Annotated in this window: 85 protein-coding genes, 4 tRNA genes and 1 pseudogene; 54 read left to right on the top strand and 36 right to left on the bottom strand. The window is 69.0% G+C overall.

The genetic code is table 11. From position 1 onward, the window contains the following. Nucleotides 1–185, top strand: a pseudogene (locus tag QZ749_RS06545) (IS1595 family transposase); the annotation flags it as partial. 86 nt (nucleotides 186–271) lie between these two features. On the opposite strand, the gene QZ749_RS06550 reads toward QZ749_RS06545, so the two are convergent. The 3 genes from QZ749_RS06550 to QZ749_RS06560 form a co-directional block, all read right to left on the bottom strand. Continuing rightward, nucleotides 272–1,792, bottom strand: a complete 1,521-nt coding sequence (locus QZ749_RS06550; RefSeq protein ID WP_296944743.1) for a DEAD/DEAH box helicase — start codon at nucleotides 1,790–1,792, stop codon at nucleotides 272–274. A gap of 431 nt (nucleotides 1,793–2,223) precedes the next feature. Further along, entirely contained in the window at nucleotides 2,224–2,418 is a 195-nt protein-coding gene (locus tag QZ749_RS06555) for a hypothetical protein (protein WP_296944746.1), read from the bottom strand. Between the two features lie 121 nt (nucleotides 2,419–2,539). Continuing rightward, a complete protein-coding gene (locus QZ749_RS06560) occupies nucleotides 2,540–3,907 on the bottom strand; it encodes a transglycosylase SLT domain-containing protein (RefSeq protein WP_296944749.1) in 1,368 nt (455 codons plus the stop codon). Nucleotides 3,908–4,337: 430 nt separating this feature from the next. On the opposite strand from QZ749_RS06560, the gene QZ749_RS06565 reads away from it, so the two are divergent. Then, on the top strand, nucleotides 4,338–4,907 hold the full coding sequence (locus QZ749_RS06565; protein WP_296944752.1) for a DUF1415 domain-containing protein: 570 nt from the start codon (nucleotides 4,338–4,340) through the stop codon (nucleotides 4,905–4,907). Then, entirely contained in the window at nucleotides 4,888–5,106 is a 219-nt protein-coding gene (locus QZ749_RS06570) for a DUF1289 domain-containing protein (RefSeq protein WP_296944754.1), read from the top strand. The genes QZ749_RS06565 and QZ749_RS06570 overlap by 20 nt, the downstream gene beginning before the upstream one ends. A gap of 15 nt (nucleotides 5,107–5,121) precedes the next feature. Here QZ749_RS06570 and QZ749_RS06575 read toward each other — a convergent pair whose 3' ends face one another. Continuing rightward, on the bottom strand, nucleotides 5,122–5,628 hold the full coding sequence (locus QZ749_RS06575; protein WP_296944756.1) for a DUF1993 family protein: 507 nt from the start codon (nucleotides 5,626–5,628) through the stop codon (nucleotides 5,122–5,124). A gap of 220 nt (nucleotides 5,629–5,848) precedes the next feature. Here QZ749_RS06575 and QZ749_RS06580 point away from each other — a divergent pair, with 220 nt between their 5' ends. Both QZ749_RS06580 and QZ749_RS06585 read left to right on the top strand, forming a co-directional pair. After that, nucleotides 5,849–9,031, top strand: coding sequence for an EAL domain-containing protein (locus QZ749_RS06580; RefSeq protein WP_296944758.1), 3,183 nt, complete (start codon nucleotides 5,849–5,851; stop codon nucleotides 9,029–9,031). Further along, on the top strand, nucleotides 9,003–11,288 hold the full coding sequence (locus tag QZ749_RS06585) for a molybdopterin cofactor-binding domain-containing protein (protein WP_296944761.1): 2,286 nt from the start codon (nucleotides 9,003–9,005) through the stop codon (nucleotides 11,286–11,288). Before QZ749_RS06580 ends, QZ749_RS06585 begins: the two co-directional genes overlap by 29 nt. Nucleotides 11,289–11,345: 57 nt before the next feature. On the opposite strand, the gene QZ749_RS06590 is transcribed toward QZ749_RS06585, so the two are convergent. Beyond that, nucleotides 11,346–11,774 (bottom strand): thioredoxin family protein, encoded by a 429-nt coding sequence (locus QZ749_RS06590; RefSeq protein WP_296944763.1) that lies wholly within the window; start codon nucleotides 11,772–11,774, stop codon nucleotides 11,346–11,348. 81 nt (nucleotides 11,775–11,855) lie between these two features. Between QZ749_RS06590 and tsaB the strand changes: the two genes are divergently transcribed. From tsaB to QZ749_RS06610, 4 genes are read left to right on the top strand one after another with little or no spacing between them, the layout of a single operon-like run. Then, the gene (tsaB, locus tag QZ749_RS06595; protein ID WP_296944766.1) at nucleotides 11,856–12,611 is read left to right on the top strand and encodes a tRNA (adenosine(37)-N6)-threonylcarbamoyltransferase complex dimerization subunit type 1 TsaB; all 756 of its coding nucleotides are present in this window, start codon (nucleotides 11,856–11,858) and stop codon (nucleotides 12,609–12,611) included. Then, nucleotides 12,608–13,078, top strand: coding sequence for a ribosomal protein S18-alanine N-acetyltransferase (gene rimI, locus QZ749_RS06600; protein WP_296944769.1), 471 nt, complete (start codon nucleotides 12,608–12,610; stop codon nucleotides 13,076–13,078). Before tsaB ends, rimI begins: the two co-directional genes overlap by 4 nt. Then, nucleotides 13,075–14,073, top strand: coding sequence for a uracil-DNA glycosylase family protein (locus QZ749_RS06605; protein ID WP_296944772.1), 999 nt, complete (start codon nucleotides 13,075–13,077; stop codon nucleotides 14,071–14,073). Before rimI ends, QZ749_RS06605 begins: the two co-directional genes overlap by 4 nt. Before the next feature lie 17 nt (nucleotides 14,074–14,090). After that, nucleotides 14,091–15,044, top strand: a complete 954-nt coding sequence (locus QZ749_RS06610; RefSeq protein ID WP_296944775.1) for a DUF1853 family protein — start codon at nucleotides 14,091–14,093, stop codon at nucleotides 15,042–15,044. 174 nt (nucleotides 15,045–15,218) lie between these two features. Here the strand turns inward: QZ749_RS06610 and lplT are convergent, their stop codons facing one another. Beyond that, nucleotides 15,219–16,481 (bottom strand): lysophospholipid transporter LplT, encoded by a 1,263-nt coding sequence (gene lplT / locus QZ749_RS06615; RefSeq protein WP_296944777.1) that lies wholly within the window; start codon nucleotides 16,479–16,481, stop codon nucleotides 15,219–15,221. Between the two features lie 140 nt (nucleotides 16,482–16,621). On the opposite strand from lplT, the gene alr reads away from it, so the two are divergent. The 16 genes from alr (at nucleotide 16,622) to QZ749_RS06695 (ending at nucleotide 34,141) form a co-directional block, all read left to right on the top strand. Next, on the top strand, nucleotides 16,622–17,737 hold the full coding sequence (alr, locus tag QZ749_RS06620; protein ID WP_296944780.1) for an alanine racemase: 1,116 nt from the start codon (nucleotides 16,622–16,624) through the stop codon (nucleotides 17,735–17,737). A gap of 101 nt (nucleotides 17,738–17,838) precedes the next feature. Further along, nucleotides 17,839–19,215 (top strand): DNA repair protein RadA, encoded by a 1,377-nt coding sequence (gene radA / locus QZ749_RS06625; protein ID WP_296944783.1) that lies wholly within the window; start codon nucleotides 17,839–17,841, stop codon nucleotides 19,213–19,215. A gap of 171 nt (nucleotides 19,216–19,386) precedes the next feature. Beyond that, nucleotides 19,387–19,707 carry a PilZ domain-containing protein gene (locus QZ749_RS06630; protein ID WP_296944785.1) on the top strand — a complete coding sequence of 107 codons (321 nt, stop codon included), beginning with the start codon at nucleotides 19,387–19,389 and terminating at the stop codon, nucleotides 19,705–19,707. Nucleotides 19,708–20,239: 532 nt separating this feature from the next. Beyond that, the gene (gene pstS, locus QZ749_RS06635; RefSeq protein ID WP_373896791.1) at nucleotides 20,240–21,277 is read left to right on the top strand and encodes a phosphate ABC transporter substrate-binding protein PstS; all 1,038 of its coding nucleotides are present in this window, start codon (nucleotides 20,240–20,242) and stop codon (nucleotides 21,275–21,277) included. Between the two features lie 195 nt (nucleotides 21,278–21,472). Next, complete coding sequence (gene pstC, locus QZ749_RS06640) at nucleotides 21,473–22,405, top strand: phosphate ABC transporter permease subunit PstC (RefSeq protein WP_296944956.1); 933 nt, start codon at nucleotides 21,473–21,475, stop codon at nucleotides 22,403–22,405. Beyond that, nucleotides 22,405–23,259 carry a phosphate ABC transporter permease PstA gene (gene pstA, locus QZ749_RS06645; RefSeq protein ID WP_296944791.1) on the top strand — a complete coding sequence of 285 codons (855 nt, stop codon included), beginning with the start codon at nucleotides 22,405–22,407 and terminating at the stop codon, nucleotides 23,257–23,259. The genes pstC and pstA overlap by 1 nt, the downstream gene beginning before the upstream one ends. A 33-nt stretch (nucleotides 23,260–23,292) precedes the next feature. Further along, nucleotides 23,293–24,120 (top strand): phosphate ABC transporter ATP-binding protein PstB, encoded by an 828-nt coding sequence (pstB, locus tag QZ749_RS06650; protein ID WP_296944793.1) that lies wholly within the window; start codon nucleotides 23,293–23,295, stop codon nucleotides 24,118–24,120. 37 nt (nucleotides 24,121–24,157) lie between these two features. Beyond that, nucleotides 24,158–24,859, top strand: coding sequence for a phosphate signaling complex protein PhoU (gene phoU / locus QZ749_RS06655; protein ID WP_296944796.1), 702 nt, complete (start codon nucleotides 24,158–24,160; stop codon nucleotides 24,857–24,859). Nucleotides 24,860–24,862: 3 nt separating this feature from the next. After that, on the top strand, nucleotides 24,863–25,555 hold the full coding sequence (locus QZ749_RS06660) for a response regulator (RefSeq protein WP_296944799.1): 693 nt from the start codon (nucleotides 24,863–24,865) through the stop codon (nucleotides 25,553–25,555). Between the two features lie 10 nt (nucleotides 25,556–25,565). Continuing rightward, entirely contained in the window at nucleotides 25,566–26,858 is a 1,293-nt protein-coding gene (gene phoR / locus QZ749_RS06665; RefSeq protein ID WP_296944802.1) for a phosphate regulon sensor histidine kinase PhoR, read from the top strand. A gap of 195 nt (nucleotides 26,859–27,053) precedes the next feature. Continuing rightward, on the top strand, nucleotides 27,054–27,980 hold the full coding sequence (locus QZ749_RS06670) for a patatin-like phospholipase family protein (protein WP_296944804.1): 927 nt from the start codon (nucleotides 27,054–27,056) through the stop codon (nucleotides 27,978–27,980). A 43-nt stretch (nucleotides 27,981–28,023) separates the two neighbouring features. Next, entirely contained in the window at nucleotides 28,024–28,431 is a 408-nt protein-coding gene (locus QZ749_RS06675) for a heme-binding protein (RefSeq protein WP_296944807.1), read from the top strand. Nucleotides 28,432–28,686: 255 nt separating this feature from the next. Then, the gene (gene carA, locus QZ749_RS06680; RefSeq protein ID WP_296944809.1) at nucleotides 28,687–29,850 is read left to right on the top strand and encodes a glutamine-hydrolyzing carbamoyl-phosphate synthase small subunit; all 1,164 of its coding nucleotides are present in this window, start codon (nucleotides 28,687–28,689) and stop codon (nucleotides 29,848–29,850) included. A gap of 12 nt (nucleotides 29,851–29,862) precedes the next feature. Continuing rightward, complete coding sequence (gene carB, locus QZ749_RS06685; protein ID WP_296944812.1) at nucleotides 29,863–33,093, top strand: carbamoyl-phosphate synthase large subunit; 3,231 nt, start codon at nucleotides 29,863–29,865, stop codon at nucleotides 33,091–33,093. Nucleotides 33,094–33,207: 114 nt separating this feature from the next. Beyond that, the gene (greA, locus tag QZ749_RS06690) at nucleotides 33,208–33,681 is read left to right on the top strand and encodes a transcription elongation factor GreA (RefSeq protein WP_296944814.1); all 474 of its coding nucleotides are present in this window, start codon (nucleotides 33,208–33,210) and stop codon (nucleotides 33,679–33,681) included. Between the two features lie 13 nt (nucleotides 33,682–33,694). Further along, nucleotides 33,695–34,141 (top strand): DUF4149 domain-containing protein, encoded by a 447-nt coding sequence (locus QZ749_RS06695; protein ID WP_296944817.1) that lies wholly within the window; start codon nucleotides 33,695–33,697, stop codon nucleotides 34,139–34,141. 191 nt (nucleotides 34,142–34,332) lie between these two features. Here the strand turns inward: QZ749_RS06695 and yhbY are convergent, their stop codons facing one another. Next, nucleotides 34,333–34,800 carry a ribosome assembly RNA-binding protein YhbY gene (gene yhbY / locus QZ749_RS06700; RefSeq protein WP_296944820.1) on the bottom strand — a complete coding sequence of 156 codons (468 nt, stop codon included), beginning with the start codon at nucleotides 34,798–34,800 and terminating at the stop codon, nucleotides 34,333–34,335. A 46-nt stretch (nucleotides 34,801–34,846) separates the two neighbouring features. On the opposite strand from yhbY, the gene QZ749_RS06705 reads away from it, so the two are divergent. The 6 genes from QZ749_RS06705 (at nucleotide 34,847) to QZ749_RS06730 (ending at nucleotide 40,229) form a co-directional block, all read left to right on the top strand. Then, nucleotides 34,847–35,494 (top strand): RlmE family RNA methyltransferase, encoded by a 648-nt coding sequence (locus QZ749_RS06705; RefSeq protein WP_296944823.1) that lies wholly within the window; start codon nucleotides 34,847–34,849, stop codon nucleotides 35,492–35,494. 257 nt (nucleotides 35,495–35,751) lie between these two features. Further along, nucleotides 35,752–37,635: an ATP-dependent zinc metalloprotease FtsH gene (gene ftsH / locus QZ749_RS06710; protein WP_296944825.1), complete on the top strand. Its 1,884-nt coding sequence runs from the start codon at nucleotides 35,752–35,754 to the stop codon at nucleotides 37,633–37,635. Between the two features lie 93 nt (nucleotides 37,636–37,728). Further along, a complete protein-coding gene (gene folP, locus QZ749_RS06715; RefSeq protein WP_296944959.1) occupies nucleotides 37,729–38,580 on the top strand; it encodes a dihydropteroate synthase in 852 nt (283 codons plus the stop codon). A gap of 12 nt (nucleotides 38,581–38,592) precedes the next feature. Beyond that, nucleotides 38,593–39,933 carry a phosphoglucosamine mutase gene (glmM, locus tag QZ749_RS06720; RefSeq protein ID WP_296944828.1) on the top strand — a complete coding sequence of 447 codons (1,341 nt, stop codon included), beginning with the start codon at nucleotides 38,593–38,595 and terminating at the stop codon, nucleotides 39,931–39,933. Nucleotides 39,934–39,991: 58 nt separating this feature from the next. Beyond that, nucleotides 39,992–40,068, top strand: a tRNA-Pro gene (locus QZ749_RS06725). Between the two features lie 84 nt (nucleotides 40,069–40,152). Next, nucleotides 40,153–40,229 (top strand) — tRNA-Arg (locus QZ749_RS06730). A gap of 26 nt (nucleotides 40,230–40,255) precedes the next feature. Here the strand turns inward: QZ749_RS06730 and QZ749_RS06735 are convergent. The 3 genes from QZ749_RS06735 to QZ749_RS06745 form a co-directional block, all read right to left on the bottom strand. Continuing rightward, on the bottom strand, nucleotides 40,256–40,984 hold the full coding sequence (locus tag QZ749_RS06735; RefSeq protein WP_296944830.1) for a hypothetical protein: 729 nt from the start codon (nucleotides 40,982–40,984) through the stop codon (nucleotides 40,256–40,258). A 184-nt stretch (nucleotides 40,985–41,168) separates the two neighbouring features. Next, nucleotides 41,169–42,752, bottom strand: a complete 1,584-nt coding sequence (locus QZ749_RS06740; RefSeq protein WP_296944832.1) for a sensor domain-containing diguanylate cyclase — start codon at nucleotides 42,750–42,752, stop codon at nucleotides 41,169–41,171. 198 nt (nucleotides 42,753–42,950) lie between these two features. Then, on the bottom strand, nucleotides 42,951–44,255 hold the full coding sequence (locus QZ749_RS06745; protein WP_296944834.1) for a family 1 glycosylhydrolase: 1,305 nt from the start codon (nucleotides 44,253–44,255) through the stop codon (nucleotides 42,951–42,953). A gap of 229 nt (nucleotides 44,256–44,484) precedes the next feature. Here QZ749_RS06745 and QZ749_RS06750 point away from each other — a divergent pair, with 229 nt between their 5' ends. From QZ749_RS06750 to QZ749_RS06765, 4 genes are all read left to right on the top strand, one after another. Further along, the gene (locus tag QZ749_RS06750; protein WP_296944837.1) at nucleotides 44,485–46,464 is read left to right on the top strand and encodes a TonB C-terminal domain-containing protein; all 1,980 of its coding nucleotides are present in this window, start codon (nucleotides 44,485–44,487) and stop codon (nucleotides 46,462–46,464) included. Between the two features lie 117 nt (nucleotides 46,465–46,581). Beyond that, a complete protein-coding gene (locus QZ749_RS06755) occupies nucleotides 46,582–47,718 on the top strand; it encodes a polysaccharide biosynthesis/export family protein (RefSeq protein WP_296944839.1) in 1,137 nt (378 codons plus the stop codon). 233 nt (nucleotides 47,719–47,951) lie between these two features. Then, a complete protein-coding gene (locus QZ749_RS06760) occupies nucleotides 47,952–50,237 on the top strand; it encodes a polysaccharide biosynthesis tyrosine autokinase (RefSeq protein WP_296944842.1) in 2,286 nt (761 codons plus the stop codon). Nucleotides 50,238–50,321: 84 nt separating this feature from the next. Next, entirely contained in the window at nucleotides 50,322–51,482 is a 1,161-nt protein-coding gene (locus QZ749_RS06765) for an acyltransferase (RefSeq protein ID WP_296944846.1), read from the top strand. Nucleotides 51,483–51,491: 9 nt separating this feature from the next. Here QZ749_RS06765 and QZ749_RS06770 read toward each other — a convergent pair whose 3' ends face one another. The 16 genes from QZ749_RS06770 to QZ749_RS06845 form a co-directional block, all read right to left on the bottom strand. After that, entirely contained in the window at nucleotides 51,492–52,808 is a 1,317-nt protein-coding gene (locus tag QZ749_RS06770) for an acyltransferase (protein ID WP_296944849.1), read from the bottom strand. A gap of 82 nt (nucleotides 52,809–52,890) precedes the next feature. Further along, nucleotides 52,891–53,493: a phosphatase PAP2 family protein gene (locus QZ749_RS06775; RefSeq protein ID WP_296944851.1), complete on the bottom strand. Its 603-nt coding sequence runs from the start codon at nucleotides 53,491–53,493 to the stop codon at nucleotides 52,891–52,893. Nucleotides 53,494–53,501: 8 nt separating this feature from the next. Beyond that, nucleotides 53,502–54,092: a sugar transferase gene (locus QZ749_RS06780; RefSeq protein ID WP_296944854.1), complete on the bottom strand. Its 591-nt coding sequence runs from the start codon at nucleotides 54,090–54,092 to the stop codon at nucleotides 53,502–53,504. Further along, nucleotides 54,089–55,285: a DegT/DnrJ/EryC1/StrS aminotransferase family protein gene (locus QZ749_RS06785; RefSeq protein ID WP_296944857.1), complete on the bottom strand. Its 1,197-nt coding sequence runs from the start codon at nucleotides 55,283–55,285 to the stop codon at nucleotides 54,089–54,091. Before QZ749_RS06785 ends, QZ749_RS06780 begins: the two co-directional genes overlap by 4 nt. Beyond that, a complete protein-coding gene (locus tag QZ749_RS06790) occupies nucleotides 55,278–56,525 on the bottom strand; it encodes a glycosyltransferase family 4 protein (protein ID WP_296944860.1) in 1,248 nt (415 codons plus the stop codon). The genes QZ749_RS06785 and QZ749_RS06790 overlap by 8 nt, the downstream gene beginning before the upstream one ends. Then, complete coding sequence (locus QZ749_RS06795) at nucleotides 56,522–57,307, bottom strand: hypothetical protein (protein ID WP_296944862.1); 786 nt, start codon at nucleotides 57,305–57,307, stop codon at nucleotides 56,522–56,524. The genes QZ749_RS06790 and QZ749_RS06795 overlap by 4 nt, the downstream gene beginning before the upstream one ends. Continuing rightward, complete coding sequence (locus QZ749_RS06800) at nucleotides 57,304–58,008, bottom strand: hypothetical protein (RefSeq protein WP_296944864.1); 705 nt, start codon at nucleotides 58,006–58,008, stop codon at nucleotides 57,304–57,306. Before QZ749_RS06800 ends, QZ749_RS06795 begins: the two co-directional genes overlap by 4 nt. A 187-nt stretch (nucleotides 58,009–58,195) precedes the next feature. Beyond that, nucleotides 58,196–59,533: a glycosyltransferase family 4 protein gene (locus QZ749_RS06805; RefSeq protein WP_296944867.1), complete on the bottom strand. Its 1,338-nt coding sequence runs from the start codon at nucleotides 59,531–59,533 to the stop codon at nucleotides 58,196–58,198. Then, nucleotides 59,439–60,767 carry a hypothetical protein gene (locus tag QZ749_RS06810; RefSeq protein WP_296944870.1) on the bottom strand — a complete coding sequence of 443 codons (1,329 nt, stop codon included), beginning with the start codon at nucleotides 60,765–60,767 and terminating at the stop codon, nucleotides 59,439–59,441. The genes QZ749_RS06805 and QZ749_RS06810 overlap by 95 nt, the downstream gene beginning before the upstream one ends. A 25-nt stretch (nucleotides 60,768–60,792) precedes the next feature. Next, the gene (locus tag QZ749_RS06815; protein ID WP_296944873.1) at nucleotides 60,793–62,037 is read right to left on the bottom strand and encodes a lipopolysaccharide biosynthesis protein; all 1,245 of its coding nucleotides are present in this window, start codon (nucleotides 62,035–62,037) and stop codon (nucleotides 60,793–60,795) included. After that, nucleotides 62,034–63,179 carry a DegT/DnrJ/EryC1/StrS aminotransferase family protein gene (locus QZ749_RS06820; RefSeq protein ID WP_296944875.1) on the bottom strand — a complete coding sequence of 382 codons (1,146 nt, stop codon included), beginning with the start codon at nucleotides 63,177–63,179 and terminating at the stop codon, nucleotides 62,034–62,036. The genes QZ749_RS06815 and QZ749_RS06820 overlap by 4 nt, the downstream gene beginning before the upstream one ends. A 21-nt stretch (nucleotides 63,180–63,200) precedes the next feature. Next, on the bottom strand, nucleotides 63,201–63,872 hold the full coding sequence (locus QZ749_RS06825) for an N-acetyltransferase (RefSeq protein ID WP_296944878.1): 672 nt from the start codon (nucleotides 63,870–63,872) through the stop codon (nucleotides 63,201–63,203). 2 nt (nucleotides 63,873–63,874) lie between these two features. Next, on the bottom strand, nucleotides 63,875–64,936 hold the full coding sequence (locus QZ749_RS06830) for a Gfo/Idh/MocA family protein (RefSeq protein WP_296944880.1): 1,062 nt from the start codon (nucleotides 64,934–64,936) through the stop codon (nucleotides 63,875–63,877). Nucleotides 64,937–64,945: 9 nt separating this feature from the next. Then, nucleotides 64,946–66,271: a nucleotide sugar dehydrogenase gene (locus tag QZ749_RS06835; RefSeq protein ID WP_296944881.1), complete on the bottom strand. Its 1,326-nt coding sequence runs from the start codon at nucleotides 66,269–66,271 to the stop codon at nucleotides 64,946–64,948. 90 nt (nucleotides 66,272–66,361) lie between these two features. Further along, complete coding sequence (locus QZ749_RS06840; RefSeq protein WP_296944883.1) at nucleotides 66,362–68,371, bottom strand: nucleoside-diphosphate sugar epimerase/dehydratase; 2,010 nt, start codon at nucleotides 68,369–68,371, stop codon at nucleotides 66,362–66,364. A 590-nt stretch (nucleotides 68,372–68,961) separates the two neighbouring features. Beyond that, a complete protein-coding gene (locus QZ749_RS06845) occupies nucleotides 68,962–69,939 on the bottom strand; it encodes an N-acetylmuramoyl-L-alanine amidase-like domain-containing protein (protein ID WP_296944886.1) in 978 nt (325 codons plus the stop codon). A 236-nt stretch (nucleotides 69,940–70,175) separates the two neighbouring features. Between QZ749_RS06845 and QZ749_RS06850 the strand changes: the two genes are divergently transcribed. From QZ749_RS06850 to QZ749_RS06880, 7 genes are all read left to right on the top strand, one after another. After that, nucleotides 70,176–73,139 (top strand): TonB-dependent receptor, encoded by a 2,964-nt coding sequence (locus QZ749_RS06850; RefSeq protein ID WP_296944889.1) that lies wholly within the window; start codon nucleotides 70,176–70,178, stop codon nucleotides 73,137–73,139. Between the two features lie 276 nt (nucleotides 73,140–73,415). Then, a complete protein-coding gene (locus QZ749_RS06855; protein WP_296944890.1) occupies nucleotides 73,416–73,586 on the top strand; it encodes a hypothetical protein in 171 nt (56 codons plus the stop codon). Between the two features lie 78 nt (nucleotides 73,587–73,664). Further along, nucleotides 73,665–73,835 carry a hypothetical protein gene (locus QZ749_RS06860; RefSeq protein ID WP_296944893.1) on the top strand — a complete coding sequence of 57 codons (171 nt, stop codon included), beginning with the start codon at nucleotides 73,665–73,667 and terminating at the stop codon, nucleotides 73,833–73,835. Between the two features lie 265 nt (nucleotides 73,836–74,100). After that, nucleotides 74,101–74,469, top strand: coding sequence for a LiaI-LiaF-like domain-containing protein (locus QZ749_RS06865; RefSeq protein WP_296944895.1), 369 nt, complete (start codon nucleotides 74,101–74,103; stop codon nucleotides 74,467–74,469). Then, the gene (locus QZ749_RS06870) at nucleotides 74,459–75,199 is read left to right on the top strand and encodes a LiaI-LiaF-like domain-containing protein (protein ID WP_296944897.1); all 741 of its coding nucleotides are present in this window, start codon (nucleotides 74,459–74,461) and stop codon (nucleotides 75,197–75,199) included. Before QZ749_RS06865 ends, QZ749_RS06870 begins: the two co-directional genes overlap by 11 nt. Nucleotides 75,200–75,260: 61 nt before the next feature. Beyond that, a complete protein-coding gene (locus tag QZ749_RS06875) occupies nucleotides 75,261–76,358 on the top strand; it encodes a sensor histidine kinase (protein WP_296944900.1) in 1,098 nt (365 codons plus the stop codon). Continuing rightward, on the top strand, nucleotides 76,359–77,117 hold the full coding sequence (locus QZ749_RS06880; protein WP_296944903.1) for a LytTR family DNA-binding domain-containing protein: 759 nt from the start codon (nucleotides 76,359–76,361) through the stop codon (nucleotides 77,115–77,117). 37 nt (nucleotides 77,118–77,154) lie between these two features. On the opposite strand, the gene QZ749_RS06885 is transcribed toward QZ749_RS06880, so the two are convergent. The 3 genes from QZ749_RS06885 to QZ749_RS06895 form a co-directional block, all read right to left on the bottom strand. After that, complete coding sequence (locus tag QZ749_RS06885) at nucleotides 77,155–79,485, bottom strand: ATP-dependent DNA helicase (RefSeq protein ID WP_296944906.1); 2,331 nt, start codon at nucleotides 79,483–79,485, stop codon at nucleotides 77,155–77,157. Then, complete coding sequence (locus QZ749_RS06890; protein ID WP_296944909.1) at nucleotides 79,482–81,152, bottom strand: VRR-NUC domain-containing protein; 1,671 nt, start codon at nucleotides 81,150–81,152, stop codon at nucleotides 79,482–79,484. Before QZ749_RS06890 ends, QZ749_RS06885 begins: the two co-directional genes overlap by 4 nt. A 169-nt stretch (nucleotides 81,153–81,321) precedes the next feature. Further along, the gene (locus tag QZ749_RS06895) at nucleotides 81,322–82,476 is read right to left on the bottom strand and encodes a hypothetical protein (protein ID WP_296944911.1); all 1,155 of its coding nucleotides are present in this window, start codon (nucleotides 82,474–82,476) and stop codon (nucleotides 81,322–81,324) included. A 58-nt stretch (nucleotides 82,477–82,534) separates the two neighbouring features. On the opposite strand from QZ749_RS06895, the gene QZ749_RS06900 reads away from it, so the two are divergent. From QZ749_RS06900 to QZ749_RS06915, 4 genes are all read left to right on the top strand, one after another. Beyond that, nucleotides 82,535–83,374: a M15 family metallopeptidase gene (locus QZ749_RS06900; RefSeq protein WP_296944914.1), complete on the top strand. Its 840-nt coding sequence runs from the start codon at nucleotides 82,535–82,537 to the stop codon at nucleotides 83,372–83,374. 110 nt (nucleotides 83,375–83,484) lie between these two features. Then, nucleotides 83,485–87,348: a type VI secretion system membrane subunit TssM gene (gene tssM, locus QZ749_RS06905; RefSeq protein WP_296944918.1), complete on the top strand. Its 3,864-nt coding sequence runs from the start codon at nucleotides 83,485–83,487 to the stop codon at nucleotides 87,346–87,348. Beyond that, complete coding sequence (tagF, locus tag QZ749_RS06910; protein ID WP_296944921.1) at nucleotides 87,345–88,319, top strand: type VI secretion system-associated protein TagF; 975 nt, start codon at nucleotides 87,345–87,347, stop codon at nucleotides 88,317–88,319. Before tssM ends, tagF begins: the two co-directional genes overlap by 4 nt. Continuing rightward, entirely contained in the window at nucleotides 88,316–89,092 is a 777-nt protein-coding gene (locus QZ749_RS06915; protein WP_373896792.1) for an OmpA family protein, read from the top strand. Before tagF ends, QZ749_RS06915 begins: the two co-directional genes overlap by 4 nt. 178 nt (nucleotides 89,093–89,270) lie before the next feature. Here the strand turns inward: QZ749_RS06915 and icmH are convergent, their stop codons facing one another. The 3 genes from icmH to tssJ form a co-directional block, all read right to left on the bottom strand. After that, nucleotides 89,271–90,023 carry a type IVB secretion system protein IcmH/DotU gene (icmH, locus tag QZ749_RS06920; protein ID WP_296944924.1) on the bottom strand — a complete coding sequence of 251 codons (753 nt, stop codon included), beginning with the start codon at nucleotides 90,021–90,023 and terminating at the stop codon, nucleotides 89,271–89,273. Further along, nucleotides 90,020–91,372, bottom strand: a complete 1,353-nt coding sequence (gene tssK, locus QZ749_RS06925; protein ID WP_296944927.1) for a type VI secretion system baseplate subunit TssK — start codon at nucleotides 91,370–91,372, stop codon at nucleotides 90,020–90,022. Before tssK ends, icmH begins: the two co-directional genes overlap by 4 nt. Before the next feature lie 86 nt (nucleotides 91,373–91,458). Continuing rightward, entirely contained in the window at nucleotides 91,459–92,055 is a 597-nt protein-coding gene (gene tssJ, locus QZ749_RS06930; protein WP_296944929.1) for a type VI secretion system lipoprotein TssJ, read from the bottom strand. A 185-nt stretch (nucleotides 92,056–92,240) separates the two neighbouring features. On the opposite strand from tssJ, the gene QZ749_RS06935 reads away from it, so the two are divergent. The 7 genes from QZ749_RS06935 to tssA all read left to right on the top strand — a co-directional run bounded on the left by QZ749_RS06935 (nucleotide 92,241) and on the right by tssA (nucleotide 99,690). Then, entirely contained in the window at nucleotides 92,241–92,822 is a 582-nt protein-coding gene (locus QZ749_RS06935; protein WP_296944932.1) for a M48 family metallopeptidase, read from the top strand. Between the two features lie 33 nt (nucleotides 92,823–92,855). Then, nucleotides 92,856–93,368 carry a type VI secretion system contractile sheath small subunit gene (tssB, locus tag QZ749_RS06940; protein ID WP_296944934.1) on the top strand — a complete coding sequence of 171 codons (513 nt, stop codon included), beginning with the start codon at nucleotides 92,856–92,858 and terminating at the stop codon, nucleotides 93,366–93,368. Further along, nucleotides 93,365–94,867, top strand: a complete 1,503-nt coding sequence (gene tssC / locus QZ749_RS06945; protein WP_296944937.1) for a type VI secretion system contractile sheath large subunit — start codon at nucleotides 93,365–93,367, stop codon at nucleotides 94,865–94,867. The genes tssB and tssC overlap by 4 nt, the downstream gene beginning before the upstream one ends. A 30-nt stretch (nucleotides 94,868–94,897) precedes the next feature. After that, complete coding sequence (locus QZ749_RS06950) at nucleotides 94,898–95,389, top strand: type VI secretion system tube protein Hcp (protein ID WP_296944941.1); 492 nt, start codon at nucleotides 94,898–94,900, stop codon at nucleotides 95,387–95,389. A gap of 87 nt (nucleotides 95,390–95,476) precedes the next feature. Continuing rightward, entirely contained in the window at nucleotides 95,477–95,950 is a 474-nt protein-coding gene (tssE, locus tag QZ749_RS06955; protein WP_296944943.1) for a type VI secretion system baseplate subunit TssE, read from the top strand. A 64-nt stretch (nucleotides 95,951–96,014) separates the two neighbouring features. Continuing rightward, a complete protein-coding gene (gene tssH / locus QZ749_RS06960; RefSeq protein ID WP_296944945.1) occupies nucleotides 96,015–98,684 on the top strand; it encodes a type VI secretion system ATPase TssH in 2,670 nt (889 codons plus the stop codon). 10 nt (nucleotides 98,685–98,694) lie between these two features. Then, on the top strand, nucleotides 98,695–99,690 hold the full coding sequence (tssA, locus tag QZ749_RS06965) for a type VI secretion system protein TssA (protein WP_296944947.1): 996 nt from the start codon (nucleotides 98,695–98,697) through the stop codon (nucleotides 99,688–99,690). Between the two features lie 102 nt (nucleotides 99,691–99,792). Here tssA and QZ749_RS06970 read toward each other — a convergent pair whose 3' ends face one another. Together QZ749_RS06970 and QZ749_RS06975 are read right to left on the bottom strand one after the other, a co-directional pair. Beyond that, nucleotides 99,793–100,353 carry a phasin family protein gene (locus QZ749_RS06970; RefSeq protein ID WP_296944948.1) on the bottom strand — a complete coding sequence of 187 codons (561 nt, stop codon included), beginning with the start codon at nucleotides 100,351–100,353 and terminating at the stop codon, nucleotides 99,793–99,795. An 86-nt stretch (nucleotides 100,354–100,439) separates the two neighbouring features. Then, nucleotides 100,440–100,640 (bottom strand): hypothetical protein, encoded by a 201-nt coding sequence (locus tag QZ749_RS06975; protein WP_296944950.1) that lies wholly within the window; start codon nucleotides 100,638–100,640, stop codon nucleotides 100,440–100,442. A gap of 111 nt (nucleotides 100,641–100,751) precedes the next feature. On the opposite strand from QZ749_RS06975, the gene cueR reads away from it, so the two are divergent. After that, nucleotides 100,752–101,165 carry a Cu(I)-responsive transcriptional regulator gene (cueR, locus tag QZ749_RS06980; protein ID WP_296944953.1) on the top strand — a complete coding sequence of 138 codons (414 nt, stop codon included), beginning with the start codon at nucleotides 100,752–100,754 and terminating at the stop codon, nucleotides 101,163–101,165. Between the two features lie 117 nt (nucleotides 101,166–101,282). Here cueR and QZ749_RS06985 read toward each other — a convergent pair. Both QZ749_RS06985 and QZ749_RS06990 read right to left on the bottom strand, forming a co-directional pair. Beyond that, nucleotides 101,283–101,367: transfer RNA gene (locus tag QZ749_RS06985), tRNA-Leu, on the bottom strand. 40 nt (nucleotides 101,368–101,407) lie between these two features. Further along, a tRNA-Leu gene (locus QZ749_RS06990) sits at nucleotides 101,408–101,492 on the bottom strand. Nucleotides 101,493–101,519: the final 27 nt, after the last annotated feature.

Genomic DNA, 101,519 nt, shown 5'->3' on the forward strand with positions numbered 1-101,519 from the left:
ACGTGAACGGCTGGCACAGCCGCTTCAAGACCTGGCTGCTGCGCTTTCGCGGCGTGGCCAGCCGCTACCTGATCGACTACTCGGGCTGGCAGCGGGTGCTGGACGACAAACGGCTGACGACGCCGGCACTACTGCTGCGGGCAGCGGTCCAGTTTGGCAAGCAGCTGGACAGGAAACGCAATTAACGCGAACAGCGCCTACAAAAAAAAGCCCCCGCACGGGGCGGGGGCGATGTCGGCGCACCCGTCCGGGTGCGTTCAACGCTGCAAGATCAACGGTCGCCGAAGCTGCGGCGCGCGCCGTCGGCCGAGCGCGGGTGCGCGCCATAGCCGCTGCGTTCGCGGCGCTGGCCGCCTTCGCCGGCGCCGGCACCGCGGAAGCCGCCTTCGGCACGGAAACCGCCTTCGCGACGCGGGCCGGCGTCGGGACGGAAGCCTTCGCGACGCTGGGCGTCGGCGCCGCGATAGCCGCCGCCTTCGCGCGGTGCGCCTTCCTTGTGGAAGCTGCGCTGGCCCGGCTTGCCGTGGGCGTTACGGCCGTCGCCCGGCTTCCAGCCCGGACGGGTGGCCGAACGCGGCGCCGGGGCGCGCTTCGGCTCGAAGCCCTCGACCACGTCGACCGGGATGGTCTGCTTGGTGAAGCGCTCGATGCGGCGCACGTTGAGGCTCTCGGCGTGGTTCACCAGCGACACGGCGATGCCGTTGCGGCCCGCGCGGCCGGTACGGCCGATGCGGTGCACGTAGTCTTCCGGGAACTTCGGCAGGTCGTAGTTCACCACGTGGGTGATGTTCGGCACGTCGATGCCGCGCGCGGCGACGTCGGTCGCCACCAGCACCTTGACGCGGCCGCGGCGCAGGCCGTCCAGGGTACGGTTGCGCGCGCCCTGGTGCATGTCGCCGTGCAGCGCGGCGGCCGAGAAGCCGGCGATGTTCAGGCGGTCGGCGATCATGTCGGCGTCGCGCTTGGTGGCCGTGAACACCACGGCCTGGTCCAGCGTCTCGTCGCGCAGCAGGTGGTCGAGCAGGCGGTTCTTGTGCGACAGGTCGTCGACGAAGTGCACCTTCTGGGTGATGTTCTCGTGGCGCTGGGTGGCGCTGGCGATCTGGATCACCATCGGATCCTTGGTGATGCGGCGCGCCATGTTGCCGACGACGCCATCCAGCGTGGCCGAGAACAGCATGGTCTGGCGCGAGGCCGGGGTGGCGGCGACGATCTTTTCGATGTCCTCGATGAAGCCCATGTCGAGCATGCGGTCGGCTTCGTCCAGCACCAGGATTTCCAGTTGCGAGAAGTCGATCTTGCCCGATTCCATGTGGTCGATCAGGCGGCCCGGCGTGGCGACCAGGATTTCCGGGTTCTTGGCCAGCAGCTGCATCTGCTTCGGATACGGCATGCCGCCCAGGATCGAGACGGCGCGGATGCGGCGCATGAAGGCCGTGTACTGCTCGGTGGCGTTGGTCACCTGCAGCGCCAGTTCGCGCGTCGGGGTCAGCACCAGCATCTTCGGCTGGGCCGCCTTGAAGCGGACGCGTTCGCCGCGGGCGCGCGCCGCCTGGGCTTCCTGGGCCGGGGTGCGGCCGGCGGCAGCCGGTTCGAGGTTGGCGAACTTGTTCAGCGCCGGCAGCATGAATGCCGCGGTCTTGCCGGAGCCGGTCTGCGACGACACCAGCAGGTCGCGGCCGGCGATGCCCGCCGGGACCGCCTGTTCCTGCACCGGGGTCGGTTTTTCGTAGCCAGCCTGCTCGACTGCCTTGACGATGGACGCGTGTAAGCCTAATGCTTCAAAACTCATTGTTTAATTTACTCTCGATAGTTCGGTGAGCGCTCCCGCACGGCGACTGGCGCACGACACGGCAACGCGGAATAGCAACGCGAGCCAACAAACGAAATGACTCAAAGACAAAGAAATTTCGGCACAAAAGCTTTGCGCCGGGACGGTGCCATGGACTCGGCACGCAGGGCGGGAGGGCTTTATGAATGGGCGCTGATAGACGCCGGGGCTTGCGAAGCTGCTGATTGTACTGCTATCCGGTGAGCTGCTTCGTCATGGGAACGTACGGACTTTGCGTAACGTCAAACGACTGGGGGAAATCTGTATATTGCAGCGCACAACCAGCACTATACCTGAAAATACGAAAGCGTGCACGGGCATGTGCGATTCGCGCCCGCGGCCGCCGGGGCCGCGGGCGCATGGGCGATCGGGGATGCCGATCGCCGGACCGCTTACTCGATCGTGCAGCTGCCCGGCGGGTAGTGGCAGAGCCGGCTGAACGTGGTACAGGCGTTGGCGTCGCCGGCGGCGCAGTCGAGCCGCATGTATTCGCAGGTGACGCAGTCGGGCGCGGCCCAGGCGCTGACCGCCGCCGACAGGCCGATGCCCAGGCCCAGCGCAAAGACGGCTTTCTTGAGAGTGATCATTGTGTTCTCGCTTTCAAAAATGTTTCGAAAGAAGGAGTGTTCCTCAGTTGAGGTTTCACAATGTTATCAGGAAGAAATCACCCGGTGCGGGTAATTGCGGCCGGCGCCAGCCGGCCCCGGCTCAGCGGCGCTTGCGGCCGTTGGCGTTGACGGCGGGCTTGCGCGACACGCGGCTCTTGATCTCGGCCACGGCATGCGCGGCGCGCGCCTTGATGCGCTGCACACCGCTCATCTTGCCCTTGCGCGACTCGCCGCGGTCGGCCTCGAGCAGCATCTGCGCGTTCTCGACGATGTTCTCGGTGATGTCGTTGTGGGCCGTCGCCTCGGTCCTGGGCACCAGGATCGTGGAGCCGGCCTTCAGGCGCATCTGCGGGGGGATGTTGTTGGCCTGGCGGATGACTTCCGGCGTGGTGCCGAACTTCGAGGCCAGCGAGGCGATGTTTTCCTTCGCCGAGGTGATCTTGTGCGTGGTCCAGGACGACAGCGCCTGGCCCCATTGCGCCAGGTTCAGGTGGAACTTCTCGGCGTTTTCCTTGGGCAGCAGGATCTGCGAGTCGCCGGCGATCACCGGCTTCTTGAACTGCGGGTTGAGCGCCTTGAACTCGTCGATCGACATCTCGGCCAGCTGGGCCGCCACGGCCAGGTCGATGTCCGAGGTCTTGTCGACGGTGGTGAAGTAGGGCTGGTTGTCGATCAGCGGCAGCGACACGCCGTACTGGCCCGGATTGGCGATGATGTTCTTGACGGCCTGCAGGCGCGGCACGTAGTTGCGGGTTTCCGCCGGCATCAGCTCGGACAGGCTCTCGAAGTCGGTCGGCTTGCCGAGCGAGCGGTTGCGCTGGATGGCCTTCTGCACATTGCCTTCGCCCCAGTTGTACGCGGCCAGCGCCAGCTGCCAGTCGCCGAACATCGTGTACAGGCGCTGCAGGTAGGTGAGGGCGGCGTCGGTCGAGGCCAGCACGCCGCGGCGCTCGTCCTTGAACATGTTCTGCTGCAGGTTGAAGGTCTTGCCGGTGTCCGGCACGAACTGCCAGATGCCGGCCGCGTTGGCGGTCGACAGCGCCTGCGGGTTGAACGCCGATTCGATCACCGGCAACAGCGCCAGTTCGGTCGGCATGCCGCGCTTTTCCAGTTCCAGCACGACGTGGTAGAGGTACAGCGAGGCGCGGCTGGAGATGCGGGCGAGATTGTCGGGACGGCTGGCGTACCACTGGACGTGCTTGGCGACCAGCGTGTTGTCGACGTCGGGGATGGCGTAGCCGCTGCGGATGCGGGCCCACAGGTCCGGATCGCGGTAGTCGTCGGACTTGACGGCGGCCAGGGCCTGCGGCGATCCGGCGCGGGTGGCGCCGCTGCCGACGGTGCTGCTGCCCAGGGTGCTGCCGCCGAGGGCGGTGGCGCCCGGCGCGCTGTCGGCGGCGTGGCCCGGCAGGGTGGCGATCAGGAGGACGACGGCGAGGGCTTGCGAAATGCGGGTCGTTTCGTACATGGCTTTCCAGTGTTGCGTTCAGGAACGTCAGGACTGACGAGTAAGGGAGGCAGTGTACGGACCAGTCCGCGCGTCAGTCAAGAATTATGTCGGCTCGGTTACAAAAAACCTTGTCTATCCTTTTTGATCATGGCGTGTTCCCCTTGGTCAATACGCAAGGGAGTATGGTCGCGTTATCGCTCGCCTTTGCTCTATGAAACCGGATGGATTTTCGGATACACCCAGGGAGTACCTTGGGGCGTCGCGTTGCGGGCGCGTCCCGGGGGCGACGCCATGCGCCCCGCGCTGGCCGCCGCGGCGGCTAATACCAGATGCGCCAGCCGTGCCTGCCATGCTGGCCGGGCCAGGCGTTTCGTCCATGAGCGCACGCAAATGCGCGTACAATGCCGCGTCTGCACGACGCATTTTTGTATTTTCTGAAAGCCTTACCATGAGCACTGCCAACCTCCATGCCGACGACGACGCCATCGTCGCCGCCACCCGGCGCTGGCTGGAACGCGCCGTCATCGGCCTGAATCTTTGTCCGTTCGCCAAGTCGGTCTATATCAAGGAGCAGGTGCGCTTCGTCGTCTCGCCGGCGCGCACGCCGGAAGACTTGCTGGAAACCCTGATGAACGAGCTGCAGGCGCTGGCCGACACCGATCCGGACAAGACCGACACCACCCTGCTGATCCACCCGTTCGTCCTGAACGACTTCGTCGACTTCAACGAATTCCTCGACGTCGCCGATGCCGCGGTCGAGGACATGCAGCTGGACGGCGAGCTGCAGGTGGCGAGCTTCCACCCGGACTACCAGTTCGCCGACACCGATCCGAACGACATCTCGAACTACACGAACCGCGCGCCGTACCCGATCCTGCACCTGCTGCGCGAGGCGAGCATCGACCGCGCCGTGGAAGCCTTCCCGGACGCCGCCGACATCTTCGAGAAGAACATCGACACCATGGACAAGCTCGGCCACGAAGGCTGGGACAAGCTCGATGTCGGACCGGCCCGCTGAGGCCGCGGGGGAGCGCCCCCTGCCCGAACGCCCGGACACGCCGTGCGTCGCGGTCTGCTCGACCACCTTCGACGAGATCTGCCGCGGCTGCGGGCGCACCGTGATCGAGGTGGCGACCTGGGTGGCGATGAGCCGCGAGGAAAAGGAAGTCGTGTGGGTGCGCATCCTGGGGCAGGGCTACCCGCGCCGCAATACTTGAACCGCCGTCCCGTCCTCAGACGCTGCCGATGAAGTCGCGCTTGCCGATGTCCAGCCCGTTGTGGCGCAGGATGTCGTAGGCGGTGGTGGCGTGGAAATAAAAGTTGGGCAGGGCATAGTGCAGCAGGTAGGCCTTGCCCTTGAAATGGCGCTCGCTGGCGCCGCTGCCGATGGTCACGTCGCGGTCGGCGCCGGCGTCGACCGCCTCGCGCGCCACGCTGTCGAGGAAGGCCAGGGTCTTTTCCAGGCGCGCGCGCAGGCCGGCGAAGTCCTGCTCGACGTCGTCGTAGCGCGGCACGTCGACGCCGCCCAGGCGCGCCGCCGCGCCCTTGGCGAAATCGGTCGCCAGCTGGACCTGGCGCAGCAGGGGGAACATGTCCGGGAACAGGCGTGCCCGCAGCAGCGCGTCCGGTTCCAGCTTTTTCGCATCCACGTGGGCTTCGGCCTTGTCCAGGATGGCAACCAGGCTGCCCAGGATCTGCCGGAACAGGGGGATCGAAGCGTCGTACATCGACATCGTCATCAGGTACTCCTCCATAAAGATGCCGATGATAGCAAAGCCCGCGCCCCGTCGTGGCGACGCGCGGCGTGGCGGCGCGGTCACGCAAAGGCGCGATCGCCGCCATCGGTCACCACATTTAAGTGACTTATGGCAACTTTTGTGTGCATAATCGAATACCGAACACCTATTGATATGCCTCAACGCGCCGCTCGTCCGTTGCGATCCGCGGCTTTTTCTATTTATGTTCATTAGGCAATTCATCTCCAGGATGGCGCCGCGCGCCCTGCCTTCCCGCCTCGCCCGCCTGTACGGGCGATCGCTGTATGGCGCCCTGCTGCTGATGCTGTTCGGCGGCATGGCCATGCCCGCGCTGGTGGGCGGCTACCTGCTGATCGGCGTGCAGGAACAGCGCGAGTCGGCGCGCGCGCTCGACGACACCCTGCAGCGCAACGCCGACATCCTGGCGCTGGGCATGCAGGAACCGTTGTGGAACATGAATGCCGACGCCGCGCGCTCGCTGGTCGATTCGGTGATGCGCGATCCGTCCGTCCTGCGCGTCCTGGTGCGCGCCCAGGACGGCGAGGAGGTGGTCGACCAGCGCGTCCCGGTCCAGGCCGGTGGCCGCGTGCTGCGCGCCGAGCGCAACGTGACGGTGCGCGGCCAGCCGATCGGCCGCGTGCTGGTCGAGATGGACGACAGCCGCAGCGAGCACGACCTGCGCGTCAAGCAGTGGCGCTACGCGATGGTGCTGGCGGGCCAGCTGGCGGTGTCGCTGCTGTTGATCGTGGTGCTGCTCAAGCGCCGGCTGGCGGCGCCGCTGCGCACCCTGATGCGCTTTTCGGACCGCCTGTCGCGCGGCAAGTTCGACGCGCCGCTGGTGCTGACGGCGCAGGACGAACTGGGGCGCCTCGGGCGCCAGCTCGAACGCATGCGCATCGCGATCGGCGAACTGTTCGCGGACATCGGCCGGCGCGAGGAGCGCTTCCGCACCATCGTGACCCAGGTGCCGGGCGCCGTGTTCCGCGCCCGCGCCGGCGGCACCATCGACTTCGTCAGCGAGGCGATCGAGGAGATCTCCGGCTGGCCGGCGCGCCGCTTCATGGGCGAGGGCACGGACTGCTGGATGGACCTGGTCTGTCCCGAGGACCGGCGCAACTACTACCGCCTGCTCAAGGAGGCGACCCAGGCCCGGCGTCCGTACCAGGTCGAATACCGCATCGTCGACGCCTTCGGCATCGAGCGCTGGGTGCTCGAGAGCGGCCAGCCGGGCGGCGACGGCAGCGGCACCTGGGTCGACGGCATCATCTCCGACATCAGCGAGCGCAAGTACAACGAGATGCGCATCGAGGCGCTGCTGGCCGAGCAGGGCGCGGTGCTGGACAACGTCATGTTCGGCATCCTGCACGTGCGCAAGCGCTACGTGGTCTCGACCAACCGCCGCTTCGACGAGCTGTTCGGCTACGACGAGGGCGACCTGGCCGGCGATGCGCTGGTGGTGCTGTTCCCCAGCGTCGACGACTACGCGCGCGGCGAGGAGGAATGCATGCCGGTGCTGACGGCCGGCCGCGACTTCACCGGCGAACTGCAGTTCCGCCGCCGCGACGGCAGCCTGTTCTGGTGCATGGTGAGCGGGCGCATGCTCGATCCCGAGCAGCCGGACGAGGGCAGCATCTGGGTGTTCGCCGACGTCAGCGAGCGCCGCGCCGCCGAGGAAAAGCTGCGCCTGTCGGCCACCGTGCTCGAACACATCGCCGACGGCGCGATGGTGATCGACGCCGAGGGCCGCATCGTGGCCGTCAACCCGGCCTACACGCACATCACCGGCTACACCGAGGCCGAGACGCTGGGCACCTGGTCGGTGCTGGCGCGCATCGGCCGCCCGGAAGACGCGGCCTACGCGGGCATCTGGCGCGACCTCGAGGAATCCGGCTTCTGGCAGGGCGAACTGCGCAGCCTGCGCAAGGACGGCGAGGCCTACCTCGAATCGCTGACGGTATCGGCGGTGCGCGACGAGCAGGATGCCGTCACCCACTACGTGTGCGTGTTCAGCGACATCACCAGGGCGCGCGCCTCGCAGGACCAGCTCGACCACCTGGCGCACCACGACCCGCTCACCGGCCTGCCGAACCGCCTGCTGTTCCACGACCGCCTGCAGCATGCGATGGCGCGCGCGGCGCGCAGCGGCTGCCAGCTGGCCGTGATGTTCATCGACCTGGACCGCTTCAAGAACGTCAACGACACGCTCGGCCACCACGTCGGCGACGAACTGCTCAAGCAGGTGGCGGCCGCGCTGTCCGCCTGCCTGCGCGAAGGCGACACGCTGGCGCGCCTGGGCGGCGACGAGTTCATCGTGCTGCTCGAGGACGTCGACGGCGCGCGCGGCGCGCGCATGGTCGCGGAAAAGCTGATGCGCCTGTTCGAGCGGCCGGTGCTGGTGTCCGACTACGAGCTGTTCGTCACCGGCAGCGTCGGCATCAGCCTGTACCCGCACGACGCCGTCGACCTGAACGTCCTGATCCGCAATGCCGACGTCGCCATGTACCAGGCCAAGGCGCGCGGGCGCAACGGCTACCAGCTGTACGCGCCGTCGATGGAGGGCGAGGGCGCCATGCGCCTGCGCCTGGAAGCCCTGCTGCGGCGCGCGATCGAGAAGGACGAGATCAGCCTGGCCTACCAGCCGCAGGTGGAGATCGACAGCGGCCGCCTGATCGGCGTGGAGGCGCTGGTGCGCTGGCACAATCCGGAGCTGGGCCACGTGTCGCCGTCGCGCTTCATCCCGCTCGCCGAGGACATCGGCTTCATCGGCCAGCTCGGCAACTGGGTGCTGGAAGAAGCCTGCCGCCAGATGGTGCGCTGGGAAGAGGCCGGCCTGGCGGTGCCGAAGATGGCGGTCAACCTGTCCGGCCGCCAGTTCGACCGCGGCAGCGTGGCGCCGCAGGTGGCGCGGGTACTGGCCGACACCGGCCTGGCCGCGCGGCGCCTGCAGCTGGAGGTGACGGAATCGGTCATCATGAACACCGGCGACGCGCTGCAGTACATTAACGACCTGCACGCGGTCGGCGTCGGCCTGGCCATCGACGATTTCGGCACCGGCTATTCCTCGCTGGCCTACCTGCGCCAACTGCCGGTGCAGACGCTGAAGATCGACCGCAGCTTCATCAAGGACATCGCCGCCGGCGCGCAGGGCGACGCCGGCGAGCAGGCCAACCAGGAAGCCATCGCCATCGCCATCATCCAGCTCGGCAAGAGCATGAACCTGTCGGTGATCGCCGAGGGCGTCGAGACGGCCGAGCAGGCCGCCTTCCTGCTGCGCCAAGGCTGCAACCGCGCCCAGGGCTACTTGTACGGCAAGCCGGTGGCGCCGCAACAGCTGCTGGACGCGTGGAAGGACGACGATGCGCAGCGCGAACGCCGCCGTGCCTAGGCGCGGGCGGCGCCGCTTCCTGCTCGGCGGCCTGGCGGCGGGCGGCCTGCTGCTGGTCGGCTGGGGCGTGGCGCCGCCGCGCCAGCGCCTGCGCGGCGCCGCCAGTGCGCCGTTCCCCGCCGGCGCGGTGGCCCTGAACGGCTGGGTCGCGATCGCGCCCGACGGCGGCGTGTCCGTCGTCGCCGCGCGCAGCGAGATGGGGCAGGGCGTGCACACCGCGCTGGCCATGCTGGTGGCCGAGGAACTCGACGCGCCGCTGGCCGCCGTGCGCATCGTTGCCGCGCCGGTCGACCCGATCTACGCCAACGTCGCGCTGCTGCCCGAGAACCTGCCGTTCCACCCGGACGACAGCGGCGTCCTGCGGGACGGCGCGCGCTGGCTGGCCGCGAAGGTGGCGCGCGAACTGGGGATCATGTTCACCGGCGGCTCGACCAGCGTGAAGGATGGGTGGCGGCCGCTGCGCGAGGCCGGCGCCGTGGCGCGCGCGATGCTGGTGCGGGCCGCCGCCGCGCACTGGCACGCCGACCCGGCGCGGCTGGCGACCGCGGACGGCGCGGTGCGCCACCCGGACGGCCGCACGCTGGCCTACGGCGCGCTGGCGGCGGCCGCCGCCGAGGCGGGGCGCGGCATCGGGGCCGGCGACGTGACGCTGAAGGCGCCCGCCGCGTTCCGCCTGATCGGCCGCCCGCTGCCGCGCCTGGACACGCCGGCCAAGGTCGACGGCGGCGCGCGCTTCGGCATCGATGCGCGCCCGGCCGGGCTGCTGTACGCGGCGCTGCGCATGGCGCCGGAACTGGGCGCGGCGGTGGCCGGCTACGAGGCGGACGAGGTGCTGGCGCTGCCCGGCGTGGTGAAGGTGGTCGATTGCGCGGCCGCGCTGCCGGCGCGGTCCGGCGCCGGCGCCGGCGTCGCCGTGATCGCCCGCACCTGGTGGCAGGCCAGGCAGGCCGCCGCCGCGCTGCCGGTGCGCTGGCGCGCGGGGCCGCATGCCGGGCTGTCGAGCGCGGCGCTGTTCGCGCAGCTGGGGCATGCGCTCGACGCCGGGGCGGGCCATGTGTACGTCGAGACCGGCGCCGCGCCCGATGTGGCGGGGGCGCGCACGGTGCGCGCCGAATACCGCGTGCCGCTGCTGGCGCACGCCGCCATGGAACCCGTCAACTGCACGGCGCAGGTGAGGGACGGCAAGGTGCGCCTGTGGGCGTCGACGCAGGTGCCCAGCGTGGCGGCCGAGGTCGCGGCCCGTGTGGCGGGCGTGGCGCGCGCCGACGTCGCCGTCGAGACCATGCTGCTGGGCGGCGGCTTCGGGCGGCGGCTGGAAACCGACATGGTGGCGCAGGCGGTGGCGATCGCGCTGCATGCCGATGGCCAGCCGGTGCAGCTGGTGTGGACGCGCGAGGACGATACCGCGCACGACGTCTACCGCCCGATGGCGCTGGCGCGCTACGCCGCGCTGCTGGACGCGGACGGCGGCGTGCTGTCCTGGGACGCGACCTCGGCCGGCGCCGCCATCGCCCACCAGTACTTCCCGCGCAACCTGGGCCTGCCCGGCGCGGGGCCGGACAAGACGACGGCCGAGGGCGCCTTCGACATGCAGTACGCGATCCCGCGCCGCCGGATCGCCCACGTGACCGTGGACAGCCCGGTGCCGGTCGGCTACTGGCGCTCGGTCGGGCATTCCTATAACGCGTTCTTCAAGGAGAGCTTCGTCGACGAACTGGCGCACGCGGCCGGCCGCGACCCGGTGGCCCTGCGGCGCGCGCTGCTGGCGCCGTACCCGCGCCACCTGGCCGTGCTGGACGCGGCGCTGCGCCTGGCCGGCCCGGCGCCGGCGGGCCGCGCGCACGGCGTGGCGCTGCACCAGTCCTTCGGCACCGTCGTCGCGATGGTGGCCGAGGTGGCGGTGGAGGGCACGGCGATCCGCGTGCACCGCGTGGCCTGCGCCGTCGACTGCGGCCTCGTCGTCAATCCGAACATCGCGGCCCAGCAGGTCGAGTCGGGCGTCGTGTTCGGCCTGTCGGCGGCGCTGGCGGGCGAGATCACGCTCGCGGACGGCCGCGTGCAGCAGTCGAACTTCGGCGACTACCCGGTGCTGCGGATGAACGAGGCGCCGCTGGTCGAGACGATGTTCATGCCGAGCGCGGCGCCGCCCGAGGGCATGGGCGAGCCCGCGGTGCCGCCGGTGGCGCCGGCGGTGGCGAATGCGGTGTTCCAGTTGACCGGGCAGCGCTTGCGCAGCTTGCCCTTGCGGCTGGCGTAAGGACGCGGGGGCCCGCTCGATCGGGGGCCCGCGTGCCCCGCGTCCTTACGCCGGCCGTTACCGGCCCGCGTCCGCCAGCAGCCGCCGCAGGTCGCAACGCTGCTGCCACGCGCGCCGCTCCGGCGTCGACGCGGCCAGGCGCGCCAGCTCGGCGTCGTCCAGCGCCGCCTGCGCCTGCACCAGGCGGTCCGCCAGGTTCGCGTCCGGCAGCATGGTGCCGAAGAACGCCACCGTGTCGCCGCGCTGCAGCAGCAAGGTCGGGAAATTCTCGACGTCGAGGTCGCCGACCACGTCGGCCTCGTCCTCGATGTCGACCCAGGCGAAGGTCTTGTCGGGGTGGCGCGCGGCCAGCGCGTCGAAGGCGGCGCGGTAGGACGAGCAGGTGCCGCACCAGGCGGCGCACAGGCAGGCGACGACCCAGCCGCCGCCGTCGAGGGCGGCGGCGAGCTGGTCGCGGGTATCGGGCTCGAGGATCAGGCTGGACATGGGCGGGATTTTACAACGGCCGCGCCGATCCGGCACCGGCCGGCGCTTTTTGCCGATGCCGCCGGCGGGTTAAAATACGCCATGCCTATCATCCTTGCCATCGAAACCTCGTCCGAGCTGGCGTCCTGCGCCTTGTTGAACACCACGGCCGGCAGCGCCCCGGATGCCGTCCCGGCCGCGCGCGAAACGTCCGGCGTGCGCACCCATTCGCAATCCGTGCTGCCCATGGTGCAGGAATTGCTGCGCGACGCCGGCCTGGCGCTGGCCGACTGCGACGCGATCGCCTTCGGCGCCGGTCCCGGCTCCTTCACCGGCGTGCGCACCGCCTGCGGCGTGGCCCAGGGCCTGGCCTTCGGCGCGCGCCTGCCGGTGCTGCCGCTGGTCACGCTGGAGGCGATGGCCGAGGCCTGCCGCGCGCGTACCGGCGCCACCGAGGTGCTGGCCGTGCTCGACGCGCGCATGGGCGAAGTCTACTGGGCGCAGTACCGCTGGACCGGCGCCTGGGAAGCCGTGTGCGCGCCGGCGCTGGCGGCCCCGGAGGCGGTGGCGCCGCTGGCCGCCGCCGGCCTGGTCGCCTGCGGCAACGGCTTCGCCGCCTATCCCGATGCGTTCGCCGGCAAGGAGTTCGCCGCCGGCGCCCATGCCGACATCCTGCCGCATGCGCGCGAGCTGGCCGTGCTGGGGGCGCGCGCGCTGGCGGACGGGCGCGCGGTGCCGGCCGACGCGGCCCAGCCGCTCTACCTGCGCAACAAGGTCGCCTACACCAGCGCCGAGCGCCGGGCCATGAACGCAGCGACGTCCGTGAAGGACGACGCCGCGAAGGCGTCCCGATCATGATGGCGGCCTCCCTGGCGCTGCGCCGCATGGTCGCGGCCGACATCGACGCGGTCCACGCGCTCGAATGCGGCGTGTTCCCGCATCCGTGGAGCCGCGCCAACTTCGTCGACTCGCTCGCCAGCGGCTACGACGCCTGGGTGCTGCGCGAGGAGGGGGCGTCGGAAGAGGGCGCGCTGGCCGGCTACTTCCTGCTGATGTACGCGGTCGACGAGGCGCACCTGCTGGACGTCGCCGTCGCCGGGGAGCGGCACGGCACGGGACTCGGGCGCTTCCTGCTCGACCGCATCGCGGCGCGCGCGCGCGAACAGGGCATGGGCTCGATCCTGCTCGAAGTGCGCCCGTCCAACGAGCGCGCGCTGCACGTCTACCGGCGCTACGGCTATGCCGAGATCGGCCGGCGCAAGGGCTACTATCCCGCGCACGAGGGCCGGCGCGAGGATGCGATCGTGATGAGGTACGCGCTATGAGCGGCTTGAGCACGCGCGACCTCGTCTTCCTGGACGAGATGGGACTCGGCCCGCTGTGGCGCCTGCGCGCGGCGGAGCACGCCGCGACGGCCGCGGACGGGGGCGACGTGGCGCTGGCGGAGGCGCCGCAGCTGGTGCCTGAGCAGGTGCCTGAGCAGATACCGGAGCCGACGCCGCAGCGCGCTCCGGCGGCCGGCGTGCCGGCGCCGGTGCCTCGGCCCGCGGCGCCGGCGGTGCAGGCGGGGCCCGAGCCGGCGTCGCCGCGTCCGCCAGGACCGTCGCCGCTGCAGCGCGTGGCCCAGTCGGCGTCGGCGCTGGCGCCGGTGGCGCCGCCGGCCGCCGATGCCGAATCCGCGTGGGACGACGCCGCGCTGCCGTCGGACGCCAGTCCGGACGAGATCGCGCGCATGGACTGGGACCAGCTGGCCGTCGCCATCGCGTCCTGCCGCCGCTGCAGCGCCTGCCGCGACGGTCGCGTGCCCGTGCCCGGCAGCGGCGCGCGCACGGCGCGCTGGGTCGTGGCCGCCGGCGCCTCGACGGCCGCCGACGACAAGGCGCGCGTGCCGCTGGCGGGCGACCCCGGCAAGCTGCTCGACAACATGCTGCTGGCCGTCGGCATGGGCCGCGAGCGCGACGTCTACGTCACGAACCTGATCAAGTGCCGGCCGTCGACGCCGAACGGCGGCGAGCGCGCGCCGACGGCCGAGGAGGCGGCCGCCTGCCGTCCCTACCTCGAACGCGAGGTCGCGCTGGCCGGCGCCGGCACCGTCGTGACGCTGGGGCAGATCGCCGCCAACACGCTGCTGGGCCGGCCGCTGCAGGAGCCGCTGGCCGGCGCGCGCGGCGCCGTGCATGCGCTGGCCGTCGGCGACAGGCAGGTCGACCTGGTCGCGACGCTGCATCCGGGCGAGCTGCTGCGGCGCGGCGCCGACAAGGCGCAGGCCTGGGCCGACCTGTGCCGCGCGCGCGGCGCCGGCGCCCGGAGCGGCGACTGACCGGCGCCCGGCTGCCGATGGCCGACTACCAGGCTGCCTTCGAGCGCCGCTGGGGCCACCTGCGGCGCGCCCGGGTGCGCGCGCTGGCCTGGCTGCTGGACGCGCCCGACCTGCTCGACGTCCACGACCCGCACTGGGAAGGACGCGTCGCCACGCTGGGTCCGGTGACGCCGGACGTGGAACGCTGGCTGGCCGCGCTCGACGCCGATCCGGCGCGCCTCGACGCCGCCCTCGGCACGAAGCCCGTCACGCGCCTGGGCCTGTATGCGGAAAAGCTGATGGCCTTCTATTTCGCCGAGCAGGGCCGCCTGCTGGCGCACGGCCTGCAGGTGCGCGACGGCCCCACCGCCACCATCGGCGAGTTCGACTTCCTGCTCGACGACGGCGCCGGCGGCGCGGTGCACATCGAATTCGCCACCAAGTTCTACCTGCTGCAGGAGAGCGTCCACGACGGCGATGGACGACGCGCCACCGGCCTCGACACCTTCGTCGGCCCCAACCTGGCCGACAGCCTGGGCCGCAAGATGCGCAAGGTCGTCGAGCGCCAGCTGCGCCTGGCCGAGCATCCCGCCGCGCAGGCGCTGCTGCCGCGGCCGGTGACGAGCGCGCGGGCGCTGGTGAGGGGCTGGCTGTTCTATCCGGCCGGGGACGACGTCGAGATGCCCGGCATCGGCGCCGGCCACTGCCGCGGCTTCTGGTGCGCGCGTGCGCAAGTCGCGGACCTGGCCGCCGACCGCTTCCTGGTCCTGCCGCGCCTGCAATGGCTGGCGCCGTTTCGCGCCGCGTCGGCCACGTGGATGCTGGACAAGGCCGAGCTGATGGCCGAACTGGACGACCACTTCGCCGTCTCCGACGCGCCGCTGCTGGTCGCGCTGGTCGACGCGCAGCCGGGCCGCATCGTCGAAATCGCCCGCGGCTTCATCGTCCCCGACGACTGGCGCACCCGCGCCACCGCTCACACGCCCCCTTGACCCCCCTCAAACCGGGGTCAGAGCCGGGGTCAGAGCCCGAATTGTGGGAATGTCCATGGTGAAATATCCTGTCGTTTTCCGCGTTGGAATGACAGGATATTTCAGGGGAATGACGAAGAGGAAATTGCCAAAAACCGGGCTCTGACCCCGGCTCTGACCCCGGTTTGCGGGAGGTCAGTGTTTGTGTTCGCCGATGAGGGCGAGGGAGTCGTGTTCGCGCTGGTTGGCCGCGTGGCGGCGGCCGATCAGGTACATGATGCCGGCCAGCGACAGGCCGAACAGGACGATGATGATGTTCAGGTCGAGGTTCAGCGTGATCATGATGGCGTACAGCGCCAGCATGGTCAGGATCGACAGGTTCTCGTTGAAGTTCTGCACGGCGATCGAGTGACCGGCGCTCATCAAGACGTGGCCGCGGTGCTGCAGCAGCGCATTCATCGGCACCACGAAGAAGCCCGACAGCAGGCCGATGAGCAGGAGCAGCGGCACCGCCACGGCCATCGAGTGCACCATCACCATGCTGGCGACGACCAGGCCCATGATGATGCCCAGTGGAATCACGGTCAGCGATTTCCTCAGCGGGATCATCTTGGCCGCCAGCGCCGCGCCGACGGCGACGCCGATCGCGACCACGCCGATCAGGGTCGTCGCCTTGTCGAGCGGCATATGCAGCGAGCGCTTGGCCCACTCCAGCACGATGAATTGCAGCGTGGCGCCAGCGCCCCAGAACAGCGTGGTCACGGCCAGCGAGATCTGGCCCAGCTTGTCCTTCCACAGCGTCGACGAGCACTCGGCGAAGTCGGCGATCAGGCGCACGGGATGGCGTTCCTGGTGCTCGTAGCGCGCGCCCGTGTCCGGGATGCGCAGGTTGAAGCCGGCCGCCAGCGCGTACACGCCGATCAGCACGACCAGCGAGGCCTTGGTCGGCGTGTCGATGCCGGTGTCGATGCCGGGGACGTCCAGGGTCATCAGCCAGGCGCCGCCGTGCGGGCTGACCAGCGCGCCGCCCATCACGGTGCCGAGGATGATCGACATCACGGTCAGGCCCTCGATCCAGCCATTGGCCGCGACGAGCTTTTCGGGGGGCAGGAGTTCGGTGAGGATGCCGTACTTGGCGGGGGAATAGACGGCGGCGCCGAAGCCGACCACCGCGCAGGCGACCAGCGGATGGGCGCCGAAGAAGATCAGGCTGCAGCCGAACACCTTGATCAGGTTGGCGTTGAACATCACGCGGCCCTTGGGCTTGGAGTCGGCGAAGGCGCCGACGAAGGCAGCCAGCAGCACGTAGAACAGCACGAACGACAATTTCAGTAGCGGCGTGAGCTCCGCCGGGGCCTTCATCGCCGTCAGCAGACCGATCGCGACGAATATCAGCGCGTTGTCCGCCAGCGACGAAAAGAACTGCGCCGCCATGATGGTATAAAAACCACGATTCATTCGAGACGTTCTAAAAACTAAGTGTGGGTTGCTTTATACCATGAAAGAAGGCGTAGCCCAAGGAATCGACAATACGCGAAATTGCCGCCGGGAGTAAAATAATCCTTTCGTTCCGGGGGCGCCGGCCCCATCTCCGTTCCATGCCCCGTCCCCTGCACGCCACCATCCACCTCGATTCCATGCAGCGCAACCTGGACCGCGCGCGCAGTTGCGCGCCCACGTCGAAACTGTGGGCGGTGGTCAAGGCGAACGCCTATGGCCACGGGCTCGAGCGCGGCATGCGCGGCTTCGCCCAGGCCGACGGCCTGGCGCTGATCGAGACGGAAAACGCATTGCGCCTGCGCGAACTCGGCTGGATCAAGCCGATCCTGCTGCTCGAAGGCGTGTTCGACGCGTCCGACATCCCGCTGCTGGCCGAGCACAATATCGACAGCACCGTGCACTGCCTCGAGCAGATCAAGATGCTCGAGTACACGCAGCTGTACCGCCCGGTCGACGTGCACCTCAAGATGAACACGGGCATGAACCGCCTCGGCTTCCGTCCCGAGGAATTCCGCGCCGCCTACCAGCGCCTGCGCGCGATTCCCGGCATCCGCAACATCACCCTGATGACGCACTTCGCCAATGCGGACGAACTGGAGCACCCGCGCCTGGCGATCGGCGAGCAGGTGCGGCGCTTCCGCCTGGGCGCGGACGGCCTGGAGGGCGAGCGCAGCCTGTCCAACTCGGGCGGGGTGCTGCACCAGGCCGAGCTGCTCAGCGGCGTGGATCCGGAATTGCGCAACGACTGGGCCCGGCCCGGCATCATGCTGTACGGCGGCACCCCGGGCGGCCGCACGGCGGCGGACTACGGCCTGCTGCCGACGATGACGCTGCGCTCCGAGATCATCGGCATCCAGCACATCGGGGCGGGCGACAGCGTCGGCTACGGCAGCCGCTTCCAGGCCGACGGGCCGATGACGATCGGCGTGGTCGCCTGCGGTTATGCCGACGGCTATCCGCGCCACGCCGAGCACGGCACGCCGGTGCTGGTCGAGGGCCGGCGCACGCGCCTGATCGGCCGGGTCTCGATGGACATGATGACCGTGGACCTGACGCCGGTGGCCAATGCCCGCGTCGGCAGCAAGGTCACGCTGTGGGGCGACGGCCTGCCGATCGACGAGGTGGCGCAGGCCGCCGGCACGATCGGCTACGAGTTGATGTGCGCGCTCGCGGCGCGCGTGCGCGTGGACGAAGGGCGCCTGGGCTGCGATTAGGCGCGCCGGACGGCCACCCAGCGCGCCCTCGGCGCGTGCACACCCCATGCCCACCACCGCATGCGTCGTTGGCGCATGCCTCATACAGATAGATAGGAACCATGGCAAAACCACGTACCAGTTTCGTGTGCAGCGATTGCGGCGCCGTCGCCAGCCGCTGGACCGGCCAGTGCGGCGATTGCAAGTCCTGGAACACCATGACCGAGCAGGTCGAGTCGCAGGGCCTGAACCGCATGTCGCAGGCCACGCACCACAAGGCGCTGGCGCAGACCGCGCCGGTGCTCTCGCTCGCCGACATCGAGGCGATCGACGTGCCGCGCTTCGGCACCGGCATCGAGGAATTCGACCGCGTGCTGGGCGGCGGCCTGGTGGCGGGCGGCGTCGTGCTGATCGGCGGCGACCCCGGCATCGGCAAGTCGACGCTGCTGCTGCAGGCGCTGGCCAACCTGGCCGCCACCCGCAACACCCTGTATGTGTCGGGCGAGGAATCCGGCGCCCAGATCGCGCTGCGCGCCAGGCGCCTGCAGGTCGAGGCGCGCGACCTCAAGCTGCAGGCCGAGATCCAGCTGGAAAAGATCCTCGGCACGCTGGCCGACGTCAAGCCGGAAGTCGCGGTGATCGACTCGATCCAGACCCTGTACTCGGACGCGCTGACGTCGGCCCCCGGTTCGGTGAGCCAGGTACGCGAGTGCGCGGCCCAGCTGACCCGCGTCGCCAAGCAGACCGGCGTGACGATCATCCTGGTCGGCCACGTGACGAAGGAGGGCGCGCTGGCCGGCCCGCGCGTGCTGGAACACATCGTCGACACCGTGCTGTACTTCGAGGGCGACACCCAGAGCAGCTTCCGCCTGGTGCGCGCCATCAAGAACCGTTTCGGCGCCGTCAACGAGCTGGGCGTGTTCGCGATGACAGAAAAGGGGTTGAAGGGGGTGTCGAACCCGTCCGCCCTGTTCCTGTCGCAGCACGACAACCAGGTGCCGGGTTCCTGCGTGATGGTGACGCAGGAGGGCACGCGGCCGCTGCTGGTCGAGGTGCAGGCGCTGGTCGACGCCAGCCACCTGCCCAACGCGCGCCGGCTGTCGGTGGGCCTGGAACAGAACCGCCTCGCGATGCTGCTGGCCGTGCTGCACCGCCATGCCGGCATCGCCGCGTTCGATCAGGACGTGTTCATCAATGCCGTCGGCGGCGTCAAGATCGCCGAGCCGGCGGCCGACCTGGCGGTGTTACTGGCGATCAACTCATCGATGCGCAACAAGCCGCTGCCGCGCGGCCTGGTCGTGTTCGGCGAGGTGGGCCTGGCCGGCGAGATCCGGCCGGCGCCGCGTGGCCAGGAGCGCCTGCGCGAGGCGGCCAAGCTCGGTTTTTCGATCGCCATGGTGCCGAAGGCGAACGCGCCCAAGCAAAACATTGAGGGCATGACCATCGTCGCCGTCGAGCGCATCGACGAGGCGTTCAGCAAATTGCGCGAACTCGACTGACGGGGCGCCGCGGGCCGCGCCGGCGCGCGCCTGCTGCTGGGCCGCGCTGCTCGGGTTTGCTACTCGCGTTTGCTACTTTCCGTTACTTATGAATTGATGCGGGGAAATACGAACATCGCCGTTTGACTCTATAATCTGCACCTCGTTTGTCACAAGCATCACAAGGTAGCCGTGGTTACAGATCAAAGGAAAACCGTTCGCAAGATCCTCAAGGTAAAAGCCGTCGTGGCGATGGACGGCCAGGCGCCGCTGCCGGCGCGCACCAGCGACATCGGCAGCAATGGCGTCAGCGTCACCGTCGCGCATCCGCTGCAGGCCGGCCAGGCTGGCCAGGTCAGCCTCGACCTGCTGGTCGACGGCAAGCCGACGCCGCTGCATGCGCGCGCGAAAGTCATGTATTGCATCTTCAGCGGCGACGAGTTCAAGGTCGGGTTCCAGTTCATGAACCTGGACCTGAACGCGATGAGCCAGCTGTCGCGCTTCCTGCGCTGACGGCGCCGGCCGCGCGTGCCGGCCGGCGCGCAGCGGACCGCGAAAAAGCGGCGGTGCCCCGCAAGGGCAGCGCCGCTTTTTTCTTCCGGGCCGCTGGCCCTGTGTGCTATTCGTGATAGCGATCTTTCAACTTGCCGTGGCTCCCGCGTGCCTCTCCGATGACGTCGCAGAGAAGCAGGCCGGCAATCCCCCCGAGCACGCCTGTAATAAAAAGACTGATCAACATGAAATTCAACGCCGTCGAGCGAACCCTCATGGAAGTGGAGACGCTTCCAAGGTAGCAGATGGCGACGTATTTACAAGGGGTTCCTTTTCATGCGCAAGGCATGGCCCGTCCGTAGGGAAACGGCCTCGGGCACAGTGCGAATGTGACATGACGTAAAGGTATCGTGTGACACGGTCCACGGCCGCGCGCGATGATGAAAACGCGTCATGCGAATATGTCACTGGTGTCATAAAGCGGTCATATTCGATCGATACACTGCGCAGCATCAAACGTGTCACCTACCTAACCAAAGGACTCGATATGCGCATGAAGCAACTGCTGGCCTCCATCATCATCGGTACCACCGCCACCTTCGCGGGCACCGCGGCCCTGGCGGCGGACATCACCGGTGCGGGCGCCACCTTCCCGTATCCGATCTACGCCAAGTGGGCAGAGATGTACAAGAAAGCCAGCGGCAACGGCCTGAACTACCAGGCCGTCGGTTCGGGCGCCGGCATCAAGCAGATCAAGGCCAAGACCGTCGACTTCGGCGCGTCGGACATGCCGCTGCAGGCCGCCGAGCTGGAAGAAGCCGGCCTGATGCAGTTCCCGGCCATCATGGGCGGCGTCGTGACCGTCGTCAACCTCGAAGGCGTGACCCCGGGCCAGCTGAAGCTGACCGGCCCGGTCGTCGCCGACATCTACCTGGGCAAGATCACCAAGTGGAACGACCAGGCGATCGCCGCCCTGAACCCGGGCGTCAAGCTGCCGGCCGAGGACATTACCGTCGTGCACCGCGCCGACAGCTCGGGCACCTCGTTCCTGTTCACCGACTTCCTGTCCAAGACCAACGCCGACTTCAAGACCAAGATCGGCGCCGGTACCGCCGTGAAGTGGGCGGTCGGCGTGGGCGGCAAGGGCAATGACGGCGTCGCCGCCAACGTCCAGCGCATCAAGGGTTCGATCGGCTACGTCGAGTGGGCGTACTCGAAGAAGAACAAGATGACCCACACCCAGCTGAAGAACAAGGACGGCGCCTTCCTGCAGCCGGACGACGACGCGTTCAAGGCCGCCGCCGCCAACGCCGACTGGGCCAAGGCCCCGGGCATGGCCGTGGTGCTGACCGACCAGCCGGGCAAGGCCGCCTGGCCGATCACCGGCGCCTCGTACATCCTGATGCACAAGTCGCAGGCCGACGCCGCCAAGGGCAAGGAAGTGCTGAAGTTCTTCGACTACGCGTTCAAGAACGGCGCCGCCGCCGCGGCCGACCTGGACTACGTGCCGATGCCGGACTCGGTCAACAAGCTGGTCGAGGCCGCCTGGAAGAGCAACCTGAAGGACGCTTCGGGCAAGGCAGTCTGGTAATTCCATCCACGATCCGTGGGTAGCGTTGCTCCCACCTCCCGGCCGGCGAGGCAGGGAGGCGGGAGCGGCGCGTTTCTACTTTCGGGTACTACTTTGAACGAACATATGAACGGACAATCCGCGATCATCGCCGACGATGCCGCCAAGCTTGCCGCCCTGCAGGAAGAGGCCCGGCACGAGGCGCTGCGCAATACCATGCGCCAGCAACGCATCCAGGACTTTTTCTTCCACAAGATCACCCTGTTGTTCGCCGCCTCGGTGCTGCTCGTGCTGGTCGGCATCATCGTCTCGCTGGCCATCGGGGCCGCGCCCGCGTTCCGCGAGTTCGGGCTGTCCTTCATCACCACCAACGAGTGGGACCCGATCAACGACAAGTTCGGCGCCCTGATCGCCATCACCGGCACCCTGGTGACCTCGATCATCGCGCTGGCCATCGCCTTCCCGGTCAGCTTCGGCATCGCGCTGTTCCTGACCGAGATCTGCCCGGCCTGGCTGCGCCGCCCGATGGGCACCGCGGTCGAGCTGCTGGCCGGCGTGCCGTCGATCATCTACGGCATGTGGGGCCTGTTCGTGTTCGCGCCGTTCTTCGGCGACCACGTCCAGCCGCTGCTCAAGCATACGCTGGGCGTGCTGCCCTTCGTCGGCCCGCTGTTCCAGGGACCCACGATGGGCCTGGGCGTGCTGACCGCCGGCATCATCCTGGCCATCATGATCATCCCCTTCATCGCCTCCGTGATGCGCGACGTGTTCGAGATCGTGCCGGCCGTGCTGAAGGAGTCGGCATACGGCCTCGGCTGCACCCGCTGGGAAGTCGTGCGCAAGATCGTGCTGCCGTACACCCGTACCGGCGTGGTCGGCGGCGTCATGCTGGGCCTGGGCCGCGCGCTGGGCGAGACGATGGCCGTCACCTTCGTGATCGGCAACGCCAACAAGATCTCGCTGTCGCTGTTCGAGGCGGGCAACTCGATTTCCTCCACGCTGGCCAACGAATTCGCCGAGGCCAGCTCGCCGCTGCACGTGTCGTCGCTGTTCGCGCTGGGCCTGATCCTGTTCGCGATCACGTTCATCGTGCTGTCGGCCGCCAAACTGATGCTCGTGGGTATGTCCCGCAAGGAAGGGTCAAAATAATGGACCAAGCACGCAAGAATCCCGTCTACCGTCGCCGCCTGCTGGGCCACCGCGTCGGCATCACCCTGTCGATCGGCGCCATGGCCATCGGCCTCGGCTTCCTCGCCTGGATCCTGTTCACCCTGCTGGTGCACGGCGTCGGCGCCCTGTCGTCCGGCCTGTTCGCGCTGGACACCCCGGCGCCGGGCAGCGAAGGCGGCCTGCGCAACGCGATCTTCGGCACCGTGCTGATGGTCGGCCTGTCGACGCTGGTGTCGACCCCGATCGGCATCCTGGCCGGCATCTACCTGGCCGAATACGGCCAGAACAACAAGTTCGCCGCCGTGACCCGCTTCGTCACCGACATCATGCTGTCGGCGCCGTCGATCGTGATCGGCCTGTTCGTGTACGCCCTGTACGTGGCCAACGTGCAGCACTTCTCGGGCTATGCCGGCACCATCGCGCTGTCGCTGATCGCCATCCCGGTCGTGGTGCGCACCACCGACAACATGCTGCACCTGGTGCCCAACGGCCTGCTGGAAGCCGCGTTCGCCCTCGGCGCGCCGCGCTGGAAGGTGGCGCTGACGGTGCGCCTGCGCGCCGTGAAGGCCGGCGTGGTGACGGGCGTGCTGCTGGCCGTGGCCCGCATCGCCGGCGAAACCGCGCCGCTGCTGTTCACCGCGCTGAACAACCAGTTCTTCACCGCCGACCTGAACCAGCCGATGGCCAACCTGCCGGTGGTGATCTACCGCTTCGCCATGAGCCCGTACGAGGACTGGCAGTCGATCGCCTGGGGCGGCGCGCTGCTGGTGACCTTCAGCGTCCTGGCCCTGAACATCCTGTCGCGGACCGCGTTCCGCCAGAAAAATCCCTGATTCCGTACCTTGCCACGAGAAGATTCCGATCCCATGAGCGCTACCATCCACACCGCGATCCCGACCGCGAACCAGCATAAAGCGGCGAACGCCAACGGCAAGCCGAAGGCCAAGACCCTGGAGATCCAGGGCCTGAACTTCTTCTACGGCAAGGCCCACAGCCTGAAGAACGTCAACCTGGACATCCACGACAAGCAGGTGACGGCCTTCATCGGCCCGTCCGGCTGCGGCAAGTCGACGCTGCTGCGCACGCTGAACCGCATGTACGACCTGTACCCGGGCCAGCGCGCCGAGGGCACCATCCTGTTCAACGGCCGCAACATCCTGGAGCCGGGCGTGGACGTCAACATGCTGCGCGCCAAGATCGGCATGGTGTTCCAGAAGCCGACGCCGTTCCCGATGTCGATCTACGACAACATCGCCTTCGGCGTGCGCCTGTACGAAAACCTCTCCAAGGGCGAGATGGACGAGCGCGTCGAATGGGCGCTCAAGAAGGCTGCCCTGTGGACCGAGGTCAAGGACAAGCTGAACAAGAGCGGCCTGTCGCTGTCGGGCGGCCAGCAGCAGCGCCTGTGCATCGCGCGCGGCGTCGCCGTCAAGCCGGACGTCCTGCTGCTGGACGAGCCGACCTCGGCGCTGGACCCGATCTCGACCTCGAAGATCGAGGAACTGATCAGCGAACTGAAGGGCGACTACACGATCGCGATCGTGACCCACAACATGCAGCAGGCCGCGCGCTGCTCGGATTACACGGCCTACATGTACCTGGGCGAGCTGGTCGAGTTCGGCGAGACGGACCAGCTGTTCATGAATCCCGCGAAGAAGGAAACGCAGGATTACATTACCGGACGTTTCGGCTGATCAAGTAATATAACGACATTCGATAGGATACAGAGACATGGTAGGCGATCACTCTTCCAAGCAGTACGACCAGGAACTCGAAGCGATCCGTTCCAAGGTGCTGCTGATGGGCGGCATGGTGGAAACCCAGTTCGAGGAGGCGCTGGCGTGCTTCCGCGTCGACAATGCCGAGCAGGCCGACAAGGTCATGGCCGACGACCACGCCGTCAACCAGCTCGAGGTGCAGCTCGACGACGCCTGCAGCCACCTGATCGTGCGCCGCCAGCCGGCCGCGAACGACCTGCGCACCGTGATGGCCACGATCAAGGTGATCACCGACCTCGAGCGCATCGGCGACGAGGCCACCAAGATCGCCCGCACCGCCAAGAGCCTGCACGAGCGCGGCATGGTCAGCTTCAACCACTACGACGTCGTGCGCACGATCTCGCGCGCCACGGCCGACATGCTGCACGACGCGCTCGACGCGTTCGCGCGCCTGGACGGCAAGTCGGCCGTGCAGATCATCGCCCAGGACGACGTGATCGACTACGAGTTCCGCGCGATCCTGCGCAACACCATCACCTTCATGATGGAAGACCCGCGCACGATCTCGTCGGCGCTGGACACGCTGTGGGTGGCCAAGGCCATCGAGCGCATCGGCGACCATGCCAAGAACATCGCGGAATACGTGATCTACGTGGTCGAGGGCAAGGACATCCGCCACACCAAGCTCCCGCTGGCGGAAGGCGGCGAAGGGTAATCGATGGCGGCCAACACGAGCGTCCTGATCGTCGAGGATGAACCCGCGATCGTCGAACTGGTGAGCTACTCGCTGCGCGAGACCGGCTGGGACATCCGCACGGCGGGCAACGTGGCCATGGCCTGGGATGCGATCGTGCACGGCCGGCCCGACCTGCTGCTGCTCGACTGGATGCTGCCCGACCAGAGCGGCCTGCGCCTGCTGTCGCGCCTGCGCGGCGACCGCGATTTCCAGGACATCCCGGTCATCATGCTGACGGCCAAGAGCATGGAAGAGGACAAGATCGCCGGCCTGAACACGGGCGCCGACGACTACGTCACCAAGCCGTTCTCGCCGCGCGAGCTGCTGGCGCGCTCGAAGGCGCTGCTGCGCCGCAAGAGCCCGCACCTGGCGGAGGCGCCGCTGAAGGCCGGCGACGTCACGCTGGATCCGGCCAGCTGCACGGTGTCGCTGGGCGGGCGCCAGCTCGAGATGGGCAATGCCGAGTACCGCCTGCTGAAGTTCCTGATGGCGCACCGCGAGCGCGTGTTCTCGCGCAGCCAGCTGCTCGACAAGGTGTGGGGCGATGCCGCCGCCGTCGAGGAGCGCACGGTCGACGTGCACGTGCTGCGCCTGCGCAAGGCGCTCAAGGAAGCCGACAACCTGATCCGCACCGTGCGCAGCGTCGGCTACATGCTCAGCGAAAAAGAGAAGTGAAGGACCGTCCTTGAATCCGAAGCTGCTGTTCTGGGTGCCGGCCAGCCTGCGCCTGGCCATGGTGCTGGCCGGCGCCGGCGTGTTCTGGTGGATGTCCGGGCCCGTCACCGGCCTGGCGTTCGCGCTGGTGTTCACGATCGGCCTGCTGTTCGTCCAGCTGAACTACCTGCACAAGCTGGGCGAATGGCTGGACGACCCGCAGAGCGGCAAGCTGCCGGACGGCTGGGGCGCGTGGACCGAGGTGTTCGCGCGCCTGTACCGGTTGCGGCGCGACGACGAGCGCAACCAGCGCGACCTGGCCGACTGGCTGGCGCGCTTCCGCCAGGCCATGCACCTGCTGCCCGAGGGCGTGGCCATCATGGACGACGTGCTGTTCCTGGAATGGTGCAACCCGGCCGCCGAGCGCCACCTGGGCCTGACGCTGGAGCGCGACAAGGGCCGGCGCGTGACGAACCTGGTGCGCCATCCCGAATTCATCGACTACATCATCCTGGGCCGCTACGAGCAGCCGCTGACGCTGGCCATCCGCGGCCGCCGGCTGGTAGTGCAGATCATCCCCTTCGAGAACCGCCGCCAGATCCTCGTGACCCACGACGCCACCGAGACCGAACGCATCGAGGCGATGCGCCGCGACTTCATCGCCAACGCCTCGCACGAACTGCGCACGCCGCTGACGGTCATCGTCGGCTTCCTCGAGATCGCCCTGGCCGACCCGGGCCTGGACGAGAAGACGCGCACCGCGCACCTGCAACTGATGACGGAGCAGGCCGGCCGCATGCAGCGCCTGATCGAGGACATGCTGACGCTGTCGCGCCTCGAATCCGACGACTATCCGCTCAAGCGCGAGCACGTCGACGTGCGCGCCCTGGTCGAGCAGATCGCCATGGACGCGCGCGCGCTGTCCAACGGCCGCCACGAGATCGCGGTGCGGGTCGACGGCCCGGACGTGATGGGCAGCGCCGACGAGCTGCGCAGCGCCTTCGGCAACCTGGCCAGCAACGCCGTGCGCTACACGCCGGCCGGCGGCCACATCACGCTGTCGTGGTCGCGCGGCGCAAACGACCTGCGCTTCGAGGTGGCCGACGACGGCATCGGCATCGACGAGCAGCACATCTCGCGCCTGACCGAGCGCTTCTACCGCGTCGACAAGAGCCGCTCGCGCGAGACCCAGGGCACGGGACTCGGCCTCGCCATCGTCAAGCACGTGCTGATCCGGCACGGCGGCAAGCTGGCGATCCGCTCGTCGGCGGGGAAGGGGAGCGTATTTACCGCATCCTTGCCGAATACTTCCCTGCCCGGGTAGGGTGGACGGGTTCCCCGTCCACGCGGTGATACGCGCCGTCGGCGCCGTCGCGGCCGCAACCAATGGGAATGGCGACCCCGCGACGCCGCACGCGCGCGTTGAACGCGTGGACGGCGCAGCCGTCCACCCCACGATCGGCTTGTGGCGGAATAACGGGTTACAATCGGTGCTTTGCCCGTATCCCCGACGCCCCGCATGTCCCTGACCCGCCGCTCGACCCTGTCCTTCCTCGCCGCCTCCGCCCTGCTCGCCGGCTGCGGCTCCACCCCCACCCAGCCCGCGGCCCCGGTCGCGGCGGCCCCGGTTCCCGCCGTCCAGCCGCGCAAGGTCAGGATCGGCCTGGCCCTCGGCGGCGGCGCCGCGCGCGGCTTCGCCCACATCGGCGTGATCAAGGCGCTGGAAGCCCAGGGCATCCATCCCGACATCGTGGTCGGCACCAGCGCCGGTTCCGTCGTCGGCGCACTGTACGCGTCCGGCCACGACGGCTTCGCGCTGCAGAAGATCGCCATGGAGCTGGACGAAGCCACCATCTCCGACTGGGCCGTACCGTTCTTCGGCAAGTCGACCGGCGTGCTGAAGGGCGATGCGCTGCAGGCCTACGTCAACAAGGTGGTGCGCAACCAGCCGATGGAAAAGCTCAAGATCCCGTTCGGCGCCGTGGCGACCGACCTCAAGACCGGCCAGCCGATCCTGTTCCGGCGCGGCAACACCGGCATGGCCGTGCGCGCCTCGTCGAGCGTGCCGGGCGTGTTCCAGCCCGTCAGCATCGGCGGCCGCACCTACGTCGACGGCGGCCTGGTGGCGCCGGTGCCGGTGCGCTTCGCCAAGGAGATGGGCGCGGAATTCATCATCGCCGTCAATATCTCGAGCGCGACCGAGGCCCAGGCCATCGCCAGCAACGTCGACGTGCTGATGCAGACCTTCACCATCATGGGCCAGCGCCTGAACCAGTTCGAACTGAAGGACGCCGACGTCGTCATCACGCCGTCGCTGGGCGCCATGGGCAGCGCCGACTTCAACGGCCGCAACCTGGCCGTGCTGGCCGGCGAGCAGGCCGCGGCGGGCGTCATGGCCCAGCTCAAGGCCAAGCTCAAGGCCAAGCAGATGACGCCGGCGCCCTGACGCCCGTTCCCCACGATCCTGTCCACCCTCAAGGAGTTACCCGATGCAAACCAAACCCGTCCTGACCCTGGAAGACGTCAAGAAGATCGCCGCCGGCGCCGAAGCCGAGGCGATGGCCAACGGCTGGAAGGTCGTGATCGCGATCTGCGACGACGGCGGCCACCCGCTGTGGCTGCAGCGCCTGGACGGCGCCGCGCCGATCTCCGCGCACATCGCCCCGCAGAAGGCCCGCACGGCCGCGCTGGGCTGCCGCGAATCGCGCGCGTACGAAGACCTGATCAACAACGGCCGCACCTCGTTCCTGAGCGCGCCGCAGCTGGAAGGCATGCTGGAGGGCGGCATCAACATCGTCGTCGATGGCCGCACCGTCGGCGCGATCGGCGTGTCGGGCGTGAAGTCGGCCGAGGATGCGCAGATCGCCCGGGCCGGCATCGCCGCGCTGGGCCTGTAAGGAGGGTTGTCCGGCCCGTCGGCCGGCACGCGCTATTTCTAGAGGGAATGGGGCAGGGTGAAATGACCGGAGGGCGATTGCCGACCGGCGTAAATGGCGCTATAATTCAGAGGTTTAGCCATCACTTATCTGCCGTAGCGATTACCCACCCATTCCTTCATCTAACGACCTGTAGCACCGGGCGTATCCATCGCTCACATTCGTTCAGGCCGGTCTGACGTGGCGCAGCTACGGCAACTTTATCGGGAGTTGCCCTTGCCGCCATTTTTTTCTGGCCCAGCCGTTCCAGCCATCCTGGCCCTGGCAGACGGAACCATTTTCAAAGGATATGCGATCGGCGCCGCCGGTCATACCATCGGTGAAGTGGTCTTCAATACCGCCATCACCGGGTATCAGGAAATCCTTACCGACCCCAGCTACTCGCGTCAGATCGTCACGCTGACGTATCCGCACATCGGCAACCAGGGCGTGAACCCGGCCGACGTGGAGGCCACGAAGGTGCATGCCGCCGGCCTGATCATCCGCGACCTGCCGCTGCTGGCGTCGAATTTCCGCTCCACCCAATCGCTGTCGGACTACCTGAAGCAGGAAAACGTGGTCGCCATCGCCGGCATCGACACGCGCAAGCTGACCCGCATCCTGCGCGAGAAGGGCGCCCAGAACGGCGCCATCCTGACCGGCACGCAGGGCGTCGAGCCGCTCGAGGCGCAGGCGCTGGAACTGGCGCGCTCGTTCCCGGGCCTGAACGGCATGGACCTGGCCAAGGTCGTGTCGGTCAAGGAACCGTACGTCTTCACCGAGACCGAATGGAAGCTGGGCGAAGGCTTCGGCAAGCAGGACAACCCGCAATACCACGTGGTCGCCTTCGACTACGGCGTCAAGCGCAACATCCTGCGCATGCTGGCCGAGCGCGGCTGCAAGATCACCGTGCTGCCGGCGCAGGCCACCGCGGCCGAGGCGCTGGCACTGAACCCGGACGGCATCTTCCTGGCCAACGGCCCCGGCGACCCGGCCGCCTGCGACTACGCGGTGCAGGCGACGAAGGACGTCATCGAGACCGGCATCCCGACCTTCGGCATCTGCCTCGGCCACCAGATCATGGCGCTGGCCTCGGGCGCGAAGACCGTCAAGATGAAGTTCGGCCACCACGGCGCCAACCACCCGGTGCAGGACCTGGACAGCAGGAAGGTCCTGATCACCTCGCAGAACCACGGCTTCGCGGTCGACCAGGATACGCTGCCGGACAACTGCCGCGTGACCCACGTCTCGCTGTTCGACGGTTCGCTGCAGGGCTTCGAGCGCACGGACAAGCCGGCGTTCTGCTTCCAGGGCCACCCGGAAGCGTCGCCGGGCCCGACCGACGTCGCCTACCTGTTCGACCGCTTCATCGGCCTGATGAGCAACGCCAAAGCCAAGTGAGAGAAGACATACATGCCAAAACGTAGTGACATCAACAGCATCCTGATCATCGGCGCGGGCCCGATCGTCATCGGCCAGGCGGTCGAATTCGACTACTCGGGCGCCCAGGCCTGCAAGGCCCTGCGCGAGGAAGGCTACAAGGTCATCCTGGTCAATTCGAACCCGGCGACCATCATGACGGACCCGGAAACGGCCGACGTCACCTACATCGAGCCGATCACCTGGAAGGCCGTCGAGCGCATCATCGAAAAGGAGCGCCCGGACGCGATCCTGCCGACCATGGGCGGCCAGACCGCGCTGAACTGCGCGCTGGACCTGCACCGCCACGGCGTGCTCGACAAATACAAGGTCGAGCTGATCGGCGCCACCCCGGAAGCCATCGACAAGGCCGAGGACCGCTCCAAGTTCAAGGACGCGATGACCAAGATCGGCCTGGGCTCGGCCAAGTCGGGCGTCGCCCACACCATGGACGAGTCGCGCGCCGTGCAGCGCGAGCTGGGCTTCCCCGTCATCATCCGTCCGTCGTTCACGATGGGCGGCTCGGGCGGCGGCATCGCCTACAACGAGGAAGAGTTCGAGGCCATCTGCAAGCGCGGCCTGGAAGCCTCGCCGACCTCGGAACTGCTGATCGAGGAATCGCTGCTCGGCTGGAAAGAGTACGAGATGGAGGTCGTGCGCGACAAGAACGACAACTGCATCATCATCTGCTCGATCGAGAACCTGGATCCGATGGGCGTCCACACGGGCGACTCGATCACCGTCGCGCCGGCCCAGACGCTGACCGACAAGGAATACCAGATCATGCGCAACGCGTCGATCGCCGTGCTGCGCGAGATCGGCGTCGATACCGGCGGCTCGAACGTGCAGTTCGCGATCAATCCGAAGGACGGCCGCATGATCGTCATCGAGATGAACCCGCGCGTGTCGCGTTCGTCGGCGCTGGCCTCCAAGGCCACCGGCTTCCCGATCGCCAAGGTCGCCGCCAAGCTGGCGGTCGGCTACACCCTCGACGAGCTGCGCAACGAGATCACCGGCGGCGCGACCCCGGCCTCGTTCGAACCGTCGATCGACTACGTCGTCGTCAAGATCCCGCGCTTCACGTTCGAGAAGTTCCCGACCGCCGACAAGCACCTGACCACCCAGATGAAGTCGGTGGGCGAGGTGATGGCGATGGGCCGCACCTTCCAGGAATCGTTCCAGAAGGCGCTGCGCGGCCTGGAAGTCGGCGTCGACGGCCTGAACGAGAAGACCCGCGACCGCGAGAAGATCGAGGAAGAGCTGGGCGAGCCGGGCCCGGACCGCATCTGGTACGTGGGCGACGCGTTCGCCCAGGGCTTCACGCTGGAGGAGGTGCACAACCTCACCAAGATCGATCCGTGGTTCCTCGTCCAGATCAAGGAAATCGTCGACATCGAACTGTGGCTGGACCACCAGAAGCTCGACAGCCTGGACAAGCCGGTGCTGTACAAGCTCAAGCAGAAAGGCTTCTCGGACCGCCGCCTGGCCTTCCTGATGGGCACCACCGCGCAGGCCGTGCGCGAGAAGCGCCATGCGCTGGGCATCCGTCCGGTGTACAAGCGCGTCGACACCTGCGCGGCCGAGTTCGCGACCAACACGGCGTACATGTACTCGACGTACGACGAGGAGTGCGAATCGAACCCGACCGACAAGAAGAAGATCATGGTGCTGGGCGGCGGCCCGAACCGGATCGGCCAGGGCATCGAGTTCGACTACTGCTGCGTGCACGCGGCCCTCGCGATGCGCGAGGACGGCTACGAGACCATCATGGTCAACTGCAACCCGGAGACCGTGTCGACCGACTACGACACCTCGGACCGCCTGTACTTCGAGTCGCTCACGCTCGAAGACGTGCTCGAGATCGTCGACCTGGAAAAGCCGGCCGGCGTGATCGTCCAGTACGGCGGCCAGACCCCGCTGAAGCTGGCGCTGGACCTCGAAGCCAACGGCGTGCCCATCATCGGCACCTCGCCGGACATGATCGACGCGGCCGAAGACCGCGAGCGCTTCCAGAAGCTGCTGCAGGACCTGGGCCTGCGCCAGCCGCCGAACCGCACCGCGCGCACCGAAGCCGAGGCGCTGGCCCTGGCGACGGAAATCGGCTACCCGCTGGTCGTGCGCCCGTCGTACGTGCTGGGCGGCCGCGCGATGGAGATCGTCCACGAGCAGCGCGACCTGGAGCGCTACATGCGCGAAGCGGTCAAGGTGTCGAACGATTCGCCGGTGCTGCTGGACCGCTTCCTGAACGACGCCATCGAAGTCGACGTCGACTGCATCTCGGACGGCGAGACTACCTTCATCGGCGGCGTGATGGAACACATCGAGCAGGCCGGCGTGCACTCGGGCGACTCGGCCTGCTCCCTGCCGCCGTACTCGCTGTCGCAGGCCACGATCGATGAACTCAAGCGCCAGACCTCGCTGATGGCCAAGGGCCTGAACGTGGTCGGCCTGATGAACGTGCAGTTCGCGATCCAGCAGTCGGACGTCGACGGCAGGACGGTCGATACCGTGTACGTGCTGGAAGTGAACCCGCGCGCCTCGCGCACCGTGCCGTTCGTGTCGAAGGCGACCGGCCTGCAGCTGGCCAAGATCGCGGCGCGCTGCATGGTCGGCCAGACCCTGGCCCAGCAGGGCATCACGAAGGAAGTGATCCCGCCGTTCTACAGCGTCAAGGAAGCCGTGTTCCCGTTCGTGAAGTTCCCGGGCGTCGACACCATCCTCGGCCCGGAAATGAAGTCGACCGGCGAAGTGATGGGCGTGGGCATGACCTTCGGCGAAGCGTTCGTGAAGTCGCAGCTGGCCGCCAGCATCACGCTGCCGTCGTCGGGCAACGTGTTCCTGTCGGTGAAGGGCTCGGACAAGCCGCGCACCGTCAAGCTGGCGCGCGAACTGGTCGACCTCGGCTTCAAGCTGGTCGCGACCAAGGGCACGGCCGCCGTGATCTCGGCCGCCGGCATCCCGGTGTCGCCGGTGAACAAGGTGGTCGAGGGCCGTCCGCACATCGTCGACATGATCAAGAACCACGAGATCGCGATGGTCGTCAACACGGTCGAGGAAAAGCGCAACGCCATCGCCGACTCGCGCACCATCCGTACCTCGGCGCTGCAGGCGCGCGTCGTGACCTACACGACGATCGCCGGCGCGGAAGCGGCGGTGCAGGGCATGCGTCACCTCGACGAACTGAATGTGTACGATTTACAAGGCCTGCATAAAACCTTAAACTAAGGTTCGAAGCAGTACCCTGAACCACAGAGTTCGCGCGACTTCGGTCGTGCGGCTCTGTGGTTTTCACTTTTTTTGTCGTGCACGCCGTATTGCACTTGAATAGAGCAGAGACCTATGAACACTCCTTTGACCCGACATGGCGCCGAACTCCTGAAGGCCGAGCTGCACCAGCTCAAGACCCAGGAACGCCGCAAGGTGATCGATGCCATCGCTGAAGCGCGTTCGCACGGCGACCTGTCCGAAAATGCCGAATACGATGCCGCCAAGGAGCGCCAGGCCTTCGTCGAAGGCCGCATCGCCGAGCTGGAAGCCAAGCTGTCGACCGCCCAGATCATCGATCCGTCGATGGTCGATGCCGAAGGCCGCATCGTGTTCGGCGCCACCGTCGACCTGGAAGACCTGGAAACCGGCAACAAGGTGACCTACCAGATCGTCGGCGAGGACGAGGCCGACCTGAAGCAGCTGAAGATCTCGATCACCTCGCCGATCGCCCGCGCCCTGATCGGCAAGTACGCCGGCGACGTGGTCGACGTCAAGGCGCCGTCGGGCGTGCGCGAATACGAGATCTTCGACGTCCGTTACATCTGACGCGGCGGCGCGCGTGAAGTTCGTCGCCAATGCGCGCCTGCTGCTGGCCGCCCTGTGGGCCGGCAGCGTCTGGGGCGTGAGCTACCTGGCCGCGCCGAGCGCCTTCGCCGTGCTCGACAGCACGCTGGCCGGCAGCGTGGTCGGCACCATGCTCACGCGCGAAGCCTGGCTGTCGCTGGCGCTGGCCGTCCTCTTGATCGGCCTGGTGCTGAAGTCGGCCGACCTGGACAGCGGCCGCAAGCGCTGGCTGCTGTGGTGCGTGGCCGGGATGCTGGCCTGCAGCATGATCGTCTACCTGGGCCTGCAGCCGGTGATGGCCGCGATCCGCGCGGCGGCCGGGCCGAACGGCGTGCGGGCGTCGCCGCAGTGGGGGACGTTCGCCGCGCTGCATGGGGTGTCGCAGCTGTGCTACCTGGTCGAGAGCGTGCTGGGAGCGATCCTGGTGGTGAAATCCCGGTAGGGTGGACGGCTTGCCGTCCACGCGGTGATACACGCCGCCCGATCTGCCGGGCACGCGAGCGGCGCCGGGGTGATGCATGCGCCACTTGGACGCGTGGACGGGGAACCCGTCCACCCTACGTCGATCGAACGGCCTGCGCATGCGAAAAAAACCGGGGCATCGGCCCCGGTTAATTTTTTGAACACCGCGGCTTATTTCAGCGCGGTCTTCTTGCTGCTGGTCTGGCGCGCCTTGGCGCGCTTGATGTTGCCGCCCTGGGTCACGCGCTCATTACCTTTGAGCAAGACCTTGGTGACGGTCGGTTTCTTGGTGCCACTCGGGCTGGGCTTGACGATGGTGACTTCGCGCAGGCCCTTGCCGGTCTTGGCGGTACGTTCCTTTGCCTCGTCCTTCTTGGGGCGGTACAGCACGAGCAGCTTGCCGATGTGCTGCACGGGCGCGGCGTCGAGGTCGGCGCAGATCTGCTCGTACATGGCGATGCGCGCTTCGCGGTCGTCGCCGAACACGCGGACCTTGATCAGGCCGTGCGCGTCCAGGCTGGACGAGATTTCTTTCAGGACGGCCTCGGTCAGGCCGGCTTCGCCGATCATGACGACGGGATTGAGTCCGTGGGCTTCCGCGCGCAAGGCGGAACGCTCGGCCGGGGTGAGTTTGATCATAATAATATTTTTTTGCGATACCTATTAAAAGCAGTATTTTACGCGAATGGCCAAGAATAAATTCAACAAAAACTGGGTGCACGACCACATTAACGACCCCTATGTCAAATTGGCACAGAAAGAGGGTTACCGGGCGCGTGCTGCCTACAAGCTGAAAGAGATCGACGAGGCCGAAAAGCTGATCAAGCCGGGCCAGGTCATCGTCGACCTCGGCTGCACCCCGGGCAGCTGGGGCCAGTACACGCGGCGCAAGCTGGCCGGGGGCGACGAGGGCGGCATCAAGGGCACGATGATCGGCCTGGACATCCTGCCGATGGAGCCGATCGCCGACATGCACTACATCCAGGGCGATTTCCGCGAACAGGAAGTGCTGGACCGGCTGGCCGCCGTGCTGGAAGGCCGGATGGCCGACCTGGTGTTGTCCGACATGGCGCCGAACCTGTCCGGCATCTCGCATGCGGACGCGGCGCGCATGGAAGACCTGATCGACCTGGCGATTGAGTTTTCGCAAATGCACCTTAAACCGGGCGGCGCACTGTTGGTTAAATGCTTCAAGGACATGGGTTTCACGCAGATCCTGGAAAAGTTCCGCACCGAGTTCAAGACGGTCAAGCAGATCAAGCCCAAGGCCAGCCGCGACAAATCCTCGGAAATCTTCCTGCTGGGACGCGGTCTGAAGCATCCGGCGGCCTGAAATTTGCCGCCGGCAGCGATTCCGCCCTTGATATTTGCGCCTGGAACCGCACATGCGCGAAGAACGGTGGGTTTCGTGCCACGATGGACAAGGATCGCGGCGCGCGGCACGCACGGGCCGGGATAAAAACCGTTATAGTGTCGTATAGGCACTAAAAGATGCCGAGCGGGCGCGCGTGCGTCGTATTGTCCGCCGATTGCGGGTAAAATCCGCCTTTGAAAATATGGGAAAGATGCGTCCGCATCAGAGGAGTCTTCGTGAATAATATGTTTTCCAAATCCGCCATCTGGGTGGTGGTCGCGCTGCTGTTGTTCATGCTGTTCAAGCAGTTCGACAACCACAGCACCGCGGGCGGCAGCAAGACCATCGCTTATTCCGAGCTGCTCGATGATGTCAAGGCGAAGAAGATCAAGGATGTCGTGATCGAAGGGTCGAGCATCACCGCGACCCGCACCGACGACACCAAGGTGCGCACCACCGCCACCATGCTCGACCGCGGCCTGATCGGCGACCTGCGCGACAACAACGTGCGCTTCGACGTCAAGCCGCCGGAAGAGCCGTCGTTCCTGCAGCAGGTCTTCATTTCCTGGTTCCCGATGCTGCTCCTGATCGGCGTCTGGGTGTTCTTCATGCGCCAGATGCAGGGCGGCGGCAAGGGCGGGGCGTTCTCGTTCGGGAAGTCGAAGGCCCGCATGATGGATGAAACCAACAATACCGTCACCTTCGCCGACGTCGCCGGTTGCGACGAGGCGAAGGAAGAAGTGGGCGAGATCGTCGACTTCCTGAAGGACCCGAGCAAGTTCCAGAAACTGGGCGGCCGCATCCCGCGCGGCGTGCTGATGGTCGGCCCCCCGGGTACCGGCAAGACGCTGCTGGCGCGCGCCATCGCCGGCGAGGCCAAGGTGCCGTTCTTCTCGATCTCCGGTTCGGACTTCGTCGAGATGTTCGTCGGCGTCGGCGCATCGCGCGTGCGCGACATGTTCGAGAACGCCAAGAAGCACTCGCCGTGCATCATCTTCATCGACGAGATCGACGCCGTCGGTCGCCACCGCGGCGCCGGCATGGGCGGCGGCAACGACGAACGCGAACAGACGCTGAACCAGCTGCTGGTCGAGATGGACGGCTTCGAGGCATCGTCGGGCACCATCGTGATCGCCGCGACCAACCGCGCCGACGTGCTGGACAAGGCGCTGCTGCGTCCGGGCCGCTTCGACCGCCAGGTGATGGTGGGCCTGCCGGACATCCGCGGCCGCGAGCAGATCCTCAACGTCCACATGCGCAAGGTGCCCATCGGTACCGACGTCAAGGCCGACATCCTGGCGCGCGGCACCCCGGGCTTCTCCGGCGCCGACCTGGCCAACCTGGTCAACGAGGCCGCGCTGTTCGCCGCGCGCCGCAGCAAGCGCCTGGTCGAGATGATCGACTTCGAGGATGCCAAGGACAAGATCTACATGGGTCCGGAACGCAAGTCGATGGTCATGCGCGAGGAAGAGCGCCGCAACACCGCGTACCACGAGTCGGGCCACGCCGTCATCGCCAAGCTGCTGCCGAAGGCCGATCCGGTGCACAAGGTCACGATCATGCCGCGCGGCTATGCGCTGGGCCTGACCTGGCAGCTGCCGGAACACGACAGCCTGTCGGGCTACAAGGACAAGATGCTGGAAGAGATCTCGATCCTGTTCGGCGGCCGCATCGCCGAGGAGATCTTCGTCGGCCAGATGTCGACCGGCGCCTCGAACGACTTCTCGCGCGCCACCAAGCTGGCCCGCTCGATGGTCACCAAGTTCGGCATGTCGGAGAGCATGGGCGTGATGGTCTACGAGGACAGCGAGAACGAAGGCTTCTTCGGCGGCTCGGTCAAGACCATCTCCGAAGCGACGCAGCAGAAGGTGGATGCCGAGATCCGCAGCATCCTCGACACCCAGTACTCGCTGGCGCGCCGCCTGCTGGAAGAAAACCGCGACAAGGTCGAGATGATGACCCGCGCGCTGCTCGAATGGGAAACCATCGACGCCGAGCAGATCAACGACATCATGGCCGGCCGCGAGCCCAAGCCGCCGAAGTCGGTCCAGCTGACCAAGCGCAATCCGCCGAGCGACAACAGCGGCGGCGTCGCCCAGAACGCGACCGCGCCGGCCTGATCGCCGCGGCACGAGCCCGGACGGGCTCCCCGAAAGACACCCAGGATTCGCTTCCGGGTGTCTTTTTTATTTCCCTCTTCTTGCTTGTTCACTATGCGCCAGTATCTTCAATGCGGCCGCTTCGGCTACGATCTCGCCCGCCGGCCGCTCGTCATGGGCATCCTCAACGTCACCCCGGATTCCTTCTCGGACGGCGGCCGCTACCAGACGCTCGAGTTCGCCGTGGAGCGAGCCGAGCGGATGATCCGCGACGGCGTCGACATCATCGACATCGGGGGCGAATCGACGCGTCCCGGTTCGCCGGCGGTGCCGGTGCACGAGGAACTGGCGCGCGTGATGCCGGCGATCTACGCGCTGCGCGAACTGGGCGTGCCGCTGTCGATCGACACGTGCAAGCCGGAGGTGATGCGCGAGGCCGTCATCGCGGGCGCCGACATGATCAACGACATCAACGGTTTCCGCGCGCCCGGCGCGATCGAGGCGGTGGCCGATGCCGACTGCGGCCTGTGCGTGATGCACATGCAGGGCACGCCGCAGGACATGCAGGCCAGCCCGCAGTACGACGATGTGGTGGACGAGGTGATCGCCTTCCTGCGCGAGCGCGTCGCGGCGCTCGCGGCGGCGGGCATCGCACGCGAGCGCATCACGATTGACCCGGGATTTGGATTCGGCAAGACAGTCGAGCATAATGTCGCTTTGTTTCGCAACATGGAGCGCATGCGACGGGAACTCGGCCTGCCCGTACTGGCCGGCGTGTCGCGCAAGTCCATGATCGGCGCCCTGACCGGGCGCAGCGTCGAAGGACGCCTGGCTGGCAGCGTGGGCGGTGCCCTCGCTGCGCTGGCGCAGGGAGCGCGGATCGTGCGGGTCCATGATGTCGCGGAGACGGTGGATGCGCTGAAGGTCTGGGAGGCGCTGGCGCCTGGTGTCGCGACGAATACTTGAAAGGCAGAACGAATGGCACGTAAATATTTCGGCACGGACGGCGTCCGCGGCCTGGTGGGCGAAGCCCCGATCACTCCCGATTTCGTCATGCGCCTGGGCTATGCGGCCGGCAAGGTGCTGGCCAGGGGCAGCACCGGCACGGGTGGACGCCCGGTGGTCCTGATCGGCAAGGACACCCGCATTTCCGGCTACATGCTGGAAGCCGCATTGGAGGCGGGCTTCTCGGCCGCCGGCGTGGACGTGATGCTGGCCGGCCCGATGCCGACCCCGGCGATCGCCTACCTGACGCGCGCGCTGCGCCTGCAGGCGGGCGTCGTCATCTCGGCGTCGCATAACCCGTTCCAGGACAACGGCATCAAGTTCTTCTCCGAGCACGGCACCAAGCTGCCGGACGCCGTCGAGAGCGAGATCGAGGAAGCCGTGGACCAGCCGATGGGTTGCGTGCCTTCCGACAAGCTGGGCCGCGCGACCCGCCTGCGCGACGCCCAGGGCCGCTACATCGAATTCTGCAAGAGCACCTTCCCGAACGAACTGGACCTGCGCGGCCTGAAGATCGTCGTCGACTGCGCCCACGGCGCCGCCTACAACATCGCGCCGCCCGTGTTCCACGAACTGGGCGCCGAAGTCATCGAACTGGGCACCAAGCCGGACGGCTTCAACATCAACGCCGGCGTCGGCGCCACCGCGCCGCAGGCGATGGCGCGCGCCGTGGTCGAGCACAAGGCCGACCTCGGCATCGCGCTGGACGGCGACGCCGACCGCCTGATCATGTGCGACGCGAATGGCCGCCTGTACAATGGCGACGAACTGCTGTACGTGATGGTGCGCGCGCGCCTGGCGACCGGCCCGGTCGACGGCGCGGTCGGCACCCTGATGACGAACATGGCGCTGGAGGTGGCGCTCAAGGACCTGGGCGTGGGCTTCGCGCGCGCCAAGGTCGGCGACCGCTACGTGCTGGAAATGATGCAGGAGCGCGGCTGGCTGCTGGGCGGCGAAGGTTCCGGCCACCTGCTGGCGCTGGACAAGCACACGACCGGCGACGGCATCGTCTCGGCCCTGCAGGTGCTGACGGCGCTCAAGCGCAGCGACCGCAGCCTGGCCGACTGCTGCAGCGAACTGAAGTTGTTCCCGCAGACCCTGATCAACGTGCGCGTGCAGCCGGGCTTCGACTGGACGAAGAACGCCGCCGTGGTCGGCGAGAAGGAAGCCGTCGAGCGCGAACTGGGCGATGACGGCCGCGTACTGATCCGCCCGTCCGGCACAGAGCCGCTGGTGCGCGTGATGGTCGAGGCGCGCCACGCCGAGCTGGCCGAGTCGATGGCCAGGCGCATCGCCGCCCGCTTCGAGGCCTGAACGGGGCACGCCGGGCTTCATTGACGCTATGTGCCGGGCGGGGTATGATCCCCGCAATCGGAGTGTAGCGCAGCCCGGTAGCGCACCTGCTTTGGGAGCAGGGGGTCCAAGGTTCGAATCCTTGTACTCCGACCATCGTTTCGAGGACGGGCTGTCGATGACGGCCCGTTTTCATGTCGAGAAGCCGTCCTGGCGCCTGCCGGGACCGGATCCTTCGCACTGCCCATAGCTCAGTTGGATAGAGCATCAGCCTTCTAAGCTGAGGGTCGCTGGTTCGAACCCAGCTGGGCAGGCCATTCGTCATGGCCATTCAATCCAGAAGTTATTTGCTGATGCCGACCCAGACCGATATCCATGGTTTGTTGACGGCGGCATCCGTTCCCCGCTCGGCCCGGTTGACGAAATCTTTGCCGAAAAGAAATCCTGCATTAAAGTCCATTGACTTGATACTACTCACGGTCACGCCGATCGCCGTGGAAAATGCCGCTTTGGTTTCGGTCTTGCCACTGGCGGCGTCAGAAACTGGAACCAGGCCCAGCCCGGCCGAGAAGATGGGAGTTGCTTCTGCACCCAGATATTGCAGGCCACGCCAGCGGATGCCAAGGTAGGGGGCAATCGTCGAGGACGCCGATAGCTTCTTATCATTACCCAGATGAAACTTGAATGGAACGATCAATGCGCCGTAGGCGATGCCCGATGTTTTGTAGTTAATCAGGCTATAGGTTGTATTCGGCAAACTATACTGTGAGCCCTCCCATGCCTTCGGTGCGCCTGCGGGACATGTGTCGTTACCAAAGGGATCATTAACACTGATGAAGGTAATGTATGTTTCGGTGTCTGTGACCTTGTCGACTGTATAGATCGAGAATTTGCCAGCACAACGCAGCACACTGCTGTCGACGCCGAGCGATAACGGCTTTAAACCATACACATTATTTCGAAGCTGGAACTGGTCGCCCTTTGTATTGCGGATGCTTGCCGGGTAGTCGGCGGCTGCTGCGCAATCTAGGCCAAGAATGGCCAATAGAAGGCATACGGATCGCTGGTACATGGTGTTCTCCTGTGGGTGCCGAAATCCGTCCGGCCCGGTAGAGAAATTTTATGTACTAGCATTGTTTTTAGTGCAATTCCTCAGGAGTATTGATCTACGTCATGCTGCAGCGTTGTCCGGCAGGCACAGCCTTGTCGTATGCGGCGAGGTTCCACAAACCTGCGAAACATTCGCGACGCGCTGCTTACCCTGCCGCCACGCAATTGCGCCCCCGCTGCTTGGCCGCATACAAGGCCGTATCCGCACGCCGCACCAGCGCCTCCATGTCATTCCCGCCGACGCCCGGCACCAGCGCGCAGGCGCCGAGGCTGACGGAGACGATGCCCGACGGCGCTGCCGCGTGGGGCAGGGCGCTCTCCTCGACGCAGGCGCGGATCGCCTCCGCCACCGCCAGCGCGCCATCCTGGTCGGTGGACGGCAGCAGGATCACGAATTCCTCGCCCCCATAGCGCGCCGCCACGTCGCCCGGGCGGCGCAGGCCGCGCTGGATCGCCTGGCCGATCATGGCCAGGCAGGCGTCGCCGGCGGGGTGGCCATAATGGTCGTTGTACTTCTTGAAGTGGTCGACGTCGAGCATCAACAGGGCCAGCGGCGCCTGCTGGCGCTGGGCGCGCAGGATCTCGCGGCCGAGCGCCTGCTCGTAGTAGCGACGGTTGAACAGGCCGGTCAGGCCGTCGACGTAGGCCAGCGCCGCCAGCGAGGCGTTGCTGCTCTCGAGCGCGCTCTTGGTCTCGAGCAGTTCCGCCTCCAGGCGGTCGCGCAGGCCGATCTGGCGCACCAGGCGGGTGCCCAGCGTGGCCAGGCCCCCGGTCAGCAGCAGCAGCGCGATGCTGACCTGGGCGGTGGTCGCGCGCCAGCTCGCCAGCAGCGCCTCCTTCGCGCGCGACACCATCAGCACCATCGGGTACTCGGCCATGCGCGCGAAGCCGTACAGCCGCGCCTGCTCGCCCTGGCCCACCGCGAACGTGCCCCTGGGCGCGCCTGCCGGCAGGGCGGCAAAGGCGGCCGTCGCCGCCACGTTGCGGCCGATGCCGCTTTCCCGGAACGGGCTGGCCAGCAACTGGGTGCCGTCTTCCAGCGCCAGGACGATCTCGCCGTCCTGGCCGGTGTCGAGCTGGCGGTAGACCCGGTGGAAGAAGTCGATCTTGATCGTCGCCAGCGCGACCCCGGCGAAGCTGCCGTCGGCCCGTTCGATGCGGCGCGAGACGGGGATCACCCAGGCGCCGCTGGTGCGCCCGACGATCGGCGCGCCGACGTGGGGCGCGCGGCCCGGATGGTCGCGGTGGTACTGGAAATAGGCGCGGTCGGCGTTGTTGCGGCCTTCGTAGGTGCGGTTGCCGGAGTTGACGATCCAGCGCCCGGCCGCGTCGTAGATGAACAGGCCCTGCAGCGCCGGCGTGTCCGCCAGGTGCTTGGCCATCACGGAGCGCAGGCGCATCGCGGGCAGTTCGCTCATGCCGTCGGTCTCGATGCGGTCGACCATGCCGACCAGGATCGTATCGGCCATCTTGACCGCGGTATGGGCCTGGTCGGCCAGCGCCTGGGCGGTATTCGCCGTCGAGACCGTGGCGTTCGCCAGCAGCATGCGGCGCGCGCTCAGGCTGCTCCAGACGAGCATGGCGACCAGCGCCAGGTTGGCCAGCACGACGAGGGCGATGGTGACGGGGATGAGCGGCCGCTGCCGCCGGCGCAGGGTGGATACCTGGTCGGCAGTGGGGGCGGCGCACATCTCGTCGTGCACCACGGCTGCTGCTCCCTTTCGAATCAACCGGTGTCTCCGCGTATGGACGTGCCGGCGGAAGGCGCCGGCGGACGTGAATGTGAACACCAGCGAGTCTACAAGAAAAGCATTGTCTTTAGGAAACTATATGGGCGTTCCCGCAGCTTCCGGACCGCGAAACTGCGGTAAGTACAACAGTCTTCTCGCTGTGAGCGCTAACAGGGACATGGCGGCTCCCGCAGCCGCTCATTCGCGTTCCTCGGTGCGCGGGGCGAGCGTGGCATCGTCGTCGAAGGGCCAGCCGGTCGGCGGGTCGACGCGGCGCTGGAACTCGTGCGGCATCACGATGGGCACCTGCAGGCAGACGCTCTGCGTGGGCAGGACTTCCATCCAGTCGCGCACGAGTTCCTTGTAGGCGATGCCGACGGGGCGGATCTTGCGGTCCAGGTCGAACAGGCCGAGCGCGTTGACGTTGCCGTTGTCCTCGCGCAGCGCCGTGTCCCAGTCGACCTGGTCGGTCAGCGAATACCAGGTGAAACCGACCAGCGGCACGCCGTTGTTGCGCACCCGCAGTACATTGGCCCATTCCTTGCGCAGCCAGTACACGGCCTCGTCGCCGCGCGGTCCTTCGGCGAGATTGGTTTCCGTGTGCATCACGGGCAGGCGGTAGCGGTTGTAGTACTGGTGGGTGATGACGGCATAGCCGAAGATCTCGCCGGCGGCACGCGTCAGGCCGTCGGCCGACACGTAGTGCTCGTTGGTCTGGTAATAATCGTTACCCATGATGCAATGGTGTTTCAGATTATTGTGCAGGAAGAAGTGGTACTCGTCGCGCGTCATGCCGTTGTCCAGCATGTATTCGTACATGTCGGAATCGACGCGGCGGCCGAAGTTCAGGTCGAGCGACAGGAAGCGCCGTGCGTTGTACATCTCCGCGGGGCCGATGGCGGCCGGGCTCTCGGCGTGGAAGTACTCGGTCGATTCGCTCTGCACGAACAGCGCGTCCGGGCGTACCTGCAGGATCGCGTGCATGGCCAGGATATTGGCCTTGACGATGTGCTTGGTCGCCGTGATGAAGCTGCGGTCGGTCGTCATCTGCTCGTTCCACCAGCCGTACAGGGCCGAGAACAGCGCGCAGATCGACATCTCGTTGATGGGCGTGTACAGCTGCAGCCACGGGAAGCGCCGCGCGAACGTGCCGGCATAGGCGGCGAACAGTTCGGGGAAGTCGGGGTTCTGGAAATTGCCGATCCAGTCCGGCACGCCGAAGTGGCACAGGTCGACGATCGCCGCGATGTTGCGCTGGCGCAGGTCGTTGAAGACGAGGTCGGCGAACTCCCAGTCGTAGCGGTCCGGCCCCAGCCAGGTGCGGTGCAGCGGCGCGCCGTAGCGCAGCACCTTCAGCCCCAGTTCCTGCACCAGGTCGAAATCGGTGCGCCAGTGGCGGTAATGGCCGCACTTCTCCATTTCGTCCATGCGCACCCGTCCGTTCTGGATGGTGGGGATGCTGTTTTCGATCCCCGTCGCGAAGATGAATCCTGGAGACAACATTCGGCCCCCCTGCCGCTGATCGCCTGCGGTCATTGTAGCGAGGGATGCGCGACAGCGTCCCGAACCGTGCGTGCGCAAGCGTGCGCGCGGGCTTTACTGCCGCAGGTAAGCTATGCTATCACTCAGGCAATATTTGCCGATAGATATTATTCTCAGGTCATTACCCGACGTTTTCCTCACACCCTTGTCCAGCATGTCCACCGTCACCGCGGCCAGGGCCGCCTCATCCATGGATCCATCCCAGCGCCGCCTGATGGGGGGATTGCTGGTGTCCGCACTGCTGCATGCCTTGCTGCTGTCGCTACAGTTCGGCATTCCGGGACTGCGCGCGGGCGCGGGCGCGCCGCTGTCGGTGCGGCTGGGGCCGCCCGTGCCGGCGCCGCCGCTGTCGCAGCCGCAGCCGCAGCCGCAGCCGCAGCCGATACAGCCGGCGCCCGTCGCCCTGGCCGCGCCGTCCGACCCGGCGCCAGGCCCGGTGACGGCGCCGGCCGCTCCTGCATCCGGGCTGCCGGTTCCTCTGCCCGCGCCCGTGCCGACCCCCGCATCGGCTCCCGCATCGGCCTCCATGCCGGCGCCCCCGATGCCCGCGGCGCACCGGGGCTTCACGCTGCGCGATCCGGTCCTGCCGGAGCCGCTGCCCATGCCGCAGGCGCCGGCACCGGCGGCGCCCGTGCCACGACCGGCGCGGCGGCGCCCGCGGCCGCGCCGCGCTCCGCCCGTCGACGCGCTGCACACCCGGGTGATCGCCCAGGACGCGCACATCGACAACGATTTCAAGGTGCCGCTGCCGGACGTGGCCGTCGACGAGCGACCCGCGCCGCCGCTGGAGGAGCCGTCCGAGCCGGCCGTGGCGGATGCGGAGATCGCGGAGATCGCGGCCGGGCGCGAGCGCCTGGCGCAGCAGCGCGAACAGGAACGCGCGGCGCGCCGGGAGGCGGAAGAGGCCGGGTTGCGCGCCCGCGCCGAAGCGGACGCCCGCAGCGCACTGGAACAGCAGGAGCGCAGCCTGGCGCTGGACGATGCCCGCCTCGCCGACGAACTGGCCCAGCGCCAGCGCCGCGCCGAGGAAGCGCATGCGGCCCGCCTGCGCGAGGACGAGGAGCGCCGCCTGGCGGCGCAGGCCCGCGAGCAGGAGGAAGCGCGTGAGCGGCAGGCGGCGCAACAGCGCGCCTTGGACGAGCAGGCGCGCCAGCTGGCCGAGCGCCGGCGCCTGGACCAGCTGGAGCAGGCGCGCGCGCAGCAGGCGGCGCAGCAGGCGGAGCAGCAGGAGCGGGCGGCGCAGCAAGAGGCCGAGGAGCGCGCGCGCCAGCAACTGGCCGAACGGCAGCGCCTGGAGCGGCTGGAGCGCGAGCGCGCGCAGCAGGTGGCGCAGCAGGAGCTGGCGGCGCAGCGCGCGGCCGAGCAGGAACGGCTGCGCCAGCGTGAGCAGGAACGCGCGCGGGAGGTCGCCGAACGGCAGGTCGCCGAACAGCGGGCTGCCGAACAGCGGCTGGCCGAGCAGCAGCGCGCCGAGGAAGCGCGGCGCCGGCAGGCGGCCGAACGCCAGGCGCGCCAGCAGGAGGCGGACGCGCGCCTGGCGCGCGAGCAGGCGGAGGGCGCGCGCCTGGCAGGCGAGGACGCCGCGCGGCGCCGGAGCGAACGGGACGGCGCCGGTCCGGGCGGCCCGGGCGCGCCCGCGGTGGCCGCGGTGGGCAACGGCACCGGCGGCGGCGCTGCCGGCGGCGCGCCGCTGCCGCGCGGCGCGCTGGCCGGCGACCTGGCGACGCGGGCACGCGAACTGGTACGCGGCATCGACATCGCCAGGCCGCTGCCGCAGATCATGCGCCCGGCCGAGGATGCGGCCCGCGCGGCGCGGCGCGCCCTGGCCGCGGCGGCGCGCCACGACGTGCCGCTGCGCATGTACATCGACAGCGTGCGCCAGAAGATCGAGCGCAACGCCATCCTCAGCACGGCGCAACTGGCCGCGGGCGACGTGCGCACCGATCCCGTGGTCAGCGTGGCGATCCGCAGCGACGGCAGCATCGAGGACGTGACCATCGTGCGCTCCAGCGGTCGCGCCGACGTCGACGAGGTCGTGCGCCGCCTGGTGCGCCTGAACGAGCGCTACGCGGCGTTTCCGTCCAACGTCGCCGCCAACTACGACGTGATCGAGCTGCGCCGCGTGTGGCGCTTCGCCGGCGCGCTGCGCCTGCTCGAGGAGATGCGCTGAGCCTGCGGGAGTACGGCTGACCTGAGCGGCCGTTTGATGTGCGCCAAAACCTGGATGGGTAAGCGGCTTACGCTGATTCAGTTCGCCAGAGGTTGGCAGCACATTTCTACAGGCAAAATGGAAGCTTCCTTCACGCAATTTGCAGCCTGGCCGCGCAGCGTCGTCGTGGCCGCGCTTTTCCTGCTCGCCGCCTTGACCGGCTGCGCGTCGGGCATCCAGTTCCAGTCGCGCGACGCGGCCGGCGCGGCCGAGCCGGCGCCGCCGACGGAACTCATCACCGAGCAGCTGATCGCGGCGGAAAGGCAGCAGCAGCGCGACCAGTCCGGCCAGGCGCTCGACCGCCTGCTGGTGCCGGACCCGCCGCCGTACGCGATCGGCGGCGGCGACATCCTGTCCATCGTCGTCTGGGACCATCCCGAGCTCACGGGCGGCCTGGTCACGTCCGCCGCGCCCGACCCGGTCGTCGCCGCCGTCAACGGTGCCGCCGCCGCGCCGCAGGGCTACGTGGTCGACCACGAGGGGCGCATCCAGTTTCCGCTGATCGGCCCGCTGGCCGTCGCGGGCCTGACGGAAGAGGGCGCGCGCACGCTGCTCACGACGCGCCTGGCCAGGTTCATCGCGCACCCGAGCGTCACGCTGCGCGTGCAGGCCTACCGCAGCAAGCGCGTGTACATCGACGGTGAGGTCAAGTCGCCCGGCCTGCAGGCCATCAACGACATCCCGATGACGCTGGTCGAGGCGCTGAACCGCGCCGGCGGCCTGCTGCCCACGGCCGACCAGAGCCGGCTGGTGCTGGAACGCGGCAAGGAGCGCTGGTTCATCAACCTGCGCGACCTCGTGCAGCGCAACATCAACCCCGGCCTCGTGATGCTGGCGCCGGGCGACGTCGTGCGCGTGCATTCGCGCGACGAGAGCAAGGTCTTCGTCTCGGGCGAGGTCGTCACGCCCAAGGCGCTGACGATGCACGACGGCCGCCTCACGCTCAACGAGGCGCTCGGCGAGAGCGGCGGCATCAGCCCGCTGAGCGGCGATGCGCGCCAGGTCTACGTGGTACGCAAGGGCGCCGACCGCACACGCGTGTTCCGGCTCGATGCGCGCCTGGCCGGTTCGCTGGCCATGGCGGAGGCCTTCGAGCTGCGCCCGAAGGACATCGTCTACGTGGCGGCGACGCCGCTGGCCAACTGGAACCGCAACCTGAGCCTGCTGTTCCCGGGCGCGCTGACGTCGGCCGTCTCGGCGACGAACCGACCCTGAGCGGTGGCCGCGCGCGCCGCGCGGCCATCCGGGGCCGCATCGCGCGCCTGGCCGTGATTCGCCGTCATTGCCATGATTCGCCGTCATTGCCGTCATTCGCCGTCATGCGTCGCCTGTACCGTCCCGCACCGTCATCGGCCCTCATGGGCGTCATTGATCCGAACCTGCCTTCACCCGCCGTCATTACCGTCACCACCAACCGTCCGCCATCGCACGAACCACGGAGCCCAATCATGAGCAAAGCCGGCGACCCGCATTCCCTGACCCCGGTCGTTTCCCGTCCGCCGATCATCGGCGTACCGTTCGATCCGCGCGCCGTCGACGCGCCGCACGAGGATCCGGCGTTCGACCTCAAGGGCTACCTGCGCACCCTGTACGAGAACCGCTGGCTGATCGGCGGCATCACCGCCTTCATCACGCTGGTGGCGGTGCTGTACGCGCTGGTGGCAAAACCGGTGTTCGAGGCCAACCTGATGATCCACGTCGAGGAGGAAAGCCCGAACGCCTCGAAGAACATCCTGAGCGAGGCGTCGTCGCTGTTCGAGACCAAGAAGGCTGCGATCGCCGAGATGGAACTGCTGCGCTCGCGCATGGTGGTCTCGCGCGCGGTCGACAACCTGCAGCTCTACATCGACGTGCGGCCCAGGTATTTCCCGGTGGCCGGCTTCTGGTTCGCCAACCAGAACGGCAACGCCCTGTCGCAGCCGGGCCTGTTCGGCTACGGCGGCTACGTCTGGGGCGGCGAGAAGGCCGAGGTGCCGCTGTTCGACGTGCCGGACGCCTGGCTGGGCCGCGAGTTCACGCTGACGGCGCTGGGCAACCAGCGCTTCCGCTTTTCCGGCGGGGCCCAGCGCATCGTGTTCGACGGCGACGTCGGCCTGCGCTACCGGGTGCCGACGCCGGACGGCGTCGTCGAGCTGAAGGTCGAGCGCATGCACGCCAATCCCGGCGCGCGCTTCCTGCTGCGCCGCATGTCGCGCCTGGCCATGATCCAGGCGATCCAGAACGCGCTCGTGATCACCGAGCAGGGCAAGCAGTCCGGCATCATCGAGGTCAAGCTGCAGGGGGCGGACGCGCGCCGCACGCACAGCGTGCTGAGCGAGATCGGGCGCGAATACATGCGCCAGAACCTGGCGCGCAAGACCGAGGAAGCGGAGAAATCGCTGGCCTTCCTGAACCAGCAGCTGCCGGTGCTCAAGCGCCAGCTCGAGCAGGCCGAGGACCGCTACAACCAGTTCCGCAACGCCCACGGCACCGTCGACCTGCAGGAAGAGGCGCGCATGAGCCTGGCCCAGGCGGCGGCCGCGCGCACGCGCCGCATCGACCTGATCCAGAAGAAGACGGAGCTGCTGGCGCGCTTCACCGAAGACCACCCGATCGTGGCGGCGCTCAACCGCCAGCGCAAGGAAGTGGAGGCCGAGATCGAGGAAGTGAACGCGCGCATCCGCTCGCTGCCGGTGCTGGAGCAGGACGAGGCGCGCCTGACGCGCGACATCAAGGTCAACACCGACCTGTACACGGCGCTGTCGAACACCGCGCAGCAGCTGCGCCTGATCTCGGTCGGGCGGGTCAGCAACGTGCGCATGGTCGACGCCCCGATTCCGCCGGAAAAGCCGATCCGGCCCAACCGTCCGCTGATCGTGGCGCTGGCCGTGGTGACCGGGCTGTTCCTCGGCACGCTGATCGCGTTTGCGCGCAAGGCCATGACCGGGGGCATCGACGACCCGCAGAAGATCGAGCGCCTGCTGCGCGCGCGCGTCGTCTACGCGACGATCCCGCACAGCAGCAACCAGGACAAGCTGGTGCGCAAGTCGCGCGGCGACGGCGTCCTGCCGCTGCTGGCCCAGATCATCCCCGAGGATGCCGCCGTCGAAAGCCTGCGCAGCTTCCGCGCCGCGCTGCAGTTCTCGATGCCGCACTTCCGCAACAACATCGTGATGTTCGCCGGGCCGACGCACGGCATCGGCAAGTCCTTCGTGTCCGCCAACTTCGCCGCCGTGATGGCCGCGAGCGGCAAGCGCGTGCTGCTGATCGACACCGACCTGCGCAACGGCCAGCTGCACCGCTACTTCGGTGTCGGCCGCGAGCGCGGCCTGTCCGGCGCGATCCTCGGCCAGGCCGCGGTCGAGGACGTGATCCACCATGACGTGGTCGAGAACCTCGACTTCATCCCGACCGGCGAACTGCCGCCGAACCGCGCCGAATTCCTGCTGCACCTGAACTTCGGCGGGCTGCTGCAGCAGGTGGCCGCCAGCTACGACCTCGTGCTGCTCGATCCGCCGCCGCTGCTGGAGGTGGCGGACGCGCTGGTGGCCGGTACGCATGCGGGCGCCGTGTTCATCGTCGCGCGCTCCGGACAGACCAACGAGGCCGAGATCAACGAGTCGATCAAGCGCCTCAACCACGCCGGCATCTCGCCGCAGGGCGTGCTGTTCAACGACATGGCGCCGCGCCTGGGCGGCTACGGCGCCTATCAACGGCTGGGCGCGGCGGGACAGATCGGGTTCGCCGCCGGCTGAGCATGAGGGTCATGCTTTGTTTCATGGAAAGTTTTTCATTTATCGTAAAATAAAGGGTTCGGTATCGACAGACGATGGAAAATCATGGCCGCTGCACAAGCAAAACTGGAGTGGGTTCAATGTTTGCGGGGAATTGCGGCAGTGATGGTCGTCCTGACCCACGCCCGCGTCGCCCTGCTCGACACGCCAGCGGGACCGCTCGTCAACGACCTGTTCTTTCCGGGCGCCAGCGGCGTCGACCTGTTCTTCATCATCAGCGGCTTCATCATGGTCTACACGACCCGCCAGGCCGACGGGTCGTTCGGTACCGCGCTGGAATTCCTGGTCAAGCGCTTCGCGCGGGTATGGCCCGTGTATGCCGTCGTCACGCTGGCCTGGCTGGTCGTCGCGTACGACGGATTCGGCTATTTCCGCTTTCCGGAGAATCTCCGCACGCTGGGGCTCAGCCTGCTGTTCCAGCCGGCCGACCTGAAGGCGCCGCCGTTCTTCGGCATGGCCCTGCCGGTCGGCTGGACCCTGAATTTCGAGATGTATTTCTATCTCGTCTTTGCGGCCAGCCTGCTGTTCGGACGCCTGCGCTGGATCGTGCTCGCCGCCTGGATCCTGGCGACCGTGATCGGCATCCCCTACCTGAAGCGCGGCCTCACCTTCGACGTTACGACCAATTTCCAGTTCACCTTCGCCTACCTGAACCTGATGACGAGCCCGATCATCCTCGAGTTCCTGGCGGGGGCGGCGATCGGCTGGTGCTACCTGCAACCCTGGTTCCGGCTGCGCTCGGCCGCGGTGTGCCGGCACCTGGTGTTCGTGGCCGTGGGCATGTTCGTCTGGTACCTGTACAGCGGCTTCGGCCGCTTCCACGGCCCGCGCGACTGGGGCATGGTCGCCATCGCCATGGTGTGCGCGCTGGCGCTGGCAAGCAAGACCATCGCGCTCGTGCCGCCGGCCATCCTGGTCTGGCTGGGATCGATCTCGTATTCCCTATACCTGACCCACACGGTCGTCTTCGCCTGGCTCGGGCGCAAGGTCGAAATGGCCGGCGGCAATGCGCACACCTGGGCGCACGTGCTGTTGTGCCTCGTCATGGCCGTGCCCGTGGCCGCCATGGCGCACCACTATCTGGAAGACAAGCTGTCGCACGTCGTGCGCCGGGCCATGCTGGCGCTGGTCCGGCGCGCCGCGCCGCGCGCCGCGGGCATGCCCGGCCCGGTGCAGGCGGACGTGGCGCCCGCGCGCGAGACCTGACCGTGCGCCTCACTCGGGCGCGACCTCCCGCTTCGGCGCGCCCGTGGCGGTCGTCCTGCCCTCCGCCCTTGGCCTGTCCGTTGCCCGCCCGGTCGTCCGCTCGTTCGCCCGCTCGGTTGCCCTTTCAGTTGCCTTTTCCGTTATTCCCTGCATGGCGGCATTGCCGGCCCCGACGCGCAGGGCGGCCTTGATCGCGCGCCGGACGCTGCCGGTGCGCGATTCGAACAGCCACCAGCACAGCCAGGACGCGCCGGCGATCGCCAGCAGCATGCCGCCATAGATCGCATAGTCGGGCGCCGCATGCGGCGACAGGGTGTCGCGGCCGAGATGGCGCGCGCCGGCGTACCGCATCAGCGCGATCAGCGGGATGTGCATCACATAGAGCGTAAACGAGCATTCCGACAGGACGTGCGCCATGCGCGCCAGCCAGTGCATGGGGCGGGTGCGCAGTGCGAGCGGCACCTGCAGCGACGCCAGCAGGGCCAGTAGCGGCACGCTGTAGCAGAGATGCTGGAAGAAGGAAGCGGGCTTGAGGTCGTCGTTGGTTCCCTTCAGGCGGAAATACACGGCGACGGCCACGGCGGCGCCGAGCAGCGCGGCGCGCAGCACGTTGCCGCAGTCGATGCGGATGCGCGAGAAGGCGGCGCCGAGCAGCCACAGCAGGAAGTACAGCGTGATCGGGAACGGCAACGTCGCGGCGACCAGCACGAGCGCCGTGGCGCTGCCAATCCGGACCAGGCGTCCGCGTCCGGCGAACACGAGCAGCAGCAACGGAAACTGGATGTAATACCAGGTTTCGTTGGACAGGCTCCACAGCGCATAGTTGCCGGCATAGGGTTCGACCAGCACGGTCTGCAGGCCGAACAGGTTGCCGGCGAAGCTGGCGATCGAATACGGGTTCGCGGCCGACAGGTCGGCGCGGGACGGGTCCACGGCGCCGGTCACGCCGCCGATGGCCAGCATCAGCAACAGCGCGGGCAGCAGCACCGTCCACAGGCGCGTCACCCGGTCGATCGCATAGCCGCGCAGGGCGCCCGGCTGGCCCAACTTGTCGAGCAGGCTGCCGCCGACCAGCCAGCCGCTGATCAGGAAGAACACGACGACGGCCTGGTGCGAGAAGGCGGTGGCGAACGCCAGCAACTGGTAGGCGAGCGGCGGGTCGGCCAGTTCGCGCAGGCCGGGAAAGATTTCGGCGCGCAGGTGCGCCGCCGCCACCTGCAGCGCGGCCAGGCCCCGCATCAGCGAAATCAGCATGGAGTGGACGGTGTCCTTGGCCGGCTGGCTGTGGCGTTGACAGCGGATCGAGGGAAGCTGGATGCCGAGCATGATGTGTCTCCTGGCGAGCGGGTTGATATGGGTTGATCTGTGTCGATGTGGGTTGCTGGGGGATGTCGGTCGACCGGGGCGCCTACCCGCAGTGGTCCCACGGATGCGGCGCGGCGTTGCCGGACAGTGCCAGTGCGACCCGCACCATCCAGTGGCTCAGCGGCGCCGCCGCGACGGCCCAGGCGGCGATGCCGGCGGCGAGCAGGGCCGCGCCGCCGCCGCGCCACGGGTCGGGCGCCGGCGCGGCCGCGACCAGGCGCACTGCCCAGGCGCAGGTGGCGGCGCCGATCAGCCAGCCGGCGAGCGCTTCCGCCGGCGTGTGTTCGCCGGCGCGCACGAGTGCCACGGCGACGGCGACGCCCATGCCCAGCGCGGCCAGCGCGCAGGCGCCGCGCGCCCGCCGCCCCAGCGGGGCGGCCAGCAGCCAGCACAGCGTGGGCACGGCAGCGGTGAAGCCGGTCGCGTGGCCGCTCAGCGCCTTGAAGTGCAGCGCCGGCAGGCCGGTGGCCCAGCCCATGAAGGCGATCTTGGTGGCCGCCACCAGCGCCAGCGCCAGCCCGAACGCCAGCAGCCAGCCACCGGCCGCGCGCCACGCCCGCGCCGCCAGCAACCAGGCGGTCAGTGCGCAGGCCGCGGGGATCGTCAGCGCGAGGTCGCCGAGGTGGTACAGCTTGACCCAGTCCATCGTCGCTCCTACCTGGCGATGGCCGCCAGCGTGCGCAGGATGATCCGCAGGTCGAGCCAGAACGAACGCTCGCGCACGTAGCGCTGATAGCAGGCCAGCTTGACCGGCAGGATCGTCTCCACGTAGGCCCGTTCGGGGTCGGCGGCCCGCCCGAGGATCGCGTTCTCGTCCTTGTACAGGATGGCGGCCCAGTCGGTGATGCCGGGCGCCACCGACAGTACCGTGCGGCGCGCCTCGGGCGGCCAGCACTCGACGTAGCGCGGCACTTCGGGCCGCGGGCCGACCAGGCTCATCGTTCCCTGCACCACGTCGACCAGCTGCGGCAGCTCGTCCAGCTTGTACCGGCGCAGGAGGCGGCCGGCGCGGGTGATGCGCGCATCCGGCCCGACCGTCAACTGGGACCCGCCATCCGCCTGCTGGCGCATGGTGCGGAACTTGTGGATGCGGAACGGCACGCCGTGGCGGCCCACGCGGACCTGGCGGAACAGCGCCGGGCCGGGCGAGTCGAGCCGGATCCACAGCGCCAGCGCCAGCAGCAGCGGCGCCAGCAGCAGCAGCCCGACGCCCGCGGCGACGAGGTCGAACAGGCGCTTGCTCATGCCAGCAGCGCGCGCAGCGCGTGGATGACGCGGTCCTGGTCGGCGTCCGACATGCGCGTGTACAGCGGCAGCGTGAGCATCGACGCATAGCTGGCCTCGGCGGCCGGGAAATCGGCCGGCGCAAGGCCGCAGGTGTCGCGCCAGTAGGGCTGGCGGTGCAGCGGGATGAAGTGCACGCTGGTGCCGATGCCGCGCTGCGCCAGTGCGTCGATCAGCGCGTCGCGCGCGAGCGGCGCCGTGGCGTCCAGGCGCACGACGTACAGGTGCCAGGCGTGGCTGTCGCCATCGCCGGGCAGCGGCGGCAGGCGCAGCGGCAGGCCGGCGAGGCCCGTGTGGTAGCGCCCGGCGAGCTGCTCGCGGCGCCGCGCGAAGCGCTCGATCTTGCGCAATTGCTGGATGCCGATGGCCGCGGCGATGTCGGTCAGGTTGTACTTGAAGCCGGCGGCCACGACCTCGTAGTACCAGGCCGGCGTGCGCGAGACGTAGCGGTCGAAGGCGTCGCGGCTGATGCCGTGCAGGCGCATCGTGCGCATGCGCGCGGCCAGCGCCGCATCGCGGGTGACGACCATGCCGCCTTCGCCGGTGGTCATGGTCTTGTTGGCATAGAAGCTGAATACGGTGACGTCGCTGTCCAGCGTGCCGACCAGCCGTCCGCGCCGGCGCGTCGGGAAGGCATGCGCCGCGTCCTCGACGATGCGCAGGCCGTGGCGCCGCGCCAGCGTCGCCAGCGCGGCCATGTCGCAGGCCAGGCCGGCATAGTGCACCGGCAGGATGGCGCGCGTGCGCGGCGTCAGCGCGGCTTCGACGGCGGCCGGCGCGATCTGCAGCGTGGCGGGATCGACGTCGACGAATACCGGCCGCGCGCCCAGGTAGCGCACCACCTCGGCGGTGGCGGTGAAGGTCAGTGTCGGCACCACCACCTCGTCGCCGGGGCCGATCCCCAGGGCTTCGAGCGCCAGGTGCAGGCCGGCCGTCGCCGAGTTGACGGCCAGCGCCTGCGGCGGCGCGCAGTGCCCGGCGGCGCCGAGCCAGGCGGCGAAGTCGTGTTCGAACTGGCGCGCGACGGGACCGGTCGTGACCCAGCCCGAGCGCAGGCAGGCGACCACGGCGTCGATCTCGGCCTCGTCGATGTCGGGCAGGGCGAACGGCAGGAAAGGTTCGGCCGCGGGGGCGGCGCTCTGGTGTTCAGCCATGGCGGGGTTCTCCGGAAAGTGCGTTCAGGAAGCGCCGTCCGAGGACGGGATAGGTATGGTTGGCGAGGGCATGGGCGCGGCCGCGCCGGCCCAGGGCGGCCCGTTGCGCGGGGGACAGCGCCATCAGGGCGAGGACCGCGTCGGCGACCGCGCGCGGGTCGTCCGGCGGCACGCTCAGGCCGCAGCCGGCCTCGGCGACGGGGTCGTTGCCCGCGTCCACCACGTGGAGCACGGGCCGTCCGGCCATCATGTAGTCGATCAATTTATTGGGCGAGATGCCGAAGCGGTACAGCGGCTGGCGCCGCCACCCGAGGTAGGCGGCGTCGAAGCGCCCCAGCAATGCCGGCACGCAGGCCTTGGGCACCGGGTCGAGGAAGTGGACGTTGGCCAGCCCCAGCGCGGCGGCGCGGCGCCGCAGGGCCGGCTTGTCGGGCCCGTCGCCCACCAGCACGATCGCGACGGGCCGGCCTTGCAGCCGCGCGGCGGCGTCCAGCAAGGTGCCGAGCGCGTTGGCGACGCCATGGGTGCCCGCATAGCCGAGCACGAAGTTGCCGTTGCGGCCGAGCGCCTCGAATGCGCCGGCCAGCGCCGGTGGCAGCGGCGCGCGCGGGCCCTCCCATTCGCCCGGATCGACGCCGTTCGGCACCAGGTGCAGCTTGTGCGGCGCCATGCCGTGCGCCTCGAGGTGCGCGCCTGCCCGGGGCAGGATCGAGACGACGGCGTCGGCGCGCGTGCAGGCGAAGTCTTCTGCCGCCTGCAGCAGCATGATGAACGGATGCCAGCGCGAGTGCCCGCCCAGTTCCATCGGCGACAGCGGCCACAGGTCGTGCAGTTCGAACAGCAACCGTGCCCCGGCCAGGCGCGCGATGCGGTGCGCGGGCCAGATGTCCAGCGGGTAGGTGCTGGAGGCGATCACGGCGTCCGGGCGCAGCGCGGCGGCCAGGCGCGCCGCCTCGCGGCGCAGGCGCAGCACGAAGGCCAGCATGTTGCGCACCCGCGCCGCGCCATTGCCGCGGTAGGGCGGCGTCGCCAGCCAGGCATAGTCGATGCCGTCGATGGTCTCCAGCAGCCGGGGCCGGCCATCCAGGGACGGCGCCTGGCTGCGCAGGTGCGATTCGGACGAGGCGACGATCGTGACCCGGTGGCCCTGGCGCACCCATTCGCGCGCCAGGTAGTAGGGCCGGTACTCCATGCCGTGGCGCACCGAGCCGGCATAGTGGTTGATCAAGAGGATGTTCATGTGTGCCACGCCAGTTCCTCGGCCAGGCGCACCACGTTGCAGCGGGTGCTCTCGAGCCAGTTGGTTTCCCATTGCACGGGATGGGTCAGGAAGCAGATGCGCGCATGCCGCCCCAGCGCCTCGAACGGCGACAGGGGCGTGTAGTAGACGGGGTAGGGGCGGTCGCTGATGTACAGGTCGAAGTGGCGCAGCAGCTCGTTGTCGTAGGATTCGCATTCGATGCCGCAGCGGCGGCGCAGCTCGGGGTCGCGCAGCAGCTCGTGGTTGATCACCTGCAGGCGCCGGTTGGCGAAGTCGCCGTGGCTGGCGACGGTCGTCATGGGCAGCCCGAGCTGTTCGCGGATGCGCGTGAAGTTGCGCACGAACAGCTCGCGGATTTCGGGGAAGCGCGCGCGCACGTCGTCGCCGCGGCGCAGGCGGTGGCGCTTGGCGAAGGTCGCCACCTCCTCGTAGTGGTAGCTGGCCTCGCTGCCGGCCGCTTCGATGTCGCGCATGAAGCCGTAGTCCAGCGTGCTCAGGCGGAAGTAATAGCTGGCGCCGACCCCGTGCTTGCGCTCGAGCGCGAACATCTTGCGCGCCGTGCGCACGTCGCTGTCGATGTCGTGCCGGTGCACCAGCACCTTGCCCGCCTGTCCGTCCGTATCGCGCACCGCCCGGTAGAAGTCGCGTACCGACAGCTGGCGGTAGCCGGCCTGGCGGGCCGCCGCCAGCAGGGCTTCGTACTCGCGCAGCCGCGACGGCATCAGGTAGTCCGAGTACAGGCGGTTGAGCAGTGTCTTCATTGCAGGCTGTACTTCACGTGGTAGGGTTCGAACCCGAGGATGCGCTTGAAGTGCTGCAGCCCGGGCTGGGCGCCGAAGAAGGTGTCGTACATCAGGTAGCGCACCTCGCCGCGCTCCAGCAGGCGCACGACGATGTCCACGACCAGCAAGTGCATGATGCCGTCGTTGTTGCGCAGGCCGATCAGCTGGGAGAAGGCGCTGAAGTCGCCATAGCGCGCGATGTTGGCGTAGGCGACCAGCCGACCCCCGCCGTCCAGCACGCCGTAGTACTCGTAGTGCGGCTGCGTCTCGAAGCGCGTGGCCTTGCGGCGGTAGTGGTCGTCCATCGGCCGGCCCTGGCGCGTGTCGAGCGCGGTATTGATCGCGTGGATCGCGTCCACGTGCTCGTTGCGCTCGATCGGCCGGCACACGTAGCCGCGCGCGCGCGCGCGCCGGGCGTGCCAGGCGCCGCGGTTCTTGCCGGCGATGGCCGCGAGGTAGGCCGCCGGTCCGTCGAAGCGCCCGAGGTCGAGGAGGGCGGCGCCCACGGTCTTGTTGCCGATGATGCGGTAGCGCGGATGCGGCCTGGTGAACTGGCGGTAGACGGCCGGGATGTCGTCCGGCGCCAGCCGCGCGTCGAAGCGCAGGCTGGCGCGCGGCAAGCGCACCACCTGGCGCAGTGTGTCGGCGTGACGGGCAATGTCGTTCAGGAAGCTGCGCATGATGACCTCGTGGCGATGGAACGTGTGGCGGTACGTTGGCCGCGGCAGGCGCCGGCGGCGTGCTTGGCGGCGCTGTCGGCGTTCTTGGCGGCGTTGTCGGCGTTCTTGCCGGCCGTGCCGCCGGCGGCATTGCCGGATCGGCGGCCGGATCGTGGGCCGGGACGGTGCCGTGCATGCCGGCCCGGCCTCATGCCGCGCGCTCCGGCGGCCCGGTGCCCGCGCCGCTGCCGGCGCCGCCTCCCGTGCGGCAGCCCGCGCAGCTTCCGGTGGTGCCTCCGGTGGTGCTTCCTGGGCCGCTGCCGGTGCCGCTTCCCGCACCGCCGACCGTGCCGTTGCCCGTGGTCGGGGCCGCGCCCCTGCCGTTGCCGCCGCCGTTGTCCCTGCCGTTGCCCGCGCCGCGCGCGGCCGGGGCGGCGCCCGGGGCCAGCAGCGCGTCGTAGAACGCGGCCAGCTTGTCCGCTTCGCCGCGCCAGTTGTAGCGGGCCTGCACGGCGCGGCGGCCGTTCTCTCCCATGCGCCGGGCGACGTCCGGGTGGCGGCACAGGTGGTCGATCGCGGCGGCGATCGCGGCCGGGTCGCCGGGGTCGACGCAGACGCCGCAGTCGTTGCCCTCGACGATGTCGCGCCACAGCGGGAAGCGCGAGGCGATCACGGGCAGGCCGGCCGCCATGTACTCGAACATCTTGACCGGCAGCGCATCGAGGTAGTTGGCCACCGGGTGCAGCGTGACCAGGCCGGCCAGCGCGCGCCGCATGGCCTGGCGCACGCCGGCGCGGTCGAGGTGGCCCCGTGCGACGACCCGCGCCCAGCCCGGCTCGCGCAGCATTTCCCGTTCCAGCGCCGGTTCGGCGAAGCGGCCGGCCAGGACCAGGCGTGCCGGGCCCTGCAGCAGCGCGCAGGCGCGCACCAGTTCGCGGATGCCGCGGATCGCCGAGATGCTGCCGACGTAGCACACCTCGTCCGCCTTGCCGTTCCAGTCCGGCGCGCCGTCGAATTCCTGCAGCAGCGGATAGTTGTTGACGTCGACGGTGTTCGGATGGATGCGCGCCAGGCGCGCGCCGATGAAGGGCGTGGCCGCGACCAGGCCGTCGAAGCGGCGGCAGGCATGCCGTTCGTAGACGGCCCATGCGCGCGACAGCAGGCGCCGCGACAGGCTGCCCAGGTAGGGCTTGGCGAGCAGCTGGGCCGGCACGTCCTCGTGCGAATCGAACACGACGCGGCGGCCCAGGCGCTTCAGGCGCAGGCCGGCCGGGATCAGCTCGGGGTCGTGCAGGTGGTAGACGTCGGCGTCGAGCCGCCGCGCGGCGCGCAGCACGGCGCGCGTCGTGCGCAGCACGCGGTTCAGCCGGCCCGGCAGGAAACCGGCGTCGACGATCCGCACGCCGTCCGCGCGCTCGTCGCCCAGCCCGTCGGCGACGACCAGCGTCACCTCATGCCCGCGCTCCGTCAGGCTGTGGCACTGCTTGACGAAGATCCTCGTGTCGTAGCGCGGATGGGCCGAAGTCAGGTGCACGATATTTGCCATATTTCCTCTCGAACCGGTATTGCGCATAAGCGCCCAGCGTGGCGCCGACGAGCATGTCAGTGAAATAGTGGGACGAAACCAGCAGCAGGATCGTGACGCAGGCCAGTGCGAAGCCGAGGATGAACTCGGGCCGGCGCCGTCCGGCCAGGTATTCCTTGACGAACATCGGGATCGCGGGCAGCGCCGTCAGCGCCAGCAGATAGACGAAGCCGAACAGGCCCAGGTCGACCCAGGCCGACAGCACGTTGTGCGAGTAGTAGCCGGGCGCATAGCTGGCATAGGCGCCCATCAGCGGATGGGCGGCGATGGTCTGGCGCGCGTGCACGGTCAGGTGGTGGCGCTTGTTGGCCGAGGTCGAGTGCGACAGGTCGAGCAGCTCGAGGATGCGGTTGTCCGGCAGCGCCGCGACGAGCTCGTCCAAATGGGCGTGCAGCAGGGCGGCGCCGATGACGGCGCAGCCGATGAAGACCATCTTGTGGCGCGTGAAGTACAGCTCGATGACCGGGATCGCGAACAGCAGGCCGGCGAACTCGCTGCGCGCCGTGTTGACGAACAGCGTCGCCGCGCCTGCGCCGTACAGCACGAGGCGCAGCAGCAGCGAGCGCGTATGGGCGACGACGGGCAGGAACGTCATCAGGTAGGAACGCGAGAAACCCTGGTAGGTGGCCAGCGCATCGGTGTCCTTGGCCATGCCCAGCTTGCCCAGGTAGAACACGCCGTTCACGGAAAAGCTGAACACGATCGCGCTCATGCCCGCCAGGCTGGCCAGCGCCATGATGCGGAACTGCCGCCCGGTGAAGTCGATCAGCGAGAACAGCACGAAGGTGTTCACCATGAACAGGATGCCCAGCACGTGGTTGGCGACGATGGTGCGGTTGGCGCCGGCCGCGGCATTGACGACGATGACGACGAGGAAGTACGCGTTGAACAAGCCGTAGTGCAGGTCGATCGCGGACAGCCGGCGCGGGTCGCGACGCATGCGCGCGTGGTAGGCCAGCGCCAGCGGCAGCATGTACAGCAGCGCAATGGGCGAGAAATAGCCGCCCAGGAAGGCGCCGGTCGTGCCCGTGCCAAGCAGCGTGTGGTAATAGAAGAACCCCGGGAACAGCATGAAGAATGCCGAGTTCAGTAGCAACTGCTCGCGCGCCGCGCCTCCGGCGCCGCCTGTGCCGCCTGTGCCGCCCGCGCCGTCGATGCGCGCACCGTGGCTGCCGTTGTCGTGGATGGTCTTCATGCCCGGTCGCCGCTCCGTTCGTCCTTCACGCCGCCGCCAGGCGGTTCTGGGAAATCTGGTAGGACATGTGCAGGTAGACCAGGTACAGCAGCGAATAGCCGATCGTGTACCAGAGCACGTTGTCGCGCAGCGATCCGGGCGCCAGGAAGGCGCACAGCGTCATCAGGAACAGCGTGACCTGCCAGACCAGGTCGACCTTCTGCTTGCCCGCCACGAAGAACACGTAGCTGAGCGGGCTGGCGATGAAGTTCAGGAAGCACAGCGGCGCCAGGATCTGCGCCAGTTCCCCGGCCGGACGCCATGACGCGCCGAACACCCAGGCGAACAGGTCGGGCGAGAACAGCAGCAGCACCAGCGCCGGGCCCAGTCCCAGCATCAGCAGCGCCTTGAACGTGTAGCGGTAGGCGCGCGTGCAATGGCCGAGGGTCTGGAACTCGTGCACCGATTCGCGCTTGAACACTTCGAGCACCGAGGCGGCCAGCAGCGATACCGGCGCGGCCAGCACGCGCTGCGTCAGGGCATACAGGCCGGCGGCCAGCACGCCGTGGCGCAGGCCGATCAGGAACAGCGGCATCTGGCTGACGAAGGCATTGAGCAGGTTCGAAGGCAGCGAATAGCGCCAGAACTTCTGGTGCCGCAGCAGATAGGCGCGCGCCGCGCCGTCCAGGCGCAGTCCGATGCGCGGGCGCGGCGGATGCAGCAGCACGGTGGCGGCGAGCAGGCCGGCCGCCAGGCCGACCAGCTGGCCGGCCAGCAGGCCGGCTTCGCCCACCCCCAGCCACAGCAGCAGCAGCTGGGTGGCGGCGATCGTGGCGGCGCCGATGATCTTGGCGCGCGCGGCCTTGCCGAATTGCTTGTGCGACGTCGCGTAGGCGAGCGTGGTCTGGGTATAGGCCGTGAGCCAGGTGGCGGCGCCGACGACCGCGAGCGCGCCCCAGGACTGGTCGTGCAATGCGGGCAGGCCGAACGCGTGGGCGGCCAGCGCGCACAGCGAGACCAGCACGGCGGTGACGGTCGCGGTGTGGAACACGACGCTGAAGCAGGTGCGTTGCTGCTCGGCCTCGTGGTCGAGGATCATCGCCGTTTCCAGCCGCAGCGTGGCGGCGATGGCGGAGACGGCGACGACGCCGAGCCAGACCGCGAACGCGCCCAGCTCGCTGGGCGTGCACATGCGCGTGATCAGCGGCGCCGCCAGCAGTGGCATGGCCTGGGCGCCGAGCGCGCCGCCCAGCACCGTGCCGACGTGCTTCCAGTAGCCGGAATGACTCATGCCGCGGTCGCCCGGGCCGGCGCATGGCCGGATCGCTGCGCGGACGCGCCGGCCTCGCCGACGGCGCCGACCAGGGCCGCGCACACCGTGCCGATGTCCTCGTCCGTCAGGTAGGGGCTCAGCGGCAGGCTGAGGACCTGCCCGGCCAGCGCGCGCGCCACCGGGCAGCTGTCGCCGGCGCCGAGGTGGACGTACGCCGGCTGCATGTGGATCGGCACCGGATAGTGCACGGCCGTGGGGATGCCGGCCGCCTGCAGCGCCCGCTGGACCGCATCGCGTTCGTCGACCAGCACGGTGTACTGGGCGAACACGCCGTCGCGGTCGCCGGGCCGTGCAAGCAGGCGCACCCGGCCGGCGAGCAGCGCGTCGTAGGTGGCGGCGGCGCGCCGGCGCTGGGCCAGTTCCCAGTCGAACAGGTCGAGCTTGGCCAGCACGACGGCGCACTGCAGCGTGTCCATGCGGCCGCCGACGCCGATGCGGGTGTGCACGTAGCGCCGGCTCTGGCCATGCACGCGGATCTCGCGCGCGGCGCGCGCGAGGTCGTCGTCGCTGGTGAACAGGGCGCCGCCGTCGCCGTAGCAGCCGAGCGGCTTGCTGGGGAAGAAGCTGGTGCAGCCGATCGTGGAGAGGTTGCCGCTGCGCCGGCCGCGATAGCCGGCGCCGAAGCTCTGCGCGCCGTCCTCGACGATGGCCAGGCCGTGGCGCGCCGCGATCGCGCCGATCTCGTCCATGTCTGCCGGCAAGCCGTACAGCGACACCGGCAGGATGGCGCGCGTGCGCGGCGTGATGCGCGCCTCGACCAGGGCGGGATCGAGGTTGCAGGTGGCCGGATCGACGTCGACGAAGACCGGCGTGGCGCCCAGCAGCGCGATGGCCTCGGTCGGGGCGATGAAGGTGAAGGGCGTGGTGATCACCTCGTCGCCGGGCCCGATGCCCAGCGCCATCAGCGCGATCAGCAGCGCCTCGGTGCCCGACGCCACGGTGACGCAGTGGCGCGCGCCGGTGTACGCGGCCAGGCGCGCCTCGAGCTCGGCCACTTCCGGGCCCATGATGTATTGGCCGTGCTCGAGCACGGCGTGGATGCGGGCGTCGATGGTGGCGCGCGCCGCCTGGTACTGGGACTTGAGGTCGATGAATTCCATGACGATGGGGAGGGTCGTGGCTCAGGGTTGGTCGGGGGCGGGGTCGGGCAGCAGCGTGCAGGTGCCGCCCGCCAGCACGTAGCGCTCGCCGGTGTGCGGGCAGCGCGCTTCGGCGTCGCCGCTGCGCGGCAGCGGCAGGCGTTCGCCGAAGCGGCTGATCCAGCCGAGCTGGCGCGCGGGTACCCCGGCCACCAGCGCGAAGTCGGGCACGTCGGCCTTGACGACGGCCCCGGCGCCGACGAAGGCCCAGCGGCCGACGGTGACGCCGCAGACGATGGTCGCGTTGGCGCCGATGCTGGCGCCGCGCCGCACCAGCGTGCGCCGGTACGCATCCTTGCGCACGATGCCGGCGCGCGGGTTGTAGACGTTGGTGAACACCATGCTCGGTCCGCAGAACACCTCGTCCTCGAGCGTCACGGCATCGTAGACGGAGACGTTGTTCTGGATCTTGACGCCGTCGCCGATGACGACGTCGTTGCCGACGAAGACGTTCTGGCCGAGCGAGCAGCGGGCGCCGATGCGGGCGCCGCCGCAGACGTGGGCGAAGTGCCAGACCCGGGTGCCGGCCCCGAGCGTCGCGCCGGCGTCGACGATGGCGCTGGGGTGGACGATGGCGCCGGCATGGGCGCCATCCGGGCGGGCCGCGCCGTCGGTGCGGGCGCCGGCGGCCGTGGCGTGCTGGTTGGCGTCCATGCTCAATACTCCAGCGGCAGGGCCACGCGCCGGCCGTCGCGCGCGGAGCGGTAGGCCGCGATCAGCACCTCGAGCGATTTCAGGCCCTCGCGCCCGTCCGTCTCCGGCTCGGCCTCGCCGCGCAGCACCCGGATGACGTTGTCGTAGTACAGCGGGTGCCCGAAGCCGTAGACCGAGGTGGTGCGGTAGCTGGCGTCGGCGACCAGCGCGTCGTCGGGATCGGGGCGGGCGAATTCCCACTGCTGGATCTCGTTGACGGCCACCCCGCCGATGCGTACCGTGCCGTGTTCGCCGAGCACGGTGATCGAGCCTTCCATATTGCGCGGATAGGTCAGCATCGTGACGTTCATCGAGCCCAGCGCGCCGTTGCGCCAGCGCAGGCTGATCACGCCGGTGTCCTCCACTTCGATGTCGCGCGCCAGCGTGGCGGTGTAGGCCTGCAGGCTCTCGACCGGGCCGACGATCCAGTCGACCAGGTCGACGTAGTGGCTGGCCTGGTTCATGAAGGCGCCACCGTCGAATTCCCAGGTGCCGCGCCATCGGGCGCTCTCGTAGTACTCGGGCGGGCGGGTCCAGAACACGTTCAGGTTGACCATGTAGATGCGCCCGAAGCGCTTCTTCTCGACGGCGCGCTTGAGCAGCTGCAGCGTGGCGTTGCGGCGGTTCTGCTTGACGACGAACAGCCGTACGCCGGCGGCATCGGCGGCGGCGACCATGCGCTTGCCGTCTTCCCAGCGCGTGGCCATGGGTTTTTCGGTGACGACGTGGCGGCCGGCCGCGGCGATGCGCACGGCCTGCTCGGCATGCAGGCCGGACGGTGTGGTGACGACGATGGCGTCGGCGTCGCAGGCGCGCAGCATGTCGTCCAGGCCGGCATAGCCGGCGGCGCCGGTGGCGCCCACGGCGCGGTCGAGGGCGCGCGGGTCGATGTCGCACACGCCGGCCAGCTCGGCGCGTTCGTGGTGGCGGCGCAGCGCGTCGATGTGGTTGGCGGCGATGCGGCCGCAGCCGACCAGGGCGAAGCGGACCTTGCGGCCGGTGATGGGGGCGGGATAGTGGCGCATGGCGTCTCCTCAGGCCTTGACGACGTTCGGCAGGGCCGGGTAGACGCCGCGGGTGTCGACGATCAGCGTGGCGTAGTCGCGCACGAGGTCGTAGTCGAAGGCGCTGTGCGCCGTCGCCAGCAGCACCAGGTCGTAGGACGCGATGGACTGCGGCGTCAGCGCCACGCTCGCGAGGTCGAAGCGGTGCTCGCGCATGCGCGGGAACACGGGCACGTGCGGATCGGCGTAGTCGACGTGGGCGCCCTTGTCGCGCAGGATCTCCATCAGCTCCACCGACGGCGATTCGCGCATGTCCTCGATGTCCTTTTTGTAGGAGATGCCCAGCACCAGCACGCGGCTGCCCATGACCGACCTGCCGCGCTGGTTGAGGGCGTCGGTGACCTTGCCGACGACCCAGTGCGGCATGTCGCTGTTGATCTCGCCGGCCAGCTCGATGAAGCGGGTGTGCAGACCGTATTCGCGCGCCTTCCAGGTGAGGTAGAACGGGTCGATCGGGATGCAGTGCCCGCCCAGGCCGGGCCCGGGGTAGTAGGGCGTGAAGCCGAACGGCTTGGTGGCGGCAGCGCGGATGACCTCGTGGATGTCGATGCGCATGCGGTCGGCGATGATCTTCATCTCGTTGACGAGGCCGATGTTGACGGCGCGGTGGATGTTCTCCAGCAGCTTGGTCAGCTCCGCGGCGCGCGTGGAGCTGACCGGCACCACGCGGTCGATCGCCGCCTCGTACAGCGCCACGCCCGCTTCCAGGCAGGCGGGGGTGGCGCCGCCGCAGACCTTGGGAATCGTGCGGGTGTGGAAGTCGGGATTGCCCGGGTCCTCGCGCTCGGGCGAGAACACGAGGAACACGTCGCGCCCGACGGCGAAGCCGCGCGACTCCAGGCGCGGCCGCAGTTCTTCGTCGGTCGTGCCGGGATAGGTGGTGCTTTCCAGCGACAGCAGCTGGCCGGGGCGCATGAATGGCAGCAGCGCCTCGGTGGTGTCGAGGACGAAGGACAGGTCGGGTTCGCGGTAGGCGTTCAATGGCGTCGGCACGCAGATGATCAGCGCGTCCGGCTCGCCGGCGCGGGTGAAGTCGGTGGTGGCCTCGAAGCCGTGCTCGCGGGCCCGTGCGATGTCGGCCTGGGGGATGTGCCGGATCGGGCTGTCGCCGCGGTTCAGGCCATCCACGCGGGCGCCGTCGATGTCGATGCCGAGCACGCGGAAGCCGGCCTCGGCGTAGCGCAGCGTCAGGGGCAGGCCCACGTAGCCGAGGCCGACGATGCCGATGAGCGCGCTGCGGTCGCGCAGCCTGGCGATGAGCTGGTCGAGATGGGCCGGTTTGCTTTCGTCACGCATGGATGTCCTCGTCGAACGTTGGTTGATGGAGCGGCACGGCCGGTGCGGGCCGGGCGGATGCAGGATGCGGGGTGGGCGTCGCTGGGCCCCTCAGATCCGGAACGGCACGAATTTCCGGATCAGGCCCAGCCGCTGCCCCTGCGGCAGGGGGACCGCGCCGGCAAGCGGCTCGGCGGCGCCGGAGGCGGATGCGGAAACAGCATCGGCAGCGGCTGTCGGTACGGGGCCGGCCGCCGGGGCCGCGGGCGCCGCCGGCACCGTCGGCGCGCCCGCCGGCGCGGTCGCCGGGCGCGGGTCGTATTCGCTGACGATGGCCTTGACCATCGACTCGATCATGGGGCGCTGGTTGGTCTCGCAGGCCATCATCAGGCAGGTGATGAAGGTGTCCAGCACGCTCGGGTGCAGCGCGTGTTCCTTCATCCGCATGATGCGCGGGTGCTCGCTGGGGAAGACTTCGCCGTCGGTCAGCAATTCCTCGTGCAGCTTTTCGCCGGGGAACAGGCCGACGTAGCGGATCTCGATGTCGCCGGACGGGTTCTGCGCCGTCTTCTCGGTGAGCCCGGACAGCGCGACCAGCGTGCGCGCCAGCTCGACGATGCGCACCGGCTGGCCCATGTCGAGCACGAACACGTCGCCGCCCTCGGCCATGGCGCCGGCCTGGATGACGAGCTGCACGGCTTCCGGGATCAGCATGAAGTAACGCGTGACGTCGGGGTGCGTGATCGTCAGCGGGCCGCCGCGGGCGATCTGGCGCTGGAACAGCGGGATCACGGAGCCGGACGAGCCGAGCACGTTGCCGAAGCGGACCATGCAGAAGGTGGTGTGCGTTCCCGCGCGCGCCTGCGCGGCCTGGAAGATCAGTTCGGCGATGCGCTTGCTGGCGCCCATCACGTTGGTGGGGCGCACCGCCTTGTCGCTGGAGATGAGCACGCAGGTCTCGACGCCGTGGCGCGCGGCCTGGGCCGCGACGACCTGGGCGCCCAGCACGTTGTTGCGCAGCCCTTCGACGATGTTGGCTTCGACCAGCGGCACGTGCTTGTAGGCGGCCGCGTGGTACACCGTGGCGACCTGTCCGTCGCGCAGCAGGCGTTCGACGAGGGCGGCGTTGCACACCGAGCCGAGGTGCGCCTCGACGGGGACCGCGGGGAAGCGCGTGGCCAGCTCCTGGCGGATCGTGTACAGCGCGAACTCGGAATGGTCGAGCAGGTGCAGGCGGCTGGGGCCCAGCGTGACGATCTGGCGGCACAATTCGCTGCCGATGGAGCCGCCGGCGCCCGTGACGAGCACCGTCTTGCCGCGCACGCAGCGGGCGAACAGGTCGAGCCGAGGCGGCACCGGCGGGCGGCCCAGCAGGTCCTCGAACTTGAGCTCGCGGATGCGCTCGCGCGGCGCGGCCTCGTCCCCGGGCGTGTCGACCAGGCGGCCGAGGATGCGCGTGCCGACGCCGGCCTGGGCCAGGCGCTGCATGATGTCGCGCAGGCGTTCCGGCGACACCGACGGCAGCGCGATCACGATCGAGCGGATGCCCATGGCGGCGACGGCCTCGGCCAGCCGGCCGGTCTGGAACACGCGCAGGCCGGCGACGTTGCGCTCGGCCAGCGCGCGCTTGTCGTCGAAGAAGCAGACCGGGCGGTATTCCTCGCTGCCGCGCATGGCCTGGGCCAGGCGCGCGCCGGCGTCGCCGGCGCCGTAGATGGCGACCGTTTCCGCGCTCCCGGCCGCGCCCCGGGCGCTGGCCTGGTGCCGGCGCAGGAAATTGCGCATGCCGATGCGCGAGGCGATGACATACGAAAACACGATGAACCAGTAAATGGCCAGCGCACTGCGCGGGAACCGTTCTTCCCTGATGAGGAACGTGGCCAGGTAGGCGCACAGGATCGCGATCGCGAGGGCGATGCCGGTGACGCTCAACAGCCGCTGGTCGATGAAGCGGATGACGGCGCGATAAAGATCGGAAACGGAAAATGCGGCGATCGTCAGCACCGCCACCAGGACATAGGAAGCCGGGCCGAAATGGGAGGCGAGCTTCAGGTCGCCGCCGCGCAGCAGCATCGCGATCAGGAAACAGAAAGGCAGGGCGACCAGGTCGGTCATGACCATGAGCGCGATTTTCTTCCTGCGGTGCAGGGAAACCAATCTGGAGCAGAATCGACCGATAAACGCTTGATTTGACTTGAACATGATCCTGGAACCCTGCATGGGTGGGCGAACGACATCGTGACGACGACATCCATTGAATCAATTCGTACTGCAATGCTTTTTCATCGATGCGCCATGGAGCGGCCTTCGGTGCGGGCCTCGGGTGCGAATTCCAGGCAAAAAATATTGTGTGGAACAGTTCGATAAAATAATTAATTGAAATAGTTGGTGAAATTAATTGGATGAAATGATTGATTAAAATAATCCGCTGAAACAAGGGGCGAAAGATGGCGCTGTTTAGATTGAATATTGCTGAGTAAGTTTATTATCTCGGCGGGTATGAAACATGGGTTTGACCATTCTCAACCGCGGGAACGGAATTAATCGCGAGCTTCAATTCGGTGAAATAAGGAAATTGAGAATTGGAATTAAATTCCAAGTAATAAAGAAATTGCCGGGATAATGGGGCGCGGCCATTCCCGCCCGCGGCGCGGGCGCGGGAATGGCGCGAGGAGGGGGAGGTGCGCCGCGGTGCCGCGGCGCGGGGGGCGTCAGGCGCCGGCCGGACGGCCGGGGCGCGGTTGCGGGGCCATCGGCGGCACCACGATGTCGTCGTTCAGGCGCAGGAACTTGAAGCCGGCCAGCTTCTGGCCGTTCTTGCCTTCCAGGCGATTGCGTTCCTCGCGCGCGGCGGCGCGGGCGATGAAGGACTCGAACGTTTCCTCGCGCACCTGCGGCTCGGACGAATGCAGGAAGTGGCGCTGGCCGTCCGGCCCGAGCACCACCAGGCCGACGTGCGAGGCCCAGTACTCGCCGTCGCGCGTCGAGATCACGTTGACGAAGTCGCCTTCGCGCAGCTGGCCGGCGATCGCGGCCACCTGTTCCTTCGGCACGTAGGCCTGGCGGCTCGATTCGACCGGGATGTCGGCCGCCGTATGGTGGCGCGTGCGCAGGAAGCGCGTGCGGTCGATCGTCATCGCGTAGGTGGGGCCGGCCGGGCCGGCCAGCTCGGCGCTGACGTCGGTGACCAGCCAGCGGTTGGCGACGTTCCAGTCCATCTCCGTGTAGTGGTTGCGGGTGGCCACGCCGATCACGCCGTCGCGGTAGCGGATGCGCTGCAGCATCCAGAAGAACTCCTCCCAGGACTGCGACAGCGCCATCGCATACGTGTGCTCGGCGAACACCACGCAGTCGCTGTGGTCGAGGCTGAACAGCGGCAGGTCGTCGTGCACCTGGTACGGGAACTCGCCCAGCAGGTTGAGGCGGTAGGGCTGGCCGATGTTCTTGCGGCCGATCGCCGCGATGCGCTTGCGCAGGTCGGGTTCGGCCGTGTGCACCCAGCTCACGTAGCGGCCGGCTTCGACCGGGGTCATCTGGTAGACCTGCTTCTGCAGGATGGTCTCGATCGGTACCGGGGCCGGCGCGGCGGCGGGCGCGGGGCGGGTGGCGGTGCCGGCACAGCCGGCGAGGAGCAGCGCCGCCGACAGGGCGGCTGGCAGGATGGAAAGGCGCAGGCCGGCGGCATGCATGGCGGGGTCTCCTGGAATCGTGGTATGACGGGCTACGCTACCTTGCCCGTGCTGCATTTTCAAAATGAAAATTCTTCATGCGGGTATAACCGGCCGTTGTCGATGCGCGACGCATTCCTTTCGGTTATGGATTCTTCAACACTAATCATTGTCCTTTACCTTGACAGTCGTCAATACTGTATCTGCGGCAGGGAGACACCTGCCCGTACAGACTATAAAAGTTCAGGAGAGTGAGCATGTTGAAACAGAAGCCGCTGGCGCTGGCCGTCTCGATGGCGATGCTGGGCGTCGCATCCGTCCCGGCCCAGGCCCAAAGCGACGCCGGCAGCGCGTCGGTCCAGACCGTCGAGGTGACCGGTATCCGCGCCTCGATGGCCAAGTCGTTGAACGTGAAGAAGAACTCGGCGGCGAACGTCGAGGTGATCACGGCCGAGGACGTCGGCAAGATGCCGGACAAGAACCTGGCCGATTCGCTGCAGCGCCTGGCCGGCGTGGCGGTGCGCACCGACTACGACGAAGCGGAGAAGGTGGCGCTGCGCGGCACCAATCCCGACATGACCATGATCCTGTTCAACGGCCATGCGATCGCCGGCGCCGACTGGTACGTCGGCGACCAGGCCTCGGCCAGCCGTTCGACCAGCCTGTCGCTGCTGCCCTCGTCGGTGCTGAACCAGGCCCAGGTCTACAAGACCTCGCTCGCCAGCGTGGTCGACGGCGGCCTGGCCGGCACCATCAACGTCACCACGCGCAAGCCGCTGGCGGCCAAGGAGAAGATCTCCGGCGTGGCCAGCGTCGGCGCGTCCTACGTCACGCTGCCGGGCAAGACGGCGCCCGACTTCGACGCCCTGGTCAACTGGAAGAACGACGCCAACACCTTCGGCTTCTTCGTGCAGGGCTTCGCCAACAAGCGCTACATCCGCCGCGACTCGGTGTCGCGCCTGGCCTATGGCACCAGCAGCGGCTGGGACGTGATCAACACGTCGACCATGAAGGGCATCACCGACGCCTCGCTGGCCGGCACCGGCCTGAAGGCCTCGGACCTGAACGGCGTGCGCATGCCGGGTTCGATGAGCACGGAATTCGTCGAGGGCGTGCGCGACCGCAAGGGCGGCATGGTCTCGCTGCAGTTCAAGCCGAACCAGGACATCGACGTCAGCATGACCGGCTTCCATGCCAAGATGAACACCAACAACTACGGCCGCCTGAAGGCCGGCGCCATCTACAGCATGTTGCTGGGCAAGGCCTCGCTGGCCGACGGCGCCACCGGCGCCACGGCGCCGAACACCAATTCGAACGGCCAGCAGGTGTACGCCTCCATCCGCAACCCGGTGATCGTCAACGAGACCACCATGTACGGCGACACGCTGCGCGTGCTGAAAAGCGCCGACATCGTGTTCCCGGACGGGACCACGCCGCAGTACATCGGCAACTCGGAAGGCTTCTACCGCGACGGCGCCAGCGCCACCAGCGGCTTCCTCGACCTGGACGCCACCTGGCGCGTCAACCAGGACCTGAAGCTCAAGACGCTGCTGTCGACCACGCGCGGCACCGGCAAGACCGATGCCGACCAGGGCCTGACCTATGCCCGTTTCGGCACCGGCGTGTCGTACTCGCTGGGCAGCGTCGACGACGCGCCCTTCGTCAAGTACTACGGCACCCAGGGCACCACCGACCAGCTGGTCGCGCGCACCATCTCCGGCCTGAAGTCGGTCGACAAGGAAAAGAGCGCCCAGCTCGACGCCGAGTACCGCCTCGGCCACGGCGAAGGCCTCGGCTGGTTCCAGTCGATCGAGAGCGGCGTGCGCTTCGCCGACCACCGCCGCGACAGCGAGCGCCGCTATCCGGCCTACCGCACCCTCGGCCTGGGCACGGCGCCGGGCAGCACGATTCCGTGGCCGTCCGACTTCGGTTCCGACCTGGGCGGCCCGGCCGGCTGGGACAATACCGGCGTCACCTTCACGCCGGAGATGCTGAAGGATTACTTCGCCGCCAACACCAAGGAAACCAGCGACGACTTCGAGCGCCGCATCGCCTCCGAGCTGCACGTGCGCGAGCGCCAGAGCTCGGCCTATGCGCAGGCCAACTTCGAGCACGACAAGTGGTCCGGCAACCTCGGCCTGCGCTTCGTGCAGACCCGCGTGAACGCCGACATCCCGACGCCGATCCCGGCCGGGGCCTGCGTGCGCGCGGCGCCGAACCAGCCGGCGATCCCGTGCGCGGCCTATCCGGGCGCGATCAGCACGGCCGGCGACCTGCAGCCGTACTACGACGACCAGGCCGCCACGCCGTTCAACCCGCGCGCCGGCAACATGTACTACTTCACCAAGAGCGACAAGCGCTTCAACAACTGGCTCCCGAGCCTGAACGTGCGCTACGAGATCGACAAGGACATGCTGCTGCGCTTCGGCGCCAGCCGCACGATCGGCCGCCAGAACTACAACATCGTGGGCGCCGGCTTCGGGACCCCGACCTGCGATGCGCAGGGCTGCCGCGTGACGGGCCCGAACCCGGACCTGAAGCCGCTCACCGCGGACAACCTGGACCTGTCGTGGGCGTGGTACTTCGCGACGCGTTCGCTGGTGGCGGTCAACGCCTTCCATTCGCGCATCGACGGCTATGCCAAGACCGGTTCCAGCGGCGGCACCACGATCGACCTGTGGGACTCGACCTCGCAGTCGCTGCGCACCTATGCGGTCAACACCTCGTCGCAGCAGGGCGCGCGCATCAGCGGGCTGGAAGTGCAGTACGAGCAGCCGATCGGCAGCACCGGCTTCGGCATCACCAGCAACGTCGGCCGCGCCAAGACGAAGGTCGACGACGGCCGTCCGATGGTCGGCGCCTCCGACTGGACCGCCAACCTGGGCGGCTACTACGAGAACGACAAGGTCTCGCTGCGCCTGGTGGCGAACTACCGCAGCGAATACGTGAACAGCACCACGGCGCCGGCGCCGACGGCGAACAGCCAGGGCCTGTCGACCATCAACGGCGTGCTGATGCCGAGCGCGCCGACCATGGCCGCACCGGTGACGACGCTGGCCTTCAACGCCAGCTACAACTTCACGCCGGCACTGACGCTGACCTTCGACGCGACCAACCTCACCAACGTCAAGCGCGCCTACTACCGCTACAGCGAGGAAGAACAGCAGAAGCTGGACGTGAGCGGCCGCCAGTTCTACGTCAACCTGAAGTACAAGTTCTGACGCGCCGCGCAGGACTGCGAAAGGGAGCTTCGGCTCCCTTTTTTTCGTTCCGGCGCCGTCCTTGTAGGACTGCATCCCGCGCCGCGATCCAGTGTGCGCCACCTAACGGTCGGGTCATGCGTGCGCCCTTACGATGGAGTCGTCGAGTGAGGCCCCAGCGATCTTCCGCAGGCGCCAACCACCTCGACAGGTCAGCCGGTCGCCTCGAGGATCGGCACCAGATTCCCGCGCCGGCGCGCACATGCGCGCCGGCCCAATCGGAAGCGGAGGTTGCCCATGTCAACGACAACGACGAGTCATCCACCGAAGCACCTCGTGCGCGAGTATCTCGAACGGCGCACGCGGGACAGCAACCCGCCGCCGACGCCGGAAGAAATCCGGCGCCAGCTCGGCTGGGGCATGCTGATGCCGTCGGCGGATGACAAGTTGGGCGCCTCGCGCTCCTGAACCGCCCGCCGGCGCCGCGCCCCACCAGGCGCCTGCAACCGTCATCACGCAACAGCCATCACGCAACAGGAGAGCACCATGACCGACAAGATCGGCAGCAAGAACGTCGCCCAGCATCGCGGCAAGAAGGAACGCGCGGAGATCCGCAAGACCAATATCGCGCGCGAGGCCGTCAAGCAGGCCGAAGCCCGCGCCCGCTATCGCAACCAGCAGAAAGGCCGGCCGGCACCGGCCGCACCGGCTGCCTGATCCGGATCGTCCCGGTCCGGATCGTCCCGGTTATCGCGGGCCCGCCCCGGCAACGCGGCGGGCTTTTTTGCGTCCGTCCTCGCCGCGCAGTCGGCCATCCAGCCCGCCATCCCGCCGGCCATGCAGGCAGCCATGCAGCCGGCCACGCCGTTCGCCGATCGCGCCGCCGTTCGCCGGCCCCGCGCCGCCATTCGCCGAAAAGCGCTGTTCCCCGCCGCCTCCCTGACGTATCGTTGCCGCCATGGACAAACGACATGGAGGACACATGAAAAGCGAAGCGTCATACCACCTCAGGCGCCAGGTGCTGTGGGGCCTGATGCTGGTCGGACTGGGCGTGGCATTCCTGCTCGACCAGATGGGCATGTTCGAGATCCGCACGCTGTGGCACTACGCGCCGCTGCTGCTGGTCGTCATCGGCATCAACCAGACCATCGGCTACCCGAACGCGCGCGAATTTTCCAGCGGCCTGTGGACCGTCTTCATCGGCCTGTGGCTGTTCGCCGTGTTCGAAGGCTTGTGGGGCCTGACCTTCCGCAACAGCTGGCCCCTGTTCATCATCATCTCGGGCGTCACGATGGCCATCCGGCCGATCGCCGAACGCCGCTTCCGGGGAGGCAACCGCCATGGCGAATGATTGCAGCCGCGCTTCCAGCCAGGTCGTCCTGGGCCTGCTGGTCATCGGCATGGGCGTCCTGTTCCTGCTCGATAACCTCGACATCCTCGACTTCCGCCACGCGGTGGGGTTCTGGCCGCTGGCCTTCATCGTCGCCGGCGCGGTTTCCCTGACCGGCATGAGCGGCAACGGGCCGCGCAGCAGCGGCTACGTCGGCTCGGTGCTGATCGGCCTGGGCGTGCTGATGATCCTGAGCCGCCTCGGCATCCTCTACGTCAGCTGGGGCACGCTGTGGCCGCTGGTGATGATCGCCCTCGGCGGCCTGGTGCTGTATCGCTCGGTCGGCCCGGGACGCGTGCGCCGCGTCGCGCTCGACAAGGGCGGGGCGGCGGGGCTGCAGGCGGACGACGGTGCCGACGGCGCCGACGACCTGGTCGACATCGTCGCCGTGCTGGGCGGCTTCGAGCGGCGCCTGGTCACGCGCGACTTCCGCGGCGGCGAGATCACCGCCATCATGGGCGGCTGCATGCTCGACCTGCGCGACGCCTCCATCGTCAAGGAAGCCGTGATCAATGTGTTCACGATCTGGGGCGGCATCAACATCAAGGTGCCGCCCGACTGGACCGTCATCCTGAACGGCACGCCGGTGATGGGCGGCTTTTCGGAAAAGACGGCGACGCCGCCGGACGGCAGCAAGCGCCTGGTGATCCGCGGCTACGCGGTGATGGGCGGCGTGGAAGTGCGCAACTGATGCGCCCTGCCTGCTGCCGCCCGCGGCGGCGCCTGCGCGCCGCGGCGACGGGCGTAAACTGATGCACGGCGTCTTCGCCGGCTGGCGCAGCGCGCTGCTGTACCTGCTCGCCTGGGCCATGCTCGGCCTGCTGCTGGCGGCGATGCTGGCGGCCGGCGGCGCCGGCTGGGGCACGGCGGTCGCGTTCGCGGTGCCGCTGGTGCTGCTGTACGCGGTGGCGACCGGCTACTCGGCCTACTACGTGTGCCGCGCCTATCCGCTGGGGCAGAAGCATCCGCTGGCGATCGGCGCCGGCATGACCGTCACGGCGGCTTGCGCGGCGCTGCTGTGGTGCGTGATCGGCGCGGCCTGGAACGGCCTGCTCGGCGCCTTCGCCGGGCACCCGGACGGCGGCCTGCCCATGACGGCGCCGCTGGCGGCATCGATGTTCGGCTTGGGCGTCCTGCTGTACGGCCTGGCGGCCGCAGTGAACTACCTGCTGATCGAGTCCGAGCGCGTGCGCCGGCTCGAGACCGACCGCCTGCAGATCATGCTGGCCGCGCGCGACGCCGAGCTGCGCATGCTGCGCACCCAGGTCGATCCGCACTTCCTGTTCAACAGCCTCAATTCGGTCAGCGCGCTGACCGCGATCGATCCGGCCGGCGCGCGCGCGATGACGCTGCAGCTGGCCGATTTCTTCCGCCTCAGCCTGGGCCTGCATGCCGACCGCAAGGTCGCGCTGGACAGGGAATTGCAGCTGGTGCGACACTTCCTGGCGATCGAGCAGGTGCGTTTCGGCGAGCGGCTGCGCTTCGAGGCCGAGATCGGGCCCGGCGCGCAAGCGTGCCTGTTGCCGCCGATGCTGCTGCAGCCGCTGGCCGAGAACGCGATCAAGCACGGCATCGGGCAGATGACCGGGCCGGGCCTGCTGCGCATCGAGGCCGAACGGGCCGGCTCGATCCTGCGCATCCGCGTCGACAACGACGTCGATGCGCAGGACGGCGCGTTCGCGCCGCGTTCGAAAGGGGCCGGGATGGGCCTGGAAAACGTGCGCCAGCGCCTGGCCGCCGCCTACGGCCACCGCGCCAGCGCGCACTGGTCGAGGGACGGTGCGCGCTTCCGGGTCGAGCTGGCGCTGCCCGCCGAAACCGCGGACGACGACGAGACAACGGGGGATTGAATGCGTGTGCTGATCGTGGACGACGAACACCTGGCGCGCGCGGTGCTGCGCGAATACCTGGCTGCGCAGGCCGGCGTGGAGATCGTGGGCGAATGCGCCAACGGCTTCGAGGCCGTGAAGGCGATCGCCGAGCTGCGCCCCGACCTGGTGTTCCTCGACATCCAGATGCCCAGGCTGGACGGCTTCGAAGTGGTCGAGCTGGCGGGCGCGGGCGCCCATTACGTGTTCGTCACCGCCTACGACCAGTTCGCCCTGCGCGCCTTCGAGGTGCATGCGCTCGACTACCTGCTCAAGCCGTTCTCGCGCGCGCGGCTGGAGCAGGCGCTGGCGCATGCGCGCGCGCGCTTGCAGGCGCCCCCGGCGCAGCAGGGACAGGCGCAGGAGGGACAGGCGCTGGCGGCGGTGGCGGCCGAGGCGCGCGCGCGCCACGTGCCGCTGGAGCGCATCCTGATCCGCGACGGCGCGCGCGTGCAGGTGGTGCCGGTGGCGCAGGTCGACTACATCGAGGCCGAGGACGACTACATCGCCGTCTGCGCCGGCGGGCGGCGCTGGCTCAAGAGCCAGCGACTGGCCGAGCTGGAGGCGCAGCTCGATCCGTCCGCCTTCCTGCGCGTGCACCGTTCCTACATCGTCAACCTGGGCGCCATCGCGCGCATCGAGCCGACCGGCAAGGATGGCCACTGCGCGCTGCTGGCGAGCGGCGCGCGCGTGCCGATCAGCCGCAGCGGCTACCAGAAGCTCAGGGAGGCGATGCGCTAGGGGCGGGCCGGCGGGCAGCATGCAGGATCGCGCGGCGCTATGGCGCCGGTCCGTCCCGCCCCGCCCCGCCACCGGCATCCACCTGCCACCACGCCGGCAGCAGCGCGCGCACCTCGGCGCGCGCGAAGCGGTCGTCGATCAGCCAGACGGTGCCGCGGTCCTGCTCGGTGCGGATCACGCGGCCGGCCGCCTGCACCACCTTCTGCATGCCCGGGTACAGGTAGGTGTAGTCGTAGCCGGCGCCGAACATCTCGTCCATGCGCCGGCGCAGCTGCTCGTTGACCGGATTGACCTGCGGCAGGCCGAGCGTCGCCACGAAGGCGCCGATCAGGCGGTCGCCCGGCAGGTCGACGCCTTCGCCGAAGGAGCCGCCCAGCACGGCGAAGCCGATGCCGCGGCCCTCCGCCACGAAGCGCGCCAGGAAGTCCGCCCGTTCCGGCTCGCTCATGCGGCGCGCCTGGCGCCAGGTCGGGATGTCCGGATGCTCGCGCTCGAGGCGTTCGAGCGCCTGCGCCAGGTAGTCGAAACTGGAGAAGAAGGCGAGGTAGTTGCCCGGCCGCTCGCGGTACTGGCGCGCCATGATCGCGGCGATCGGCGCGAGCGAGGCGCCGCGTTCGCGATAGCGCGTGGAGACGGCGCCGGCCACGCGCACGTCGAGCTGGCTGGCGCGAAACGGCGATTCGACGTCGATCCAGGCGGTGTGCTCCGGCATGCCCAGCAGGTCGGCGAAATAATGCCAGGGACTGAGCGTGGCCGAGAACAGCGTGGTCGAATGGGCGAACGCGAAGCGCGGGCCGAGGAAGGGCGCGGGCACCACGTTGCGGATGCACAGCACGGTATCGCGGGCATCCGCGCGGGTCAGGTCGAACAGCGAATGCGGACCGAAGGATTCGGCCAGGCGCGCGAACTGCATGGCGTCGAAATAAAAGTCGCGCAGCGCCGGGTCGAGCGGGACGGCGCTGTCGGCCAGGTGCTCGCTGATGGCGCTCACCGTGGAGGCCAGCGCGTCGACGAACTTCGCCGGCGGCTTGTCCAGCACCTGGTAGGGCAGGGGCGCGTCCTTGCCGGCCGCGGTCCAGGCGCGGCCCAGCTTTTCCAGCGCCTTGGCGACCGCGGCCGGCGCGACCGCGCGCGCTGCCTGCAGCGCCGCTCTCTGGGCCCCGCGCTGCAGCTCGGCGCCATACATGCCGCGTGCCCGTGCCACCAGGTTGTGGGCCTCGTCGGCCAGCACGCTGACGCGCCAGCCGTCGGCCTGCGCCAGGTTGTACAGCATGGCGCCGCCGTCGAACCAGTAATTGTAGTCGCCGACCACGACGTCGGCCCAGCGCACCATCTCGCTGCCCAGGTAGTAGGGGCAGACGCCGTGCGCCAGGCCGGTCGCGCGCAGGGTGGCGCGGTCGAGCAGGGGCGCGTCCAGGCAGGCCGCGCGCGCGGCGGGCAGGCGGTCGTAGAAGCCCTGCGCCAGCGGGCAGGCGTCGCCGCGGCAGGCCTTGTCGGGATGCTCGCAGGCCTTGTCGCGCGCCGCCAGTTCCAGCACGCGCAAGGGGAGCGCCGTGTCCGCTCCTGGCGCGGACTTGATGGTGGCGGCGGCGTCCAGCGCCAGTTGCCGTCCCGGCGTCTTCGCGGCCAGGAACAGCAGCTTGTCGAGGCCCTGGGCGGGCGCCGCCTTCAGCGCCGGGAACAGCGTGCCGACGGTCTTGCCGATGCCGGTCGGCGCCTGCGCCAGCAGGCAGCGCTTGCCGGCATTGGCGCGGAACACCGCCTCGGCGAGCTGGCGCTGGCCCGGGCGGAAGCCGGCGTGCGGAAAGCGCAGCGCGGCCAGCGCCGCGTCACGCGCGGCCCGGTGCGCCAGTTCCTGCTCGGCCCAGTCGACGAAGCGGCCGCACCGGTCGGCGAACAGTGTGGCCAGCTCGGCGCGCGTGCGCGTCTCCTCGAATGCCGTCTCGCGCTGGCTGCCGATGTCGAAGTAGACCAGGGCCAGGTTGACCGTCTCCAGGTCGAGCTGCTCGCACAGCAGGTGGCCGTAGGTGCGCAGCTGCGCCCAGTGCAGGTGGCGGTGGTTGGCGGGGATGCTGGCCAGCTGGCCGCGGTAGGTCTTGACCTCTTCCAGCAGGTTGCGCCGCGGGTCGTAGCCGTCGGCGCGGCCGCGCACGCGCAGGGGGCCGTGTTCGCCCTCGAGCGCCACTTCGCTGCGGTAGTCGTCGCCGCGCCGCGCGGCCACGATCGCATGGCCCTGGATGCCTTCCTGCGCGGTGGGCGAGGGCGTGAAACGCAGGTCGAGGTCGCCCTGCTTGGCCGTGAACTCGCACAGGGCGCGCACGGCCACGGTGTAGCGACGGACCGCCGCCACGGCGCCGGCCTCGCTCATGCCGCTTCCTGCGCCCATTGCAGGTAGCAGACGGTGACGGGCATGCCGTGCCGGGCGCAATAGTCGATCCAGCGCAGCTGGTTGTCCTGCAGGCGGTCGCCGGGCCCCTTCACCTCGATCATGCAGTAGCGCTTTTCCCGCGGCCAGAACTGCACCAGGTCGGGAAAGCCGGTGCGGTTGTCGCGCACGTCCTCCAGGATGCGCTCGAACCACAGCCGCAGGTGCGCGGCCGGGATGCAGTCGAGCGCCAGTTCGATGACGTCGCGTTCCAGCCAGTCCCAGGACACGAAGGGCGACTGCAGGCCGGCCTTTTCCGCGTGCGTCGCGAGGATGGCGGCGCGGTAGCCGCCGTCGTCCAGCAGGGCCAGGCAGGCGTCGAATTCGGCGCGGCGGCGCGCATGGAAGTCGGCGCTGTACAGGTCGGCGGGGCCGCGATGGAAGGGGTGGAAGAAGGCGCCGGGGATCGCCGCGAATACGGCGGGCCAGCACAGCAGGCCGAACAGCGTGTTCGCCAGCGCGTTCTCGACATAGAACACGGGCGCCTCGTCGCGCCGCAGGTGTTCCAGCACGACACCCTCGACGCGCAGTCCCGTATGTGGCGGCAGCACCAGGTCGAGGCGGTCGACGGGCGTGGCGCGTCGCGCCGGCCACTTGGGATGGCCGAGCTTGCGCGCCAGGCGCGGGCCGATGCGTCGCAGGTGCTGGCGCTCGGCCTCGCTTTCCGGCGCGGCGCTGGCGGCCTCGAACAGCGCGTGGGCGAGGTCGAAGCGCTCGTGCTTTTCGAGCACGCGGATCGCGCGGCCGCGCGCGCCGGGATAGCGGCAGCCGGCATACGTGGCATGGGCGCGCTCCCAGTCCTTGTCCTTTTCGAACAACTGGCCGAGCTGGAACATCAGGCGCTCGCGCCGGCTGTCCAGCCAGGGATTGTCGAAGCCGCCGGCCGGCACCGCGGCCAGCAGGTCGGGCAGGATCGCCGCCGCCGGCTCGCCGGCGTAGTAGCGTTCCTTGCAGGCGTGCAGGCGCAGGTAGTGCTCGATGTCGGCACGGGTGCGAAAGCCGCGCGAGGCCGGCGAGAACTCGACGCGCTCGTAGCGGAACAGGCCGAGGTCGGACAGCACGAACTCGGTCCAGTCCTGGCTCAGGTTGCCGAAGAAGAGCAGGCGCAGGCGATCGCACAGCGGCTGCACCAGGAGGCGCAGGGCGACGTCGCCGCCCTGGTCATGGCGCATCCAGTGCGAGAACGGATGCGTCCCGGCATGCGCGGGATCGGCGCGCAGCGCTTCGCGCTGCTCGGGCTTGCGCGCGGTCTTGAGGGGGCCGGTCAGGGCGAACGCCGCCACCAGCTCCGGCTTGACCAGCAGGTCGAACAGTTCGTCGAGGTCGACGCCCGGATCGAGCTCGATCCAGCCGCTGGGCAGCAGCGCGCGGGCGGCCTCGACCGGGCAGCCGATCTCGGCGTAGTTGAGCTTGCTGGCACGGAACAGCGTGCCCTTGCGCATCACCAGGCGCACGAACAGGGCGCGCGCCGCCCGCGGCAGCGCCGGGAAGGCCGCGATGAAGGCGTGCTCTTCGTCGACGAGCAGGTCGGCGTAGCGTTCGGCGATCCAGTCCAGCACGCGCTGGAAGTTATCCAGGTAATAAAACTCGTTTTCCAGAACCCTGATCATCGCCAAACCATCGCCAACTGTATTTTTGTACAGTATAGCGGTGTGCACGGCCGGGACCAATGCTTTTGCCGCCGCAGGGCGGCCGGCGTGGCTTTTTGGGCACCGATGCGCGCGAGGCAGCGGTGCCGGCGGCGTCGTGCTTGTCGTCGCGGCAACCGGTGGCCCGGGTTCAGGGACGGTCCGGCATCCTCGGCCCGCAGGAGCGTTCGGCGCAGGCCGCGCCACCCGCTTCCTGGCTGTCCTGCCCGCCGGCCCGGTTCGTGTGCTGGATGATGGCCGTGATCAAGGCGACGTCGCCGTCGACGGCGGGCGCCGGGGTGGCGGTGGCGACCGGACGGCGCGGGCGCGCCGGCACGCCGCTGCGCGCCATGGGTGGCTGGGCGGGGCGGTGCGTGGCCGGGGTGCGTCCCATCGCGCCGCGCGCCCCTCCCACCAGAGCGCCCGGGCCGGCTGCGCCCGGCATGCCCGGGGGCGGCGGGTGGAAGCCGTCGCGGCCGGGGGCGGCGGCAGAGGCGGCGGAGACCTGGCGCGGCATGGACGACCCGGACGGCACCGGTGGCATCGGTGGCACCGGTGGCAGGCCCGGCGTGGCGGCCAGCCTGTCCTGCGGTGGCGCCAGGTCGATGACGGTGGCCCGGCCGGCGTGCTGCGGGGGAGGCGGGGACGCGGGGACGAGACCGGGGACGGGGGCCGGCGCGGCGGGTACGGTCGGCGGCGCGGTCGGCGGCGCGGTCGGCGGCGTGGTGGCGTGCATGGCGGACGGCATGGCCATGGCTGCCGGCCGGTTGTGGCCGGCGGCGGGCCGGTCGTCGGTCGCGTCCTCGGTGTTGCCGTGGCCGGCAGCGGCGTCGATGCGGGCGGCATCCGCGGCCAGTGCCTGCGTGGCGGCGGCGAGCGATGCCTCCAGCGACGTGTCCGCCGGCGCGCCCGCTGCCGCCGTCGCAGGGGCGGCAGCGGGCCGGCCCGTGCGGGCGTCCACCGCGCCGTCCGTCGCGCCGTCCGTCGCGCCGGCAGCGGCGTGCGGGTCACCGGCGTGCGGGCCACCGGTGTGCGGCCCACCGGCGTGCGCGGCGTCGTCGCCCGGGTAGCGGGCGGCCGCGCCGTCGTGCGCCAGCCAGGCCAGCGTGCCGACCAGCGCGCAGGCCACGAGCAGCGCCGACGCGTACCACAGCGCCGCCGGCAGGGCACGGCCGCGCCTGGACAACGGCCGGCCGGAGCGGCCGTCTAGCATCGCCAGGATATTGATCTCGCCGTTCGCGCGGCGCGAGGACGACATCAGGTTGGGGCGCTTGGAGCCGGCTTGATTTTCGTCTGTAGGGCGCACGGCGGTACTCCTAAGATTTGGAAGTTAAGTTCCAATTAGAAACAATTCGGAGAAGCCGATGCTGATCTTCCTCGCATTCCTCTACTTTTGCGTCGCGTGCGGCCTGATCTGGCTGGCCGCGTTCCCGGCCGGACGCGCCGCCCTGCTGCAATGCCTGGGCATGCTGCAGCGGCGCCTGCTGTGGCGGGCCGGCGGCTGGGGCCGTGCCGGCGGGGCCACGGTGCAGGCCGGCTGGTCCGGCGCACGCCTGCGCCTGCGCGACGTGCGCTTGGCGCTGCGGCGCCACCGCGTCCTGTGCGCGATCGGCGTACCGCTGGTACTGGTCCCCTCGCTGCTGGCCCTGCTGATGCGCCGTCCCGACATGCTGCCCGGCGAGGTGCCGCGCGATGCCGTCGTCGACCCGCAGGTGGCCGCGCTGCTCCAGGGCGAGCGCCTGGTGCCGCCGGCGGCGTTGCCGCCGCTGGCCTTCACCACGCGCGAGGTGGAGCTGGTGCGGCCGATGCTGGTGGACGCGTCGCGCAACTGGGGCCTGCTGCATCCGGACTTCAGCCAGCGCCTGTTGCTCCTGTTTCGCATCATGAAGGAACGGCACGGCTACGAGATGGCGCTGCTGGAGGGCTACCGCAGTCCGGCGCGCCAGGACCTGCTGGCGCGCATGGGATCGCAGGTGACGAACGCGCGCGCCTTCCAGAGCTGGCACCAGTACGGCCTGGCGGCCGACTGCGCGTTCTGGCGCGATGGCAGGCTGGTGATTTCCGAAAAGGACCCGTGGGCGATGCGCGGCTACCAGCTGTACGGCGAGGTGGCCGAGTCGCTGGGCCTCACCTGGGGCGGGCGCTGGACCATGATGGATTTCGGCCATGCCGAGCTGCGCCTGCGCGGCGTGATGCGGCGCTGACGCCCGGGCACGCGCAAGCGTGCCATGGCCGTGCTTGTCTCATCTCAAATTTTCGGTGAGGAAATAATGCCAGACTTGCCGACGGTAATCACATCATCGAGCGAACGATTATGGCCCGACTCTGGCAGTTTCTCACCGACCGGCGCGTGCTGGCCGTGACCGGCATCGTCGCGTTGGCCGTCCTGGCGGCATGTGTGTGGACGGATTCCGACGCGCCAGAGGATGCCGTGCTCTGGATCCTGCTGGCGGGCCTGCTGGGGCTGGCCGGCTGGGGCATCTGGCGCCTGCTGCGCGCCTGGCGCGCGCGCCGCGCCGCGGCCGCCCTCGGCGCGGCGCTGGCGGACGGCATCGGCAAGGATGGCGTGGCCGACGCCACGGCGCCGGGCGGCAGCGAGGCGGCCGTGCTGCGCAAGGGCATGCTGGAAGCGATCAATACCATCAAGACGTCCAAGCTGGGCCTGACGCGTGGCGCGGCGGCGCTGTATGAATTGCCCTGGTATATGATTATCGGCAACCCGGCAGCCGGCAAGAGCAGCGCCATCAAGCATTCGGGCCTGACCTTCCCGATCCCGGGCAGCAAGGCCGTGCAGGGCGTGGGCGGCACCCGCAACTGCGACTGGTTCTTCACCACCGACGGCATCCTGCTCGACACCGCGGGTCGCTACGCCGTCTTCGACGTCGACCGCGCCGAGTGGTTCGGCTTCCTCGACCTGCTGCGCCGGCACCGTCCGCGCGCGCCGATCAACGGCATCCTGATCGCGGTCAGTGTCGCCGAACTGGGCGGCGGCGACCCGGCCGCGTCGATCGAGCTGGCCAAGAGCCTGCGCACGCGGGTGCAGGAATTGACGGAACACCTGGGCGTGCATGCGCCGGTCTACGTGATCTTCACCAAGGCCGACCTGATCGCCGGCTTCGCCGACTTCTTCCACGACAGCGAGCGCGGCGAACGCGAGCGGGTCTGGGGCGCCACGCTGCGCTACAACCGGCGCAGCACGCCGGTCGACGTGCTGGGCTTCTTCGACCGTCACTTCGACGAGCTGTACGACGGCCTCAAGGAAATGCGCCTGGCCAGCATGGCCGGCAACCGCAGCGCCGCGCCGCGTCCCGGCGTGTTCACGTTCCCGCTGGAATTCGTAGCGCTCAAGCCGCAGCTGCGCGCCTTCCTGGCCACGCTGTTCGAGGAAAACACCTGGCAGTTCAAGCCGGTGTTCCGCGGCTTCTACTTCACCAGCGCGCTGCAGGAAGGCGCGCTGGAAAACCAGTCGTCGCGCCGCGTGGCGGCCCGCTTCGACCTGGCGCTGCACCCGTCCGGCGCGCGCGCGGGAGGCAAGGACGGACGCGGCGAGGTGCACGACGAGGGACGCAACGGGGGGCGCGACGAAGCGCCCAACGACGCGCACAATGACGCGCACAACGACGAACAGTCGGGCTACTTCCTGCTGCAGCTGTTCCGCAAGGTGATCTTCGCCGACCGCGACCTGGTCAAGCGCTACACCAGCCCGGCGGCGGCGCGCCTGAAGGTCGGCGTGTTCTTCGCGGCCACCATCCTGCTGGGCTGCGCGCTGGGCGGCTGGAGCTGGTCGTACATGGGCAACCGGCAACTGGTCGCGAACGTCCGTGCCGACCTCGACAAGGTGAGCAAGCTGCAGGCGCGGCGCGCCGACCTGCAGTCGCGCCTGGAGGCACTGGAAATCCTGCAGGACCGCATCGTCCAGCTGGAACGCTATCGCACCGACCGGCCGCTGGCGCTGTCCTTCGGCCTGTACCAGGGCGCGGCGCTGGAGCGCAAGCTGCGCGACGAATACTTCGCCGGCGTGCGCGAGGTGATGGTGCTGCCGGTGGCCGCCGCGCTGGAAAGCCTGCTCGCCGAGATGAACGCCAATGCCGCCCAGCTCGACCCCGACGCGCGCGCCACGCCGGCGGTCCGGCCCGGTCAGGACTACCAGGCCATCTCGGCGACCAACGTCGGCGATGCGTACAACGCGCTGAAGACCTACCTGATGTTGGCCGACAAGAGCCATGCGGAGCCCGGCCACCTGAACGACCAGCTGACGCGCTACTGGCGCGGCTGGCTGGAGGCGAACCGCGGCGCCATGCCGAAGGAGCAGATGATCCGCAGCGCCGAGCGCCTGCTGACCTTCGTGCTGGCGCATGGCGACGATCCGGCCTGGCCGCAGATCACGCCGAAGCTGAGCCTGCTCGACAGCGCGCGCGAGAACCTGCGCCGCGTGGTGCGCGGCACGCCGGCGCGCGAGCGCGTGTACGCCGACATCCGCACCCGCGCCGCGACCCGCTTCCCGGCCATGACGGTCGCGCGCATCGTCGGCGAGCAGGACCAGGCGCTCGTCGTCGGCAGCCATGCCGTCAGCGGCGCGTTCACCCGCGACGCCTGGGAAAAGTTCGTCCAGGGCGCGATCCGCGACGCTTCCTCGAAGGAGCTGCAGAGCAGCGACTGGGTGCTCAAGAGCGTGGCCAAGGACGACCTGACGCTGGAAGGCAGCCCGGAGCAGGTGCAGAAGGCCCTGGTCGAGATGTACAAGCTCGACTATGCGCGCGAATGGAGCAAATTCGTGCAGGGCGTGACGATCGCCGACCTGGACGGCTTCGACGCCAGCGTGCGGGCGATGAACCGCCTGGGCGATCCGCAATCGTCGCCGCTGGCCCGGGTGCTCGGCACGGTGCACGAGCAGACCGTCTGGGACGACCCGGCCCAGGCGCGCGTCGACACCGTCAAGCTCAAGCGCGGCGTGCTGGGCTGGTTCCGCGAAGTGGTGCTGCGCCAGGCGCCGTCCGGCGCGCGCCAGCTGGCCGATGCCGCCGGTCCGCTGCCGCTGGGCGGCATCCCCGTGGCCGGTCCCGTGGGGCGCGAATTCGCTGGCGTCGCGCGCCTGGTCGGGGTCAAGGAGCGCGACGCCTCGCTGATGACCGGCTACCTCGACGCGCTGTCGAAACTGCGCAGCCGCCTGAACGCGCTGAAGAACCAGGGCGACCCCGGCCCCGGCGCCAAGCAGCTGATGCAGCAGACGCTGGAGGGCAGCGGTTCCGAACTGGCCGACGCGCTGAAGTACGTCGACGAGCAGATGCTGACCGGGATGAGCGATGGCCAGAAGCAGATGCTGCGTCCGCTGCTGGTGCGCCCCCTGGTACAGACCTTCGCGATGATCGTGCTGCCGTCGGAATCCGAGATCAACAAGACCTGGCAGGCCCAGGTCGTCGAGCCGTTCCGCACTTCGCTGATGGCCAAGTACCCGTTCGCGCCCGGCTCGCAGATCCAGGCCACGCCGGCCGAGATCGGCCAAGTGTTCGGTCCCGAGGGCGCCGTCGCCAGGTTCGTCGGCACGACCATGGGACCGCTGGTGGTGCGTCGCGGCGACGTGCTGGCGAGCCGCACCTGGGCCGACATCGGCATCACGCTGTCGCCGCAGGCCGTCAGCGGCTTTCCCGGCTGGATCGCGCCGCTGTCGGCCAACGGCGTCGCCGCCGCCGCCGACAACGGGCCGCAGACCGTGTTCCAGCTGCTGCCGCTGCCGGCGCCGGGCGTCACCGAGTACACGATCGAGATCGACGGCCAGCAGCTGCGCTACCGGAACACGCCGCCGGCCTGGGTGAACATGGTGCACCCGGGGCCGCAGGCCGCGGGCGGGGCCAGGATCAGCGCCGTCACCTTCGACGGCCGCACCGTCGAGCTGTTCAACGTGCCGGGCCAGTTCGGACTGCAGAAGATGATCGAGGCGGCCGCCAACAAGCGGGTCGACGCGGGCACCCACGAGCTGCGCTGGAGCGCCGGCAACGTGGCGGTGGCCGTCAACCTGAAGCGCGTCAGCAGCGCCGGCAGCGGTGCGGACGCGCAGGCCAGCCGGGGCTTCAACGGCCTGCGCCTGCCCGAGGCGATCGTGGGCCGCCAGGCCGCTGGCGTCGGCGCCGCGGCGCCGGTGGCGGCGACCGCCGGCACGGCAGCCGGAGCGGCGCAATGAACCGGCCGGCGGTCCGCGCCGGCGCCGGCCGCATCGGCTACTTCGGCAAGCTGCCGGCGCGCGGCGACTTCGTCAAGCTGGCCGACGACCATCCGGTGCTGGCCATGCTGGACGACTGGCTGGTCCAGGTCATGACGCGCCTGCCGGCGGATGCGCGCTGGAAGCTGAACTACGACGCCATGGCGCCGGTCAGCTTCGCCTTCGTCGGCCCCGGCCGGCGCCACGCGCTGGCCGGCCACCTGGTCGCCAGCCACGACCAGTCCGGGCGCCGCTTCCCGTTCCTGATGATGCGTACCGTCGACGTGCCCGATCCGGGCGGCTTCGCGGCGCGCTGCCCGCTGGCCTTCGCGCCGTTGTGGCGCTACCTGGAAGGCATGGCGCCGCGCGTGCGCGACAGCGTCGATCCGGCGCCGCACCTGAACGCGCTGGCCGACGCCCAGGTCGAGTTGGGCGAGCACGAGGCCGCGCTGACCGAGTTCCTGGCCGTGGCGACGGTCGGCAAGCTCTCGTCCGACCTCGCGCTGGCGGCCAACCGCATGATCCTCGGCCTGGGCCTGCTGCTGCAGCCGGTGATGCACAGCCGGCCGGCGGCGCTGCAGAAAAGCCTCGTGCTGCCGCTGCCGCCGGCGTCCGGCCCGTGCCATGCGACCGCCGCATTCTGGCTCGAGCTGGTGACGCCCTTCATCCGCCGCAGCGGCTTCGACCTGGCGCTGTTCCTGACCACGGTGCGCGGGCGCCCGTCGCTGGTGGTGGGATTCGGCGGCGAGGCGGCCGGCACGCTGCATGCGCTGGTCGATCCGCTGGTGGCGCTGGAGCACCAGGTGCACCTCGACGACAACGACTGGATCGACGAGCAGCTCGGCATCGACATCGACGTGCGCGCCCTGGCCAGCTACCTCGAGCAGCCGATGCTGCCGCTGCGCCTGGCGCGCGAACTGTTCCTGAAAACCTTCATCGGAGCCGCCGCGTGAATCCCAAGTCCCTGATCCTGCTGCTCGCCTGCGCCAGCGCCCTCGGTCCTGCCGTCGCTTCGGCCGATCCCGCGCAGGCGCCTGCCCCGATCGTCGTCTCCGGCACCGTCGGCGACGACGCCGCCAAGGCCGCGCTGCTGGCGCGCCTGCGCGCACTGTACGGCGCCGCGCGCGTGGTCGACCAGCTGGCCGTCGGGCGCGTCACCACGCCGCCCGACTGGAACGAGCACGTGGCCCGGCTGATCGGCCCGAGCCTGAAGCTCGTCAGCCGCGGCCAGTTGCAGGTCGACGGCACCAGCGTCAGCCTGCGCGGCGACGTCGCCAGCGAGGCGCAGCGCCAGCAGGTCGCATCCGAACTGGCGCTGGGCCTGGACGCCGGCTACACCGTCAACAACGGCCTGCGCGTGGCAGCGTCGGAGCAGGGCATGCTCGACAGCGTGCTGGCCGACCGCATCATCGAATTCGAATCCGGCAAGGCGACGCTGGCCGACTCCGGCAAGCTCATCCTCGACCAGATGAGCGACGTGCTGTTACGCCTGAAGGACAAGAAGGTCGAGGTCATCGGCCACACCGACAATGCCGGATCGCGCGCCGGCAACCTGTCGCTGAGCCAGGCGCGCGCCGAGGCCGTCAAGGCCTACGTGGCGGCGCGCGGCGTCGCGCCCGACATGATCGCCGTCTCCGGCGAAGGCCCGGACCGCCCCGTGGCCGACAACCGCACTCCGGAAGGCCGCGCCCGCAACCGCCGCATCGAGTTCAAGGTCGTCCAATAAGCCGAACGGCGTCACGGCCGGATCCCGGACGCATCCCGCCGCCGCATCGGGCGGCTTTTTTTCATCGAGAAAATAGCTTCAGAGCACATCCCTTCCGGAAATCGTGCCCTGACCCTGACGCAGAGACATTGCCAAAAACCGGGCTCTGACCCCGGCTCTGACCCCGGTTTGAGGGGGATCAGGGGAGGGTGATGGTCACGTTGGCGGAGCGGGGCGGGAGTTTGACGAGGTCGTTGTAGGCGGCCAGGGTGGTCGTCGTTTCGTGGGCCAGTGCGGTGCGCAGGCCCAGCCAGGCGCCCAGGCCGGCGAGGGCGAACACGGCGCTCAGCACCCACAGCGACACGTCGCCGCCCAGCTTGTGGGCGATCTGGTCGGGGCGCTCGGCGTGCGGGGCGAAGCCGCGGGTCTTGCCGCGCATGCGGGCGATCTCGTCGCCCAGGCGCGCCGTCAGGTAGTTCAGCTTGTCCTTGCCGTCCAGCGCGAAGCGGCCCTCGAAGCCGAGCAGCAGGCACATGTGGTAGACCTCGAGCGCCTGCAGGTGCACGCTGCCCTTGGCGCGCAGGTCTTCCAGGCGCTGGAAGAAGTGTTCGCCGGCGAGCTGGTCGCCGAACAGGCGCAGTTGCAGGGGCCGGGTTTCCCAGGCGTCGCGGATGTCGTAGCCGGAGCGCAGGATGATCTCGTCGACGGCCGCGCAGAACGCGTACTTCGCGGCCGTCACGTCCTCGGCCGGGATGCCGTGGGCCTTGGCGTTGCGGTCGACGTCGCCGAGGAAGGCCGTCATGTGCTCGGCGAACGCGGTCTTGTCCTGCGGCCCGCAGCCGCTCTTGAGCAGGAACAGCGCATAGAAGCCGTCGACCATGATGTCGACGAGGGCGGGCGGGGCGGGCGGGGTGGCCGCGGCCTGGGCGCGGCGGTCGACGTGGGGTGTCATGCTGCGATCGCTATCAGTTCGAGTTTGAGGTCGCGGATCCCGTTCGGCACGTAGATCGAGATCGCCTGGGCTTTCAACATGCAGTCGTACAGGACGCCGCGGTTCTCCAGCACGAAATACACCATGTCCGGCCGTACCGGCAGCGCCGCCGGCACCTGCGGCGCATGCGCCAGGCGCACGCCGGGCATGGCGGACAGCACCAGCTTGTCGACGTCCTCGGGCGCCCCGATCTTGAAGCGCAGCGGCACCACCTCGACCAGCTGCAGCGCCGGCAGGTCGGCCGCCACCCCCAGGTACAGGGTCGTGTGCGCGTCGATCTTGCCCGAGTCGAGCGCGCCGAGGTGGTAGGACGGGCGCTCGTGCGCCAGCGCGATCGCGAAGTACTTCGACGAGATCACGGTGTCGAGCAGCTCGCGCAGGATCGCGTCCAGGCGCGCGAACGCCGGGCCCGGGTCGTGGTGCGCGTAGGCCGGCAGGTCTTCCAGCCGGATGCCGCGCGAGAACGTCATCAGGCCGCCGGCCAGCGCCAGCAGGTCCTGGAACAGCCGCTCCGGATGCAGGTCCCGGTGGGCCAGGTAGTGGCCCAGCGCGGCGTGGCCGGCGCTGACCGTGTGCAGCAGCCAGAACGAGGCGACGTCGCCGCCGCGCAGCGCGATCACGTTGCGGCCCGGCTCGCGGTAGTGGCCGTACAGCGCATGCACCTTGGCCAGCAGCTTTTCCATCAGGCGCACGAGGCGCGCATGCAGGCCGGGCGCGCCGTCGATCGACAGGCTGGGCGGCGTGAACGCCTGGTCGATCTCGAAGCCGCCGGTCGCCACGCGGTGCAGCCGCACCAGCGGGACGCTGTCGTAGGCGTCGAGCGGTTCCAGGTCCGGCACCAGGCGCACGGTCTTGGTGAGGTAGGCGACCGGCGCCGGCGCGGATTCGCCGAACAGGTCGTCGGTGTCGTGCTCGCGCTGGCCGTAGCGCACCAGCTGCGCCGGCGCCGCGTCGCCGCGCGCCGCGCAGTTCTCGCCATGCAGCTTGAGCGCGGGCAGGGCGGCGTGGAAGGTGAGCGACTGCATGTCCGGCGGCAGGTCGCCCAGCCGCACCTGCTGCGGCAGCGGGTCCGGGCCGGGCGCGCGCACGATCTCGCCGTCGGGGAAGATCAGCGCCAGCTCGACCACGCGCAGGACGTCGGCCCTGAGCGCGTCGGCATCGATCTCGAGCCGCCGCACGCCCCAGCAATATGGATGCAGCGCGCTGGCCGTCTCCCCCAGGCGCGCCTCGTGGTAGCGGTCCTGCTGCTGGAAATGCTGGGGGCGCAGGAACAGGCCTTCGCCCCACAAGACTTTCGCGGGTATGTTCACGGGACTCTCCGGTTGGCCGCCACGCGACCGCAGTGCGCGGTAACGGTCGGCGACAGCGCTCTAGCTTGCTGGAAACTTTTGGGTAGTCATTGACACCGCACAAGCGACAGCGGCTTGACCGGACTGGCCGCCGCCGCGCCCGCGCCGACGCTCAGCGCACAGGCATGCAGGCCGATCGTGACGCCGGCCCGCGCCGCGTCCTCGGCCGCGAACGCCAGGCGCCAGCCCTGGGGCGCCGGCGCATGGAACAGGGCGACGACGCCGATCCAGGCAGCCTCGCGCCCCAGCTTTTCCTGCAGGTCGAGGCGCTGGCCCGGCACCAGCATCACATCGCGCGCTTCCACCAGGTCGGCGCCCAGCGCCTCGCGCTCGGCCTGCGGCGCCAGGAAGGCGGCATAGGGCGCCTGCTCGAAGGCGGCGCGCTGGCGCAGCTTGAACACGCGCACCAGCAGCGCCAGCGGCTGGCCGCGCGCGTCCAGGTTCAGGCGCGGCGCCGCGTGCAGGTGCAGGACGACCTCGCGCGGCGGCTGCAGCGCGTCCGGCAGTGCGGCCGGGGGCGCCGGCTTGCGCAGGCCCACCGCCTCGAGGGTCGCGCCGGCCAGCGTGCCCGGACCGTCGCCGGCGCAGGCGGCGAGCGACAGGCAGGCGCTCGCCAGGAGGAGGGAACGCTTGATCGGGTTCATGGTTTCCTTGCCGAAAATAAAGAGCCATCGCAGATTTAACGGCAAGCAGCACGTTGCTTCCTGCGTCCGCGCAACGCCGCTTTCGATCGCGCGCAATTTCCCGCCAAACCTGTGTTGACCCCACGCAATTCTTTGGGAAAACGGACCGCCAATAATGGCGTCTGATTTCAACCCGGGAGAGCCAGATGACATTCCAACGCTTGATGCCGCTTGCCACGATCGCCTGCAGCGCGCTGCTGGCCGCCTGCGCCAGCACGGGCCCGGCGCCGGTCGCCGCCGCCAGACCCGCGCCGACGGTGGGCGCCGCCATGGCGGAGGCCGACGCCGCCGTGATGGCCGGCCAGAACGACAAGGCCTATACGATCCTGCAGAAGGCCGGGGCCAGCTTCCCGACCGAAAAGACGCCGTGGGTGCGCATGGCGCAGATGCGCTTCGACGGCGCCAACTATGGCGAGGCCATCGTGAATGCGCTGGAAGCGCTGGAACGCGATCCGGACGACACGCTGGCCAACAGCATCGTCGCGGTCAGCGGCTTGCGCGTGACCAGCAGGGCGCTGTCCGAACTGAGCCAGAAGAACAACCTGACCGGCAACGTGCGCAGCGAGGCCCAGGAACTGGCCAAGCTGCTGCGCGCGAACCTGAACGAGACCGAACTCGTGACCCGGCCGGCGGCCCCCGCGCGCACCCGGGACGGGGGCGCGAAGCGAGCCATCGCCGCGCCGTCCGGGGCGCGCGCCTCGAACGACCCGTTCGGCGCGCTCAAGTGACGCGCCGCCCGCCAACCCCGACCTGGAGCCGCCATGGCCAAGAATGAAAGCGTGCAGAAACGCCTGCAGAAAGTGCGCGCCCCGCGCGTGCAGATGACCTACGACGTCGAGATCGGCGACGCCATCGAGAACAAGGAACTGCCCTTCGTGGTGGGCGTGCTGGGCGACTTCGGCAGCGACCCCGACGCCGCCAGGAAGCGCCTGAAGGACCGCAAGTTCGTCAGCGTCGACGCCGACAACTTCGACGAGGTGCTGGACGGCGTGGCGCCGGTCGCCAGCTTTCGCGTGCAGAACCACCTGTCCGAGGAAGGCGGCGAGTTCGGGGTGCGCCTGCAGTTCCACGCCATGTCCGATTTCCGCCCCGAGGCCGTGGTGCAGCAGGTGGGGCCGCTGCAGGGCTTGCTGGAGGCGCGCAGCAAGCTGGCCGACCTGCGCAACAAGCTGGCCGGCAACGACAAGCTGGAAGACATCCTCAACGACGTGCTGACCAATACCGAGAAGCTGGACAGCCTGCGCAGGCCGGTCGCCGGCAAGGAGGAGCAATGAACGCCGCCGACGCGCCGGTCGCCGCTCCGGCCCCGGGCCAGGCCCACGCCGTCGAACTCGATACCGGCCTGCTCGACCAGATCGTCGAGCAGAGCCGCGTCGCCAAGTCGAGCAGCGAGCATGCGCGCGCCCGCGACATCATCTCGGAACTGGTCAGCCAGGTGATGGAAGGGACGATGGTCGTCTCGGCCAACCTGTCGGCGACGATCGACGCGCGCCTGGCGGAACTGGACCGCATGATCTCGACGCAGCTCTCGGCGATCATGCATGCGCCCGAGTTCCAGAAACTCGAACGCAGCTGGACCGGCCTGCACTACCTGGTCAAGAACAGCGCCACCAGCGCCAACCTGCAGATCCGCATGCTCAACGCGAGCAAGCGCGAGCTGGTCAAGGACTTCCAGTCGGGGCTGGAATTCGACCAGAGCACGCTGTTCAAGAAGGTCTACGAGGAAGAATTCGGCAGCTTCGGCGGCGCCCCCTACGGCACCCTGATCGGCGACTTCGAGGTGTCGCGCCAGCCCGAGGACGTCTACTTCCTCGAGCAGATGTCGCACGTGGCCGCGGCCGCGCACGCGCCCTTCATCACGTCCAGCGCGCCGGAACTGTTCGGGGTCGAGAGCTTCGGCGACCTGGGCCGGCCGCGCGACCTGGCCAAGGTGTTCGACACCGTCGAATACGCCAAGTGGAAGGCGTTCCGCGAATCGGAGGACGCGCGCTACGTCGGCCTGACGCTGCCGCGCTTCCTGGGCCGCCTGCCGTACAACCCGGTCGACGGCACCGCCACCGAGGGCTTCAACTTCGTCGAGGACGTCGACGGCACCGACCACCACAAATACCTGTGGTGCAACGCCGCCTATGCGTTCGCGACGCGGCTGACCAAGGCCTTCGAGGACTACGGCTGGTGCGCGGCGATCCGCGGCGTCGAGGGCGGCGGCCTGGTCGAGAACCTGCCCACGCACACGTTCAAGACCGACGAAGGCGAGGTCGCGCTGAAGTGCCCGACCGAGCTGGCGATCACCGACCGCCGCGAGAAGGAGCTGTCGGACCTGGGCTTCATCTCGCTGGTCCACTGCAAGAACACGTCGTACGCGGCGTTCTTCGGCGCGCAGTCGGCGCAGAAGGCGCGCAAGTACGCCAACGACGCCGCCAACGCCAATGCGCTGCTGTCCTCGCAGTTGCAGTACATCTTCGCGGTGTCGCGCATCGCCCACTACATGAAGGCCATGATGCGCGACAAGATCGGCAGCTTCGCCGCCGCCTCCAACGTCGAGGACTACCTGAACCGCTGGCTGACGCAGTACGTCCTGCTGGACGACAACGCCAGCCAGGAACAGAAGGCGCAGTTCCCGCTGCGCGAAGCCAGCGTGCAGGTGGCCGAGGTGCCGGGCCGCCCGGGCGTGTACCGTGCGGTGTCGTTCCTGCGTCCGCATTTCCAGCTCGACGAGCTGTCCGTTTCGCTCCGATTGGTCGCGGAGCTGCCGCAGTCGACCAAGTCCTGAACCTTTCATTCACCCACACTGGAGTAGAACATGGCAATAGACGTGTACCTGCAAATCGACGGCATCAAGGGCGAATCTGCCGACGACAAGCACAAGGACTGGATCGAGTGCAAGTCCGTGAACTGGGGCGTGCTGCAGCCGAAGTCGGCCACCGCGTCGACCGGCGGCGGCCACACGGCCGAGCGCTGCGAGCATTCCGAGATCGCCTTCACCAAGCTGGCCGACCTGTCCTCGCCGGTGCTGCTGCAGACCTGCTCGTCGGGCAAGACGATCCCCAAGGCCAAGCTCGAATTCATGCGCGCCGACGGCCAGGGCGAACGCGTCAAGTACTTCGAGATCGAGCTCGAGAACGTGCTGATCGGCTCGATCAAGCCGGCGGTCGAGGAGGGCAACTTCCTGACCGAGGACGTGGGCCTGAAGTTCTCCAAGGTCAAGTGGAAGTACACCCAGCAGAAGATCGGCGGCGGGGCCGGCGGCAACACCTCCGGCGGCTGGGACCTGGCCACCAACAAGACCGCCTGACGCGCCGCGTTCCGGATCGTTCCCCTGCGCCCTGCGATGGCGCGTTCGCCGCGGCCTCGCGCCGCGGTCTTTTTTGCGGAGCCGCGCGTGACCCCCTACCTGCCCGGCCTGTTCGAGCGACTGATGGGCGAGCGCGCGGGCGAGCCGGCCGGCCGCCAAAGCCTCGAACAGCTCAAGGACAGCATCGTGCGCGACCTCGAGGCGCTGCTGAACACCCGCTCCGGCCTGGCGCAGGACAGCCTGGATGCCTGGCCGCAGGCGCGCGCCTCGGTGCTCGACTACGGCCTGGCCGACTTCGCCGCGTTCAGCCTGTCCGGCAGCGAGGACCGCGCCGCCATCTGCGCCGGCATCAAGGAGGCGATCGAACGCCACGAGCCGCGCCTGGCCGGCGTCAGCGCCGTCCTCGAACCGGAGCCGGGCGCCGTCAACCGCCTGCGCTTCGTGATCCACGCGACGCTGCGCAGCGGCGACGGCGCCGAGCCGGTCGATTTCGACGCGGTGCTGCAGCCGTCGTCGCTGCACTACAAGGTCGACAGGACCGGGCGCCCGGCGCGCTCCTGATCCCCGGCGCCGCAGCCAGCCCAACCCGGCCCAACCCGGCCACCCCAGCCAAAGGACAACCACGATGGACGTCAACCTGAAGACCCTGATCGGCAAGCTGAACGACACCACGCGCGCCGCCGCCACGCGCGCCGCCGGCATCTGCGTGGGGTTCGGCCAGTACGAGGTCGACCTCGAGCACCTGTTCCTGGCGCTGCTGGAACAGCCCGGCAGCGACGTCGTGGTGGCCGCGCGCCAGGCCGGCATCGCCCTGGGCGCGCTGGAGACCGACCTGCGCCGCGAAGTCGAGCGCCTGCCCGGCGGCAGCACGCGCACGCCGGTGTTCTCGCGCCACCTGCCGGTGCTGTTCGAGCATGCCTGGCTGATCGCCTCGCTGGGCGTGCCGGCCGACGGGCAGCCGAACCGCATCCGCAGCGGCCACCTGCTGCTGGCGCTGCTCACCGAGCCCGGCCTGGCGCAGCTGGCGCAGCGCGCCTCGCGCCATTTTGCTGCATTTCCGCTCGACCGCCTCAAGCACGATTTCGACCAGCTGACGCGCGACTCGGTGGAAGCGCCGTGCGTGCCGGCGGCGCCCGTGCCGGACGACGGCGGCGACCCGGTCGGCGCGCTGCAGGCGTGCGCGCCCGGACGCACGCCGGCGCTGGACCAGTACACGACCTGCCTGACGCAGCGCGCGCGCGACGGCAAGCTGGACCCGGTGATCGGTCGCGACGCCGAGATCCGCCAGGCCATCGACATCCTGATGCGGCGGCGCCAGGACAATCCCATCCTCACCGGCGAGGCCGGCGTCGGCAAGACCGCCGTCGTCGAGGGCCTGGCGCTGCGCATCGCCGAGGGCGACGTGCCGGACGTGCTGGCGGGCGTCGAGATCCACACGCTGGACATGGGTTTGCTGCAGGCCGGCGCCAGCGTCAAGGGCGAATTCGAGAACCGCCTGAAGAACGTCATCGAGGAAGTGAAGAAGAGCCCGCACCCGATCGTGCTGTTCATCGACGAGGCGCACACGATGATCGGCGCCGGCGGCGCGGCCGGCCAGAACGACGCGGCCAACCTGCTCAAGCCGGCGCTGGCGCGCGGCGAACTGCGCACCATCGCCGCGACCACCTGGAGCGAGTACAAGAAATACTTCGAGAAGGATGCGGCGCTGGCGCGGCGCTTCCAGGTGATCAAGGTCGAGGAGCCCGATGAGGACACGGCCTGCGCCATGCTGCGCGCGATGGCGCCGCTGATGGAACGGCATTTCGGCGTGCGCATCTGGGACGAGGCGATCGTCGAGGCCGTGCGCCTGTCGCACCGCTACATCAGCGGACGGCAACTGCCGGACAAGGCGATCGGCGTGCTCGATACCGCCTGCGCCAAGGTCGCGCTGGGCCAGAAGGCCACGCCGGCGCTGCTGGAGGACTGCACGCGCCGGCTCGAGCGCCTGGACGCGCGCATCGGCGCGCTGGTGCGCGAGCGCCATGCCGGCGGCGACCACGACCGGGCCCTAGGCACGCTGCGCGCCGAACGCGATGCCGCGGCCGGCCTGCAGGACGACCTGCGCCGCCGCTGGGACGCCGAGCAGGTCCTGTGCGCCGCCATCCAGGCCACGCGCGCGCGCCTGGAAGCCGGCGGCCAGGCCGGTGCCGGGGAGGGCGCGGACGCCGCCCTGCTGCAGGCCCAGCGCGCCGAGCTGCACGCGCTGCAGGGCGAGGCGCCGCTGGTGCCGGTGCAGGTCGACGGCCACACGGTGGCCGGCGTCGTCGCCGCCTGGACCGGCATCCCGCTGGGCCGCATGGTCAAGGACGAGCTGCGCACCGTGATGAACCTGCAGGGCCTGCTGGACGAGCGCATCCTGGGCCAGCGCCACGCCAGCGGCATCGTCGCCCAGCGCGTGCGCACGGCGCGCGCCAGCCTGGAAGACCCGAACAAGCCCAAGGGCGTGTTCCTGTTCGTCGGCACCTCCGGCGTGGGCAAGACCGAGATGGCGCTGGCGCTGGCCGACCTGCTGTACGGCGGCGAGCGCAAGCTCGTCACCATCAACATGAGCGAGTACCAGGAAGCGCACAGCGTGTCCGGCCTGAAGGGCTCGCCCCCGGGCTACGTCGGCTATGGCGAGGGCGGCGTGCTGACCGAGGCGGTGCGCCGCAACCCGTACAGCGTGGTGCTGCTGGACGAGGTGGAAAAGGCCCACCCGGACGTGCTCGAACTGTTCTTCCAGGTGTTCGACAAGGGCGTGCTGGACGATGCCGAGGGCCGCACGATCGACTTTCGCAACACGCTGATCATCCTGACCTCGAACGCGGCCTCGAGCCAGATCATGGGCGCGTGCCTGAACAAGCCGGCGGCCGAGCGCCCGACGCCGGAACAGCTGGCCGAACTGGTGCGCCCGGCGCTGGCCCGCCACTTCAAGCCGGCCTTTTTGGGGCGCCTGGCCGTGGTGCCGTTCTACCCGATCGACGACGCAGTGCTGGCCGACATCATCCGCCTCAAGCTGGAACGCATCCGCTTGCGCGTGCTGGACAACCACCAGGCCGTGTTCGCGTACGACGACGCGCTGGTGGCGGCCGTGCTGGCGCGCTGCACCGAGGTCGACGCGGGCGCGCGCAACGTCGACACCATCCTGAACGGCACGCTGCTGCCCGAGATCGCCGACGCCGTGCTGGCGCAGATGGCGGCCGGCGGTGCGATCGGCCGGGTCAAGGTGGGCGCGACCCGCGCCGGCAAGATCAAGTACGCCGTCGAACCGGCGTGAGGAGGACGCGATGCTGAACCTGGAAACCTTGCTGGCGCCGATCGACGCCGGCCGTCCCTGCGGCGAGGACCTGGCGTTCTCGAGCGAGATCGATGCCATCGCGCGCGCGCGCCAGGCCGACGATCCGTCGCTGGAGCAGGGCGCCTGGGTCACGGAACTGAAGGAGGCGGACTGGAAGTTCGTCGCCAGGCAGTGCGCCCAGCTGATCGAAAAGCGCAGCAAGGACCTGCAGCTGGCCGTCTGGCTGGCCGAGGCGGGCGCGAAGACGGGCGGGCTGCGCGGCCTGGGCGACAGCCTGATGCTGGTCGCCATGCTGTGCGAGCGCTGGTGGGAATCGCTGTACCCGTTGCCCGAGGACGGCGGCTGCGAGCAGCGCATCGGCAACCTGGCCTGGGTGGCGGCGCGCATCGGCCCGTGGCTGCGCGCGATCCCGCTGACCGAAGGGAACGAGGCGTATGCGCTGGCCGACATCGAGGCGGCGCGCGCGCAGGGCGGCGACGCGCTGGCGCGGCTGGAGACGGCGCGCCGGCGCGGTTCGGCCGGCTTCTACGTCGGCCTGATGCGCGACTGCGAATACTGCGTGGAGGCGATCGCGCGGCTGGAGCGCAGCGTCGACGCCCGCCTGGGCGCCGAGGCGCCCGGCTTCGGCGCGGCGCGCGCGACGATGGAAGACCTGCACCTGTTCCTCAAGCCGCTGGCGGCGCCGCCGGCGGGCGCGCCGGCCGTGGCGGCTGCGGCACCGGCCGCCATGCCGGCGCCCGCCGCCGGCGCCGGCATGGCGGCGGGACCGCTGCAGACGCGCGTCCAGGCCCTGGCCCAGCTACGCGCGGTGGCCGAGTTCTTCCGCCGCACCGAGCCGCACAGCCCGGTGGCCTACCTGGCCGACAAGGCCGCGCACTGGGGTGAACAGCCGCTGCACGTGTGGCTGCGCGGCCTGGTCAAGGACGAAGCCGCGGTGGCGCACATCGAAGAGATGCTGGGCGTCGGCGAAAAACCGCCGGCGTAGAAGCGGTCGCCCCGGCGCCGGCCGGAGCGACATGTTGCCGGCCCGACGGCGGCACGGGCAAACCCGACCCCGGCCCGCGCCGGGGCGACGCGAGACGGGTTCTTATTGCGCCGACGATGCCGCCGCCTGCCCCGCCTTGGCCAGCTGCTCGGTGGCCCTGGTCACCTGTTCCTCGACGCGCTTCATCGCGTCGCGCGTCGATTGCGTCACCTGCTCGTAGCCGCGGAACGCGTTCTCGATGGCGGCCTTGATGATCTCGACGGCGTTTTCCTGGCCCGGCTTGACGTTCTGGGTGACGTCGTAGATCAGCGCCGACAGCGTGTTCTTCGCTTCCACCAGGTGGGTGTCGGCGGCTTGCTGGAATTCCTTCTGGATGTCGGAGACGATCTGGCGCAGTTGCTCGCCGTAGGCCGTCGCTTCCGAGACGCCCGGCTGCATGCGGGCCTGCAGCGCGTCGATGGCCGCCTTCGGGTCCGGCGCCTGGCTCAGCTGGCGGCTCGCGGCCAGCGTGTTCTCCATCGACTGCTTGGCGGTCGCCATGTTCAGCGCCACGACCTGCTCGACGCCCTGCACGGCCTTGCTGGCCAGTGCATTGAAGGTCTGCACCTGCAGGTCGAACAGCGTCTTGGTGGCGGATGCGAATTGCTCGGGATTGGTGAACATCGGTGTCTCCTCGTTGGTGCTGCGTGTGGAAATGCGCGGTCCGGTACTGCTCCTTCGTGTTCTTTGCTGAACTTCAATATTGTCGATTATTTAGCAGGAATCCGGAATTCGCAACGGGCGTCACGATAGGGACCGTCGAATTTCTCCCAGCCGTGGCCGAGTGGAACCTGCGAACAGGCGAGCTTGCCGTCCGCCTTGCTGCGCCACTGGTACCAGGGCGCCGGCGCCGCCTGCGCCAGCAGCGTGGCGCCGAGGAGGAGGGATACGATCGGGAATGTGCGCTTCATGGTCCGCCGAGCTTAACCGCTTGGCGCCGCAAGTCAAGCGCGGCCGTCGGATGCGGCTTGACCTTGCCATCGTGGGAAGGTGTATGCTGGCCGGGATGATCGGAGAAAACGATGATGGACACGCAATGGAATATCGGCGAGGCCGCGAAGGCGTCCGGCGTGACGGCCAAGATGATCCGCCACTACGAAGCGATCGGCCTGCTGCCGCCGGCGCGGCGCACGGACGCCGGCTACCGCCTGTACGGCGGGCAGGACGTGCGCGTGCTGCAATTCATCCACCGCAGCCGCCTGCTCGGGTTTTCGCTGGACCAGGTGCGCGACCTGCTGGCGCTGTGGCAGGACAAGGACCGCGCCAGCGCCGACGTGCGGCGCCTGGCGCGCGCCCATATCGACGAACTGGACCGCAAGATCGCCGAACTGGAATCGATGAAGCGCACGCTGGGCGCGCTGGCCGATTCCTGCCATGGCGACCAGCGCTCGGATTGCCCGATCCTGGACGACCTGGCGGCGCAACACTGCTGCTGAAGGGGAGGGCGCACGGCAGGACGCAGAGCGCAAAAACGCAAAACGCCGCAATCCTCTTGCAAAGATTGCGGCGTTTTGCGCCGGAGATTCCGGATGGCCTGTCAGGCCGGTAGCATTTGGTGCCCACGGAGGGACTCGAACCCCCACACCTCGCGGCACATGGACCTGAACCATGCGCGTCTACCAATTCCGCCACGTGGGCATGTCAAAACAACAAATACTGCGAAAAACCGGGTAGCATTTGGTGCCCACGGAGGGACTCGAACCCCCACACCTCGCGGCACATGGACCTGAACCATGCGCGTCTACCAATTCCGCCACGTGGGCATATCAATACGACCTTACTACAAACAA

The sequence above is a fragment of the uncultured Massilia sp. genome (assembly GCF_913773735.1).
Classification (GTDB): Bacteria; Pseudomonadota; Gammaproteobacteria; order Burkholderiales; family Burkholderiaceae_D; genus Telluria.

What these genes read in the sequence shown, in the direction of transcription:
- QZ749_RS06550 (WP_296944743.1), bottom strand. Translation starts at nt 1,792, where the DNA reads ATGAGTTTTGAAGCATTAGGCTTACACGCGTCCATCGTCAAGGCAGTC.
- QZ749_RS06555 (WP_296944746.1), bottom strand. Translation starts at nt 2,418, where the DNA reads ATGATCACTCTCAAGAAAGCCGTCTTTGCGCTGGGCCTGGGCATCGGC.
- QZ749_RS06560 (WP_296944749.1), bottom strand. Translation starts at nt 3,907, where the DNA reads ATGTACGAAACGACCCGCATTTCGCAAGCCCTCGCCGTCGTCCTCCTG.
- QZ749_RS06565 (WP_296944752.1), top strand. Translation starts at nt 4,338, where the DNA reads ATGAGCACTGCCAACCTCCATGCCGACGACGACGCCATCGTCGCCGCC.
- QZ749_RS06570 (WP_296944754.1), top strand. Translation starts at nt 4,888, where the DNA reads ATGTCGGACCGGCCCGCTGAGGCCGCGGGGGAGCGCCCCCTGCCCGAA.
- QZ749_RS06575 (WP_296944756.1), bottom strand. Translation starts at nt 5,628, where the DNA reads ATGACGATGTCGATGTACGACGCTTCGATCCCCCTGTTCCGGCAGATC.
- QZ749_RS06580 (WP_296944758.1), top strand. Translation starts at nt 5,849, where the DNA reads ATGTTCATTAGGCAATTCATCTCCAGGATGGCGCCGCGCGCCCTGCCT.
- QZ749_RS06585 (WP_296944761.1), top strand. Translation starts at nt 9,003, where the DNA reads ATGCGCAGCGCGAACGCCGCCGTGCCTAGGCGCGGGCGGCGCCGCTTC.
- QZ749_RS06590 (WP_296944763.1), bottom strand. Translation starts at nt 11,774, where the DNA reads ATGTCCAGCCTGATCCTCGAGCCCGATACCCGCGACCAGCTCGCCGCC.
- tsaB (WP_296944766.1), top strand. Translation starts at nt 11,856, where the DNA reads ATGCCTATCATCCTTGCCATCGAAACCTCGTCCGAGCTGGCGTCCTGC.
- rimI (WP_296944769.1), top strand. Translation starts at nt 12,608, where the DNA reads ATGATGGCGGCCTCCCTGGCGCTGCGCCGCATGGTCGCGGCCGACATC.
- QZ749_RS06605 (WP_296944772.1), top strand. Translation starts at nt 13,075, where the DNA reads ATGAGCGGCTTGAGCACGCGCGACCTCGTCTTCCTGGACGAGATGGGA.
- QZ749_RS06610 (WP_296944775.1), top strand. Translation starts at nt 14,091, where the DNA reads ATGGCCGACTACCAGGCTGCCTTCGAGCGCCGCTGGGGCCACCTGCGG.
- lplT (WP_296944777.1), bottom strand. Translation starts at nt 16,481, where the DNA reads ATGAATCGTGGTTTTTATACCATCATGGCGGCGCAGTTCTTTTCGTCG.
- alr (WP_296944780.1), top strand. Translation starts at nt 16,622, where the DNA reads ATGCCCCGTCCCCTGCACGCCACCATCCACCTCGATTCCATGCAGCGC.
- radA (WP_296944783.1), top strand. Translation starts at nt 17,839, where the DNA reads ATGGCAAAACCACGTACCAGTTTCGTGTGCAGCGATTGCGGCGCCGTC.
- pstS (WP_373896791.1), top strand. Translation starts at nt 20,240, where the DNA reads ATGAAGCAACTGCTGGCCTCCATCATCATCGGTACCACCGCCACCTTC.
- pstC (WP_296944956.1), top strand. Translation starts at nt 21,473, where the DNA reads ATGCGCCAGCAACGCATCCAGGACTTTTTCTTCCACAAGATCACCCTG.
- pstA (WP_296944791.1), top strand. Translation starts at nt 22,405, where the DNA reads ATGGACCAAGCACGCAAGAATCCCGTCTACCGTCGCCGCCTGCTGGGC.
- pstB (WP_296944793.1), top strand. Translation starts at nt 23,293, where the DNA reads ATGAGCGCTACCATCCACACCGCGATCCCGACCGCGAACCAGCATAAA.
- phoU (WP_296944796.1), top strand. Translation starts at nt 24,158, where the DNA reads ATGGTAGGCGATCACTCTTCCAAGCAGTACGACCAGGAACTCGAAGCG.
- QZ749_RS06660 (WP_296944799.1), top strand. Translation starts at nt 24,863, where the DNA reads ATGGCGGCCAACACGAGCGTCCTGATCGTCGAGGATGAACCCGCGATC.
- QZ749_RS06670 (WP_296944804.1), top strand. Translation starts at nt 27,054, where the DNA reads ATGTCCCTGACCCGCCGCTCGACCCTGTCCTTCCTCGCCGCCTCCGCC.
- QZ749_RS06675 (WP_296944807.1), top strand. Translation starts at nt 28,024, where the DNA reads ATGCAAACCAAACCCGTCCTGACCCTGGAAGACGTCAAGAAGATCGCC.
- carB (WP_296944812.1), top strand. Translation starts at nt 29,863, where the DNA reads ATGCCAAAACGTAGTGACATCAACAGCATCCTGATCATCGGCGCGGGC.
- greA (WP_296944814.1), top strand. Translation starts at nt 33,208, where the DNA reads ATGAACACTCCTTTGACCCGACATGGCGCCGAACTCCTGAAGGCCGAG.
- yhbY (WP_296944820.1), bottom strand. Translation starts at nt 34,800, where the DNA reads ATGATCAAACTCACCCCGGCCGAGCGTTCCGCCTTGCGCGCGGAAGCC.
- QZ749_RS06705 (WP_296944823.1), top strand. Translation starts at nt 34,847, where the DNA reads ATGGCCAAGAATAAATTCAACAAAAACTGGGTGCACGACCACATTAAC.
- folP (WP_296944959.1), top strand. Translation starts at nt 37,729, where the DNA reads ATGCGCCAGTATCTTCAATGCGGCCGCTTCGGCTACGATCTCGCCCGC.
- glmM (WP_296944828.1), top strand. Translation starts at nt 38,593, where the DNA reads ATGGCACGTAAATATTTCGGCACGGACGGCGTCCGCGGCCTGGTGGGC.
- QZ749_RS06735 (WP_296944830.1), bottom strand. Translation starts at nt 40,984, where the DNA reads ATGTACCAGCGATCCGTATGCCTTCTATTGGCCATTCTTGGCCTAGAT.
- QZ749_RS06745 (WP_296944834.1), bottom strand. Translation starts at nt 44,255, where the DNA reads ATGTTGTCTCCAGGATTCATCTTCGCGACGGGGATCGAAAACAGCATC.
- QZ749_RS06750 (WP_296944837.1), top strand. Translation starts at nt 44,485, where the DNA reads ATGGATCCATCCCAGCGCCGCCTGATGGGGGGATTGCTGGTGTCCGCA.
- QZ749_RS06755 (WP_296944839.1), top strand. Translation starts at nt 46,582, where the DNA reads ATGGAAGCTTCCTTCACGCAATTTGCAGCCTGGCCGCGCAGCGTCGTC.
- QZ749_RS06760 (WP_296944842.1), top strand. Translation starts at nt 47,952, where the DNA reads ATGAGCAAAGCCGGCGACCCGCATTCCCTGACCCCGGTCGTTTCCCGT.
- QZ749_RS06765 (WP_296944846.1), top strand. Translation starts at nt 50,322, where the DNA reads ATGGCCGCTGCACAAGCAAAACTGGAGTGGGTTCAATGTTTGCGGGGA.
- QZ749_RS06770 (WP_296944849.1), bottom strand. Translation starts at nt 52,808, where the DNA reads ATGCTCGGCATCCAGCTTCCCTCGATCCGCTGTCAACGCCACAGCCAG.
- QZ749_RS06775 (WP_296944851.1), bottom strand. Translation starts at nt 53,493, where the DNA reads ATGGACTGGGTCAAGCTGTACCACCTCGGCGACCTCGCGCTGACGATC.
- QZ749_RS06780 (WP_296944854.1), bottom strand. Translation starts at nt 54,092, where the DNA reads ATGAGCAAGCGCCTGTTCGACCTCGTCGCCGCGGGCGTCGGGCTGCTG.
- QZ749_RS06785 (WP_296944857.1), bottom strand. Translation starts at nt 55,285, where the DNA reads ATGGCTGAACACCAGAGCGCCGCCCCCGCGGCCGAACCTTTCCTGCCG.
- QZ749_RS06790 (WP_296944860.1), bottom strand. Translation starts at nt 56,525, where the DNA reads ATGAACATCCTCTTGATCAACCACTATGCCGGCTCGGTGCGCCACGGC.
- QZ749_RS06795 (WP_296944862.1), bottom strand. Translation starts at nt 57,307, where the DNA reads ATGAAGACACTGCTCAACCGCCTGTACTCGGACTACCTGATGCCGTCG.
- QZ749_RS06800 (WP_296944864.1), bottom strand. Translation starts at nt 58,008, where the DNA reads ATGCGCAGCTTCCTGAACGACATTGCCCGTCACGCCGACACACTGCGC.
- QZ749_RS06805 (WP_296944867.1), bottom strand. Translation starts at nt 59,533, where the DNA reads ATGGCAAATATCGTGCACCTGACTTCGGCCCATCCGCGCTACGACACG.
- QZ749_RS06810 (WP_296944870.1), bottom strand. Translation starts at nt 60,767, where the DNA reads ATGAAGACCATCCACGACAACGGCAGCCACGGTGCGCGCATCGACGGC.
- QZ749_RS06815 (WP_296944873.1), bottom strand. Translation starts at nt 62,037, where the DNA reads ATGAGTCATTCCGGCTACTGGAAGCACGTCGGCACGGTGCTGGGCGGC.
- QZ749_RS06820 (WP_296944875.1), bottom strand. Translation starts at nt 63,179, where the DNA reads ATGGAATTCATCGACCTCAAGTCCCAGTACCAGGCGGCGCGCGCCACC.
- QZ749_RS06825 (WP_296944878.1), bottom strand. Translation starts at nt 63,872, where the DNA reads ATGGACGCCAACCAGCACGCCACGGCCGCCGGCGCCCGCACCGACGGC.
- QZ749_RS06830 (WP_296944880.1), bottom strand. Translation starts at nt 64,936, where the DNA reads ATGCGCCACTATCCCGCCCCCATCACCGGCCGCAAGGTCCGCTTCGCC.
- QZ749_RS06835 (WP_296944881.1), bottom strand. Translation starts at nt 66,271, where the DNA reads ATGCGTGACGAAAGCAAACCGGCCCATCTCGACCAGCTCATCGCCAGG.
- QZ749_RS06840 (WP_296944883.1), bottom strand. Translation starts at nt 68,371, where the DNA reads ATGGTCATGACCGACCTGGTCGCCCTGCCTTTCTGTTTCCTGATCGCG.
- QZ749_RS06845 (WP_296944886.1), bottom strand. Translation starts at nt 69,939, where the DNA reads ATGCATGCCGCCGGCCTGCGCCTTTCCATCCTGCCAGCCGCCCTGTCG.
- QZ749_RS06850 (WP_296944889.1), top strand. Translation starts at nt 70,176, where the DNA reads ATGTTGAAACAGAAGCCGCTGGCGCTGGCCGTCTCGATGGCGATGCTG.
- QZ749_RS06855 (WP_296944890.1), top strand. Translation starts at nt 73,416, where the DNA reads ATGTCAACGACAACGACGAGTCATCCACCGAAGCACCTCGTGCGCGAG.
- QZ749_RS06860 (WP_296944893.1), top strand. Translation starts at nt 73,665, where the DNA reads ATGACCGACAAGATCGGCAGCAAGAACGTCGCCCAGCATCGCGGCAAG.
- QZ749_RS06865 (WP_296944895.1), top strand. Translation starts at nt 74,101, where the DNA reads ATGAAAAGCGAAGCGTCATACCACCTCAGGCGCCAGGTGCTGTGGGGC.
- QZ749_RS06870 (WP_296944897.1), top strand. Translation starts at nt 74,459, where the DNA reads ATGGCGAATGATTGCAGCCGCGCTTCCAGCCAGGTCGTCCTGGGCCTG.
- QZ749_RS06875 (WP_296944900.1), top strand. Translation starts at nt 75,261, where the DNA reads ATGCACGGCGTCTTCGCCGGCTGGCGCAGCGCGCTGCTGTACCTGCTC.
- QZ749_RS06880 (WP_296944903.1), top strand. Translation starts at nt 76,359, where the DNA reads ATGCGTGTGCTGATCGTGGACGACGAACACCTGGCGCGCGCGGTGCTG.
- QZ749_RS06885 (WP_296944906.1), bottom strand. Translation starts at nt 79,485, where the DNA reads ATGAGCGAGGCCGGCGCCGTGGCGGCGGTCCGTCGCTACACCGTGGCC.
- QZ749_RS06890 (WP_296944909.1), bottom strand. Translation starts at nt 81,152, where the DNA reads ATGATCAGGGTTCTGGAAAACGAGTTTTATTACCTGGATAACTTCCAG.
- QZ749_RS06900 (WP_296944914.1), top strand. Translation starts at nt 82,535, where the DNA reads ATGCTGATCTTCCTCGCATTCCTCTACTTTTGCGTCGCGTGCGGCCTG.
- tssM (WP_296944918.1), top strand. Translation starts at nt 83,485, where the DNA reads ATGGCCCGACTCTGGCAGTTTCTCACCGACCGGCGCGTGCTGGCCGTG.
- tagF (WP_296944921.1), top strand. Translation starts at nt 87,345, where the DNA reads ATGAACCGGCCGGCGGTCCGCGCCGGCGCCGGCCGCATCGGCTACTTC.
- icmH (WP_296944924.1), bottom strand. Translation starts at nt 90,023, where the DNA reads ATGACACCCCACGTCGACCGCCGCGCCCAGGCCGCGGCCACCCCGCCC.
- tssJ (WP_296944929.1), bottom strand. Translation starts at nt 92,055, where the DNA reads ATGAACCCGATCAAGCGTTCCCTCCTCCTGGCGAGCGCCTGCCTGTCG.
- QZ749_RS06935 (WP_296944932.1), top strand. Translation starts at nt 92,241, where the DNA reads ATGACATTCCAACGCTTGATGCCGCTTGCCACGATCGCCTGCAGCGCG.
- tssB (WP_296944934.1), top strand. Translation starts at nt 92,856, where the DNA reads ATGGCCAAGAATGAAAGCGTGCAGAAACGCCTGCAGAAAGTGCGCGCC.
- tssC (WP_296944937.1), top strand. Translation starts at nt 93,365, where the DNA reads ATGAACGCCGCCGACGCGCCGGTCGCCGCTCCGGCCCCGGGCCAGGCC.
- QZ749_RS06950 (WP_296944941.1), top strand. Translation starts at nt 94,898, where the DNA reads ATGGCAATAGACGTGTACCTGCAAATCGACGGCATCAAGGGCGAATCT.
- tssH (WP_296944945.1), top strand. Translation starts at nt 96,015, where the DNA reads ATGGACGTCAACCTGAAGACCCTGATCGGCAAGCTGAACGACACCACG.
- tssA (WP_296944947.1), top strand. Translation starts at nt 98,695, where the DNA reads ATGCTGAACCTGGAAACCTTGCTGGCGCCGATCGACGCCGGCCGTCCC.
- QZ749_RS06970 (WP_296944948.1), bottom strand. Translation starts at nt 100,353, where the DNA reads ATGTTCACCAATCCCGAGCAATTCGCATCCGCCACCAAGACGCTGTTC.
- QZ749_RS06975 (WP_296944950.1), bottom strand. Translation starts at nt 100,640, where the DNA reads ATGAAGCGCACATTCCCGATCGTATCCCTCCTCCTCGGCGCCACGCTG.
- cueR (WP_296944953.1), top strand. Translation starts at nt 100,752, where the DNA reads ATGATGGACACGCAATGGAATATCGGCGAGGCCGCGAAGGCGTCCGGC.